At 43.2% G+C, this 115,343-nt stretch carries 96 protein-coding genes and 1 pseudogene (2 of these 97 cut by a window edge); 46 read left to right on the top strand and 51 right to left on the bottom strand.

Going from position 1 to position 115,343, the window contains the following annotated elements; translation table 11 throughout:
- Positions 1–140, bottom strand: the start of a protein-coding gene (locus ND16A_RS07930) for a cation:dicarboxylate symporter family transporter (RefSeq protein WP_235282119.1). It extends 1,999 nt beyond the left edge of the window; only the first 140 of its 2,139 coding nucleotides appear in the window; the start codon lies at positions 138–140; its stop codon lies off the left edge, out of view.
- 23 nt (positions 141–163) lie between these two features.
- Positions 164–1,318: an N-acetyl-alpha-D-glucosaminyl L-malate synthase BshA gene (gene bshA / locus ND16A_RS07935; protein WP_052073119.1), complete on the bottom strand. Its 1,155-nt coding sequence runs from the start codon at positions 1,316–1,318 to the stop codon at positions 164–166.
- A gap of 446 nt (positions 1,319–1,764) precedes the next feature.
- Between bshA and ND16A_RS07940 the strand changes: the two genes are divergently transcribed.
- Both ND16A_RS07940 and ND16A_RS07945 read left to right on the top strand, forming a co-directional pair.
- Positions 1,765–1,959 (top strand): hypothetical protein, encoded by a 195-nt coding sequence (locus ND16A_RS07940; RefSeq protein ID WP_033077877.1) that lies wholly within the window; start codon positions 1,765–1,767, stop codon positions 1,957–1,959.
- A 294-nt stretch (positions 1,960–2,253) separates the two neighbouring features.
- Entirely contained in the window at positions 2,254–2,658 is a 405-nt protein-coding gene (locus tag ND16A_RS07945; RefSeq protein ID WP_033077876.1) for a DUF3718 domain-containing protein, read from the top strand.
- Between the two features lie 116 nt (positions 2,659–2,774).
- Here the strand turns inward: ND16A_RS07945 and ND16A_RS21870 are convergent, their stop codons facing one another.
- Positions 2,775–2,909 carry a hypothetical protein gene (locus ND16A_RS21870; RefSeq protein ID WP_268746314.1) on the bottom strand — a complete coding sequence of 45 codons (135 nt, stop codon included), beginning with the start codon at positions 2,907–2,909 and terminating at the stop codon, positions 2,775–2,777.
- 84 nt (positions 2,910–2,993) lie between these two features.
- Here ND16A_RS21870 and ND16A_RS07950 point away from each other — a divergent pair, with 84 nt between their 5' ends.
- Positions 2,994–3,500, top strand: coding sequence for an RNA methyltransferase (locus ND16A_RS07950; protein WP_033077875.1), 507 nt, complete (start codon positions 2,994–2,996; stop codon positions 3,498–3,500).
- Between the two features lie 5 nt (positions 3,501–3,505).
- Here the strand turns inward: ND16A_RS07950 and ND16A_RS07955 are convergent, their stop codons facing one another.
- Positions 3,506–4,150, bottom strand: a complete 645-nt coding sequence (locus tag ND16A_RS07955; protein ID WP_033077874.1) for an MBL fold metallo-hydrolase — start codon at positions 4,148–4,150, stop codon at positions 3,506–3,508.
- Between the two features lie 235 nt (positions 4,151–4,385).
- Between ND16A_RS07955 and ND16A_RS07960 the strand changes: the two genes are divergently transcribed.
- The gene (locus tag ND16A_RS07960) at positions 4,386–5,723 is read left to right on the top strand and encodes a sodium-dependent transporter (protein WP_033077873.1); all 1,338 of its coding nucleotides are present in this window, start codon (positions 4,386–4,388) and stop codon (positions 5,721–5,723) included.
- Between the two features lie 99 nt (positions 5,724–5,822).
- On the opposite strand, the gene ND16A_RS07965 is transcribed toward ND16A_RS07960, so the two are convergent.
- From ND16A_RS07965 to ND16A_RS07975, 3 genes are all read right to left on the bottom strand, one after another.
- Positions 5,823–7,121 carry a DNA recombination protein RmuC gene (locus ND16A_RS07965; protein WP_033077872.1) on the bottom strand — a complete coding sequence of 433 codons (1,299 nt, stop codon included), beginning with the start codon at positions 7,119–7,121 and terminating at the stop codon, positions 5,823–5,825.
- A gap of 430 nt (positions 7,122–7,551) precedes the next feature.
- A complete protein-coding gene (locus ND16A_RS07970) occupies positions 7,552–9,582 on the bottom strand; it encodes a S9 family peptidase (RefSeq protein WP_152593875.1) in 2,031 nt (676 codons plus the stop codon).
- Positions 9,583–9,682: 100 nt separating this feature from the next.
- Positions 9,683–11,212 (bottom strand): fumarate hydratase, encoded by a 1,530-nt coding sequence (locus ND16A_RS07975; protein ID WP_033077871.1) that lies wholly within the window; start codon positions 11,210–11,212, stop codon positions 9,683–9,685.
- 305 nt (positions 11,213–11,517) lie between these two features.
- Here ND16A_RS07975 and pabB point away from each other — a divergent pair, with 305 nt between their 5' ends.
- From pabB to ND16A_RS07990, 3 genes are all read left to right on the top strand, one after another.
- Positions 11,518–12,948, top strand: coding sequence for an aminodeoxychorismate synthase component I (gene pabB, locus ND16A_RS07980; protein WP_052073132.1), 1,431 nt, complete (start codon positions 11,518–11,520; stop codon positions 12,946–12,948).
- A gap of 80 nt (positions 12,949–13,028) precedes the next feature.
- Positions 13,029–13,598 (top strand): CoA pyrophosphatase, encoded by a 570-nt coding sequence (locus ND16A_RS07985; protein WP_033077870.1) that lies wholly within the window; start codon positions 13,029–13,031, stop codon positions 13,596–13,598.
- A 96-nt stretch (positions 13,599–13,694) separates the two neighbouring features.
- Positions 13,695–15,071, top strand: a complete 1,377-nt coding sequence (locus tag ND16A_RS07990; protein ID WP_033077869.1) for an L-serine ammonia-lyase — start codon at positions 13,695–13,697, stop codon at positions 15,069–15,071.
- A gap of 259 nt (positions 15,072–15,330) precedes the next feature.
- Here the strand turns inward: ND16A_RS07990 and cysB are convergent, their stop codons facing one another.
- The 3 genes from cysB to ND16A_RS08005 all read right to left on the bottom strand — a co-directional run bounded on the left by cysB (position 15,331) and on the right by ND16A_RS08005 (position 27,391).
- On the bottom strand, positions 15,331–16,305 hold the full coding sequence (gene cysB, locus ND16A_RS07995) for an HTH-type transcriptional regulator CysB (RefSeq protein ID WP_033077868.1): 975 nt from the start codon (positions 16,303–16,305) through the stop codon (positions 15,331–15,333).
- Positions 16,306–16,607: 302 nt separating this feature from the next.
- Positions 16,608–19,304: a type I DNA topoisomerase gene (gene topA, locus ND16A_RS08000; protein ID WP_033077867.1), complete on the bottom strand. Its 2,697-nt coding sequence runs from the start codon at positions 19,302–19,304 to the stop codon at positions 16,608–16,610.
- Between the two features lie 359 nt (positions 19,305–19,663).
- On the bottom strand, positions 19,664–27,391 hold the full coding sequence (locus ND16A_RS08005) for an Ig-like domain-containing protein (RefSeq protein WP_033077866.1): 7,728 nt from the start codon (positions 27,389–27,391) through the stop codon (positions 19,664–19,666).
- 239 nt (positions 27,392–27,630) lie between these two features.
- Here ND16A_RS08005 and ND16A_RS08010 point away from each other — a divergent pair, with 239 nt between their 5' ends.
- The gene (locus ND16A_RS08010) at positions 27,631–28,965 is read left to right on the top strand and encodes a dicarboxylate/amino acid:cation symporter (RefSeq protein ID WP_033077865.1); all 1,335 of its coding nucleotides are present in this window, start codon (positions 27,631–27,633) and stop codon (positions 28,963–28,965) included.
- 93 nt (positions 28,966–29,058) lie between these two features.
- On the opposite strand, the gene ND16A_RS08015 is transcribed toward ND16A_RS08010, so the two are convergent.
- The 3 genes from ND16A_RS08015 to ND16A_RS08025 all read right to left on the bottom strand — a co-directional run bounded on the left by ND16A_RS08015 (position 29,059) and on the right by ND16A_RS08025 (position 33,240).
- Complete coding sequence (locus ND16A_RS08015; RefSeq protein WP_052073118.1) at positions 29,059–29,709, bottom strand: thiopurine S-methyltransferase; 651 nt, start codon at positions 29,707–29,709, stop codon at positions 29,059–29,061.
- A gap of 28 nt (positions 29,710–29,737) precedes the next feature.
- Complete coding sequence (gene sohB / locus ND16A_RS08020; RefSeq protein WP_033077864.1) at positions 29,738–30,769, bottom strand: protease SohB; 1,032 nt, start codon at positions 30,767–30,769, stop codon at positions 29,738–29,740.
- Between the two features lie 110 nt (positions 30,770–30,879).
- Positions 30,880–33,240 carry a VolA/Pla-1 family phospholipase gene (locus ND16A_RS08025; RefSeq protein ID WP_033077863.1) on the bottom strand — a complete coding sequence of 787 codons (2,361 nt, stop codon included), beginning with the start codon at positions 33,238–33,240 and terminating at the stop codon, positions 30,880–30,882.
- Positions 33,241–33,490: 250 nt separating this feature from the next.
- On the opposite strand from ND16A_RS08025, the gene ND16A_RS08030 reads away from it, so the two are divergent.
- Entirely contained in the window at positions 33,491–34,231 is a 741-nt protein-coding gene (locus ND16A_RS08030; protein ID WP_033077862.1) for a YciK family oxidoreductase, read from the top strand.
- 104 nt (positions 34,232–34,335) lie between these two features.
- Here the strand turns inward: ND16A_RS08030 and prmC are convergent, their stop codons facing one another.
- The 3 genes from prmC to hemA all read right to left on the bottom strand — a co-directional run bounded on the left by prmC (position 34,336) and on the right by hemA (position 37,702).
- On the bottom strand, positions 34,336–35,223 hold the full coding sequence (prmC, locus tag ND16A_RS08035; protein ID WP_327144569.1) for a peptide chain release factor N(5)-glutamine methyltransferase: 888 nt from the start codon (positions 35,221–35,223) through the stop codon (positions 34,336–34,338).
- 38 nt (positions 35,224–35,261) lie between these two features.
- The gene (gene prfA / locus ND16A_RS08040; RefSeq protein ID WP_033077861.1) at positions 35,262–36,350 is read right to left on the bottom strand and encodes a peptide chain release factor 1; all 1,089 of its coding nucleotides are present in this window, start codon (positions 36,348–36,350) and stop codon (positions 35,262–35,264) included.
- 80 nt (positions 36,351–36,430) lie between these two features.
- Positions 36,431–37,702 (bottom strand): glutamyl-tRNA reductase, encoded by a 1,272-nt coding sequence (gene hemA / locus ND16A_RS08045; RefSeq protein ID WP_033077860.1) that lies wholly within the window; start codon positions 37,700–37,702, stop codon positions 36,431–36,433.
- 161 nt (positions 37,703–37,863) lie between these two features.
- Here hemA and lolB point away from each other — a divergent pair, with 161 nt between their 5' ends.
- The 6 genes from lolB to ychF all read left to right on the top strand — a co-directional run bounded on the left by lolB (position 37,864) and on the right by ychF (position 43,128).
- Positions 37,864–38,502, top strand: coding sequence for a lipoprotein insertase outer membrane protein LolB (lolB, locus tag ND16A_RS0119340; RefSeq protein WP_081945589.1), 639 nt, complete (start codon positions 37,864–37,866; stop codon positions 38,500–38,502).
- Positions 38,502–39,353, top strand: coding sequence for a 4-(cytidine 5'-diphospho)-2-C-methyl-D-erythritol kinase (ispE, locus tag ND16A_RS08050; protein WP_033077859.1), 852 nt, complete (start codon positions 38,502–38,504; stop codon positions 39,351–39,353). Before lolB ends, ispE begins: the two co-directional genes overlap by 1 nt.
- A gap of 179 nt (positions 39,354–39,532) precedes the next feature.
- Positions 39,533–40,480, top strand: a complete 948-nt coding sequence (locus tag ND16A_RS08055; RefSeq protein ID WP_033077955.1) for a ribose-phosphate pyrophosphokinase — start codon at positions 39,533–39,535, stop codon at positions 40,478–40,480.
- Between the two features lie 285 nt (positions 40,481–40,765).
- Positions 40,766–41,398, top strand: a complete 633-nt coding sequence (locus ND16A_RS08060; protein ID WP_033077858.1) for a 50S ribosomal protein L25/general stress protein Ctc — start codon at positions 40,766–40,768, stop codon at positions 41,396–41,398.
- Positions 41,399–41,414: 16 nt separating this feature from the next.
- Positions 41,415–42,008, top strand: coding sequence for an aminoacyl-tRNA hydrolase (pth, locus tag ND16A_RS08065; protein ID WP_033077857.1), 594 nt, complete (start codon positions 41,415–41,417; stop codon positions 42,006–42,008).
- 28 nt (positions 42,009–42,036) lie between these two features.
- The gene (gene ychF / locus ND16A_RS08070) at positions 42,037–43,128 is read left to right on the top strand and encodes a redox-regulated ATPase YchF (RefSeq protein ID WP_033077856.1); all 1,092 of its coding nucleotides are present in this window, start codon (positions 42,037–42,039) and stop codon (positions 43,126–43,128) included.
- Positions 43,129–43,205: 77 nt separating this feature from the next.
- Here the strand turns inward: ychF and ND16A_RS08075 are convergent, their stop codons facing one another.
- The 3 genes from ND16A_RS08075 to ND16A_RS08085 form a co-directional block, all read right to left on the bottom strand.
- Positions 43,206–43,985 carry a DUF6174 domain-containing protein gene (locus tag ND16A_RS08075; protein ID WP_033077855.1) on the bottom strand — a complete coding sequence of 260 codons (780 nt, stop codon included), beginning with the start codon at positions 43,983–43,985 and terminating at the stop codon, positions 43,206–43,208.
- A 61-nt stretch (positions 43,986–44,046) separates the two neighbouring features.
- Entirely contained in the window at positions 44,047–44,475 is a 429-nt protein-coding gene (locus tag ND16A_RS08080; protein ID WP_033077854.1) for a DoxX family protein, read from the bottom strand.
- A gap of 96 nt (positions 44,476–44,571) precedes the next feature.
- Positions 44,572–46,212 (bottom strand): AMP-binding protein, encoded by a 1,641-nt coding sequence (locus ND16A_RS08085; protein ID WP_033077853.1) that lies wholly within the window; start codon positions 46,210–46,212, stop codon positions 44,572–44,574.
- Positions 46,213–46,371: 159 nt separating this feature from the next.
- On the opposite strand from ND16A_RS08085, the gene ND16A_RS08090 reads away from it, so the two are divergent.
- Complete coding sequence (locus ND16A_RS08090) at positions 46,372–47,463, top strand: MBL fold metallo-hydrolase (RefSeq protein WP_033077852.1); 1,092 nt, start codon at positions 46,372–46,374, stop codon at positions 47,461–47,463.
- Between the two features lie 58 nt (positions 47,464–47,521).
- Here the strand turns inward: ND16A_RS08090 and ND16A_RS0119335 are convergent, their stop codons facing one another.
- The 5 genes from ND16A_RS0119335 to ND16A_RS08110 form a co-directional block, all read right to left on the bottom strand.
- A complete protein-coding gene (locus ND16A_RS0119335; protein ID WP_052073116.1) occupies positions 47,522–47,926 on the bottom strand; it encodes a hypothetical protein in 405 nt (134 codons plus the stop codon).
- A 384-nt stretch (positions 47,927–48,310) separates the two neighbouring features.
- Positions 48,311–48,520 (bottom strand): cold-shock protein, encoded by a 210-nt coding sequence (locus ND16A_RS08095; RefSeq protein ID WP_033077851.1) that lies wholly within the window; start codon positions 48,518–48,520, stop codon positions 48,311–48,313.
- A gap of 261 nt (positions 48,521–48,781) precedes the next feature.
- Positions 48,782–51,631, bottom strand: coding sequence for a trypsin-like peptidase domain-containing protein (locus ND16A_RS08100; RefSeq protein WP_033077850.1), 2,850 nt, complete (start codon positions 51,629–51,631; stop codon positions 48,782–48,784).
- Between the two features lie 88 nt (positions 51,632–51,719).
- On the bottom strand, positions 51,720–52,541 hold the full coding sequence (gene truC, locus ND16A_RS08105) for a tRNA pseudouridine(65) synthase TruC (protein ID WP_200880837.1): 822 nt from the start codon (positions 52,539–52,541) through the stop codon (positions 51,720–51,722).
- On the bottom strand, positions 52,531–52,881 hold the full coding sequence (locus tag ND16A_RS08110) for a YqcC family protein (RefSeq protein ID WP_033077849.1): 351 nt from the start codon (positions 52,879–52,881) through the stop codon (positions 52,531–52,533). Before ND16A_RS08110 ends, truC begins: the two co-directional genes overlap by 11 nt.
- A gap of 95 nt (positions 52,882–52,976) precedes the next feature.
- On the opposite strand from ND16A_RS08110, the gene ND16A_RS08115 reads away from it, so the two are divergent.
- The 4 genes from ND16A_RS08115 to ND16A_RS08130 all read left to right on the top strand — a co-directional run bounded on the left by ND16A_RS08115 (position 52,977) and on the right by ND16A_RS08130 (position 57,069).
- On the top strand, positions 52,977–54,068 hold the full coding sequence (locus tag ND16A_RS08115) for a DUF3549 family protein (protein WP_052073115.1): 1,092 nt from the start codon (positions 52,977–52,979) through the stop codon (positions 54,066–54,068).
- Between the two features lie 13 nt (positions 54,069–54,081).
- Entirely contained in the window at positions 54,082–54,381 is a 300-nt protein-coding gene (locus tag ND16A_RS08120) for a DUF3301 domain-containing protein (protein ID WP_033077848.1), read from the top strand.
- A 163-nt stretch (positions 54,382–54,544) separates the two neighbouring features.
- Positions 54,545–56,032: a hypothetical protein gene (locus ND16A_RS08125; protein ID WP_033077847.1), complete on the top strand. Its 1,488-nt coding sequence runs from the start codon at positions 54,545–54,547 to the stop codon at positions 56,030–56,032.
- Positions 56,023–57,069, top strand: coding sequence for a succinylglutamate desuccinylase/aspartoacylase domain-containing protein (locus ND16A_RS08130; RefSeq protein ID WP_033077846.1), 1,047 nt, complete (start codon positions 56,023–56,025; stop codon positions 57,067–57,069). The genes ND16A_RS08125 and ND16A_RS08130 overlap by 10 nt, the downstream gene beginning before the upstream one ends.
- A gap of 76 nt (positions 57,070–57,145) precedes the next feature.
- On the opposite strand, the gene ND16A_RS08135 is transcribed toward ND16A_RS08130, so the two are convergent.
- From ND16A_RS08135 to ND16A_RS08155, 5 genes are all read right to left on the bottom strand, one after another.
- Positions 57,146–57,571 (bottom strand): potassium channel family protein, encoded by a 426-nt coding sequence (locus ND16A_RS08135; RefSeq protein ID WP_033077845.1) that lies wholly within the window; start codon positions 57,569–57,571, stop codon positions 57,146–57,148.
- A 126-nt stretch (positions 57,572–57,697) separates the two neighbouring features.
- Positions 57,698–59,182 (bottom strand): sensor histidine kinase, encoded by a 1,485-nt coding sequence (locus ND16A_RS08140; protein ID WP_033077844.1) that lies wholly within the window; start codon positions 59,180–59,182, stop codon positions 57,698–57,700.
- Complete coding sequence (locus ND16A_RS08145; RefSeq protein ID WP_033077843.1) at positions 59,179–59,910, bottom strand: response regulator transcription factor; 732 nt, start codon at positions 59,908–59,910, stop codon at positions 59,179–59,181. Before ND16A_RS08145 ends, ND16A_RS08140 begins: the two co-directional genes overlap by 4 nt.
- Positions 59,911–59,973: 63 nt before the next feature.
- Positions 59,974–60,708 (bottom strand): spondin domain-containing protein, encoded by a 735-nt coding sequence (locus ND16A_RS08150; RefSeq protein WP_235282117.1) that lies wholly within the window; start codon positions 60,706–60,708, stop codon positions 59,974–59,976.
- Between the two features lie 12 nt (positions 60,709–60,720).
- Complete coding sequence (locus ND16A_RS08155) at positions 60,721–61,455, bottom strand: spondin domain-containing protein (protein ID WP_443080348.1); 735 nt, start codon at positions 61,453–61,455, stop codon at positions 60,721–60,723.
- A gap of 241 nt (positions 61,456–61,696) precedes the next feature.
- Here ND16A_RS08155 and ND16A_RS08160 point away from each other — a divergent pair, with 241 nt between their 5' ends.
- Both ND16A_RS08160 and ND16A_RS08165 read left to right on the top strand, forming a co-directional pair.
- A complete protein-coding gene (locus ND16A_RS08160; RefSeq protein WP_033077842.1) occupies positions 61,697–62,701 on the top strand; it encodes a YhdH/YhfP family quinone oxidoreductase in 1,005 nt (334 codons plus the stop codon).
- Between the two features lie 128 nt (positions 62,702–62,829).
- Positions 62,830–63,489 (top strand): hypothetical protein, encoded by a 660-nt coding sequence (locus tag ND16A_RS08165; RefSeq protein WP_033077841.1) that lies wholly within the window; start codon positions 62,830–62,832, stop codon positions 63,487–63,489.
- On the opposite strand, the gene ND16A_RS08170 is transcribed toward ND16A_RS08165, so the two are convergent.
- The 3 genes from ND16A_RS08170 to ND16A_RS08180 all read right to left on the bottom strand — a co-directional run bounded on the left by ND16A_RS08170 (position 63,480) and on the right by ND16A_RS08180 (position 64,783).
- The gene (locus tag ND16A_RS08170; protein WP_327144559.1) at positions 63,480–63,713 is read right to left on the bottom strand and encodes a glutaredoxin family protein; all 234 of its coding nucleotides are present in this window, start codon (positions 63,711–63,713) and stop codon (positions 63,480–63,482) included. The two genes, ND16A_RS08165 and ND16A_RS08170, sit on opposite strands and share 10 nt — an antisense overlap.
- 7 nt (positions 63,714–63,720) lie before the next feature.
- On the bottom strand, positions 63,721–64,323 hold the full coding sequence (locus ND16A_RS08175) for a protein disulfide-isomerase (RefSeq protein WP_033077839.1): 603 nt from the start codon (positions 64,321–64,323) through the stop codon (positions 63,721–63,723).
- A 106-nt stretch (positions 64,324–64,429) separates the two neighbouring features.
- Positions 64,430–64,783: a hypothetical protein gene (locus tag ND16A_RS08180; protein ID WP_033077838.1), complete on the bottom strand. Its 354-nt coding sequence runs from the start codon at positions 64,781–64,783 to the stop codon at positions 64,430–64,432.
- 103 nt (positions 64,784–64,886) lie between these two features.
- Here ND16A_RS08180 and ND16A_RS08185 point away from each other — a divergent pair, with 103 nt between their 5' ends.
- The 3 genes from ND16A_RS08185 (at position 64,887) to ND16A_RS08195 (ending at position 68,943) form a co-directional block, all read left to right on the top strand.
- On the top strand, positions 64,887–65,780 hold the full coding sequence (locus tag ND16A_RS08185) for a LysR substrate-binding domain-containing protein (RefSeq protein ID WP_033077837.1): 894 nt from the start codon (positions 64,887–64,889) through the stop codon (positions 65,778–65,780).
- Positions 65,781–65,971: 191 nt separating this feature from the next.
- Positions 65,972–68,158, top strand: a complete 2,187-nt coding sequence (locus ND16A_RS08190) for an OsmC domain/YcaO domain-containing protein (RefSeq protein ID WP_033077836.1) — start codon at positions 65,972–65,974, stop codon at positions 68,156–68,158.
- Positions 68,159–68,655: 497 nt separating this feature from the next.
- A complete protein-coding gene (locus tag ND16A_RS08195; protein ID WP_033077835.1) occupies positions 68,656–68,943 on the top strand; it encodes a GIY-YIG nuclease family protein in 288 nt (95 codons plus the stop codon).
- 372 nt (positions 68,944–69,315) lie between these two features.
- Here the strand turns inward: ND16A_RS08195 and ND16A_RS08200 are convergent, their stop codons facing one another.
- From ND16A_RS08200 to ND16A_RS08215, 5 genes are all read right to left on the bottom strand, one after another.
- Positions 69,316–70,092, bottom strand: coding sequence for a hypothetical protein (locus tag ND16A_RS08200; protein WP_033077834.1), 777 nt, complete (start codon positions 70,090–70,092; stop codon positions 69,316–69,318).
- 756 nt (positions 70,093–70,848) lie between these two features.
- Positions 70,849–71,268 carry a VOC family protein gene (locus ND16A_RS08205; protein WP_033077832.1) on the bottom strand — a complete coding sequence of 140 codons (420 nt, stop codon included), beginning with the start codon at positions 71,266–71,268 and terminating at the stop codon, positions 70,849–70,851.
- A 264-nt stretch (positions 71,269–71,532) separates the two neighbouring features.
- Complete coding sequence (gene tehB, locus ND16A_RS08210) at positions 71,533–72,099, bottom strand: tellurite resistance methyltransferase TehB (protein ID WP_033077831.1); 567 nt, start codon at positions 72,097–72,099, stop codon at positions 71,533–71,535.
- A 367-nt stretch (positions 72,100–72,466) separates the two neighbouring features.
- Positions 72,467–72,694 carry a beta-class carbonic anhydrase gene (locus ND16A_RS21930; RefSeq protein ID WP_327144555.1) on the bottom strand — a complete coding sequence of 76 codons (228 nt, stop codon included), beginning with the start codon at positions 72,692–72,694 and terminating at the stop codon, positions 72,467–72,469.
- A 174-nt stretch (positions 72,695–72,868) separates the two neighbouring features.
- Positions 72,869–73,462: a protein-L-isoaspartate O-methyltransferase family protein gene (locus ND16A_RS08215; RefSeq protein ID WP_033077830.1), complete on the bottom strand. Its 594-nt coding sequence runs from the start codon at positions 73,460–73,462 to the stop codon at positions 72,869–72,871.
- 101 nt (positions 73,463–73,563) lie between these two features.
- Here ND16A_RS08215 and ND16A_RS08220 point away from each other — a divergent pair, with 101 nt between their 5' ends.
- Entirely contained in the window at positions 73,564–74,088 is a 525-nt protein-coding gene (locus ND16A_RS08220) for an aminoacyl-tRNA deacylase (RefSeq protein ID WP_033077829.1), read from the top strand.
- A 38-nt stretch (positions 74,089–74,126) separates the two neighbouring features.
- Here the strand turns inward: ND16A_RS08220 and ND16A_RS08225 are convergent, their stop codons facing one another.
- The 5 genes from ND16A_RS08225 to ND16A_RS08245 form a co-directional block, all read right to left on the bottom strand.
- Positions 74,127–75,203 carry a lipocalin-like domain-containing protein gene (locus tag ND16A_RS08225; protein WP_235282116.1) on the bottom strand — a complete coding sequence of 359 codons (1,077 nt, stop codon included), beginning with the start codon at positions 75,201–75,203 and terminating at the stop codon, positions 74,127–74,129.
- Entirely contained in the window at positions 75,200–77,620 is a 2,421-nt protein-coding gene (locus ND16A_RS08230; RefSeq protein ID WP_033077827.1) for an FtsX-like permease family protein, read from the bottom strand. Before ND16A_RS08230 ends, ND16A_RS08225 begins: the two co-directional genes overlap by 4 nt.
- 3 nt (positions 77,621–77,623) lie before the next feature.
- A complete protein-coding gene (locus ND16A_RS08235; RefSeq protein WP_033077826.1) occupies positions 77,624–78,301 on the bottom strand; it encodes an ABC transporter ATP-binding protein in 678 nt (225 codons plus the stop codon).
- Positions 78,302–78,442: 141 nt separating this feature from the next.
- Positions 78,443–80,977 carry a hypothetical protein gene (locus ND16A_RS08240; RefSeq protein WP_033077825.1) on the bottom strand — a complete coding sequence of 845 codons (2,535 nt, stop codon included), beginning with the start codon at positions 80,975–80,977 and terminating at the stop codon, positions 78,443–78,445.
- Positions 80,949–81,668 (bottom strand): protein-L-isoaspartate(D-aspartate) O-methyltransferase, encoded by a 720-nt coding sequence (locus ND16A_RS08245; protein ID WP_081945587.1) that lies wholly within the window; start codon positions 81,666–81,668, stop codon positions 80,949–80,951. The genes ND16A_RS08240 and ND16A_RS08245 overlap by 29 nt, the downstream gene beginning before the upstream one ends.
- A gap of 358 nt (positions 81,669–82,026) precedes the next feature.
- Between ND16A_RS08245 and ND16A_RS20275 the strand changes: the two genes are divergently transcribed.
- The 3 genes from ND16A_RS20275 (at position 82,027) to ND16A_RS08255 (ending at position 86,536) form a co-directional block, all read left to right on the top strand.
- A complete protein-coding gene (locus ND16A_RS20275) occupies positions 82,027–83,127 on the top strand; it encodes an efflux RND transporter periplasmic adaptor subunit (protein ID WP_052073114.1) in 1,101 nt (366 codons plus the stop codon).
- Positions 83,124–86,195, top strand: coding sequence for an efflux RND transporter permease subunit (locus tag ND16A_RS08250; RefSeq protein ID WP_033077824.1), 3,072 nt, complete (start codon positions 83,124–83,126; stop codon positions 86,193–86,195). Before ND16A_RS20275 ends, ND16A_RS08250 begins: the two co-directional genes overlap by 4 nt.
- 116 nt (positions 86,196–86,311) lie before the next feature.
- Positions 86,312–86,536, top strand: coding sequence for a hypothetical protein (locus ND16A_RS08255; protein ID WP_033077823.1), 225 nt, complete (start codon positions 86,312–86,314; stop codon positions 86,534–86,536).
- Here the strand turns inward: ND16A_RS08255 and ND16A_RS08260 are convergent.
- Together ND16A_RS08260 and ND16A_RS20270 are read right to left on the bottom strand one after the other, a co-directional pair.
- Positions 86,533–87,162, bottom strand: a complete 630-nt coding sequence (locus ND16A_RS08260) for a DsbA family protein (RefSeq protein WP_033077822.1) — start codon at positions 87,160–87,162, stop codon at positions 86,533–86,535. The two genes, ND16A_RS08255 and ND16A_RS08260, sit on opposite strands and share 4 nt — an antisense overlap.
- 8 nt (positions 87,163–87,170) lie before the next feature.
- A complete protein-coding gene (locus ND16A_RS20270) occupies positions 87,171–88,004 on the bottom strand; it encodes a LytTR family DNA-binding domain-containing protein (RefSeq protein ID WP_152593873.1) in 834 nt (277 codons plus the stop codon).
- A gap of 202 nt (positions 88,005–88,206) precedes the next feature.
- Between ND16A_RS20270 and ND16A_RS08265 the strand changes: the two genes are divergently transcribed.
- Positions 88,207–88,638 carry a DUF2141 domain-containing protein gene (locus ND16A_RS08265; protein ID WP_033077821.1) on the top strand — a complete coding sequence of 144 codons (432 nt, stop codon included), beginning with the start codon at positions 88,207–88,209 and terminating at the stop codon, positions 88,636–88,638.
- Positions 88,639–88,689: 51 nt separating this feature from the next.
- Complete coding sequence (locus ND16A_RS08270; RefSeq protein ID WP_033077820.1) at positions 88,690–90,222, top strand: carotenoid oxygenase family protein; 1,533 nt, start codon at positions 88,690–88,692, stop codon at positions 90,220–90,222.
- A 141-nt stretch (positions 90,223–90,363) separates the two neighbouring features.
- On the opposite strand, the gene ND16A_RS08275 is transcribed toward ND16A_RS08270, so the two are convergent.
- A complete protein-coding gene (locus tag ND16A_RS08275; protein ID WP_033077819.1) occupies positions 90,364–90,570 on the bottom strand; it encodes a cold-shock protein in 207 nt (68 codons plus the stop codon).
- A gap of 530 nt (positions 90,571–91,100) precedes the next feature.
- On the opposite strand from ND16A_RS08275, the gene ND16A_RS08280 reads away from it, so the two are divergent.
- From ND16A_RS08280 to ND16A_RS08290, 3 genes are all read left to right on the top strand, one after another.
- Positions 91,101–91,688 carry a TetR/AcrR family transcriptional regulator gene (locus tag ND16A_RS08280; protein ID WP_033077818.1) on the top strand — a complete coding sequence of 196 codons (588 nt, stop codon included), beginning with the start codon at positions 91,101–91,103 and terminating at the stop codon, positions 91,686–91,688.
- 368 nt (positions 91,689–92,056) lie between these two features.
- A complete protein-coding gene (locus tag ND16A_RS08285; RefSeq protein WP_033077817.1) occupies positions 92,057–93,259 on the top strand; it encodes an efflux RND transporter periplasmic adaptor subunit in 1,203 nt (400 codons plus the stop codon).
- Positions 93,259–96,591 carry an efflux RND transporter permease subunit gene (locus tag ND16A_RS08290; protein WP_033077816.1) on the top strand — a complete coding sequence of 1,111 codons (3,333 nt, stop codon included), beginning with the start codon at positions 93,259–93,261 and terminating at the stop codon, positions 96,589–96,591. The genes ND16A_RS08285 and ND16A_RS08290 overlap by 1 nt, the downstream gene beginning before the upstream one ends.
- 259 nt (positions 96,592–96,850) lie before the next feature.
- Here ND16A_RS08290 and ND16A_RS08295 read toward each other — a convergent pair whose 3' ends face one another.
- Complete coding sequence (locus ND16A_RS08295; RefSeq protein ID WP_033077815.1) at positions 96,851–97,606, bottom strand: isocitrate lyase/PEP mutase family protein; 756 nt, start codon at positions 97,604–97,606, stop codon at positions 96,851–96,853.
- A gap of 229 nt (positions 97,607–97,835) precedes the next feature.
- Here ND16A_RS08295 and ND16A_RS08300 point away from each other — a divergent pair, with 229 nt between their 5' ends.
- Both ND16A_RS08300 and ND16A_RS08305 read left to right on the top strand, forming a co-directional pair.
- Complete coding sequence (locus ND16A_RS08300; RefSeq protein ID WP_033077814.1) at positions 97,836–98,738, top strand: LysR substrate-binding domain-containing protein; 903 nt, start codon at positions 97,836–97,838, stop codon at positions 98,736–98,738.
- A 219-nt stretch (positions 98,739–98,957) separates the two neighbouring features.
- Positions 98,958–99,641, top strand: coding sequence for a rhomboid family intramembrane serine protease (locus ND16A_RS08305; RefSeq protein WP_033077813.1), 684 nt, complete (start codon positions 98,958–98,960; stop codon positions 99,639–99,641).
- A 131-nt stretch (positions 99,642–99,772) separates the two neighbouring features.
- On the opposite strand, the gene ND16A_RS21505 is transcribed toward ND16A_RS08305, so the two are convergent.
- The 3 genes and pseudogenes from ND16A_RS21505 to ND16A_RS20640 all read right to left on the bottom strand — a co-directional run bounded on the left by ND16A_RS21505 (position 99,773) and on the right by ND16A_RS20640 (position 100,206).
- On the bottom strand, positions 99,773–99,922 hold the full coding sequence (locus tag ND16A_RS21505) for a hypothetical protein (RefSeq protein ID WP_200880836.1): 150 nt from the start codon (positions 99,920–99,922) through the stop codon (positions 99,773–99,775).
- Between the two features lie 2 nt (positions 99,923–99,924).
- A pseudogene (locus ND16A_RS21500) lies at positions 99,925–100,086 on the bottom strand (permease); the annotation flags it as partial.
- A gap of 24 nt (positions 100,087–100,110) precedes the next feature.
- Positions 100,111–100,206, bottom strand: a complete 96-nt coding sequence (locus ND16A_RS20640) for a MerR family DNA-binding transcriptional regulator (protein ID WP_081945585.1) — start codon at positions 100,204–100,206, stop codon at positions 100,111–100,113.
- A gap of 491 nt (positions 100,207–100,697) precedes the next feature.
- Between ND16A_RS20640 and ND16A_RS08310 the strand changes: the two genes are divergently transcribed.
- The 6 genes from ND16A_RS08310 to ND16A_RS08335 all read left to right on the top strand — a co-directional run bounded on the left by ND16A_RS08310 (position 100,698) and on the right by ND16A_RS08335 (position 107,489).
- Positions 100,698–102,557, top strand: coding sequence for a hypothetical protein (locus ND16A_RS08310; RefSeq protein ID WP_033077812.1), 1,860 nt, complete (start codon positions 100,698–100,700; stop codon positions 102,555–102,557).
- A 161-nt stretch (positions 102,558–102,718) separates the two neighbouring features.
- Entirely contained in the window at positions 102,719–103,600 is an 882-nt protein-coding gene (locus tag ND16A_RS08315; RefSeq protein ID WP_033077811.1) for a c-type cytochrome domain-containing protein, read from the top strand.
- Positions 103,581–104,681 carry a hypothetical protein gene (locus ND16A_RS08320; RefSeq protein ID WP_152593872.1) on the top strand — a complete coding sequence of 367 codons (1,101 nt, stop codon included), beginning with the start codon at positions 103,581–103,583 and terminating at the stop codon, positions 104,679–104,681. Before ND16A_RS08315 ends, ND16A_RS08320 begins: the two co-directional genes overlap by 20 nt.
- A 54-nt stretch (positions 104,682–104,735) precedes the next feature.
- Positions 104,736–105,374, top strand: a complete 639-nt coding sequence (locus ND16A_RS08325) for an RNA polymerase sigma factor (protein ID WP_052073112.1) — start codon at positions 104,736–104,738, stop codon at positions 105,372–105,374.
- Positions 105,359–106,231, top strand: coding sequence for an anti-sigma factor (locus ND16A_RS08330; protein ID WP_033077809.1), 873 nt, complete (start codon positions 105,359–105,361; stop codon positions 106,229–106,231). Before ND16A_RS08325 ends, ND16A_RS08330 begins: the two co-directional genes overlap by 16 nt.
- Positions 106,218–107,489: a hypothetical protein gene (locus tag ND16A_RS08335; protein ID WP_033077808.1), complete on the top strand. Its 1,272-nt coding sequence runs from the start codon at positions 106,218–106,220 to the stop codon at positions 107,487–107,489. The genes ND16A_RS08330 and ND16A_RS08335 overlap by 14 nt, the downstream gene beginning before the upstream one ends.
- 14 nt (positions 107,490–107,503) lie before the next feature.
- On the opposite strand, the gene ND16A_RS08340 is transcribed toward ND16A_RS08335, so the two are convergent.
- Positions 107,504–108,184, bottom strand: a complete 681-nt coding sequence (locus ND16A_RS08340; protein WP_152593871.1) for a leucine-rich repeat domain-containing protein — start codon at positions 108,182–108,184, stop codon at positions 107,504–107,506.
- A gap of 463 nt (positions 108,185–108,647) precedes the next feature.
- Between ND16A_RS08340 and ND16A_RS08345 the strand changes: the two genes are divergently transcribed.
- The gene (locus ND16A_RS08345; RefSeq protein WP_033077805.1) at positions 108,648–110,882 is read left to right on the top strand and encodes a DUF5666 domain-containing protein; all 2,235 of its coding nucleotides are present in this window, start codon (positions 108,648–108,650) and stop codon (positions 110,880–110,882) included.
- 49 nt (positions 110,883–110,931) lie between these two features.
- Here the strand turns inward: ND16A_RS08345 and ND16A_RS08350 are convergent, their stop codons facing one another.
- Entirely contained in the window at positions 110,932–112,254 is a 1,323-nt protein-coding gene (locus ND16A_RS08350) for an IS4 family transposase (RefSeq protein ID WP_033077804.1), read from the bottom strand.
- 413 nt (positions 112,255–112,667) lie between these two features.
- Between ND16A_RS08350 and ND16A_RS08355 the strand changes: the two genes are divergently transcribed.
- The 3 genes from ND16A_RS08355 to ND16A_RS19970 form a co-directional block, all read left to right on the top strand.
- Positions 112,668–113,483, top strand: a complete 816-nt coding sequence (locus tag ND16A_RS08355) for a hypothetical protein (RefSeq protein WP_033077803.1) — start codon at positions 112,668–112,670, stop codon at positions 113,481–113,483.
- 111 nt (positions 113,484–113,594) lie between these two features.
- Positions 113,595–115,154, top strand: coding sequence for a cytochrome c3 family protein (locus tag ND16A_RS08360; protein ID WP_152593870.1), 1,560 nt, complete (start codon positions 113,595–113,597; stop codon positions 115,152–115,154).
- Positions 115,138–115,343 carry the 5' portion of a cytochrome c3 family protein gene (locus ND16A_RS19970; RefSeq protein WP_052073110.1) on the top strand. 3,562 nt of this gene lie beyond the right edge of the window, so the window shows 206 of its 3,768 coding nt (coding positions 1–206); the start codon lies at positions 115,138–115,140; the stop codon falls past the right edge of the window. The genes ND16A_RS08360 and ND16A_RS19970 overlap by 17 nt, the downstream gene beginning before the upstream one ends.

Here is a 115,343-nt window from a genome sequence, read left to right as displayed (position 1 = left end):
ATGTAAGGAATTATAGTCATTTGTAGCAGCTTGATAAAGGCGTCACCAATAAACGCCATCCAGGCGACATATTCACCAAAGAAAAGCCCAAAGATTATCCCTATGGCAAAAGATAACAACACGATTGTGGACATACTCATTTTAGTTTTATTTTCCGTTGTCGTCATTGTCCTACCTGAATTACATTGTTGCTGTGGAAAGTTTGCAGTGTATTTTCATAACACTTTAAATATTTTTGTACCTGTTGATGCCAGCCAAAGCATTGTTCGGCACGTATTCTGCCGGCTTTTGCCATGCTTTCACTAAGAACGTCATCACTGAAAATATTTTTAATATGATCACTCATGCCGATGAGATCATCCAGCGGCGCGATAAAGCCGGTTTTGCCATGTTGTACAACTTCTGGAATGCCATCAACATTACTGCTCACGGTTGGAACCCCTGAGGCCATAGCCTCAAGCAACACTAAGCTAAATGACTCGTGGCTACTGGGCTGGAACACGCAATCGGCATTGGCAATAATTTGTTCAACATTATTGATGTCCCCTAAAAAAATTACCTTATCCAGGATGTTCAGACGAGCAGCCAATGATTTGGTTAAATCCACTTCAGGACCAGTGCCGACCAGCACCAATTTTGCCTTTATCGACTTCACCACCTGAGAAAATACTTTAACCACTAACTCGGTATTTTTCACCGGTCGAAAATTAGAGATATGCATCAGTATTTTCTCATCATCATCGGCCCATTGTTTGCGGGTGCTATGATTGGCGTTGCTGGCTTTAAACAAGTCAAAATTGGTGAAGTTATAGATCACTTCAATGGATTTTTTAATGTCGAAATGTTTTTTAATATACTGTTGCTGGTATCTGGAGACGGTTGTTACTGTAGTACTTTTATTGATGCTGAATTGATTTAACGGATAAAGCGGTTTATCTCTGCCGACAACGGTAACATCGGTACCATGGATAGTGGTGATCATTGGAAATTTGTGCTTCGTTATTTCATTGGCCAAATGAACACATAATGAATGCGGAATAGAGTAATGAGCATGAACAATGTCTAAATTATAAGCATCCACCACTTCCACTATTTTAGCCGTTAAAGCAAAGGTATATAGCGGATCATCGAACAAAGGATAATCAATACCTTCTACCCGATGAAAAAAAGTATTGGGGCAATTTTCACTCAATTTGAACGGCCGAGTACGTGAAATAAAGTGTACCTGATGACCTAATTTAGCCATGCCAATGCCTAGCTGAGTAGCCAACAGCCCAGACCCACCTATTGTCGGATGACACACCACACCAATTCGCATGCATTGAGACTCATTTTTTATTCATAACAATAAGTTATAGCAGTTAATTAGGTGAATTGTAGTTCGTCGGGTTTATTTTTTAATCGATAATTACCATACAATCACAAAAGTAGAGTGAAATTAACCAAAAGATACCAGTGGCCCAAGAAAACTTTCTGTTTTTCGCCGGTAAGTGAATAATGATAAGTTGTGGAGTTACGGCGCTTGTTCATAACTTTTCTTCAAGTGATAAACAATGGTGTTCATTTAAGTTTATATTTATCCTAAGCACGACCACTTTCTAGCTTAACAAAACCTGATGGTAATATTACCGAACCACTCATGTTTATATAAACACCAATAAAAACAGTAAATTAACAATCAAATAAAACAGTTATCTTTTCAACATAAAAAAACTCGAAATCAGGGCTAATATTTATGTTGCTGAGTCAATTAAGGGATGTTTTATGAGTACTAAATCAATAGTGGTAGTTACCATCGTTTTAATCATCACGATTTTATTTTCACTAACCACAGCATTCGCCGCCCCCAAAGATACAAACCAGATATATACAACCTTAAGCGGGTTGCATTGTGCGACCGGAGTAACGCTGCAGAAACTAAACAGCAAGGAAATTGAAAAAATATTGGAGCTTAACTAATTTAGTTTTAATTGACAGCATTACAGATTAAACAAAAAACATCGGTTGTTAAATTCTACCGCTTGAATTCCAAAATCATTTTGTAAGTTATCAATAGTGCAATTTTTGTTGTACCTTTAATTGATTTCTGCATGTATATAAAACCTGAACAAACTATTTGGGTTTTATTTAACTCTACAAATAATCAATAAAAACAATAAGGTAATTGTTGATAAAATAATTATCTTTTCCAAATAACATTTGAGTAATTAATTACTAGCCTTATTGTTGAGTCGATAAAATCATGAGGTTGTTATGAAGCTTAATTACTCCATTATCACAACGTTGCTGTTTGCTGGAACATTTTCTTTTGCAACTTCCGCCAATGATGTTGCAACTAAATATATTTTTAAAGCGATGAACAATTCACTAAATACCCGCATATGTACCGCGGCGGCAAATAATGATATGCCGAAACTTAAGCAAGCGATCCGCAAAGATAAATTTGGTGCTCGGCATGTGACAAGTACACTGGTTTGTAATGACAAAGACGTTACTCATTTTGCCGCTCAATATAATGCTTACGAAACCGCTGAATACTTGAGTCGGAGAGCCCCTCACCGATTCAAAGTGAATTTAGATGATGTACAGATAATTGATTTAGCTTTTCAATCAAATGTTAAACAAAATATAAAAGTGATTTATATCTCTGCAAAATAATGAACGCTGATGTAACTGGCAATTCCCTCCCCTTGGGGGTTAGGTGTTAATGAGAGAAATTAATCGTGACGCTTTATCTCTAGGTAAAGCGCTTGTTAATGTGTAGTAGCAGTTATTTATTCACCCAAATTATCAACAGCGCTAATTGGCCAGTAATATTGGCCAACAGCGGTAGCGCCATGCACTGCAATTCCTACCTGGCTTTGATCTGAAATAACGATTTGACCCTCAGAGCAGTTAAAATTAATCATTCGTCATTTATGGCACTGAAATTGAGATACTATTCCGTTATAATTCAGCCCAATTGATCCAACTAAAATCGAACAGGTTTGATAATGACAAACAAAGCAACAATAGGGTTAACCAACCCGAAAAGCCCTTCTAACGTTGGCGCAATTATGCGAGCGAGTGGCTGCTATCAGGTAAATAGTGTTTTTTATACTGGCAGTCGTTATGGCTTTGCCTCCAAATTTCATACTGATACAAAAAATGTGTCGTTAAATATTCCGTTATCGCCTGCCGAAAGCTTATTGGATGTAGTGCCTGAAGGTGCAAGTATAGTTTGTGTCGACTTGGTTGAGGGGGCCATCCCATTGCCCGAATTTCAGCACCCTGAAAATGCTTTCTATATCTTCGGACCAGAAGATGGCACCATTGAACAAAGTGTTATCGATAACGCTGCTAACGTAGTTTATATTCCGACTATTGGCTGTATGAACCTTGCAGCAACGGTAAACGTTGTTTTATACGACAGGTTGGCAAAGGCAAAAGTTTCAATTGCATCTGATGATCTTATTCGCACCAGTCGCGATACCAATAACAAGGTAAAAGTAAGAAGTTAAGTGAGTTAGCGTACCCCATCAGCAACGAATGGATTGCTCGCCCGCTCTTCACCAAAAGTGCTCATTGGGCCATGGCCTGGAATAAATCGAACCTCATCGCCAAGCGGCCATAGGTTGGTTTTAATAGAATTGATTAACGTCGCTAAATCGCCTTTGGGAAAATCTGTGCGGCCTATCGAGCCTCTAAACAATACATCGCCTACTTGTGCCAGTTTACTTTCGCGATGAAAGAAAATGACATGCCCCGGGGTATGTCCCGGACAAAAATACACTTCTAACGTTTCATTACCTACGGTTACAGTATCGCCCTGCTCTAACCATCTATCGGTGTTAAACACCCGTGCACCTGGAAAGCCAAACTGTTGAATTTGTTGTTCAAAAATATCTATCCAAAATTGATCGGCTTTATGCGGCCCTTCAATGGTTAAGTTAAATTTATCGGCAATATCTTGCGTGCCACCGGCATGATCAACATGAGAATGAGTGAGTAACAATTTGGTCAGGGTTACGCCTGCTTGCTCAACTTCGGCTAATAACCGCTCGACATCCCCGCCGGGGTCGATGATGGCACCTTGCATACTGGTATCACACCAAATTAATGTGGCGTTTTGTTGAAATGGAGTCACCGGAATAATTTTGAACTGCAGCATAAAATAAATCGAAAAAGTTAATTCAGTTCCCTATCATAATCAGTGTTGATTTCGGTTTCCAGTGCAATTTCACTTTTCATCCTGCTATCGCATTTGTTTTTCAAACTTTAGTGAACTTCGCTACGCTCTGAACGCAGGGTTTTCTCGATGATTTACGATAAATGGCTTTCAAACACTTTTAAACCTAGGTAAGCTCAGTGCACTAAATAAGAATAACAATATTTTAAGATACTTTATGAACAGCACACGAGATTCCTTTCACTCTAGAATAGGCTTTGTTTTAGCCGCGGCAGGCTCTGCTATTGGCTTAGGCAATATTTGGGGCTTTCCCACACAAGCGGCAAACAACGGCGGTGGCGCTTTTGTTTTTGTCTATTTAATTGTCACCGTTTTATTGGCATTACCGGCACTCTTTGCCGAAATGTATATTGGCAATCAAGCACAGAAAAATCCGGTTGGTGCCCTGCAAGATGCCTGTGAGAATGTCTCGCGCAATTTGGGTAAATGGGCAGGATTATTTGGCTTGTTAGGCGCGGTGTTAATGTTAAGTTTTTATTCCATCGTTGCCGGTTGGATGCTCTCGCACGCTCTTTCACCGTTAATGGCTTTGCTTGGTTTTGCCGATCTTTCTAGCTGGTTAGCGGACTCCAGCTTTGCCAGAAACTTAGCCTTTACTCCAATATTTATTATTTTAAGTGCACTGATTATCAATAAAGGGGTGCACGCCGGGATCGAGCGTTGGTCAAGCCGGTTAATGCCTGTGTTGTTTGTCTTATTAATTGGCTTAATTATCTATATTTTGCAACAACCCGGCGCCAGTGCAGGCGTTGCCATGTACTTACAACCAGATTTTAGTCAGCTTAAGAACCCACAATTGATCATCTCGGCGATGGGCCAGGCGTTCTTCTCGTTATCTATTGGGGTTGGCGGCATGATGGTTTATGGCTCTTACATGAAAAAAAGTGCCGATATGGGCAAGCTAGTGCTATCTATTGGTGCACTGGACACCTTGATCGCTTTTTTAGCCGGGTTATTGATCATTCCAACCTTATTTGTTGCCCAGCACATGGGCCAAGAAGTATTTGTTGATGGCCAATTAATTGGCGGCCCGCAGTTGATTTTTTCGGTATTACCGACCTTATTTGCGTCTATGGGTGATATTGGCATTTATGTGTCCTTGGTGTTTTTCTCTTTGATGTCGATGGCGGCGTTAACATCAACCATTTCATCTACCGAAGTACCAGTGGCATATTTGGTTGAAGATAAAAACCTGCCAAGAACCAAGGCAACCGCAATAGTGTCACTTATCGTATTATCCGCCTGTATGAGCATAGTATTTAATTTTGATACTCTGTTTGGCTTAGTGATCACCTGGGTGAATTCATTCCAGTTACCGATTATGGGGCTGTTCTATTTTATTGTGGTTGGCTGGATCTGGAAACGTGGTAACCAGCTTAACGATGCAGCATTGCTGGCGAGAAAACCATCATTAAAATTATGGGGCAATTACTTGCGCTATGTTTGCCCGGTATTGCTTTCGGTGGTATTTATCAACGTTATCATGTCGTTATAACGGCGCATTTATTGAAACAATAAAAAGGGCTGGTAGTAAATTTAATTTACCACCAGCCCTTTTTTCGCTTAAATCATTTTAGTTCACTTCGAGTTTTAATTAACTTGATATCAGTTCATCTTCAGCCAAATCTACCTGTTCTATTTTTTCGAAACGCCCAGAAATTTTATTGGCCGAGGTATGAATTTGCTTCACATCACTTGCCGCCTGATCGATATGTTTCGCCAAATTATCGAAGCGAGTTCTGAAGCGGCTAAAATCGGCACCCAGTTGTGATAAGTGCTCTTGGATCACGTGGATTTGTTTGCGTGTGGCTTCGTCTTTTAATACCGAGCGAGCGGTGGTTAAAATCGCCATCAACGTCGTTGGCGAGGCTAGCCAGACGCGCTTTTTGTATGCCTCTTCAATCAGCTCAGGATAATGGGCATGTATTTCCGCAAAAATAGCTTCTGCAGGAATGAACATTACCGCGCCATCGGCGGTTTCGTTATCAATTAAATATTTGTCACTAATGTCATTAATGTGTTTTTTAATGTCTTGTTTAAATTGTCTCTCAGCCAGCTTTTTATCCGACACACCAATATCAATATGGGTCATTCGTTTATAGCTTTCTAATGGAAATTTAGAATCTATTACCACATTGCCGGTCGGTTTTGGCAGAAATAAAATGCAGTCGGCAATCTTACCGTTCGAGAGTGTATGCTGAATTGAGAAATGTTTTTCCGGTAATACATTACGGATCAACGCATTGAGTTGCACTTCACCAAACGCACCACGAGAACGCTTATCGGCCAATACTTCCTGTAAACTCACCACGTTGGTTGACAGTTCGGTTATTTTCTTTTGCGCATCATCAATTAATGCCAGCCGTTTTAAAATATCATTAAAGGTTTTGGTGGTTTTATCAAAACCATCAGTTAATCGTTTTTCAACCCCTGCAGAGATATCTTGTAGCCGTTTATCGGTACTCTCGGTTAACTCACCCATGCGTTTTGCCAGCACTTCAGCATTGTCTTTTAACGAATGGCTTAACTCATCCCGACTTTGTTTGGTCGACTTGTTTAAATGTTCAACCAGTTGATTAATGGCGGTTATTTGGTTTTGATTAAATTGCTCTTTATGCGAATTTAATTGCTCTAGTAACGACAACCGTAATTGGCCAATTGTTTGTTGCAAGTTTGACGAAAATTTCGCCTGAAATTCTAATTGTTTTTGCGCCATCCCTTGATTGAGTTGCAAGCGTTCTTGAATGGATACGCTAGTGTCACTTTGCGCCTGAATTTGCAGGTTTAATTGATTAATTTGAGTAAGGGCACTCCTTAACATCAAAATCACCGCAACAAGCAGCAGCAACGCAAACGCCGCAAGCAGAACAAACAAATTTAAATCAATAGCCATAATGAATTCTTATTATTGGTAATGGTTGCTTTTAACAATCAATACACTGGATACATTTACAGTTATTAAAACATTTCCCGGCTAGACATGTAAAGGCAAAAAAAACATCCCGACAAAAATCGAGATGTTTCATAGTTATTCCATTGAGTGAGTGTATCTTATTCCTAGAGTGAAAGGTACAGGATACGGGGTACAAGCAGTCTGCACCGATAACTAGATGGTTTAGATTATATAGATAAGCTGAGAGCGGCGGGAAGATCGCATTATCGATAGAATACGAAATTGTCCTTACCAACGCTAAGTCTGAGCAGATAGGCATTCACTTGACATAAAATATCCTGCTCGTAGCTAGAAGCTCGAAGCACATTCAACAAACATTACCCGCCCCTATAGTTTACACGGTCTGCTTGTACCTTGTACCTCGTACCTCTTACTTCACATACTTTCCCATCCACACAAAGACTTCACGGTACCATTCTTTTAAATTATCCGGCTTACGGATATGGTGATCTTCATCAGGGAACATCACCAAACGAGAATCAATGCCTTTGCGTTGTAGCGTAGTAAATGCGCCTAAACTTTGACCATAAGGCACGCGGTAATCAAGTTCACCCTGGATCACCAGCATTGGCATTTTCCAGTTATCGACAAAGCGTGAAGGATCAAATTTAGTGTACTCGGCTTCGTTTTCAAAGTATGGACCACCAAAGTCGTGCTCAGGGAACCATAATTCTTCGGTGACGTTATAAAAGCTTTTCATGTCAAACAGGCCCGCATGGTTAACCATACAGTTAAAACCGTCTGACCAGTTACCCATGATCCAGTTCATCATATAGCCACCGTAAGATGCACCCAATGCACAGGCATTATCACGGTCTAACCATGTTTGTTGCTGGGTAATAAACGCCATACCTTTTTGTAAATCTTCAAGTGGTTTACCACCCCAATCATGCGAGATTGAATCGGTAAATGCCTGGCCATAACCTGTTGAACCATGAAAATCTACCATCACTACTGCATATCCTTGCGCAGCCCATAGTTGTGCATTCCAACGGTAATGGAACATGTTGCCGAAACTGCCCTGTGGGCCACCGTGCACTAAAAATGCAATGGGATATTTCTCACCGGCTTTAAAGTTTGCTGGTTTTACCCAGTAACCATGCACGTCTTCGTTGTTCCAGCCCTTAAATTTAAATTGCTCGTAGGCCCCTAAGGTAATGTTTGCCATTTTCTCTTGGTTAACATCGGTTAATTGCTTAATGCCGTAGCCGTCTTTATTGATGGTAAAAATATCGCTTGGGCTAGCTAAATTATGACGGGTAAAATACAAAGCATCACCGGCAATAGACACATCACCCGCATATCCCTGATTATAGATTGGCGTTACGTCACCGAATTGTAAATCGATTTTGAAGATACTTTTTTGGCCAATATCCTGGGCAATGGCAATTACACTGCGGTTATCACTGTCAAATTGAAAACTGGCAATTGAGCGATCCCATAATGGCGCAACATCTTTTACTTTGTTGGTACGTAAATCTATTACTTGCAAACTAAATTTATCTGATTCATAAACCGCCGTTTTCATTGCTTTATACGCTAAATAACGACCGTCAGATGAATACACCGGCATTGCATCCCAGGCTTTATTATCTACGGTTAAGTTATTAACTTCGTTGTTCTCAAGGTTAACCTCAAAAATATCCCAGTTGGTAGTCCAGGCATGGTCATTGCCCGGAACTTTTGCAGAAAACGCTAACGCTTTACCGTCGGGTTTAAACGACACTTCGCCCATACCAGAAAAGTCGGTATTCCAATCAGCCATAACATCAACAGCTTCAGTGGTTACTTTACCCTTTTGTAGATCGGCGACAAATAAGTGTGAATTAAAATTGTCCAACCAGTGATCCCAATGGCGTACCATTAACTTATCATAAGCTCTGGTATTGTGTTTTTTTGCTTCCTCGAGGGCAACAGCTTCTTGAGTACAGTCGAAAGTTTTACACCCTGGCAATACGGTAAAGGCAACGGCTAGTTTTTGCTCATCTGCCGATAACTTATAGCCTTCAACGTCTAACGGAAAATCGGTTAACTGCACCGCTTCGCCGCCGTTAACGGATAAAAACCATAACTGGCTCGAACCCGCACGATTTGAAATGAAATATACACCACTACCATCTTTTGCCCAGGTAACAGAACTTTCACTCTTGCTATGGCTGGTTAATTGGCTAACCGCACCTGATTTAACGTTTTGTAGCCAAAGATGATTGTTGCCTTTTTCCTGACCTTTTTTAATGCCATAAACCAGTTGGCTGCCATCCGGTGAAATGGACACGTTATGTACCTGATTTAAGCTATTTAATTTGTCTACGGTTAACACTTCGTTTTGCTCAACCGCCAAAGCCACAGAGGCAAAAGGCAGTGCGGCAAGTGCCACAATTTTTAAGGATTTTCTGATCATAATATTCTCTTGTTGGTATAACTTTTGTTATATTTTTTATTATTATATGCAACAAACGCCCTACTAGCGGGCGTTTGTTGTTGTACCTGAGTTTTCTAAGTTATGCTTTTGCAGCGGCGTCGATAATTTCTATCTTTTTCTGCCAAATCGCCGGTCCTGTCACATGTGCAGACTCACCGGTACTGTCAACAGCAACCGTTACTGGCATGTCTTCTACTTCAAATTCGTAAATGGCTTCCATACCTAATTCTTCAAAGGCAACCACTCGAGATTTCTTGATCGCTTTTGATACTAAGTACGCTGCGCCGCCTACCGCCATTAAATACACTGATTTGTGATTTTTAATGCTTTCAACGGTTGCCGGGCCACGCTCTGCTTTACCTATGGTACCTAGCAGGTTTAATTCATCTAACATCATGTCAGTAAATTTATCCATACGAGTCGCCGTGGTTGGGCCTGCCGGACCTACGGCTTCATCACCTACGGCATCAACCGGGCCAACGTAATAAATAAACTTATTATTGAAATCTACGCCTTCCGGTAAGCCTTCACCTGACTCTAATAATTGCTGAATACGTTTATGCGCGGCATCGCGACCGGTTAAAATCTTGCCTGACAATAATACCGTTTCACCGGTTTTCCACTCGGCGATATCGGCTTTGGTTAAGCCATCGGCATTAACACGACGAACATTATCACCCACTTCCCAGGTCACTTCTGGCCATTCTTCCAGTTTTGGTGGCGTTAAATCGGCTGGGCCACTACCATCAAGGTGGAAGTGTACGTGACGAGTTGCCGCACAATTTGGGATCATTACTACAGGTTTTGACGCCGCGTGCGTTGGTACCGCATTAATTTTCACATCTACAACTGTGGTTAAACCGCCAAGACCTTGGGCGCCAATGCCGAGTTTATTCACCCGTTCAAAAATTTCTAAACGCAATTCTTCTTCCGCATTTTCTGGGCCACGTTCAATTAACTCTTGAATGTTTACCGGATCCATCAAGCTTTCTTTGGCAAGTACGCCAGCTTTTTCAGCCGTGCCGCCCACGCCTATGCCTAACATTCCAGGAGGACACCAGCCAGCCCCCATCGTTGGTAGTGTTTTCACTACCCAATCGGCAATGGAATCGCTTGGGTTTAACATTACCATTTTGGTTTTGTTTTCACTACCGCCGCCCTTCGCCGCGATCATCACTTCCACTTCACTACCGGCAACCAAGTCGATATGAACCACAGCAGGGGTATTGTCTTTGGTATTTTTACGCGCGCCGGTTGGGTCTGCCACAATCGATGCACGTAACGGGTTATCTGGGTTGCTGTAGGCTCGACGAGTACCTTCATCAACCATTTGTTGTACGGTTAAATTGGTGTTATCCCATTTAACATCCATCCCCACTTTCACAAAACAGGTAACAATACCGGTATCTTGACAGATCGGGCGTTTGCCTTGCGCTGACATGCGTGAATTAATTAAGATTTGCGCAATGGCATCTTTAGCTGCCTGGCTTTGCTCTTTATTGTAGGCTTTTTCAAGGGCTTGAATAAAATCGATGGGATGGTAAAAAGAAATGTATTGTAAAGCATCTTCAATGCTGTCAATAAAGTCTTGTTGCTTAATAACCGTCATAATTGTCTCGTCGTTAACGTGAAGTTTGCAAAAACGATACAGCTAATAGCAAGTTGATTAAATATCTGCTCATTTTTAATCAACTTGCTATAAAGTAACAAAACATAACCGCGAGTTAGATTTGTTAGCTAAATCGTGAAAATAGTGCGCTGTGTATAAGTGCAAGTATGATACAACTCTCGACTTGGGATAACAATATGACTATTGGCTATATTATCGATAAAAGTCATCAAAAAAGTTTGCTACAATACTGATAACTAAATGTAATGGTTTGCAAAAACCAAGAACTGATCGTAATAAGCCTAGTGAAAGTACCACAAAATACAACGAAACCTTATTTTACCTCGCCCCTAACTTGTGCAAATAAATACACTCCAGAGCAATTTTTTGAAATTTGGGCGCAAGATAATTGGGCGTTTTGGCTCGATTCGGGTAACTCTGAACACGTTAACTGTCGCTACGACATTTTCGTCTATGAGCCGGTAGTCACCTTAAAAACAGCGATAACTTCTACCAGAATTCATTACCGAGAGAGTGACGAAGTAGAAATATCAACGGCTGATCCTCTCTCGCTAATTAAGCAAGTGCAGGCCGAAGTCTTTCCGTTGTCAATTGTCGAAGATGCAAGCCTGCCATTTTGTGGTGGCGCAGTGGGTTATTTTAGTTATGACCTGGGACGCCGTTTTGAACAACTGCCAGCGAAGAGTAGCGTCGATATCACCCTACCGGAAATGGCAGTTGGTATCTATAAAACAGCCATCATTTACGATCGAAATAGCAAACTTTTTACCCTGGTGAGCCATGAGAACAATCTGCAACAGCTTAGCGATAGCATCGCTGAGAAACTGACAAACTATTACCATAACGACACGACCTCTTCAGCAACAAGTTTTGAGCTGACTACCGATTGGCGCTCGAATATGAGCAAACAGCAATATGAAGATAAATTCAACCAAGTTCAGCAGTATTTGTTATCGGGCGATTGCTATCAAATTAATTTGGCACAACGATTTTCTGCACTTTATCAAGGCGATGAATATAGCGCTTATAAAAAGTTGCGAGAAAACAATAAAGCGCCATTCTCTGCGTTTATGCGCATAGAAGATGGTGTTATTTTAAGTGTGTCTCCGGAGCGGTTTTTACAGCTGAAAAATCAGAAGGTACAATCGAAACCAATAAAAGGCACCCGGCCACGATCGAATATTCACGAATTTGACCAAGAGTATGCGGTGCAGTTACAAAACTCGGCAAAAGATCGAGCTGAAAACTTAATGATTGTCGATTTGCTGAGAAATGACATCTCGAAAGTTTGTCGGTCGGGCACCGTGAATGTACCTTCTCTTTTCGCCATTGAAAGCTTTCCGGCAGTGCACCATTTAGTCAGTACGGTTGAAGGTGTGTTAGCCCAGGGGTTTGATGGCACAGATTTATTGCGTGGCGCCTTCCCTGGTGGCTCTATCACGGGCGCACCAAAGATAAGAGCAATGGAGATCATTGAAGAACTCGAACCGCATCGCCGTAGCGTTTATTGCGGCTCTATTGGATATATTTCAGCTTGTGGCAACATGGACAGCAGTATTACCATCAGGACTCTTATTTGTGAAAATGAAAGAATTCACTGCTGGGCTGGCGGCGGTTTGGTCGCCGATTCACAAGTAGATAGTGAATATCAAGAAACCTTTGATAAAGTTAATAAAATATTACCTGTGCTGCAATCGTGCAATAAGTCTGAATAATCATGCCCTTGTTCGATAAAAACTGCTAGGATAAAAATAACTAGGGTACATTTTTATAGAGTTGCAGCTAGGAATTGGCAATGAATAAACAGCAGTTTTTGCAGCGCTTCGCCTTCCATCACCTGGATGAAATTACTCATACCTATCAGCACAATGGTGAGTTGAAACATGCCAGTGTACTTATCCCCCTAGTGCAAACGCATAATGGTATAGAGGTGGTGTTAACGCAGCGAGCCATCCATTTAAAACATCATGCCGGACAAATCAGTTTCCCCGGCGGCAAAGTCGAAGAAACCGATATTGATATCATTGAAACCGCATTACGAGAGGCTGAAGAAGAAATTGGCTTATCTCGAAGCGATGTCGATATTATTGGCCAGTTAAAGCAATACCACACCATTACTGGTTACTTGATCACCCCGATTGTCGGCTTTATTCCAGAAAATTATGCTTTCAAAGCGGATGATAATGAGGTTGCCGATATTTTTCATGTGCCTTTCAATCATTTTATCGATGAAAATAATCACCTAAGTTATGAACTTAAACGTAATGGTATTAAGCAGAATATCTATTTTATGCCATATTTAAATTATAATATTTGGGGTGCAACTGCAGCCATATTAAAAGACTTGGTTAGCCACCTAAAATAAACTTTTTATTTATTGTGATTATTTCGACTTTCAGGGTAAAATCCGAATATAATTTCAATATCGCGTTAACACGCCATTAAATATTCAGGTTTTATCATGATTAGTGTATTTGACATGTTCTCCATCGGCATCGGCCCTTCCAGCTCACACACCGTGGGACCAATGCGAGCGGCGAATCGTTTTATCGACTCGTTAAAACAAGACGAAATTTTTGCCCAGGTAAATCGGATCAAGGTTGAACTGTTTGGCTCTTTAGGGCAAACCGGCATTGGCCATGGTACCGGCAAAGCGGTAATTTTGGGTTTACATGGCGAAGCCCCTGAGTCGGTAGCCGTTGACAACATAGATAAAATTCTGGACGCCACCGTCGCCAGTGAGCAAATCATCTTAAACAATGAAAAAACCATCGCCTTTCCAAAAGATGATGCAATTATTTATCACCGTCGTAAAACTCTGCCAGCGCATGCCAATGCGATGACCATTTTTGCCTTCAACGGTAATAATATTGTGTTAGAAAAAACCTATTACTCTATTGGTGGTGGTTTTATTGTTGAAGACAGCGAATTTGAAAAAGAAAAAGACAAAGCGCTGTCCTTGCACGCCAATATCAAACGACCATACACTTTCACCTCGGCAGATGAATTACTGACAATCTGTAAAGAATCAGGTTTGAGCATTAGCTCGGTGATGATGGCCAACGAGAAATGTTTAAACGATGAAAGTTACATACGGACAGAGCTGGTAAAAATATGGCAAGCCATGTATGCCTGCGTTGAGCGTGGCATTAAAACCGAAGGGATATTGCCTGGCGGATTGAAAGTTACCCGCCGTGCACCAAGTTTGCATCGTTTGCTAACGGTTGAGAAAAACGCCGACCCATTGCAAGCCATGGACTGGGTGAATTTGTTTGCTTTGGCGGTTAATGAAGAAAACGCGGCCGGCTCGCAAGTGGTTACCGCACCAACCAATGGTGCCGCAGGCATCTTACCCGCCGTACTTTGTTACTACGACAAATTTGTAAAACCTGTGTCTGACGATGATTGCATTCGCTATTTATTAACTGCGGCGGCGATCGGTATTTTATACAAAACCAATGCCTCTATCTCAGGTGCAGAGGTTGGTTGTCAGGGCGAAGTTGGCGTTGCCTGTTCGATGGCGGCAGGTGCGTTAACCGAGATTTTAGGCGGCGACCCTAAACAAGTAGAAAACGCCGCTGAAATTGGTATGGAGCATAACTTAGGGTTAACCTGTGATCCGGTTGGCGGCCTGGTACAAGTTCCCTGTATCGAACGCAATGCGATGGGCTCAGTAAAAGCGATAAATGCCTCACGCCTGGCAATGCGTGGTACGGGTACGCAAAAGGTTTCTTTAGATAAAGTGATCAAAACCATGTGGGAAACGGGCAATGATATGAAAACGAAATACAAAGAAACATCACGTGGTGGTTTGGCGGTAAATATTATTGAATGTTAGAAGCGGGTACAAGAGACGGGGTACAGGGTACAAGGTACAAGGTACAAGGTACAAGGTACAAGCAGATTAGTTACTTGGTTCGATAAAGTCTATACCCTTTAAACTTAAAAAGCGCCTTTCGGCGCTTTTTATATTTTATGATTTAATATCATTGTTCTGAAATCTAAAACAAGCTGCGTGTACCTTGTTTTATAAAGCCAGAATTAGAGTGTAAACCACACTACTTGTACCTTGTACCCTGTACCTTCTTTTACCTTCTTTATTTAACCGGTAATTCGATATCGCCGATCAGCTTTTCAATTTCATCATTGTTCTTTAACAACATCGCTTTAGTGACGATGTCTCGATTTAAATGCGGCGCAAAGCGTTCAATAAAATCAAACATATAACCGCGCAAAAAAGTGCCTCTTCGAAAACCAATTTTTGTCGTACTTTGTTCAAACAGATGACTGGCATCCAGTACCACTAAATCTTTATCTTGCTCAGCATCAATCGCCATAGTGGCAACAACACCAATCCCTACGCCTAAACGGACATAGGTTTTGATCACATCAGCATCGGTGGCGGTAAAGACTATTTTGGGCTCTAAGTCGGCTTTTTGAAAGGCTTTATCCAATACCGAACGGCCAGTAAAGCCAAACACATAAGTGACTAACGGATGAGCCGCAACATCGTTAATGGTGATTTTGCCAATTTTCGCCAGAGGGTGATCTTTTCTCACTATGATGCTGCGGTTCCAGTGGTAACACGGCAACATGATCAAGTCGTTATATAAATGCAAAGATTCAGTAGCAATGGCAAAGTCGGCATCGCCTTTGGCTGCGGCATCACTGATTTGTGCCGGTGTGCCTTGATACATATGCAATGACACTCGGTCATACTTTTTCACAAAGCCTTTTATAATCTCTGGTAATGCGTAGCGTGCCTGGGTATGAGTGGTAGCAATTCTTAACTTACCTTCATCTGGCTGAGTATATTCGCGAGAAACCGATTTGATGCCTTCCACTTTTGATAAAATATCTGAGGAAATTCGGATGATCTCTTGTCCAGCTTGGGTGACATGAGTTAGATGTTTGCCGGAGCGACCAAAAATTTGTACGCCAAGTTCATCTTCCAACATACGAACTTGTTTACTAATGCCCGGTTGCGAGGTAAATAAACTGTCTGCGGTGGCAGATACATTCAAGTTATTATTGAGGACTTCGACGATATAACGTAGCTGTTGTAGTTTCATTTGATATAGATGATGAATTATTTATACTAAAAATATATATCAATATGATTAAAAAATCTATAGCTTTTTAACTTTTTGTTATAAGAAAATAGTTTTTATAACAAACTAAACTCAGGTTGGCGGGGTTTTAACCTCGCGTTATATACTCGGCGCCAACCAATTATTTAATAATATGCCCGGTTGGCGGGGTTTCAACCTCGCATTACGGTTGGCGGGGTTTTTAAGCTCGCATAAACAAAGCCGCATCAAATGCGGCTTGTTATGGTTGGCGGGGTTTTAACCTCGCGTTATATAAAAAGGGGTTATTCTTTCGCGTCAGCTTTTTTGGCTTTAGCTTTAGCTTTCGGCTTGGCTTTAGCTTTCGGTTTGGCTTTTTTCTTCGCCAGTTCTTCAACCCATTTGCCGTCAACGTATTTAGCAAGCCAACCGGTGGCTTTTTTATCGATTTCGGTCATCACGTATTGCTCTTTGGTTTTACGTGAATAACGAACAACAGCAAGGTTACCATCAGGATCTTTTGCTGGGGCATCGGCCAGGTAATAAAACTTGGGCGATATTCGGTCACGAAAACGCTGCAATTCTTCAACTTTTGGTGCTCGTGTTTCTCTTGATTTAGGGAAAGTACTCGCGGCCAGGAATATGCCGGCAGCACCATCTCTTAATTTAAAGAATGCTTCCGACTGTTCACACTTAAGCTCGGGTAAATCTACTGGATCTTCTTTCGGAGGAGCCGCTTCACCACTTGCCAATAGCTTGCGCGTGTTTTTACAATCTTCATTGGTACAGTCGAAGTATTTGCCAAAGCGACCGTTCTTAAGTTCCATATCTGACTGGCAGCGATCACACTCAAGTACCGGGCCATCGTAGCCTTTGATCTTGAATTCGCCCTTCTCCAGTTGATAACCGTCACAAACCGGATTGTTACCACACACATGAAGTTTGCGGGTTTCATCAATAAGGTAACTGTCCATCGCTGTGCCGCACTTGTCACAACGTTCCATCGCCATTAAGGCTTCCGTTTCCTGATCTTCCGATAACACGCTTACCGCTTCTTCACCAGGAGTTAGGTTCATGGTTTTAGTGCAACGTTCTTTTGGTGGCAGGCTATAGCCAGAACAACCTAAAAACACGCCAGTGGATGCGGTACGAATGCCCATTTTACGATTACAGGTTGGACAATCAATATCGGTGATAACCGGCAGATTACGTTGCATCCCGCCTTCGTCCATACTTTTATCGGCAAGCTGCAGTTCATCGGTAAATTCGGTGTAAAATTCGGTTAATATATCTTTCCAAAAAGCTTTATCATCGGCAATTTCATCGAGACGCATTTCCATGTTGGCGGTAAAATCGTAGTTCATTAACTTTTTAAAACTACCCGATAAACTGTCAGTAACAATTTCGCCCATTTTTTCTGCATAAAAGCGTTTTGTGTCAAGACGCACATAACCGCGGTCTTGAATGGTCGAGATAATTGACGCATAGGTAGAAGGACGGCCGATGCTGCGTTTTTCTAACTCTTTTACCAATGACGCTTCACCAAAGCGTGCCGTTGGCTTGGTAAAGTGCTGGCTTGGCTCAATATGTTTCAAGGTAACGGTTTCGCCCACCGCTAAATCTGGTAAGTGAGTATCTTTCTCGCTGCCACTTTTGCCAGCGCTGCGCGAATGAACTTTTGTCCAACCATCAAAGCGCATTACTCGACCTTTCGCCCTTAAGTCGAACTCACCCGCAGTTATCGTAAGGGTAGTTAAATCGTAACGCGCGGCGGTCATTTGACAGGCAACAAATTGACGCCAGATCAAATCATATAATTTACGGGCATCTTGCTCCATATCATCTAAAAATGCGGCTTCTTTGCTCACATTGGAAGGACGAATGGCTTCATGTGCTTCTTGTGCATTGGCCTTGGCACCATACACTTTTGCCTTTTCAGGTAAATAATTTGTGCCAAAATTACTGCTAACGTAGTCACGACATTGCTCAACCGCTTCTTTACTCAAATTGGTTGAGTCGGTACGCATATAAGTAATGTGGCCGGCTTCGTATAAACGTTGTGCCAAACCCATGGTGCGTTTCACACCAAAACCTAAACGAGTACTGGCAGCTTGCTGTAAGGTTGAGGTAATAAAAGGTGCCGACGGTGTGCTTTTTGATGGCTTATCTTCACGCTTGCTCACCTGATATGCCGAATTTTGCAGTGCCGAAACGGCTGCCATGGCATCGGTTTCATTGTCAGGTTTAAAGGCTTTGCCATTTTGGCGAGCAACATCTAATTTAAGCTCGTCTTTTCCTGAGGTTATGGTATCTGCTTCGATTTCCCAAAACTCTTCTGGTACAAACGCTTTGATTTCACGTTCGCGTTCAACCACAAGTTTTACCGCAACCGACTGCACTCGCCCTGCCGATAAACCACGAGCAACCTTTTTCCAAAGTAACGGGCTTACCATAAAGCCAACCACGCGGTCTAAAAAGCGTCGTGCCTGTTGGGCATTAACACCATGCATATTCAGCTCACTTGGCTGTTTAAAGGCATCCTGAATTGCGCTTTGGGTAATTTCATTAAATACCACTCGGCAAAAGCGGCTGTCATCGCCACCAATAATTTCTTTTAAGTGCCAGGCTATCGCTTCACCCTCGCGATCCAAATCGGTTGCGAGATAAACCATATCGGCCTTATCCGCAAGTTTCTTTAATTCATCGACGACTTTTTCTTTGCCTGGTAAAACAGCATAGGTTGCTGCCCAGTCTTTTTCCGGATTTATGCCCATGCGACTAAACAAAGCAACTTTCTCTCGTTTTGCTTTGTACTTCTCTTTTTGAGCCGGTGTCATTTTTTTCAATTCTGCGGCAGTTTTGGTGGCGGCTTTTTTACCGCCACTGTGCGGTAAATCACGCACATGACCAACACTAGACTTAACGATGTAGTCTTTACCGAGATATTTGTTAATTGTCTTCGCCTTTGCAGGGGACTCGACAATTACCAGAGATTTTGCCATAAAGCTTCACTTTCCTGTATTCAGCTATTGAGATGTCAATCTGAAATATAATTTTGTTGAGTTAGCCATTAACTCAATTTTTTATCTATTGCTATTAGGTATATATGTAAATTTTACCACTGACAAGCAATTATTTTACAACCCGAGTGTTCTTTATTTACTAAATCGGGTTGAATTCGTGTTTTTCTAGGGCACATCATAATAAAATTTAAATTAAAATATAAAGCAATATTTTCATATATTTTACCAATTTAGCGAAAACTGTTTAATATTCAAACAAAATACGAATTTTACCGCGGTTAATAATAAATAAGGCCTCAACAGAGGCCTTATGGATTGATTGATATTATTAAATATATTTAAGGTGTAAGTACAATTGCTACACTTATTCCGGTTGAATAAACTACTGAGTCTCCCGATGGCGTGGTAACTTTCACCGAAAGTGATCCGGTTTTGGCCTCAGTGCCACCTTCAATTTCAACCGAGAAATTACGTCCACCAGTCCTAAATTCATTTGGCCAGATAAATGAACTCTCACTCACGATAGAGCCAACGGAAGTGATAAACTCAATCGTGGTGCCAGCAGGCATCGGCTGATCTGCCGGGCCATTGATATATACGGTAGCAGCACCGACACCGACGCCTAAAATATCAATGACATTAGCACCAGTGTCTGTAGCGCCGCTATCGGTAGTTGATACTGGAGTAACTGTCGCATCAACCGCAGATCCCGCAAATACAATCACCAAATCGCCTCTTACGTGGATAGATTTTTGATCTGAACATGCAACGTTTGCCTCATTACACAAACTACCATTGTATTGGCCATCTGCGGGATCATAGCTCAAAGGAATGCCAAAATTAGGGTCGACAAAATCGAAGAACTCTTCACCCGAATCTCGACTTCCATTTTCATCATTATCCACAAAGGCTTCCGGAAGATCATAGTCTGTGCCATCGATAATACTTGGCGCTAAAAAGGCTGTCTCTTCAGAATCATCGTATAGACCATTACCATTTAAGTCAGGGAATGACTCCTCTCCCACCGCATGCGCTAAAATTGTCACGCGATTATCTGAAGGCTGTGGATTTTGCGAGCTAAATATGACGCTACACATACCATCGACCGTAATACAAGACGGCTCAATGGCTCCGCCTTCGGCAGTAAAGGAAACCGCGGTACCATCCGGTGCCAAGTTATTATAGCCATCCGCTAATCGGGCAGTAATAATTGATTGAGTACCAACAATTCGGAAGCCCTCAATGTTATAAATATCGGCGGTAAGGGTAAAGCTGTCTTGATCTGGTATACCCGTTGATACCACCATCAAACTCGACTGAGTCGAGATTAACGGTACAGATAGATTGACCGAAGCAGTCACTCTTACCGGAGTCGCTATGGTGCCAGAATTTACCACCACTTGCGCCAAGCCATCTAAGTTGGTTTGAGCTTGGTCTGGACTTAACGATAAGCCCCCCGCATCTGTATTTAACGAAAAATCAACCAGTTGATTTGCTGCTGGTAAACCATTTACGTCTAACACTTTAAAGATTACTGTTGAGTATTCAGGCATCTCAGCCGTACCAGCCCCTTTTAAAGACAAGTTCTCGTTCGATACACTGACAAATTCAATGCTACCGATATCTGCGGCATTGACTTCAATATCGACACTAGAAGTCAAACTTTCAGTACCGGCATTGGCGGTTACCGTAATGGTATCGGTACCGGTACAACCTTGCGCTAAATAAGAGCTAATGGCTGTGCCCTGGAACGTCGTTACTTGCTCATCCAAAACCGCTTTGCCATCTAGTGAACAGCTTGAACTAAAGTTCACTACAACGGGTTCGGTATAAGGCGCACCACCATTATTGGTGTCAATAATCGTTACCGTGATATTGGTTGAACCGCCCGCCGAGATTGGCGTTAACCCAACGGTGGTTGTGCCAATAGCTAAACCGGCCGCACCAACAATAATTAAATCTTCTCCGGTTTCACCGGTACGCAAGGTCGCAGTTATCGTACCGGCGCCGATATCATTGCCCGCATAAATATCGACAATGGCTTGATTAGTCACCGAATCCGTTATGGCTGTTGGGATTGGTATCTCACCAATTTCGGTAGTAAATGTGACTAAGACTTTCTCACCGGCAGCAAGACCATTTACCGTCGCAATAATTTGGCCTGGCGTGGTGGTATTAATGGTATCAATGACATTTGTGGTGTCTGGTTCTACCAATAACATCTCAATAAAAATACCAATAACTTCATCGCCTTCGGTGGCAAAGCTGTCACTGTCAGTGGCACCGTTGCTTAACGTTGCGGTTGCTATACCCGCACCTTTGACAGTACCTGCCGATAGGGTGACCGTTGCAACACCCGAAGCGTTAGTTAACGCCGTACCCGAAAGCGGGTCAAGCAAACCTAAGGTCGAGGCAAAATTCACCACTTCATTGGCAACCAAAGCACCAGTGTCATCGGTTACCGTTGCTTCTACAGTTGAACCACTTGCTGCACTGATCGATTTATTAGTAACCAATACAGATACACTATTACCTACGGCTTGAGAAGCATCACCTAGTGTTGAAAATGCAGTGCTGTCTAATTCGCCACTGGTGACGGTTGCCGTGACAATACCGGCCCCTTCAACACTACCCGCGGCTAATACAATGCTGGCGCTACCGGTGTTATCGGTTAATGCGGTCGCCGATACTGGGTTAAATACCCCCAGTGATGATGAGAAGTTGACGACTTCGCCTTCAACCCCTGCGCCATTATCCGTCACGGTCACTGTAATGGTGGCCGGTGCGGCTTCGGTGATTTGGCCAACAATAGGATCTAATGTCACCACTTTACCGGCTGCCGGACTGCTGTCTCCGGCGGTCGCAAAACCGCTGGTATCCGATTCGCCACTGCTTAAGGTCGCCGTTAAGATGCCAGCACCTTGTACGCTGCCCGCGGTCAACACGATAGTGGCAACACCTGAGCCATTGGTTAATGCAGTACCTGATACAGGGTCAAACGCCCCTAATGTGCTGGTAAAGGTTACCACTTCATTGGCCAAATCCATACCATTTTCAGTGACATTCACCATCACTGTATATGGAGCGATTCCAGTAACCGTAGCCGTAATATCTTGTACAGAAATGGTTTTGCCGAGATTAAGACTTTCATCGCCTTCGGTGGCAAAGCTGTCGCTGTCAGTCGCGCCATTGCTTAACGTTGCCGTGGCAATACCGGCACCTTTGACCGTACCTGCGGTTAATGTGATTGTCGCAACACCTGAGGCATTGGTTAACGCCGTACCCGATACCGGGTCAAGCAGACCTAAGGTCGAGGCAAAGTTCACCACTTCATCCGCAACTGGGTCACCATTTTCATCCAAAACCGTAGCGGTTATCGTGGTTGGGGTTAACGCATCGATAGACTTGTTGGTGACCGATACTGTTACAACATTACCTACCGCTAATGACGCATCACCTAACGTTGAAAATCCTGTGCTGTCTAATTCACCACTACTTATGGTCGCCGTGACAATACCGGCACCTTCTACACTGCCTGCCGTTAATACGATAGTGGCGCTACCGGTGTTATCGGTTAATGCGGTAGCAGACACTGGGTTAAATACCCCCAATGATGAGGAGAAGTTGACCACTTCGCCTTCAACGCCTACGCCATTATCCGTCACAGTCACCGTAATGGTGGCCGATGCAGCTTCGGTGATTTGCCCGACAATTGGATCTAACGTCACCACTTTGCCGTCAACAGCAGTGCTGTCCCCTGCGGTCGCAAAACCGCTGGTATCTAATTCACCACTGGCCAGTGCCGCCGTCAAAATGCCGGCTCCTTCGACACTGCCCGCGGTCAACACGATAGTGGCAACACCTGAGCCATTGGTTAACGCCGTAGCCGATATTGGGTCAAACGCACCCAACGTGCTGGTAAACGTTACCACTTCATTGGCAAGGTCGATGCCATTTTCGGTCACTTGTACCGTCACCGTATATGGCGCGGCTTCGGTTACGGTCGCTGCAATGTCTTGTACCGTTATGGTTTTGCCCAGGTTAAGGCTTTCATCGCCTTCGGTGGCAAAGCTGACTCTGGCCGTAGCATCGTTACTCAACGTTGCAGTGGCAATACCGGCACCTTTGACCGTACCTGCGGTCAAAGTGATGGTGGCAAAACCCGAACCATCGGTTAACGCCGTGCCCGATACCGGGTCAAGCAAACCTAAGGTCGAAGCAAAGTTCACCACTTCATTCGCAACTCCAACACCATTTTCATCCAATACCGTAGCAGTGATGATGGCAGGGGTTAATGCATTAACAGAAATACTGTTTATTGACACCGATACACTATTACCTACGGCCACTGGTGTATCACCTGATGTGGCGAACCCGGTAGTATCTAGTTCACCGCTAGCGATCGTAGCCGTGACAATACCCGCGCCTTCCACACTGCCCGCAGTAAGTTGGATCGTGGCATCACCCGACGCATTCGTTAACGCTGTCGCAGATACCGGATTGAACACACCAAGAGATGAGCTGAAGTTCACTACCTCGCCTTCAACGCCAACGCCGTTATCCGTAACATGCACGGTAATAGTTGCAGCCGCAGCATTGCTGATTTGCCCGATAATTGGATCTAACGTCACCACTTTGCCGGTGACCGGCGTGCTGTCGCCATCGGTGGCAAAACCGCTGGTATCCGATTCGCCACTGGTTAAGGTCGCCGTTAAGATGCCAGCACCTTGCACAGTGCCCGCGGTTAATTCAATGGTGGCTTCACCATTGATATCGGTTAACGCCGTAGCCGATATTGGGTTAAAGGCGCCCAACGTGCTGGTAAAGGTTACGACTTCATTCGCCAGGTTTGCGCCATTTTCGGTGACGTTCACCGTCACCGTATATGGCGCAGCTTCCGTCACGGTTGCCGCAATGTCTTGTACCGTTATGGTTTTGCCCAGGTTAAGACTTTCATCGCCTTCGGTGGCAAAACTGTCACTATCAGTCGCGCCATTGCTTAATGTTGCCGTGGCAATACCGGCACCTTTGACCGTACCTGCGGTTAATGTGATTGTCGCAACACCTGAGGCATTGGTTAACGCCGTACCCGATACCGGGTCAAGCAGACCTAAGGTCGAGGCAAAGTTCACCACTTCATCCGCAACTGGGTCACCATTTTCACCCAAAACCGTAGCGGTTATCGTGGTTGGGGTTAACGCATCGATAGACTTGTTGGTGACCGATACTGTTACAACATTACCTACCGCTAATGACGCATCACCTAACGTTGAAAATCCTGTGCTGTCTAATTCACCACTGGCGATCGTCGCCGTGACAATGCCGGCTCCTTCAACACTGCCCGCGGTTAAGACTATGGTGGCGCTACCGGTGTTATCGGTTAATGCAGTCGCCGATACTGGGTTAAATACCCCCAGTGATGATGAGAAGTTGACGACTTCGCCTTCAACGCCTAGGCCATTATCCGTCACGGTCACTGTAATTGTGGCCGGTGCGGCTTCGGTGATTTGGCCGACAATAGGATCTAATGTCACCACTTTTCCTGCTATCGGTGTACTGTCTCCATCGGTGGCAAAACCACTGGTATCCGACTCGCCACTGGTTAAGGTCGCCGTTAATACGCCGGCACCCTGTACACTGCCCGCGGTTAATTGAATGGTCGCAACACCTGAGGCATCGGTTAATGCAGTACCTGATACAGGGTCAAACGCCCCTAATGTGCTGGTAAAGGTTACGACTTCATTCGCCAGGTTTGCGCCATTTTCGGTCACGTTCACCGTCACCGTATATGGCGCAGCTTCCGTCACGGTTGCCGCAATGTCTTGTACCGTTATGGTTTTGCCCAGGTTAAGACTTTCATCGCCTTCGGTAGCAAAACTGTCACTATCGGTCGCGCCATTGCTTAATGTGGCCGTGGCAATACCGGCACCTTTGACCGTACCTGCGGTTAATGTGATTGTCGCAACACCTGAGGCATTGGTTAACGCCGTACCCGATACCGGGTCAAGTAAACCTAGGGTGGAAGCAAAATTCACTACTTCGTCGCTAACCGGTTGATTGCTTTCATCCAAAACGGTAGCGGTTATGGTGCTTGCGTTTAGCGCATCAATGGATTTATTGGTTATCGAGACAGTCACACTGTTACCTTCCGCCTCAGACGCATCGCCTAATGTCGAAAATCCTGTGCTGTCTAATTCACCACTGGCGATTGTCGCCGTGACAATACCGGCCCCTTCAACACTGCCCGCGGTTAAAATGATAGTAGCGCTACCGGTATTATCGGTTAATGCTGTCGCCGAAACTGGATTAAATACGCCTAATGATGAAGAGAAGTTGACCACTTCACCTTCAACACCTACGCCATTATCCGTCACGGTCACCGTAATAGTGGCCGGTGCGGTTTCGGTAATTTGCGCAGTGATTCTATCTAATGTTACTACCTTCCCGGCAACTGAACTGCCGTCCCCTGCGGTGGCAAAACCACTGGTATCACGTTCACCACTGGCTAACGTTGCCGTTAATATACCAGCACCTTCTACGTTACCCGCGGTTAATTGAATGCTGGCTTCACCGTTAGCATCGGTTAATGCGGTCCCTGATACCGGGCTAAATGCGCCTAATGTGCTGGTAAACGTTACCACTTCATTGGCAAGGTCCATACCACTTTCAGTCACTTTCACCATCACCGTATATGGCGCGGCTTCGGTTACGGTATCAGTAATGTCTTGTACCGTAATGGTTTTGCCCTGATTAAGACTTTCATCGCCTTCGGTAGCAAAGCTGTCGCTTGCGGTGGCACCATTGCTTAACGTTGCCGTGGCAATACCGGCACCTTTAACGGTACCAGCGGTTAATGTGATCGTTGCAACACCCGAGGCATTGGTTAACGCCGTACCCGATTGCGGGTCAAGTAAACCCAGTGTTGAAGCAAAGTTCACCACTTCATCGCTTACCAGTTGGCCGGTTTCATCCAAGACCGTTGCTTCAATGGTGGTCGCAGACAAAGCACTGATCAATTTGTTATTAACGACCACAGATACACTTTTGCCTACCGCTTCAGAAGCATCACCTGCGGTGGAAAAACCGATTGTGTCCAACTCGCCACTGGCAAGAGAGGCGGTTATAATAGCCGCACCTTCTACACTGCCGGCGGTTAAAATAATAACAGCTTGACCCGATGAATCTGTCAGAGCCGTACCCGATACCGGTGCGAACACACCTAATGAGGATGAGAAATTAACAACTTCACCAACGATAGGGCCATCGATATCACTTACTGTGGCAGTAATGGTTGCGGGTGCCGCCATACTGACGTCTATGGTTGAGATAGTTAAGATCACGCTTTTACCAGATTCACTACTCGCATCACCTGCAGTTTCGAACCCTACTTCGGCACTTGCTCCGTTATTTATCGTTGCTGTCGCAATGCCCGCACCGGCTTCACTGCCAGCGCTCAACGTGATGACGGCTTGACCAGAGCTATTGGTTAGCGCGGTACCAGAGGTTGGAGATAAAGAGCCAAGGGATGCGCCAAAATTAACCACTTCGCCTGCGACCGGGCTGCCCGCATCGGTTACCGTTGCGGTCAATACCGCTGGTGTTGTGTTAGCAACATTAGCAGAAGAAATACTGATGCTTACATCTTTACCGGAAATTTGAGAGGCATCACCAGCCGTTTCAAAGCCAACAGTGCCAAACTCACCAGTATCTATCGTTGCAGTAACAATACTGGCACCTTCAACGGCACCAGCGGTTAAAACTATCGTCGCGACACCGTCAGCATTGGTCAGTGCCGTTGCGGTTTCAACATCAAACACACCAAGTTCAGAGCTAAAAGTAACCACTTTACCGGCAACAGGAGAGCTATCCAATTCCACGGTAGCGGTAACCGTAGCAGGAGTTGCTGCACTTATTGAGGAGTTATCTATGCTGACTTCAACAGTCATTGCGGTTGGGTCGGTTGGGTCGACGGGGTCATCACCACTGCCGTTAAATGAATCACCACTGCCACAGCCCACTAAAAGAACAAGCATTAAAAGGGTAAAAACATGCTGAAATTGCTTCATGAAAAGCGCTCTCCCTGAGTTTATTTTTATTTTATCTATTTACATATTAACCGATAAATTACAAAAGAGTTACTTTTTGCTACAAAAAACTTAATTCTCTTATTCGACAATGGCTGCTAAGCTTTAATTACTGTATTTTCATCGACATAGCATTAACAAAAGTGGTGTATAGTGTTAGGCTTTACAGTTATTAAAAAATACTTTATTAACTCAATTACAATTCCAATAAGACAACAATTATGAATAAAGAAAGTGCGAACAGCTTAACTCGCCGAATCGTCATCGGGATGATTGCCGGTATCATCCTGGGTACCATATTTCAGGCGATGTTGCCCGAAGATGGGGATCTGTTGATCCCATTAGGCTTGTTTGATTTTGCCGTAAGAGGCTTTTTTGTCGATGGCCTGTTTGAAATCGGCGGCCAAATATTTATCACCAGTTTAAAAATGTTAGTGGTGCCGTTAGTCTTCATCTCTTTAATTTGCGGTACCTGCTCCTTAACCGACACCTCAAAATTAGGCCGCATTGGTGGCCGGGCCATTGGTTTATATCTAATGACTACCGCGATTGCCATTACTATTGCCATCGCCGCCGCACTGTTAATTAGTCCTGGTGACGGGGTCAATATGACCGCGGATGTGACATTTGCCACCAAAGAGGCGCCATCATTAACGCAAGTGATTATCGGCATGTTCCCAAGTAATCCGTTTGATGCATTCGCCAAAGGTAACATGCTGCAAATCATCGTATTTGCTTTATTATTTGGTATCGCCATCGCACTTGCTGGTGAAGCCGGCGAACGCATTGCCAAAACCTTTGAAGACTTTAATGAAGTGATCATGCGCCTGGTAGTTATCCTGATGAACCTGGCACCCTATGGTGTGTTCTGTTTAATGACCACATTATTTACTGAGCTATCGTTAGCTACTTTTGGTAATTTGATAGTGTACTTTATGGTCGTGTTAGCGGTGTTATTATTGCATGCATTTTTAACCTACCCGATCATCTTAAAACTGTTAACCGGTTTGAACCCGGTAACCTTCATTAAAAAAATGCGCACCACAGCATTGTTTGCCTTTAGTACCGCAAGCAGTAACGCCACCATTCCATCAACCTTAAACACCACCACGAAGAAGCTTGGCGTAAATAACTCGATAGCCTCTTTTACCGTACCGTTAGGGGCGACCATTAACATGGATGGCACCGCTATCATGCAAGGTGTTGCAACGGTGTTTATCGCGCAAGTCTTTAATGTGGATTTATCGGTGACCGATTTCTTGATGGTGATTGTTACCGCAACTCTTGCCTCTATCGGTACTGCCGGAGTACCTGGAGTTGGCCTTATCATGCTGGCCATGGTGTTAGCGCAAGTTGGTTTGCCTGTTGAAGGCATTGGCTTGATCATCGGTGTGGACAGACTGCTCGACATGGTTCGTACCGCCGTAAACGTTACCGGTGACTCTATGGTGACGGTAGTTGTGGGTAAGGCTGAAGGCCAGTTTGATCAGTCAGTATTTAACAGCAGTGATGACACCAATGGTGATCGTATTGATTTTCATCACCTCAAAGATTAAATACCAAATTAACAAGTGAATTTGGTATAAAAAAAAGGCCGAAATGCTTAGCATTTCGGCCTTTTATTATCTGTGTTCGGTGTTGCAATAAATTTACTCGCTAGAAATAATATATAGCGTTTCCTGGATCGAGCTTAAAGGTAATGTTAAGCGAGCAAATTTTTGCCCGGTTAAATCTCTTTCAGCTTGTTTAATCACTTTATAGCCTTTAAACAATTGCCGCACCTCATCTTCCTTTACTGAAAATGGTGGACCTTGCATTTCATCTTCTGGAAATTCCAGGGTTAACAAGAATATACGAGTTGCAGCTGTCATAAAGTTTTTCAGCTGCTGTACATATTCGTTGCGCATATCTTCAGGGAAGGCAATGATAGCTGCTCTATCATATATCCAATCAAACGGTTGAAATTGTTTGCCATCTAAGGCAAAAAAATCACCTTGATGAAGTTCAATATTGCCCTGCGCAAAAATGCTAAAGCCATTACTTTTTTTAACCTTGGCAACCAGCTTGTTGTCGGCAAAAAAATCGTGACAGGCGATGCCACTTAATTCATTGCCGATCACCTTAAAGCGCTCGGCAAAAAATAGCATATCGGCGGTTTTTCCGCATAAAGGCACAAAAATACGATTATCGCTGGCTTTAACCAAATTGGGAAAATGCTCAACCATTAATGGCTGTAACTCATCCTGATGAAAGCCTAAACGCGTATTTTTCCAGCAGTCGAGCCAAAATTGCTGTTTCACAACTAACCTGCCCTTTTATGAATAATACTTAGCTTGGAAAAATACGGTTATTTTGCCAAAGCTTATTTACCGTTTGTTCAATAGAAAGTGAAGCCGCCTTCGAAAACTTTTCCGCAAGTCCCTTTTTCAATGAATATTTCACCGAGATCACTTTTGCCGTTTTCGCCGCATTTTGTAAGTAATCGTCGCTGGTTTGAATGTCATCGACTAAGCCCAGCTCTTTCGCTTTAATACCAAACCAGTGTTCGCCAGTGGCAACTTTACTGATATCCAGGCTTGGACGATGCTCACTGACAAAGTCTTTAAACAAGCCATGGGTTTCTTCTAACTCTTCGACAAACTTTTCACGACCTTTTTCAGTGTTTTCACCGAACATGGTTAAGGTACGTTTATATTCACCTGCGGTTAATTGTTCAAATTCAATGTTGCTCTTTTTCAGCAGCTTATTGAAATTTGGTATTTGCGCGATAACACCAATTGAGCCAAGAATGGCAAATGGCGCTGAAATAATTTTATCGGCCACACAAGCCATCATATAACCGCCACTGGCGGCTACTTTATCAACCGAGATAGTTAGCGGGATATGTTGTTGACGGATACGGTCCAGCTGCGAAGATGCCAAACCATAGCCATGGACCATGCCACCGCCACTTTCAACCCGCACCAGCACTTCATCTTCCGTGGTTGCTACCGTTAGTACCGCGCTGATCTCTTCACGCAAGCTGTCCACTTCACGGGCATCGAGACTGCCTTTAAAATCAATCACAAACAATCTTGGCTTCGACTCTTTTGCACCTTCTTTTTCGGCTTTCGCTTCGCCTTTTTGCTTTTTCTTTAAATCTTTATCGTGTTGTTTTAATTCTTCTTTTGATAATAAGTGCTCAACCATATGTTGTTCAACATCGGCAAATTGCTCAGACAAGTCATTAATTTCCAACTCGCCTTTTTTATGTTTTTGTTTATGAGCGGCACCCGCAATGGCGGCGATGATGGCAATAACGGCGATAACAAAGGTAAACACCTTGGCAAAAAATAAGCCGTATTCGTAAAGAAATTCCAACTGAGTTCTCCTGAACTAGAATGAGTAATATTAGTTGTCGATATGATACTACACCAATAACAAAAAAGGAGGCTAAGCCTCCTTTTTTTGTGAGATAATTTTGTGAAAAATTATTTCAAAACAACGCTATCATCGGTAATCACAATCGCTTTGCCTTGCGTTACAAAGTACGCGGCAATTTGAGATTGAATTTCTTGTGTGGTTGCTGCACTGCTCCTTGGATCTATGATCGAACCGTGATCGCCATTCACAAATTTAACAATTCCTGATACGGTGCCATCGGCAACCATAGTGGTTTCTGATACTCTAGCAACACCTAATAAACCCGCAAACGGTGTTGAGCCAGCAAGTGGGGCAGTAGGAACCCTAAGCGGGATAACTTGATCAGACAATACATCCATACCGTTACCTACCATTTCAATCATGTGCAGCGGGGTACCATTATTGCTTAACAATTCAACATGGTTAAGCATATCGGCAGAATCAGTAATCGATTGCGCCGCGAACGTCCACTCTTGGAAACCCGCACTCATCTCACTTGGTACACCCACATTCTCTTCAAATGAATGCCATATTTCCGCCATCTCGTCAGGTGTTGGGTTCGGATTGATCGCATTCGCATACTGAGCAAACTCTGGCGATAAGCTTAGCGCTAAATTAAATTTAATCAGCGGTCCAAAGCTGGCCGATTCCATGCCAAAGTTAGGCACACCACCAGCAGCAGAAGCTAGAGATGCAGCTTTTACATTAAATAAACCATCAACTTGCGGGTTAAATTCGGTGTTAGTAACCGCGAGGAAATCTACCCCGGTTAACGCCCCTAATGAATGGCCAACGTAATATGTTTGTGTAGGATTGATATCGACACCGGCGTTTAAATCGCCATTTAAAAAGTTAAGGCCCAAACGTAACGCCATTGAATCGGTTGCACTTTGACGGAAGTTATCCCTGCCACTTAACAAGTTAGCGATATTAATGTAATAAAATGGATTATCCGCAGCTTCTACTTCTTTTACGCCATCGCCATCAGTATCGAATGCACGCGAGTTATGCAACGGGTGATCGATTGCCACAGTGGCAAAACCATTAATCGATAAAACCCCGGTTAACGCCAGCATATGCTCCTTACTGGTGGTAATACCGTGCTGTAACATAATAACTGGCCAGCCACCTAGTGGTTTAACTAACTCACCTTCAATACCAAATGCCGGGCGAACCATATTGGCGTAAGCTAAATTGGGTACCGTGATTTGCACATCAAGGTTTTGCATGGTCTGGACTTTAGGTATTGGATTAAACTTGGTCAGGTTGCGCTCCACGTCTAAGCCTAAATCGCGCAAACCAAAACTCATACAAGCACCATCAGACACACTTTGTGGCTCTGCCGGTAAATCCTCGGCAAATGCTAATATCACACCAGAGTCACACATTGCCTGCCAGTAGGTACTTTCCGTTAAATCGGCCGTGCCAGGGACATGTGAGTAATATGGAACAGTAATGGCACCCGCGTATATACTGGCACTACTGTATAAAGGCACAAGTTGTGGGTCGCTAGGATCAAGCAACTGTGCGGCAATTAACGCATCTGCTGCTGTGTAACCTGCGTTGACGTTAGTCACCATCGGGGTTGGGAATAACGCTGTTGCCGGGTTTAATGTTGCGGCTAATAATTGTTTAGTCACATTCAACGTATCGACAGTAGATTGTGTTGTCATCGCCATGGTATAGGTGATTTCTTCACGATTTAAACCAAAGCCTTCGGCAATGTTTTCATAGCTGTTGATGATGTTTTGTAATGTAAATTGGTCAGGATCGGCCAAAGGTTTAGTCGACACGTCTTGCTTGACTAATTCATAGGTAGACGAGCCTAAAATTGCATCGCCATTGGTATCTTTCAGGTTTTTGGTCAGTGCAATTATGTAAGTGGTTTTGGCTTTTAACGGCTTCATTGGAATGAAGGCCAAGTCACTTCCATCGGCTTGCACAACAAAGTCTTCGGCTAATACCAGCTGTTTAACACCTTTACAGGCAATGCCTGCAGGCACCGGGTTACATTCGGCATCATTCAAATCTGCGCCCATCACCACTTCGTACATTGACACTGCATCGCTGTTAAATACGCCGGCAGGATCGAGTGCTACGCCTTCGTCAAAATCAAAGCTTAATACGAAAGGTTGGTGGGTAGACCAGCCATCGAGGGCACTTAACGCTACTCTGGGATTGGAAAAGTCAGTCGTATCGGGAACCGCGCTATCGAAATTTAATGTGCCATCTGTATGACCACTAAATAACAAATCGTTAGGGGGTGATATTACCGGCACATCAGCGCCCGGATCAAAAGCAACACGAGAAACGGCCAGTGCGGGAGCCGAGGCTTCGTTTTCATTTTCAATGTCTTTGATGGTTTCATCATCACAAGCAGACAGGCCCAGAGCGCTCGCGATTGCAAGGCCGATGAATAGCTTTTTCATATTTTCTCCCCAGAAGAACGATATTTTCGCCTTGAATATTATTATCTTATTGGCGTTTTGTTATAAATTTATTAACTAGTATGACCAGTTAGATTGTATTGAATATAACTTACCGTAACTAAAATGACTTTGCTACATTTTTTTACCATTAGCCGCATAAAGTTAACAAATCATTTTTTCAGAATATGCTCGAATCAAATCAAGAGTAAGGGTAGAATACGCAGCAATAATCATTAATCGAAAGAAAACTATGTTCGAATATCAAGCACAACAACATTGCTTACAACACAAAACTATTTTAGTCACCGGCGCAGGAGCCGGTATCGGTAAGGCTGCAGCTATGCATTATGCTAAGTTTGGCGCAACCGTGATATTGTTAGGCAAAACCGTGGCCAAGCTCGAACAAGTGTATGATGACATAGTGAATGCGGGTTACCCTGAGCCAGCGATTATTCCTTTAGATATGAAAGGCGCAAGTGCGCAAAATTATAAAGATATGGTATCGACCATCACCGATCAGTTTACTCATATTGATGGCGCATTACTCAACGCCTCAATTTTAGGTGAGCTTACGCCGTTTACCCAAATTAGTGCGCAAATTTGGAACGATGTCATGCAAGTAAACCTCAATGCACAAATGCAACTTGCGCAGGCATTGATTCCGGCAATGTTGCATGCACCTGCCGCATCCTTGATTTTTACTACCTCTGGCGTTGGTAATAAAGGACGAGCATTCTGGGGGCCATACAGTGTTTCCAAGTTTGCCACCGAAGGCATGATGCAGATCATTGCCGATGAATATGATGGTTCGAGTTTACGGGTAAACGCGATTAACCCGGGTAGCACAAAAACCAGTATGCGAGCCAGCGCCTTCCCCGCTGAAGATAAAGGCTTAATTGCCGAGCCTGATGACATTATGCCCCTGTATTTATACTTGATGAGTGATGATAGTAAAGCCGTTAATGGTCAACGTTTAGACGCGCAGGCTTAATACCAATTTGATTAATTACCTGCTCATTTATAATGGTTTAATCAAATTGCTATAACAATCGCTTTTTCAAAGCGCTATTCTAGCTAGACAAGATCTAGGTAGTGCTATTTGATACCCATGGTAATGCGTGGGTTGCCGCCATAGTCATTATAAGTTTTGATATTAGTGAAACCATATTGCGCAAACAGCTGTTGTACTCCCTGATGCTGTTCAAAGCCATGCTCTAAGTATAACTGGCCATTAGTGGTTAAATAATCTCGTGATTTATCGATGATATGACGAATATCGGCAAAGCCTTGCTCATCTGCCACTAATGCAGATTTTGGTTCAAAGCGAACATCACCTTCGGCTAAATGCTTGTCATCACTAGCGATATACGGTGGATTTGAGACAATGAGATCAAACCTTTTACTGTTGCTAATATTGCTGAACCAATCACTTTGGTAAATATTTACCTGGGTAAGGTGCAGTTGTTCGGCATTCGATTTGGCTAATTGCACCGCTTGGGCACTAAAATCTACCGCGTCCACTTGCCAGGCTTGATGTTCCGATGCCAATGCCAGAGCGATGGCGCCCGTGCCGGTGCCAAGATCGAGCAAAGACAACTGTTCAACTTCATTATTCGATAACACCGCTTCAACCAGGGTTTCGGTATCAGGGCGAGGAATGAGAGTACATGGGGCAACAAAAAAGTCCAATGACCAAAATTCCTGTTTGCCAACAATAAATGCCACTGGTTCGCCCTGCTCTCGCCTTTTAACAAAGCTTAAAAACAGTGCTTGTTGCTCTGCACTCAGGTGTTTTTCTGGCCAGGTTAATAAATAGCTGGTGGGCTTAGCCAGCACTGCCGATAATAACGCCTGACTATCCGCCTTGGCATCATAAGCATCTTCAAATTGCAAAAAACAGCTTTTTGCAAAATCAAAAAGCTGTTTTATTGTGGCTAAACTTACAGAGTTAGCGGTGAACTCTGCGTGGTTATTACTGACCAATATTATTACTCACCAATGTTTTTTAAACCTATAGGCTATTAGTTTTGTTCCGCAAGGGATGCTAATAAATCGGCCTGATTTTCTTGCATGATAGGTTCTAGCACCAATTGTAAGTTACCTTCAATCACTTCGTTTAAGCGATATAAGGTTAAATTGATACGGTGATCCGTCATTCGACCTTGCGGGTAATTGTAGGTACGAATACGTTCAGAACGATCACCACTGGCCACCAGGTTTCTACGTGAAGACTCTTCTTCAGTGCGTCGTTTCTCGTCTTCGGCTTGTTGCAAACGCGCTTGTAATACCGACATCGCTTGCGCACGGTTTTTGTGCTGTGAACGTTGGTCCTGACACTCTACTACGACACCCGTTGGTATATGGGTAATACGAATGGCAGAGTCGGTTTTGTTAACGTGCTGGCCACCAGCACCTGAGGCGCGGAAGGTATCGACTTTTAAATCGGCTTTGTTAATTTCAATGGCATCGGCTTCTGGAATTTCCGGCATCACCACCACCGTACAGGCGGAAGTGTGTACTCGCCCTTGCGATTCGGTTTCAGGCACACGCTGTACACGGTGGCCGCCACTCTCAAACTTCATTTGGCCGTAAACACTGTCGCCATTTACTTTCACCACAATTTCTTTATAACCGCCTTGCTCAGACTCATTCATGTTGAGAATTTCAAGTCTCCAGCCTTGCTTTTCCGCATAGCGGCTGTACATACGGTATAAGTCACCGGCAAAGATTGCCGCTTCATCACCACCAGCACCGGCACGAATTTCAACAAAACAGTTGTTATCGTCGTTTGGATCTTTTGGTAATAATAAAATTTGTAAATCTTGGGTTAAGCTCTCAATATTCGCTTTCGCTGTTTTGAACTCTTCCTGAGCCATCTCACGCATGTCAGGATCTTCATCCTTCAACATTTCTTGCGCCATGGCAAAATCTTCTTCTGCAGTTTTATAGTCACCAAATACTTTCGTTACTTCTTCAAGTTGTGAAAATTCTTTTGATAACGCTCGAAATTTTTCTTGATCGCCAATCACATCAGGATCAGATAACAGCGCTTGGACTTCTTCAAAGCGTTCTACCAAGACTTCAAGCTTTTGATATACAGATTCATTCATTTATTTGTTTTCACCCAAGGGTTAGTTTGAAAAGAGTTATCTTCGATTTATTTAAGTATTATAATGGAAGTGTTCTAAATTTAGTTATCTTTTTTATCCAAATCAAAAACATCGTGAAGATAAATAATTTTGTCTAGCTCGCCACCTTGCGCTGCAGATTGCAGTGCTCGGGTTGGGGCGTGCATCAGGTTGTTGGTTAATTTTGTTGCCAGTTCCGCAATTACCGCTTCCGGATCTTTATCTTGGCTTAATTGTAATTTCGCTTTTACCAACAATTGATCTCGTTTGCTCAAGCATTGGTTACGGTATGCAATTACGGCATCTTGAGTATTTAAGCCTCTTAGCCAAGCCATAAAATCATTCGTTTGAGTTACCACTATTTTTTCAGCTTGTGCCGCAGCCTTACGGCGATTTTCCAAATTTTCGGCAATGATGTTTTGTAAATCATCTACCGTGTATAAAAATACATCTTCGAGTTCACCAACTTGTTCTTCAATATCTCGCGGCACGGCAATATCGACCATAAAAATTGGCCGGTGACGGCGTTGCTCTAAGGCGGTTTCTACCATGCCTTTACCAATAATAGGCAGTGTTGAACCGGTAGAACTGATGACGATGTCGGCATCAGGAATATGTTCTGGAATTTGCGCCAGGGTTATCACTTCGGCACCGATTTCTGTCGCCATTTTTTCAGCTCTGGCGACAGTACGATTGGCAACCGTGATTTTACCAACGTTATTATTGTATAGATGCTTAGCCACGAGCTCAATGGTTTCACCAGCACCAATTAATAACACTTTGCTTTTTTCCAGCTTGGCAAAAATGTGCTTGGCAAGATTCACCGCAGCAAAAGCAACAGATACTGCGCTGGCGCCAATTTCAGTGTCGGTACGTACCTGTTTGGCAACACCAAAAGTACGCTGGAATAAACGTTCCATGATGATTTGCATAGAGCCTGCGGCCTTCGCTTGACTATATGCCTGCTTCATTTGCCCTAAAATTTGCGGTTCACCAAGAATTAGCGAGTCTAAACCACACGCAACCCGCATCATGTGATTAACGGCTTGTTGATCATGGTGCCAGTATAACGAAGGTGAAATCATGCTGGCAGGTACATTATGGTAACTCTCTAACCAACCGGTAATTCGCTGTTGCACTTCCAGCAGCGGTTTATCTTGTACAAAGTACAATTCAGTGCGATTACAAGTGGATAAAATTGCCGCTTCTTTACAAGCTAGTTGTTCTACCATTTCTTGCAGTGCATGGGTAAGATTATCTGGAGTAAATGCCACTTTTTCACGCACAGAAACTGGCGCAGTCTTGTGATTAATACCAACAGCAAAAATAGACATAGTTTAAAATGGGTAACCCAATAGTAAAAATCAGCATTAGATAAATGAGTAAAATCTATTTATCATTGGCTAACATGAATAATGTAATTTTACGTAATTCAGGCCACGATTCATAGATCTGGCTCAATATAACCATAAAAAAAAAGGTTTTTGTCACCAATATGTCTAATAGTAGATTAAAATTTCCCCAACCAAGCAAAAATATATTTATAACGGCGATTATGTTGTTCTTAACTGCTTGTACAACACCTTTACCTCAGCAACCTGTTGTTGAACAATTATTGCAGGACAAAAATGAAAGAGCAGCACAACTTGCTCAGTTAACCAGCTGGACAATTAAAGGTAAAATAGCCTTTATTGAAGGCGATGATAAACAAAGCGCCAACCTATACTGGCAACAAGATAACAATACCTTGCAATTAAAGCTCACCTCTTTTCTTGGCGTCAATGTATTAACGCTAAGCTCCGCAAATGAGCAGCATGTACTAACAGCAAACGGTAAAACTTACACCGATGATAATTTAGAAGATTTGCTTAATCAGGTTTCAGCAATACGTTTGCCGGTAAAAGCACTCAGTTACTGGCTTAAAGGCTTAAAAGCCCAAACTGAAGATGTGGTACTATATAGCCAAACGACACAACTGCCAGAAACGTTAAATGCCTGGGTAAACCATACTTACTGGCACATTGACTATCAACAATATAACTTGGTAAACAACTATCGTTTAGCCAACAAAATTTCGATAAAGCATCGAGACCTGACCATAAAAATTGCCATTCATCATTGGGATATAGACTAGTGACTACAAGTTTTCAGCGCTTTTCTTCGGTTGCCAAAATCAACCGTTTTCTGCACATCACCGGCCAACGAGAAAGCGGCTACCATGAACTGCAAACTGTTTTTCAGTTTTTGGATTTTGGTGATTTTCTTGAATTTAAAAAAAACAGCACTGGTGAAATTAACTTATTAACCCCTATTCCCGGGGTAGATAATGACAATAATTTGATTGTAAAAGCGGCAAAATCATTGCAACAACACTCTAATTGCACCGTTGGGGTTGATATCAAACTGGACAAAAATCTGCCTATGGGCGGTGGCTTGGGTGGTGGTTCTTCAAATGCAGCAACCACGCTTCTGGCATTAAATAAAATTTGGCAACTAAACTATACAACAGACACGTTAGCGGCACTCGGGGTAAAGCTTGGTGCTGATGTACCGGTATTTGTCCGCGGCTTTACCGCTTTTGCCGAAGGTATCGGCGAGCACTTAACCCCGGTAGATATTGATGCTCCTTGGTTTTTAGTCACCATACCCGACTGTTCTATATCTACCGCCGCCATTTTTGCTGCCAAAGATTTACCGCGCAACACGGCAAAAATGACGATTGAAAATATCAATATTGCCGCCTGCCATAATGATTGTGAAAACTTGGTTATAAAACTTTACCCTGAGGTTGCCAAGATGATGGCTTGGTTGTTAGAATACGCGCCATCAAGATTAACCGGAACTGGTGCCTGTATATTTTCAAGCTTTGAAGATAAACAATCGGCGCTTACCGTGCAATCAAAGCTACCAGATGGTGTAAAATCATTTGTAGCAAAGGGCTTAGCTCAATCGCCTATTTTGGCGGAGTTAAAGCAAATTGCTTAATCGGTAATTTGTGCTCTACTTGGGTATAAGGTTTTCTTATATCTGCCACTAAAAACAATAATATTGTTTTTAGTTTTGCTAACATTTAGTTAGCCCACACAGCATCTGATTAGTACTAATAAAATAGTAAGGTCGTTTGTATTATGTTTAATGTCATCAAAGTTTCTGAGGAACTGACAGTGCCTGACATGAAGATTTTTGCGGGTAACGCCACCCCTGAACTGGCTAAGAAAATTGCAGATCGTTTATACATTAATTTAGGCGATGCAAAAGTAGGCAGTTTTAGCGATGGTGAAATCAGCGTTGAAATAACCGAAAACGTTCGTGGTGCGGATGTTTTTATTATCCAATCTACTTGTGCCCCAACCAACAATAACCTGATGGAACTCATTGTTATGGTTGATGCGCTACGCCGAGCCTCTGCGGGCCGTATTACTGCGGTAATACCCTACTTTGGCTATGCACGCCAAGACCGTCGTGTTCGTAGTGCCCGTGTACCAATTACCGCGAAAGTAGTTGCTGACTTCTTATCTAGCGTAGGTGTTGATAGAGTACTTACCGTTGATTTACACGCGGAACAAATTCAAGGTTTCTTTGATGTTCCGGTAGATAACGTATTTGGCTCTCCTATCTTGCTTGAAGATATGATGAGCAAAGATTTTGATAATCCAGTGGTTGTTTCTCCAGATATTGGTGGTGTTGTACGTGCGCGTGCTGTCGCTAAAATGTTGGACGAGTCTGACTTGGCTATCATCGATAAACGTCGTCCTAAAGCGAATGTTTCACAAGTAATGCACATTATTGGTGAAGTAAAAGACAGAGACTGTATTATCGTTGATGACATGATTGATACCGGCGGCACGCTTTGTAAAGCTGCCGAAGCTCTTAAAGAGCATGGTGCACGTCGCGTATTTGCCTACGCCACTCACCCGGTATTATCTGGCAACGCTGCTGAAAACATTAAAAATTCAGTTATTGATGAAATGATCGTCACCGATTCCATTCCATTAAGCCCAGAAATCAAAGCATTAAAAAATGTTCGTCAATTAAGCTTGTCTGGCATGTTATCTGAAGCTATTCGTCGCGTAAGCAACGAAGAGTCAATTTCAGCAATGTTTGATGCGTAATAGCAAGTGGATTAAATAAAGGAAAAGTACAAAACGCAACAATTTGCTTTAGATGTACCCCCTTTATAAAAAAAGTGCGCTTAATGGCGCACTTTTTGTTTGTTAAGCCTCTGAAAAATGTTATCATTCGCCGCCTTTTTTAAGTCAGTGCAACCTTGTTGTTACTAAACTTACTAAAAGCTGCCCTTATTATTGATAATAATGGGCATTAGCATTATTTTTTGGTCGCGAAAAATAATTAAATTTTAAACAATATCAATTTGATATTTAAAAAGAGTAATCATTATGGATTTATTAAAATTAGATGCTGAAGTTCGTACAGACATGGGGAAAGGTGCGAGCCGCCGCCTACGTCACGCGGACAAAGTTCCAGCAATCGTTTACGGTGCGGGTCAAGAACCAGTATCTATCACTTTAGCACACAACAAAGTTTGGCGTGCACAGCAAGAAGAAACTTTCTATTCTCAAGTTTTATCATTAAACGTAGGTAAAAAGAAAGTTGATGTTGTGATCAAAGATATGCAACGCCACCCGTTTAAAGATTTAGTTATGCACATTGACTTCTTACGTGTTGACGCGAAGACAGAACTACACACTGCAGTTCCAATTCACTTCATCAACGAAGAAGAAGTAACTAAAGCTGGTAACATCGTTGTTCACAACTTGAATGAAATCGAAGTTGCATGTTTACCGAAGGACATCCCTGAATTCATCGAAGTAGACGTTGCTAACCTTGAAGTTGGTCACCCATTACACTTATCTGATATCGCTCTTCCAAAAGGCGTTACCTCAGTTGAGCTTGCTAAAGGCGAAGATCACGATTCAGCTGTTGTATCAGCAAGCGTTCCAAAAGCGGCTAAAGTAGAAGATACTGATGAAGCTGTTGAAGGTGACGCAGAAGAAACTACTGAAGAATAATCGCTAAGGAATCTCCTTGACGACTAATATTCAGTTGGTTGTGGGCCTGGGTAATCCAGGCCCCGAATACGCCAAAACCCGTCATAATGCCGGAGTCTGGTTCGTTGAAGAACTGGCAAAACAATACAACATTACCCTCTCGCCTGATAAGAAGTACAATGGCTTATATGGTAAAGGCCTGATTGGCTCTAACCTGGTCCATTTACTGATCCCTACTACCTTTATGAATCGCTCAGGCAAAGCCGTTGCCCCATTAGCGAATTTTTTTCGTATCCCGGTAGAAAACATCTTGGTGGCTCACGATGAGTTAGACCTAGATCCTGGGGTTTGCAAAATTAAACTCGGCGGTGGTCATGGTGGCCATAATGGTTTACGAGATATCATCTCGTGCATGGCTAATAATAAAAATTTTTACCGACTCAGGATTGCTATCGGCCATCCAGGGCATCGCGACCGGGTAACCGGTTACGTGTTGGGCAAAGCCCCGGCAAGCGAACAAGTTCTATTAGAGCAAGCAATTGATGAAGCCGCCAGGTGCTTTTCCATCTGGGAAAGTGATGGCTTAAAAAAAGCGCAAAATAGACTACACACATTCAAAGCAACAAGCTAATTAGCAAACAAGATTATAGGAACATATCATGGGATTTAAATGCGGCATTGTTGGTTTACCTAACGTTGGTAAATCTACCCTTTTTAATGCATTGACCAAAGCCGGTATTGAAGCCGCAAACTTTCCGTTTTGTACTATTGAACCCAATACGGGTGTGGTTCCGGTACCGGACCCACGTATGGATAAATTAGCCGAGATAGTACAACCACAAAGAGTACTACCTACCACCATGGAGTTTGTTGATATTGCCGGCCTGGTTGCAGGTGCTTCAAAAGGTGAAGGACTGGGCAATAAATTCTTAGCGAACATTCGCGAAACCGACGCCATTGGTCATGTAGTGCGCTGTTTCGACAATGAAAATATCGTTCATGTTGCCGGTAGTATCAGTCCTGCTGATGATATCGACGTGATCAACACCGAATTAGCGCTTGCCGATATGGATACTGCCGAACGTGCAATTTTCCGCCAAGCCAAACGTGCCAAAGGTGGCGATAAAGACGCTAAATTTGAAGTATCAGTATTGGAAAAAATTCTTAAGCATGTTGAAGACGGCGAAATGATCCGCTCGTTAGATTTAAGCAAAGAAGAACTTGCCGCTGTTGCTTATTTTAACTTTTTAACATCAAAACCAACGATGTACATTGCCAACGTTAATGATGATGGCTTTGAAGATAACCCTTACTTAGATCAAGTACGAGCAATTGCTGAAAAAGAAGGCGCTGTAGTGGTAGCCGTTTGTGCAGAGATTGAAAGTGAATTATCGGAAATGGATGAAGACGAACGTCAAGAATTCATGGAAGATTTAGGTATCACTGAACCAGGATTAAACCGGGTAATTAATTCAGGATACGGCTTATTGCACTTACAAACTTACTTTACTGCTGGCGTAAAAGAAGTAAGAGCATGGACAGTAAAAGTGGATGCGACCGCACCACAAGCCGCTGGCGTGATCCACACCGATTTTGAAAAAGGATTTATTCGAGCTGAAATTGTTTCTTATGATGATTTTGTTGAATTTAACGGTGAGTCTGGTGCCAAAGAAGCCGGAAAATGGCGCTTAGAAGGCAAAGAATATAAAGTGAAAGATGGTGATGTGATCCACTTCCGCTTTAACGTTTAAATTTAAGTTTAAAACTTAAATACAGAATAAAACAAGCCGGATTTCATCCGGCTTGTTTTATTCTGTATTATCTTAGGTTAAGGCTGTGGGGTTAAATAAAACCGCCCGGTTGCATCGCTCAAACCACAAGCCATAGTTTTCGCCGAGATATCCACTTGCAAAGTTTCATAACCCGCCGCTGAAATTATTAACTGTCCTTGTAATGGGGCATCATACGAGCTGATAATTCTGCTGTTATACTGGCATTGTTCATCTTCGCTTTCAGGTATTTCTAGCTCTTCACTATCGTCTTCAGAGTGAATCACTGCAGAAGCAGCACAACTGATATTTTGCCAGCTATCCTGAGCTAACACGGTCACCCGATATGTCGGTTCAATAACTGGCTCACAAACATAACCATAATCCTGGGCAACAATAAAACGAGTGATCGAAATGCCAAATTCGTCATCAACGCTGTCTTTATAACGATCAACACTGATACTTATTGGGTAGCCTAGTTGCTCATGGTATTCGACTTCGATTTCATCAACAGTGCCTATTAGCATATCAATAAATTGAAATAGCTCAGGAATGGAACTTACCCATTCTTGTGACAGGTCATCGCCTTGCTCAAAGCGCAATTTATCATTGTTGTAGCGCTTTATCTCACTGCCGCTGACTTCAACACTAAACGAGGTATCCATGTTGCCGCAAAAACAACCGATAGCAATATCAAAGGCATAATCATCAATATATTGCTTTTCCCAAAGCGCTTTATTTTTATTAAGTTTTTGCTGCTCTTTATTACTATCTCCGCCACATGCGGTTAACAGTGATAGCAGGATAAGAGTCATCCCTAATGCAAAAAATCTTTTCATTTTTCTTCCCTTTTTAAGTGACAACAGCCTCACTGCGGTCATCACTTATGTTAATTTATCCTTACTTATTTGCGAGCATTTCATCGATAGAGTACTTGCCTGCGCCTTGGATCAAAGTCATAACTACGCCAGCTAACAACAGCAGTTGAAACTCATAACCGCCTTTGCCAAACATACCGGCATCTAAATGCACAAACCCGATTGCAACTAACATAAGCACTACCAAACTTAATGATGCTAGGCGAGTAAACAACCCAGCAATTAACATCATGCCACCAAACGTTTCTGCTGCACCTGCACAAAGTGCCAAGATATAGCTAGGCTCTATTCCCATACTGCCTAACCAGCCAGCAAACTTGTCCGGGTTGCCTTCCGCAAATAACTTTCCCCAACCATGGCCAATAAAAATGATGCCCATCACGACTCGAACTGCAAGCAAGCCCAAGGGGTTGTTATTACTGGTACATATTTTTTTCATTGTTTCATTCATATATTCACCTATTACTTTGTTTTTCTTATATATATTTTAAAGACATAATTAGATTAATTAAAAAGTCAGTTGAAGTAAACTTAATTAAAGCAGATATTAATTAGCTTGCAGCACTATCTTATTCTCGCCACCTTTAGGTAATTGACCTGCATAATATTGTTCAATATTGTCGCGTTTTAACTTTAAGGTTGGCGTTAACAGTTCGTTTTCTATGGTCCAGGGGTCGCGACAAACAAATAAGAAGTCTAACCGTTGATGACTCTCTAATTCACTATTTACCGCAACTAAGGTTTCAGCTAGTCCCTTTTGGATGTCACTATTAGAGCGATCGATGCCTTCTGCCAGTACCACTAAAGCAATAGGCTGTTTTAGACCTAAGCCCATCACACAAACTTGTTCAATATCGCTGTTTCTGCACAGCATACTTTCGATAGGTACCGGGATCACGTACTTGCCTTTTGAGGTTTTAAACTGCTCTTTGATACGACCAACTATTTTATAGGCGCCATCATCCGTAACCTCACCTTTATCGCCAGTGTGAAACCAGCCATCGGTAAATGAAGCTTTGCTAATTTCCGGATTTAAGTAATATTCTTTAAATACCGCATCACCGCGGATCATCACTTCATTTTGCTCTGACAGTTTCATTTCGACACAGTCGACTGGTACACCAATACTGCCAAGCCGTTGTTCATTAAAAGGAAAATTTCCACAAGACAAACCTGATGTTTCGGTCATGCCCCAACCTTCACCGATATTAATGCCAATTTTTTGGAACCATTTAAGGAGTGAAATTGAAATAGGCGCAGAGCCACTGGCAAATACTTTAGCGTTGGATAACCCCAGCTTTAACCGGATCTTTTTCGCCACTTGCTTACCTATAATTGGTAAACTCAATAACAGCTTCAACTTTTTATCCGGCATTTTGGCCAATATTTGCGACTGAAACTTAGCCCACAGGCGTGGTACCGATAAAAATATGGTAGGAGATGCGTGTTGTAAATCATCAATGAATGTTGACAGATTATCGACAAAAAACACCTGAAAGCCCGCATCAAAAGCAGCACCTTCAATGACACTTCTTTCGGTAATATGCGCTAGCGGTAAATACGAAAGAGCTCGGCTGTTGCTAGTTGCATTAATTACCGAGCATGTACACTTGGCCGCCGAAGCCAAATTTTTATAACTAATGATTACTCCTTTGGGGGAGCCCGTGGTGCCCGAGGTATAAACAATCGACATACAATCATCAATATGTGCCTGATGTAACTCAGTTAAAGGCTGATAAGCGGCTAACCACTCTTGCCAGGTTACCTGACAATTGATCGTTGGATAAGGAAACGCAATGGTGAGTGTTTCAGCAGGTATGGCGGCAATTGCCGCATCAAGCGAATCAAGTTTGCCAACAAACATCGCTCGCACTTCGCTGTGCTTTATCACATAGGTGATGGTTTTCGCGCCAGCGGTAGAATAGATAGGAACGCTTATCATCCCTGCCATCATTATGGCTAAGTCGACAATGAACCATTCGGCACAATTTTTAGAGAGTATGCCAATCCGATCGCCCGGTTCAAATCCTTGAGCTTTCAAGCCTTGCGCAATTGCTCTTGCTTGTTGTTCAACTTCATTAAACGAAAATGTATGCCACTTCCCGTCTATCGGCTGATGCAGGTAGGGCTTATCACGATGTTTATTGCTATTGTTGAGGAAGTTTTGTAACGAGGTTTGATAATTCATAGCAGCTACTGTTTATTATTTTTAATCAGTATAGATAAATAATATCAGCTTGACTAATTGCCGGTTCATTTTTAGTGGTTAAAACTATGATGAAACTTGCCAAAAAGTGATATATCGGTAACATATCGGCTGCGAATAAACTAATAAGAGATCAATTGGATGATACGGATTGCTTTAAGCTTGAGCTTAAGCTTGCTCATGGTGGCTGGATGCACAACAAGCAACACAGTCGAACGTATTGAACAGCCTGACTCGGTGGTCAAATATAAAGATGATTCAACGAAATCGGGCCGCTATTCAAATTTATACCCAGGAAAGAAAACGTATCCCGAAACATGCATCGATAACTGTTATCCCAAATCATCACTGCTGGCTTGTGAAGCCCCTGCAGAAAAATGCAAATTTACCGGGGTTCAGCCCCAGCTCCCCTTAACTACAGGGTTTTCTATTCGATGGCTCGGACATGCCAGTTTTTATATTGAGAGTCCTGACGGCAGTACCTTGTTACTTGATCCGGTTAGCGGTCAGTTTGACTGGCCAGTAAATTGGGCCTTTCGAATCAGTGAAGGCTTTAATCGTCAAGCTGCCGTTTGGCCATCTGAAGAAGAAATTGCCAATATCGATGCTGTTTTGTACTCTCATATCCACTACGATCACTTCAATAAGGATGATATTGAGAAAATTGGCCCGGATACCGAATACTACGTACCTATGGGCTTTGCTGAACATTTCCCCGCAGACGGTTATCGAATCAATGAAATGGCTTGGTTTTCAACAGCATCGATGGGAGAGTTAGCCATTCATTTTGTACCCGCACACCACTTTAGCAGCCGAGTTTGGGTGCCATACATTTATGAAGATGACGATGCTACTCTCTGGGGCGGCTGGGTTGTGGAATACAAAAACCAGCGCATATTCTTTGCTGGCGATACCGGATATTCTCAACATTTTAAAGATATCCAACAACGCTATGGTGATATGGATGTGTGCTTATTGCCCATTGCCTCATACTTTCATCAAGAGTACGGTGCATGGTATCGCTATGTTCATACTACGCCAGAGGACGCACTAACTGCCGCGAAAGAACTCAATTGTAAAGTGATGATCCCCTGGGGGTACGGAAACGCCAGTTGGAAAATGGGCGACCTCAGTTCTCACTCTGCCCTGTTACGATTATTGCATATGCATAAAGAAATGGCATCGACAATACCGTTACATATTCTTAATGAAGGCGAAGGCGTAGCATTATAGTTGGGCTTTTAATCAACTTGGTATAATGTTATCCCGTTCAGAAACAAGTGACTTTAGTTTATTTAACCGGTGATAAGCCCTTTGCTCGATTATCAATTGCGTCATCGAGTTCAAAGTTTTCGTCTCGCCACATTTTTGCTTCACTATAACTGAATTTATTTGAAGCCCACTGAAACGCACCTTCAACCGATAATCCTGACGCTTTCCAGCCGGCAGCGTCTTCGGGGGTAAATTTATTTAAAGCCCAGGGAATGATTTCATTAGCATTGTTGAATCCTTGCTCAAACCATAACTTTACTTGTTCCGGTTTCAGCCCAGCGTCCACATAGGTACCTACTTGCTCTACCGTTACGCCAATGTCTTTCCAGTTAGATATTTCAGATTCAGACATGCCCTCCCAACTGGGAGCACTTGCGCAAGAACTGAGTAAAACCATAAAAAATAAAATGAGAAATTTACGCATTTAATTATCCTTATTCCATTTTCATATTGACTACCCTAGTTTAGGTTAAAGTTCCAATATTCACCAGAAGTCGGGCGCCTTGGGTATTTAAAAGCTTCAAATTCTACTTGCTACACTGTATTAGTGTCAGTCAATGTACGACGACCATTTACGATATTTTAGACAAAAAAAAGCTGATGTATCAAACATCAGCTCTTTCATCAGTAGCAAAAGCTTATAGAGGTTTTACGTTCTCAGCTTGTGGGCCTTTTTGACCTTGAACTACTTCAAATTCTACTTGCTACACTGTATTAGTGTCAGTCAATGTACGACGACCATTTACGATATTTTAGACAAAAAAAAGCTGATGTATCAAACATCAGCTCTTTCATCAGTAGCAAAAGCTTATAGAGGTTTTACGTTCTCAGCTTGTGGGCCTTTTTGACCTTGAACTACTTCAAATTCTACTTGCTGACCGTCAGTCAATGTACGACGACCAGAACCTTCGATAGCACGAAAATGAACGAATACGTCAGGACCGTCAGTTTGCTCGATAAACCCGAAACCTTTTTCGTCATTAAACCATTTTACTGAACCAAATTTTGTATCAGACATAATACTCTTTCCTAAATTTATAAATTAATTGTGTTACAACCCCGACATGGAGATCTAGCTTTTTATGTATTACTTAATATGTCGATATGTTGGAACAGGTTGAACTTATAAATCGAGATAAATCGTATTGCATTTTCAAGCTTGCGGAGGTGAGTATACCTATTTACCTTGTCTTGGCAAGCGATATATAAATAAATAGTCAATAAACCTTTGATTTTAATATTTAACCGCTGCCGGTGCTTTTAGCTGTAATTATTAGTATTAAATTTTCGTGTATTCAGGGGCTAATAAATGATCCACTTTTTGCCAATGTCCATTTTGATATTTCATTTCATAAAATGGCCAATAGTTATTATCGATTTTCAGCGTGATCACATTAGAGTTGTTATTAAAGTCCAAGGTTTTAATTAAAACGGAAGTTTGATGAGGTTTACCTTTCACCGCTTTGACAAAATCCTCAGTTGTTTCAATAGCCTGGCCATCAATTTCGACAATACGCTGCATCGCATAAATGCCATAACGGGTTGCCGGAGAACCATAACTATAACTTGCCACATAAACCCCATCAGTACTAACGTTGCCTTGTAACTGTGCGGCCCGATGAGGTGCATGTAAGTACAACCCTGACCAATAAAATACTTGGGTGATATCATGCCCATATAGAGGTGTTGTGGTTAGCATTACCGTATTAACCTCACCTTCACTAAAGTAAGTTACCGACACTTCTGGCAATTGGGATAATTTTTCAACCTGTCGAAACGAAGAGACCGGGATATTATTTATCGCCAGGAGAATATCTCCTCGTTTAAATACTTCAGCACTCGATGAGCTGGCGGCAACATTATAAATAGCAAGTAGCTTATCGGTTTTGGGGTTTTGCTGTTTTAACTTAATTAACCACTCATTGGTTAAGCCCATTTGTAATGCATTTACTGGCGCTATTTGGGTTAAATTTATATCCAAAGAATAAATCGGCTTGTGGTTACTCACCAGTGACATTATTTCATCAACATATTCGATCGCCATGCCAGCGCTGACACTGGTAATGTCTTTGCCTCTTTCACCACTTTGTTCGAAGGTTGACCAAAGGGCGGTGACTTCGTTATCTGCATTCACTAAAATTCCATCAATAACCGTATTAGGGTTTACTAAATAAGTGACTTCGATATTTTTTTCAATATATTGAGGAACGTTAAACTGACGAAGCCATAATTCTTCCTGAGTATCTACAATGGTGTCTCGGTATTCAATAACACCATCATAATTGAGTCCCATTTGCAGCACAGAATCACCAGCAACCATTGCCCGTTTAGCTAACGTGATTTGCGCAACTTCAATACCCGTCAATAACGAAGGGGAATATGACACTAACGCCAGATTATGCAGCGGGTGAATATACTCAACCTTAGCATAGACTTCCAGACGATTATCAAAGACTAGTTTAACGTCTCCCAACATACTAAATACGACATTCCGGGGAACAACAACCCAACCTTTTTTCACATCAACAATGACACCGGTACCGAAGCGACTGTTGTTACCGCTTCGGCCCTGGATAGAATAGGGGCTGGTAAAACGAACGTTGACTAAAGCATTTTTTAATTGATTATCTATGATGGCAGCTGGCATGTTACTGCCATTATCCTGAGTCTGCTCGACCTTTGCCGGAGCTGTCGCTTTAATGCATGGCCAATAACCTAATTCAATACTTTTCTGACAGTAACTATGTTCAAACCAGGTGCGATTAATTTCAACTAATGCATAATTTGTGGTATTTGCCGTGGCAGCATCAAAGTAACGCAGATTGACTTTTTTGCCATTTTTAATTTGACTTAATTGCTTATGTAAATCTTCAACGTTATTAATGTTAACGCCATTAAATTCAGTGATCACACTTCTATGAGGCACTCCCGCTTGTCTAAACGAACCAGCAGAATTGGCAACAAAAACGCCTTTGATCGGCTTATTAAAATGGCGGGCTTGTTGATACGATAAATTATGAAAAGTGCCGCCATCAAATTTTAGGAAGGCCAAAGGTGTGATGTCATTTAAATCACCAACCTTTATTGACTGTGATAACTCTACGCCACGCCGCAATATCAATACGTCTATGTATTGGTTTAAGTGTTCATTTAAACTGCTTTCAAGAGTTGAAAATTCCGCGATTGTTTGCTGGTTAATCGCTAATAAAATATCGCCCACGGCCAAAAGGTTTGCTGCATTGCTTTGTGGAATAATTGACCGTACCACCAACAGCCCTTTTAACTCAGGATACTGTGTACGATATTGTCGGGCTAACTCATCACTTAACCCTAACCTTTCTAGTTCAGCATAAGGTGTAGATTTAAATGTGGTTTGTAGCGTGCCGCGGGCAATAGGCTCGTTTTTTTGTAATTTTTTTAACGCTAATTTTATTTTACCTAACGGTAAATAGAACGCATTGGCAGATTTGGATAGACTTCCTGCATTTAAGGCAACCACCTCACCACGATTGTTTATCACCGGAGAGCCCGATGAGCCGCCACTTGAAGCCGTAGCGGCTTGAATATAAAAAATATTGAAATCGTTGTAACTGCCTTTGCCATAATGCGGAGCATCTCGGTCGAGTCTCGAAATGGTACCGTCTAGAATCGATATTTTTTGCCCCGCGTCATTACCAATAATGCGAATTTCCTGACCAACAGTTGGACGGCTATCACTGAGCTTAAACTCATGGGGATTGAGATGTTTTATCTGCTCAGGTTGATAACGATAAAAACCAAAATCATGAACGGGATCGATATACAGCGGGATTAAGTCAATTTCTTCATTATTAATTAAGATGGCTTTAGCCGTTACCGGGCCAGGAGTTACCACATGACGATTGGTTAAAATAATGCCTCGTTTGGCATCGACAATAAAGCCGGTGGCAACACTACTGCTGTTCCATTTACCATCAAAGCTTACCGGAACATCCATTTGAATGCTGACAACACCACTAGAAACTAATTTTACCGTTTCATTCCAGTTTTTTTCCGCCGTTAACGACGCACAATTACTTAAACAAGCAAAAGAAATAAATATCAGTAACCATACTCGAAACTGCGCTTTATTTGTATCTTGTATGAACATCCGTTTCCACCTTAATTTTAAGTTATAATTTTACTATATCACTTACATTATACCAATTTGATTTTTTAATAAAAAACACTTAATAAATTCAGCATTGAAGTTGCGCGACATCCCAATCCAAGGTGGCGAATAACTGTTGCCAATGGTCATCGAAATCTGCGGTTATGCACATAGGTTGATTGGTGACCGGGTGGGTAAATTCTAGTTTTTGTGCATGTAACATCAAACGCTTAAAACCAAAATGTTCGGCAAAAAACGGGTTTTGCTTATTATCACCATAATTGATATCGCCAATAATGGGGTGACGTAAATGAGCCAGATGTCGACGTATTTGATGGCGCCTGCCAGTATGCGGTTGTAAGCAGATGAGCGAGTAACGGACGCTGGGAAACTTTCCTAAAGCAATAGGCAAAGATGCGGTAAACACACTGTTATAGTCGGTAACGGCAGCTTGCGCGGGCTTATCTTTAGCCACAAATTTGTCCCCCAATTTATCCAGTTTCTCTTTGAGTGGATAATCCACCTGGCCTGCCCCCAATAAATGGCCACGAGTTAACGCATAATAGGTTTTTTGAATGGTTTTATCGGTAAATGCCTGTCCCATGTTTCTGGCAACGTCTGCAGATAAACCAAACAGCAATACCCCCGATGTGGGCCTGTCCAGGCGGTGCAATGGATAAACATATTGCCCCACCATATCGCGAACTAATTGCAAGGCAAAGTATTTTTCATGCCTGTCCATGAAAGAGCGATGGACAAATAAACCACTCGGCTTATTCACAGCCACTAAATGTTCATCTTGATAAAGAATGGTTAATTGTGGTGGTAGTTCTTCTGCTTCGAGGTCCATAGTTTCAGCGGCAGACACACTTTCCACGTTAGTTGTATTTAGCTTTGGTTTATCTGACATAAAGATGTTGCTCTCTCTTGCCACTTAACAACTCATCGATATCGGCAATCACATTAATTAGCTCTGCAGCCGTGTTACCTTTTTCTTTAAAGGCTTCTTCCGCCATCGGACACAGCGATATTTGTGTCGGCAATGCGAGATTTTTCTTTAGCATTTCTTGCATTTTTTCAATAAAGATAAATTGCAGCCATTGCGCAAACGATAAAGTATCGATACAAAAAGGCTGTCTGCTAGCAAGCGCAGATGTTGATGGTTGTTCAATTTGCCATAAATTGCTTGCCCGCAAAGCCGTGGTTAAGGCATTGAGTAAAAGCGGCAGCTGTTGGTGTTTTGTCGACATATGCAATTATAAAAATCAGTAAGTGAGCACTATTATTGGCATTATAATTATTTAAAATCGTTTTGGGTATTACTTTGACATAGCTTGGGTATATAATGCCGACATTATTCATCGATTACCTGCAAATAATGGCAACCAAGCAAAACATATCTACCATTTCTGAACTTTTACAATTATCTGACTCTTCCTATCGTATTTACGACATGGGTAGAAAAGTGACTAAGCTTGCCAGGCAAGACTTTGAAAAAGTAGAAAAAGCCATGCAACCTTACCCTTTTCCGATTCAAGGGCATGCTTGTTTTGCCATAGTATTTTGGCAAAAAAATCCAGCGACGCCTTACATTTGGTTTGTCAAATTCCCTCTTGATGAACGGGGGTTATTAAATCAGGGCGCGCGCAACCATTATTTAGCGATAATTTTAGAAGCACTTGGCAGCGATTTAAGCCAAGATCCTAGCGAAAAACAAGAAGAACTGTTAAAAGCAAACCCGTATAACTTTAAGCCTACACAATACAAGTTAGCAGCACTCAATGCGGTGGTAAAACGCGACTTAAAACAAAACGCTTCTGAGCATTACGAACATTGTCAGTTATATTTTAGCGGCAAACTTGGTTGGGATAGCTGGCAAGGCATAGGGGTACAAGGTTTATGTGATTTTGCCGCCAGACTTGATGCAGTAGAAAATCAACAGGCGTTAATTCATGCCCTAGCTCATGTTCCAAGTCAGGTTTTCAACCCGTTATGTTCGGCCTTAGAAAATCAGCCATTAGCCATTTCAGTAGTCTCGGCATTTATCGAGCAGGCAAACGTCGAGTTGAGTAAAAGCAACATCGATGCCGAGAGACTAGCCAGTATTCTTAGAGCCGTATCTGCCAATGCACAAAACCCAGTGGTGAAAGCGTTAATCGTTGCGATCATCAACAATGAAAAGATAACCGAGTTAAATCTTATTTTAACCATTTCAGGCAGAGCCTGGCTGGCCATTGACGAACTGGATACGTTAACTTTATTTTTAGAGAAACTGGTTGGCCTGGTGGCACAAGATGTTTTCATGGCGGTTTTTCAAGACTTGATCGCCCTGCCCGCTATCAGGCCAACGTTGTTGCAATGCATTCGCAGCCCACAGCGTAGCGAGCAATTATCTGCAGCAATTGGTCAGATTTTTGCGCAAGTAAAAGGACAATAGTTAGGGTACCAACATGGCTGAAATTTACTTTTTATTATTTACTTTTTTGATCGTTTGGTATTTTATTTCCCTGAGAAAAATTGCCGAACGTGCGCGCGCATTAACTACGCAACATTGTGAACAACACGGCTTGCAATTTATCGCGATTGCCCGCTGCAAAACTGGCTTTGGTTCTTCCAAGCGGCAAGGGATCTTTATTAAAAGTGTATTCGAATTTGAGTTTAGTGGCGATGGCGAAAGCAGCTATAAAGGTTACTTAACCATGCATGGTAATAAAGCGGTAAACTTTGATTTACCCGCTTATAAAGTATAATGTCTAGTGGCTTAACAATGAGCAAAAGTTTAATTCACCTGCAGTAAAAGCCCGTCCATTGTCAAACAGCAGGAGATAGTTACTTCCTAGTTGACCTCGATCAAAACATTCTAACCATTTCAGGCGCATGCTTACCCTAATCACGATGCTAGGGTAGGCTTATATGGGTAAAAATATAACAAAATTGGAATATTGCGCAGAAGATTTCCAGCAATTTCAACAGTGCTTATATCAACAACTCGAGCATTTAAAAGAGGTGTTAGTACAACCCAACTTTGGTAAGCAAACACTGAAATTTGGCGCGGAACTGGAGATGTACCTAGTCGACGAGCAAGGTCAGGTAAGTTTAAGCAACCAAATGTTACTCAAACAACTTGATGACCCACAATTTCAACCCGAACTGAATCAATATAACCTAGAGCTGAATTTATCTGCGGTAGCACAAGAGGGCCGGCCTTTTAGTCAATTGCGTCAAGAAATTCAACAAAAGACTGACCATTTACAAGCCCTTGCCAAACCTCACGGCATCTCAATTGTGCCTATTGGTATTTTACCTACGCTTCGAGCCGAGCACCTTAACAGTGAATATATGACGGATCTGGGGCGCTATCACTGTTTATCACAACAGCTCTATCAGCAACGCGGTGACGATTTTAAAATCAACATTAACGGCGAAGAGCCGGTAAACATCACCGTTGGTGACATATGTGCAGAAGGGGCAAATACGTCTTTTCAAGTTCACATGATGACGCCGTTTGATAAATTTAAACAAGTTTTTAATGCCGCACAATTAACTCTGCCTTTAGTCACCGCCATTGGCGCTAATTCGCCGATATTTTTGGGCAATCGTTTATGGGACGAAACCCGCATTGCATTATTCAAACAGTCTATCGATATTCGCAATCGCGACGATATTCAATGGCAGCAACCGGCACGAGTGAATTTTGGCTTTGGCTGGCTGCGTTCCAGTGTTTGGGAAATATTTGCCGAAGCCGTTTCGCTTTATTCGCCAATTTTGCCGGTAACCGTAAGCCAAGAATCATACCGCAAGCAGGACAGTCAACTGCCCGAGCTCAGTGAATTGTCTTTACACATGGGCACGTTATGGCCATGGCATCGACCCGTTTACGATCATCATGGTAATGGCCATATGCGCATTGAATTTAGAGCAATTCCTGCCGGGCCAACCAGCATAGATATGGTTGCAAATGCAGCCTTTGCGATTGGTTTGGCCAATGGCATGAGCGACACCGTTGACGAAGTGATTAGCGTATTACCTTTTAAACATGCCGAATATAATTTTTATCGTGCAGCTCAGTCGGGGTTAAACGCCAAAATATTGTGGCCTTTGCACAACAAATATCAGCCGGAGGAAGTGCCAATCAGCACGGTAATTAAAACCTTAATTCCGGTTGCTAAATCCGGTCTGGCAGCGTTAGCTGTTGCAGCCGATGAAATTGATTTATACATCGGCATTATTGAACAACGCCTGGCGCAAAATATCACCGGCGCAATTTGGCAGCAACAAGCTCAAAAATTCTATGAGCAACAATTTGATAAAGATACCGCCTGCAAGAAATTAGTCATGCAATACATTAAAAACAGCCAAAGCTGTGAACCTGTGGCAAACTGGGAGCGATTATGTCCATAGATTTTTCCGAAATAAATTACTTACAAGATCCCGATATCATGTCGTTAAAAGCGGACTATGATCAGTTTTTACTGTCGATTAGTGGTCCAACAATTATCGACATCTCTGGCAAAGAGCAAAGCAGAACCCGGGTGATCACCACCCTGATTCACGGCAACGAACCCTCGGGATTAATCGCCGTACATCGTTGGTTAACGGCATTAAAAGCCGGAGACAGGCCGGCCACCAATTTGAGATTCATTATTTGTTCACCAGAGGCTGCAAGCCATGCGCCAATGTTTCAGCATCGCTACCTTGACGACGGTATGGATTTAAACCGATGTTTTGGTGCTGAACTCGAGTATGGTTACTTTAAAAGAGCAGCACTCATTGCAACCGCCATTAGAGAAGTAAAACCCGAAGTCGTAGTCGATTTACACAATACCTCCGGCTTTAGTCCGGCGTTTTCGGTAAGCGTTGAAAAGAATGAGATGGCACTATCGCTAACCGCGCTTTTTTGCCAAACCTTGATTTTATCAGATATTCGCTTAGGTGCATTGATGGAGCAAGACTTTGGCTGCCAAACCATTACCATCGAATGTGGCAGCAGTTGTGATATTCAATCGCATGAAGTGGCGTACAGTGGCATCAAACACTTAGCCACAATAACAGATTTGGAAAATTGTCATTTTGACAAAGAAATTGATATTTACCTTAAACCGCTACGCTTACAAGTAAAGCCAGGCATACCAATTTCGTACCATGGCATTGATGAAGGCAGAAATGGCTTAACCTTGATTAACAACATTGAGCAACATAACTTTGGCATTATCCGCGCTAACCAAATACTGGGTTGGTTAGACAGCTACGGCTTGGAAAACCTGCAAGTATTGGATGTAAACGGTGAAAATGTGGTGGATCAATATTTTGCGTTACGTTCGAACCAGCTGGTTTCTAAAATTGATTTGAATATTTTTATGGCAACCAAACAATTGGCGATTGCCAAGTCTGATTGCATTTTGTATTTGGTTGCCAATCAAAATCATATCACCCAATAAAAACTCGCCTGGATAAGAGATAATGGTTTGAACGCTGATGGTAGGGTAAATCCTCAGTGTTCTTATACCAAAGGGATTAATTCTTGTTCCAGTACCTTTGCATTTCTAAAAATAAAAAGGATGCGGTCCAGGTGATCAGCACCAGGCCGGTAAGCGATTCAATTCCGGTAACAAAGCGAATGGCGCCATGTGGGGCAATGTCACCAAAGCCTAATGTGGTATAACTGGTAAAAGAGTAATAGGCACAATCGAGTAAACTGCCGTCAAAATTACCTTCAAGGACACCAAATTTATCGGTTTTTAATAAAAAATAATAGGTGGTGGCAAATATCCAAATTTCGATACAATGGGCAATCAATGCGCCAAACACACCAATGACAATTTGGTATTTATTTTTATAATGCAGGTACGGCAGTTTTTTCGAGAGAGCAAGCAAGACCTCATAATGCAAAAGCACCGATAGCGCGACAATAGCAATATTAATTAAGGTTAAAGTAAGCATGATACTGCCTTATTATTTTTAGTTAATCATGCCCGACTTTTATAACATTGACAACAAACACCGTCGCATTACAGCAATTCAAATTTATAGTCGCTACAGTAAACTCCCATTCAGTGATAATTTACTTTAACCGGTATTTGCTTTGCGCAGATTAAAACTAAATTGGCTGCCTTTACCAAACTGGCTTTCGGCTTTAATATCAATGTTCAATAAATGCAGTAATTGTTTGGTTATGGCTAACCCTAGGCCATTGTGCTTTTGCCCATTCTCAACAGAATTACTGGCACGGTACCTGGCATCGAAAATATAGGACAACTCTTCTTTTTTAATGCCACTGCCATTATCTATAACGTTTAGCTGACACTGTGCCTGATCAATATCTTTTATCAATAAAGTAACTTTTCCACCATCATCAGTATGCCTTAAGGCGTTCTCGATAAGGTTACTTATGACTCGATCAAGTTTACCAATGTCACAATACACTTGTACATTGCACTGTGGTGGAGCTATCTTCAGGGTGATGTTGCGCTCATTCGCCTGCAAGCTGAATTTGGCCACGATGTCATAGAGTAACTCACCCAAATTAAACACTTCCTGGTTAACCGAGACCTGTCCGCCCTCAATATGCGCCAATTCAAAAATTTGATCGATCAATTGATTCAACTGCTGAGAATTTCGTAGCACTGTTTGCATAAATTGTTGTCTTTTCTGCTCAGTTAGACTTATCGAATTTAATGCTAAGGTTTCAATATAGCCTTGCATTGAGGCTAAGGGCGTGCGCAAATCGTGAGAAATATGTGACAGTAACTCTCGTCGCTGCTGATCGGTTTTTGTTAGCTTTGCCAATTGATAATTTATCTGTTTAACCAATTGCGCAAACATACAACCTAATTGGTGCATTTCATTGCTGCTGTTACCATGCCAGCGAGTTAAGTTAATGGTACTGCTATCAAAGTTTGAGTCAATAAAGGCTTGCATGTCTTGATTTAGCTGACGCACAGGGTTAGTAAAAAAACGAAACAAGCCAAGCATCAAGATCAGCAAAAACCCTAAGGCTGCCGCACTTAACACCAGGTACATTTTCAATTGATGACTTAACTGATTCGAATTAAACACTTCATCGTATTGCTCGCCAGCAACGATGACATAGAGATACCCGGTTAATTCAGCGCCATTAAATATTGGCGCCGCAGAAAATATTTTTTTACGGCTAAGGTGGCGCGGATCATCGCCAAAAACCGGCAGTGGTGCGTGTTCTTTTATTAACGAAAATATCGGCGCTAAATCCACTTTATCGCGTTTTACCAAAGATTTATCTGCCGAATAAGTCAGAATGCTGCCACTTGGGTCGAGAAAATAAAATTCGAATGCGGGGCCCAGCACCATTAAGGTATGAAACAGATTTTCAAGCGCGCCATGCTCGTAAACCCCTTGTTGTAACAGCGGATTATCACGGGCCAAAGACGCCGCAAGCGACAGGTGTAACCGTTGTTGCGACTGGTACCTAAGTTGCTCTGCTACTTGCTCAGACCAAAAATAAAATACGCTGGCAATGGCAATAAACACTAAGCTTATTGACAGCGATAATCGCTGATAAAGCGAAAGTTTCATCCGCACACGCCTTGCCGGTTGAATTTATAGCCAACTCCCCACACGGTTTGTACAATTAAAGGCTTAGTGACGTCTTGTTCAAGTTTATTGCGTAACCGGTTAATGTGAGAGTTAACGGTATGTTCATAGCCACTATGGTGATAACCCCATACCGAGCCTAATAATTGTGCCCGCGAAAATACCTGTTCAGGATGCGATGCTAAAAACAATAATAAATCAAATTCGGTTGCGGTTAACTCGAGTGGATTTCCCGAAAGACGGGCTTGATGACTAATTTGATCAATTTCTAAGTGCCCTATTGACAACATTTGTTCTACATCGGTGCCATTATGCCCTTGCTGTTGATGTAATTGATGCAATAAGTGAACTCTTCTTAACTGACCACGTACTCTCGCTTGCAGTTCACGTACGCTAAAAGGTTTGGTCATATAATCGTCGGCACCAAGTTCTAAACCCAAAACTCGGTCGGTTTCTGAAGTTCGTGAGGTTAAAATCATAATCGCTTGTTCCGGTTTTTCACTGCGCAGCTGCCGACAAATATCTAACCCCGATATTCCGGGTAACATGACATCGAGAATCACTAAGGCGTAATCTTTACTGAGCGCTTTCAGTAACCCCTCGTTGCCACAAAGACAAATCTCTACCGACAAAGATAACTCGTGCAGTTGCACGGCAATTAAATCGGCAATGTCTTGTTCATCTTCGACCACTAAAATTGTGTCTGACATTTCTCCACCTAAGGTCAAAAGTGACCTTAGGTGGATAAATACCCAGAAAGGTACTCCCTAAGGTCACTCCATACGAGTAACGGTGACGCGTAAAGTAGGGTTGTCAAATCGATGCGCATTGGTTAAAGCCGACTGAGCTAAGCCATCATCCTGACTTACCACACCAGGATGCATTGCAACAAAGTCGACATCGTCTCGCTCGGCATTAAAGCCTTCCCCACCACCGGCAGGTCCCGGGATTGTCGTGACTAATTCAGAGTTTTTCTCGGTTCCTGAATCATAAGAACTTGTTAGCATAGAAATACTTTCGCCGACAGCCAAATTTGTTAACGACATAGCATTGACGCCGGTAAAGGCATCGTTGGTATTCACCAGCATAGTCGCCAGTGACAAATGACTGGGTACGACTTCAACACTGGTCACCATTATCGATTGCGTTAACCCTGGCATTAACACCCCCTCGCCGACGCCGCTGGCTAAAACCATATCCAGGCTGAGCACATCGCTACCGTCGCCACTTTCGGCGAGTAATTCCAGAGCAGCAGAAGCGGGCTCGCCAATGCTCCACAATTGACCGCCATTATGCAGCACAACGGTAACCGGCGACATTGGCTGCGCATGGGTGATATTGCTTACCGAAATTTGATAGGAAATAACAACCGGATCGATCGGTGGCTCAATGGTTATGTCATCATCGTCATCATCGTCATGAAAGCAGCCGGTTAGCGCCAATAAACTGACAGTGGCAACAGTGAAAACGGTTTTTGACAAGTTAATTTTGTGCATTAATGAAATCATGATTATCCACTCCTATTTCACGACAACCGTGACTTCCGCCACCGGGTTTAACCAGCGATGTATGGTGTTATTTAAATCACTTTTACCGGCCATGTCATCATCATCACCTAAATTACCGCGATGGATGTGCACATAGGTATTCGCTTCCATTGTGGTGACTCCGGTTGCCCCAGTTCCCGCATCCATACCCGGTGCCGCCGGAATCCCCGGAGCTCCCGGTGGCCCTCCAACCATACCAACAACAATTTCATCATTCGCTTCGGTACCAGCATCATAGGCATTTAAGGTAAATTGGTAAGTGCCGGCAGTGGTTGGCAGCATCCAACTGTCGAGTCCAACAAAGCCATCATTGGTGGGTAACAACATGGCGGCAATAGATAAGTAGTTGTTGCCATCGCTGGTAGTTAGCATGGTTGTGGTCGACATCCCTGGCTCTAATAAGCCCGCAGCTGGGTTTTCAACCATATCCGCAGATGCCGTTGCCAGCATTGCGGCGACGCCAGAAATGTCGCCACCTTCAGCCAACGCCTGCAATTCACTGCTCGCCATTTCACCACTTCTGAAAATGCTGGTATCTGCCGTATGAGCAGCGACTATGATTGGGGTGTAATATATGCCTTGGGTGACATTACTCACGGTTATTTCCAATTCCGCGGCATTCGCCCAAGCACCGGCGCAAAGCAGAGGTAACATAGTCACTATTGGTAGTAATTTATTCGGTATTGCCGTTAATTTAATATTCATCATCATTATTCCTTATTCACTGCTGTCTGAAACTGCATTCAGTATGAAGAGGAAATGTCGCAACCAGATCACGCAAAAATCACAAAAGTATCACAAAACATATTTGCAAACGTGATGATTGGTAATGAAATTTTTTCTGGAATTACCGTTCGAGACAACACTCTGCCCCGATAGACTAAAGTTTATTGGCTCAGTAATAACCAGTTTGCTAGGTTATTAATATAACTTTTCAACAGGAATGAAGATGGCCAACGAAAACACCTATAATGCACTCTATGTAGAAGAAGTTGCTGACAAGCAATTTAGCCAAAACATCCGCGAGCGCAGCATTAACGACTTACCCGATAATGATCTGTTAATCGACGTACATTATTCATCTCTTAATTTTAAAGATGCGTTATCTGCCAGTGGCAATAAAGGGGTAACCAAAAACTACCCGCATACGCCAGGCATTGATGCTGCCGGAGTGGTAATAGCCGATAAATCCGGCACCTTTAATGTTGGTGATGAAGTAGTCGTCTTCGGTTATGATTTAGGAATGAACACATCTGGAGGGTTGGGGCAACGAATTTCAATACCGGCTAACTGGGCAGTTAAATGCCCTGCGACATTGTCTTTAAAAGAATCGATGATCTACGGTACCGGTGGGTTGACCGCCGCGCTTTGTGTCGAAAAAATAGAACGAATGGGCGCAACCCCTGCTGATGGGCCCGTAGCCGTTACCGGAGCGACGGGTGGTGTAGGCAGCTTTAGCATCGCGTTATTAAAGCGCCTGGGATATTCAGTGACCGCTTTTTCAGGAAAGCCGGAGCAAAGCGAACATTTAACCGACATCGGGGCAAGCGCAGTATTGCACCGCGATGTGATTAATGAAGTCAATGAACGTCCGATGGGCCGAGGTCTTTGGGCCCATGGTATCGACACCTTGGGCGGTGATTACCTGGCAAACTTGTTAAAACAGATAAAACCTGGCGGTGGCGTTTCGGCTTGTGGACTCGCCGCATCACCATTTTTTAACTTAAATGTGTTCCCGTTCATTACCCGCGGCGTATCTTTGCTAGGCGTTGACTCGGTAAACATTCCATTAACTGCAAAACAGCACATTTGGCAACGTGTCGCCACCGATATGAAACTAGACAATCTGGCTGAATTAGCGGAAGAAATACGCCTTGAGCAAGTGCCCGAGTACTTACAACGCTTTATTGATGGCAACGTGGTGGGTCGCTACGTAGTTAATTTAAAAAAATAAAAAAATATTAAATTTTATTTAATTAAGCCTTACCTATCTAAGGCTTATAAATCCTCTACAAACCATTGTATTACTTTGCTTTTTAAGATAGATTCATAGCAACTTCTTTAAGTCACAAGGATTGTACTATGTTGAAAAGATTGCTGAAAACAATTGCCATTGCGCAACCATCACTGCCCTGTCTGAAAACCCCTGTTTTATTGCTGTTATTAACTGCCAGTTATTCAAGCTCGGCGCAAAAACCCAATTGGCACTTTTTCGAGGCTCAATATTTAGATGCAACAATTGATGAACGGTTAGACGCTGATGGTTATGCTGTTACTGGCGCATATGCATTGTTTAGCGATGTGTTTATCATCGCCCAATATGAAGCGTTAGAGGTAGAATACAAGTTAGATGACAGTTTTTCTAATGCTGACATCAACCGGTACTTTATTGGTTTAGGTTATAATTATGAGTTTAATGAATTCACTGAGTTTTACGCAATTCTTGCGCTGAAAAACATTGACTATCAAAGCCGTGGCAACAAAGCAGATAATGATGGTTACGCGGCAACGCTTGGTCTGCGCTCATTCGTCGCTGAAAAAATAGAGTTAAATATTTATTACACCTATCTCGACATTGATTATGACAAAAGTCTTGATTACTGGGGGGCTATTGCTGAAGATTCCAATGAAACCGGCATCACTGGCCTATACCACATTTCCAAGAACGTGAGTTTAGGGCTAGGGTTCAAGGAAAGTGAGGGTTACGAGCAAACATCCGTATCCATCAAGTATCATTTTTGATGATAAAGCTGTTGAAACCCTTTGATGGTAAAACCATTGAGAAATTGGTCGCCTATTTTCAATACTGGCACACCGCGATAACCCGTTAAATTGAATTCTTTTCGTCCCGCCGGGGTACTGGTATTACACAAGCGGTATTTAATACCTTGCTGAGCAAGGTATTTTTTTGCCGTTTCGCAATGGGGGCAGCGATTCATGGTGTATAACACAACACGTTTCATCATCAATTACCTAAGCGTTAAGCTCTTGCGCCACCGCCTCGACTATCGCATCGGGCTTGGTTAAATATAAATTATGATTAAGCAATACCAAACGATCACCAACAGCAAGCATTAACGCGGGAAAAGCGGTAGTCGCAATAATGTCTTGCATCTCGCCAATTTCGCCTAAAGCGAATTCGGCATCTTTGGTTAACTCACTTTTGAACACTTTGCCCGGAGGGGACAATTTAAATTGCTCAGCAATGTCACTAAAATCCGCCTTATCGGTAAATGGGGTATTATCGATGAAGTGTTGTTGCTGCAATACTGTCAGCACCTTTAACGCAAGCTCTGGGTGTTTATGACTTACCCAAGCCATCAGGTTTGCTGCCAAAGTCGCATTTTGTGGCACATTCGAACAATCAAGGTAGTCTTCACCAAATTCGACCGCGGATTGATTCGCAACCGCATCCACTTGCTTCTTACCGGCACTGTCACTGCCGTCATAATGAGCGAAATGCCATAAATGCATTGGCATCTCTGGATAAGCTGAATGAATGCTATTGACTAGTGCGGTCGTGGCATAACTCCAGGGACAATGGGAGTCATAAATAAAAAATAATTGTGAATTCATCTGGCAATCTTATTTAAATTTTAAAGTTTGGTAGATTTTAAATAGTTTTAGCTAAATAAGCTATTTTTGATTTTAAAAAATTGAATGAGTCCCTGAGTTATAAAAGTTATAAACCACGAGTCGTTTTAAAAATACGCGATGTTGTCGCTTCAAACGTACTCAGCAGCAATTGCTTTGCGTCTTCTTTTGCCAAACAACTCGTTAACGGCTGTTTACTAAATGCAATTTTACTCACCCGTACCATTGCATATTCTACAGTTTCCTGGTTCCACAGGAACTCAACTCGGCAATTAATCTCACCCCCATCTTCACGATAGAAAATCTTAACACCGCCAGTGTTAGAGAGTAGAGCCATATTCATTCTGTCATTTTCGACAAATCGATTATCCTGGTCCGCTTGTAAACTTCCAAAAGACAGAGAAAACACTAAGAATACGCTGACTATATATAATACTTTCATAACAACCTCATTTAAAATAAGTAAATCAGGTGATTAAATTAACCCTTGCTTTATTTGATTACAAACGATATAAACTTAACATCAATTAAGATTTTCTTATACCATGAAAAATTTACCGCCATTAAAATCACTGCCTGTGTTTCTTACCGCAGCAAAAAGTAACAGCTTCAAAGCTGCAGCCACGCAGTTATTTGTAACCCAAGCCGCGGTAAGTCAACAAATCCGCCTATTGGAAGATCATTTAGGTTGCCAATTATTTGAACGGCAAAGTAAACAGACTCGCTTAAATAACAAAGGCAGGCTGTTACTGCCTTTTATTGAACAAGCCTTTAATCAAATTAGCCAGGGAGTTAAAGCCGTTGCCTTTGAACCTAACCGCAATGATTTGCGTATTAGCGCAACTCATTCGGTAACCTCATTGTTACTTATCCCGATGTTCACCGACTTTCAGCAACAAAACCCAGATTTAAATATTCAATTTGCGCCTAATAATAAACTTGAAACCTTTGAAGAATTGGACATAGATATTGCCATAAGGCATGGATTAGGGGTTTACCCCGGACTTGAAAGCCGAAAGCTGATTGAAGATACCATCGTTTTGGTTGCCTCACCGTTAATCATAAACAGTGATAAAAGAGATAGTGAAGCCATCTTCAAGTTACCTTTACTCGAAGATACCAGTGCGGACGTGCAGCAGGCCATTACTGACTGTTGCTTAACATTTAACGTCAACCGTGAACAACTAAAATCAAAACTAAAAACCAACGACTCGGTCCCAATCATTCAAAATGCGCTGGCTGGTCAAGGGCTGGCATTCATCAGCAAAGTCCTGGTGGCTCAACATTTAACCGATGGTAATTTAATTAATGTGCTGGATTATGAATATCAAACACCGCTTTCATTATATCTGGTGGCCCCTGCTCAGCACTTTACCTGGGGTAAAATAAAAAGCTTCGAAACCTGGGTTACCAGTATTATCAACGAAGATAACGGTTAACTGCCACACTGCCATTTCATCCTAAACCACTTATTTCGCCAATTTATGTAATTAACCCAAGACTATTGCCGAAAAACAACCGATAATTAGCGCAATTATGATTAATCCGCCAATTGGAAGCGTTTAAAACCTCAACGACCAAAAAGTTTTAAACGTTTTCGATTGCAGCGCACGACTCCGGAAACTATGCAATGGAAATCAAAGTCAATTTTCTCGACAACCTCAGAATTGAAGCTAAGTTTGATGATTTTACTGTCATCGCTGATCAACCTATTCGCTACAAAGGTGATGGCTCAGCACCAAGCCCTTTCGATTACTTCTTGGCTTCATCCGCCCTTTGTGCCGCCTATTTTGTGCGAGTGTATTGTTTGTCCCGTGACATTCCTACGGAAAACATCAGGCTGTCGCAAAACAATATTGTTGATCCTGAAAACCGTTATAACCAAATTTTCCAAATTCAGGCAGAGCTGCCAGAAAGCATTTCGGATAAAGACAGACAAGGTATCTTAAGATCGATTGACCGCTGTACCGTGAAAAAAGTCGTGCAAACTGGCCCTGAGTTTAAAATTGAGACGGTAGAAAACCTCGACGAAGACGCGCAAGCCATGCTTATGGGTCAAGCAGAAGACGATGCCAGCCATTACATCCTGGGTAAAGACTTGCCACTTGAACAAACCATCGCCAACATGACCGGAATTTTGGCCGACCTTGGCATGAAAATCGAGATTTCTTCCTGGCGCAATATAGTGCCAAATGTGTGGTCACTGCATATTCGCGATGCGGCGTCACCTATGTGTTTTACCAACGGGAAAGGCGCAACCAAAGAAAGTGCACTTTGCTCGGCGCTGGGCGAATTTATTGAGCGCCTTAACTGTAATTTCTTTTATAACGATCAGTATTTGGGCGCAGATATTGCCAACAGTGACTTTGTTCATTATCCCAATGAAAAATGGTTCAAGCCAGGCGCTAATGATGAGTTGCCAGCTGGGATTTTGGATGAATATTGCTTAGACATCTACAACCCAGGCAGTGAACTTCGTGGTTCACACCTAATTGATACCAACTCAGGGCTAGTTGAGCGTGGTATATGCTCTATTCCCTATGTGCGTCACTCCGATGGTGAAACCGTGTACTTCCCATCGAATTTGATTGAAAATTTATTCTTAAGTAACGGCATGAGTGCCGGCAATAATCTGTATGAAGCGCAGGTGCAATGCCTGTCAGAAATCTTCGAACGTGCAGTAAAAAGACAAATCATCGAAGAAGAAATTGTCTTGCCTGACGTGCCGCAACACGTGCTTGAGAAGTACCCAAGTATCTTAGCAGGCATTAACGCCCTGGAAGAGCAAGGTTTCCCGGTGGTGGTTAAAGATGCCTCATTAGGCGGCCAATTCCCGGTGATGTGTGTGACGTTAATGAACCCAAGAACCGGTGGTGTATTTGCATCATTCGGTGCTCACCCAAGTTTTGAAGTGGCGCTGGAGCGCAGTCTGACTGAACTATTGCAAGGGCGCAGCTTTGAAGGATTAAATGATGTACCGCCACCAACCTTTAACAGCCTTGCGGTAACAGAGCCGGAAAATTTCGTTGAGCACTTTATCGATTCAACCGGTGTTATCTCTTGGCGCTTCTTTAGTAGCGATCATGATTATGAATTCAGCGAATGGGATTTCTCCGGCAGTAACGAAGAAGAAAATGAGTGTTTATTGGCCATTTTAGCGGAGCTGGGCAAAGAAGTTTACATTGCCGTATTTGATCAACATGGCGCCACGGCTTGCCGTATGCTGGTGCCAGACTATTCAGAAGTGTACCCAGTGGAAGACCTTATTTGGGACAATACCAACAAGGCGCTGGATTACCGCGAAGATATCTTGAATATTCATGCTTTGAGTGATGATGCCCTGGCAAGTTTGCTCGAGCGCTTAGAGGAAAGTCAGCTAGATAACTACATCGACATCAGAACCCTGATTGGCATTGAATTTGATGAAAATACCGTGTGGGGACAGCTGACCATTATTGAGCTGAAAACTCTTATTTACCTAGCCCTGGGCGAGCTTGACGAGGCCATTGAACTGGTAGCAGAGTTCTTGCAATACAATGACAACACCGTAGAGCGCGGCTTGTTCTATCAAGCGGTTCATGCCGTACTCGAGATCACCTTAAATGAAGAGCTAGAACTAGAACACTTTATCAATAACCTAAACAGAATGTTCGGTAAAGAAACCATGATGAATGTGGTCGGCTCGGTGACAGGCTCGGTGAAATTCTTTGGCCTAACCCCAACCAGCATGAAATTAGAAGGCTTAGACAAGCACCTAAGACTGATCGAAAGCTACAAAAAGCTTCATCAGGCCCGGGCGGCGAAAGCGGCGAATTGATGCCAATGCTATTAAGTTAGTTGTGCAAAAAAGAGCTATCTTTGATAAGACCGCTGCGGGATCAGTGTAGGCAAAGGAATGCCAGCGAGAGCCGCTCACATAACCCGTTAATAAGCACCTTCATCCCGCTATGCTTTTGAATGGGATCTCCTCCAGTTTCGAAGCGACTTGAATGCGTGCATAGTGCCACAATGAGAAGTAGAAAAAATCGCCGTCATCCCCCACGAGCGGAGCGAGGTGAGGGACCTCCTGACGTACGCTGTGACTCTATAAATTAGTTTTTTAGCTTAATTCGAAATCTTCAATTGGTCCGGAAAGTGCCATTGAGAGACGTTTAACCTTCAAGTGTCAGGGCATACTCCGAAACAATTAACCACGTCATTGCGGCGCAGGCCGCAACCCCCTTTCGGATATAGCGTGCCTATAAACAATCGCTTCCACAAACTAATTTCAACTAAGCTACACTTAAATTTCATTCATTGAAAAGGAATTCAATCATGAAGCACCCCGCAATTTATATCATTTCAAATACGCATAATACGGTATTATACATTGGCGTAACCAGCAATTTAGTTCAACGAATTTACCAACATAAAGAAAAGCTTATTGGTGGTTTTAGTGCTAAATACAACTTAACAAAACTTGTTTATTTTGAATTATTCAACGACATGGAAAACGCGATTGTAAGAGAAAAGCGATTAAAGCAGTGGCATCGAAGATGGAAAAATAGATTAATTGGAGGGGTAAATCCAAACTGGCGAGATTTATACCTTGATATTATTTGAGTTTATTTTCGCTAGCCACAGCATGCGTCAGGAGGTTAGGCCTGCGCCGCAATGACGGTGTGTTTTTTCTAGATTAAGTGGTGTATTGTACGGCTCTTATTCGCTCATTATGTCCTTAGCCATTATTGATTTTGGCTGAAATGGCTTTGATGTTTCTCATTAAGATAGCCATCGCAACAACGCCTAATCCTAGCAAGATGTATTTCTTATTCCCATCTAAATAATTAGCAATTAAAAACATGTAAATGGAAATGAATGTAAATAGAATTGCTACTCCTAGCCTACCTGCTAACTCAATAATTTTGATTTTATTGATAACTAGCTCCTTATTTTCTATACGTCGCTCTATACGACCTTAAAATTTTCAATTGGTTAAGTACCAATAAAATCCAATTTAGCATAAATAATATGAAAACCATCTTCCTCAAAGCTTTTTGTATTCAGGACTTTGCCTTTTTCAGGAAATTTCACAGACTCTAAACTAGTCAACATGCTTACATAGATGTCTGTCCAAGAATTAAACTCCCTTTCAACTCCCAGAATCTCGCAAGTTAATTGTTTACAAGTCAAGTTAAGCAAATCAAAACCATTACTATTCTCATGCTGCATAATGACATTTCTGATATCCTGCTCCATGATAAATGCCCAATTGATATCCGTATCTGCATCTTGTTTTGCCATAGGACTATTCAAAAAATCATTGTTTTTTTCAATCATGTCTTTTAAAAATGGTGATGTTTGCTCAGAAGCATATTCATCAATTAACGTGTTTATCCGTTTTTTATGTGTGTTAGACCAATCTTTTAACTCCTGTGATAAACTGCCTTCATGATAAGTTGGTTCAATTTCTCTTGCTTTTTGTTTAGACACAACTTCATTACTAGACTGATGTTCATCGTCAAAGTCCTCATTTAAAGTTTTTAGTTTGGAGAGCTCAGAGGTTTCGTTTGTGGAAGAAGTATTATCTTGCTTAGTATTTATAGTTGAATTACTAAGTTCTGCATCTAGGGAAGACAAAGGTGCGGAGTCTGATCTGGAGGTTTTTTGGTAACTTGAGTTTAAGCTATCTCCATTTACTATAGGGTAAAGATTATAACCAACAAATAAACTTACTACCGATACTATCAAAATCACTTTTAAATTTGTCATAAAACGTCCTTGTTAACTATCATGCGCAAGATAGTATATTTCTAACTAATTACTTTAATCACCAGCGGCCGCTGAACGCTCACAACGGCCTGTGAGTCTTTGATTACATTACGTTAAATTACACATGGACTCAAGTGTCCTGTAAGGTCAAGGGGCTACTTGATTTAACCTAAAACCTTTTAATGCTATAGATTACTGACAGATTACTCTGGCTTCAGGTACAAACTCTACATTGGTGCTTTCGCTAACTTCAGAAGTAGCGATATCAAAGCATAAGTAAACAGTTTGGTTTGAAGCTTGGTAGTCTGCAAAATAAAAAGAAACAGGGATTATCCTTTCTTCACTAGTTCGTGTTTGAATTAGTTAAAGAAAGTAATGAAGGCTTCAACGACCGCTTCTCATTTCAGCCAGTGGTGAACTTACTTACCACCACAAGTAACAACCCAACAACCAATGCGTGCAACCTGTATGCTGACCACGATATTGAGTCGCTACTAACTGATTTTATATATTCGTTTTCGTTCGAACTATGAAACATATCAACGGGAAGGAAATCTATAACAGACAATACGATACCGTACGCCATTAGTACCAAGGCTAAAATTAATAATATTTTGCTCAACTTTATCTTTCCTTGATTGTCTCTTGTTTCGCTCTTTTCAGACCTTAACAATATCAGGCTCTTACGTCAAAGTCGTGGCAGAAGTTGACGGTTCTGATAATCCCTTATCGCTTCCTAATTAAGAATTGTTTTTCTCAATCGACTTTGAACAGTGCTTTCGGATTGACCATGGTTTTTATTTCAAGAACATTCCCGTTAGGGTCTTCAATAAAAAAGGTTTCCTGTTCATATTCACTGTCTACAAAACGACGATAAGGCTTGTCTAAATAGGCAATACCTGCCGTTTCAATACGTTCTTTTATGGCCTGAAATTCCCTCTCAGGTAAATGTATACCAAAGTGAGGAACGACAACGCCACCCATGTCCACATCATGTCGTACATTTGACAAACGTTCTTCACTTTGGTGTAGCGTTAATTCGTTGCCCCAAAAATCAATATCAAGCCAACGCCGCTCTTCGCTATTGCCAGTCTTACAGCCAAGCACATCGCAATAAAACTTTTTAGCTAGATTTAAATCGCCCGCTGGAATTGCAAGGTGTAAACAGTTGGACATAAATTCCCCCTGGTATTTGTTATCCATTAAACTTGTGAATTATATAGCTACTATATTTTATAGAACACCAATCCATAGAACTCTATATACTCACCCAAGATTAATAAAAAAAAGATCCAATACTTTTGTTGCGGTGAGCAAAGGCTGGGCTGAATGTTGCAACGAACATCTTAAGCTCGCAGGTAAAAAGAAACACGTTGTGGGGCGAAACGTGGTATCGATTTACCTACTGAGTAGACTTTAACAATGGATGTTTTATTTGTTTTAGCCAGGTTTCCGCGCCAATATGGTCGCAAACTGCAATTTCGCACCATTGTGCATAGTACCTACATCTTCATTGTACTTAATCAGCTCCCAGCCCGCATAAGCCTCACGCAACTGCCCCGCTTTTAGGGTATAAGGGAAGGGAACTGGGCATGGGTGTTCTTCAGTGCTCATGGCGCAAACAATCAGGTTATAACCGCCGGCAAGAGTACGCTTATGCATATCGGCAATAATAGCATCAACAAGAGTTGGGTCGAGAAACATTAAGGTTACGGTACAGGTAATAAAGTCATAGTCCTCACCAAGGCTAGCATTGTTAATGTCGTACACCTGAGCCTTAATATTATTCATCTTCTCTTCAATACTAATACTTTGCAGCATATCAATGGCACCGGGATTAGTATCTATGGCGGTAACGTTAAATCCGAGTTGGCCGAGGTACACAGCATTACGCCCATTAGAACACCCCATATCTAACGTATCGCACGGCTCAATAATTTTGCACGCCTCTACGACTTCACTATGCGCAGGATTTAAGCCGTAACGGCTATTTAGATCAACTATCATGGTAACAACTTAGTTTTGAAATGAGGGCTATTATCTTACTACTGAACTTGCCCTATTGAATATGAATAGGTGCATTTTATAGATTTTATTTGATCCTAATCAACAACACTGCCTATTGGAATTAAGCTAATCGAGATGCGTTATTTGTTATCAACTTCTGGATTCGTATCTTGAACAAACCGTTTTTATATTATAAGCATATCAACGCCCGAATAAGAGGCTTCTTCTTTTATATGACGGTGCTTATTAACTGGATAGGTGAGTGACTATAAATGGCAGTTTTACCATGGTGGCAATATAAGATTTAAGCTTCACTACGTTTCTAGTTTGCCTTGCCAACATGCTTTGCCAGCTTCGGTTGCCGCAATCACTTCTTCAAGCCTGCCAATAATTCGCCCATGATGTCATTGTTAAACGTTTCCATGCCACAATCGGTGTGATGTATAACGAACCATTCTTTGGTACCCAGTAACTTATAAGAAATGACCAACGAACGGATAGCATCGTCACTTGCTCTGCCACCGGCGTTTCTAATTACGTGCGCATCGCCCTCGGCCAGCCCCGCATATTTAGCAGGGTCTAAACGCGCATCCATGCAAGTTAAAATGGCACCCCCCTGGCCGGAGGCATAGCTAAGCTGCCTTTATCGGCAAAGTTTGCTGCATAGTCATCATTGGCTGCGGTTACTTGTTCTACAATTTTGCTCATCTTCGCTCTCCTCAACTTACTGCATTGTGCTAATGACTCTCGCCATCAATACCAATGTAAGTTAACAATCTACCAAAGGCACAAAAACATAACCGACATGCTGCTGACAATAGCCGATATCACCAGTAATACTCTTTTTCAGCTCATAAATAGTATGGTCAACGGGGATCACCATGATTCCATCGGGCGCCAGTTGCGCCAGTAATGGTTTCGGTATTTGGTTAGCTGCCGCCGCGCTGACCAATATTCGATCATAGGGCGCATAAGCTGCCAGACCCAAATGTTGCTCAGCCAGAAAAAATTGCACGTTAGCACAGCCATAACTGAGACAATTCGATTCACCAAAGGATTTCAGCTCGGGGATTTTTTCGACGCCATAGACTCGACCAGCTGAGCCGACCAGAAAAGACAGCAATGCCGTGCTCCAGCCTGACCCGGAGCCAACATCCAATACTTTATCGCCTGGTTGCGGGGCAAGCCACAGCAGCATATTCTTAACGGTATAGGGTTGGCTGATAGTTTGGCCAAAACCAATAGGAAACGGCCGGTCAGCTTCGGCCATATGGCGCAGCGATTCAGGCATAAAATGGCTTCGCGCTACCTGAACAAACGCCTGGTTAACGCGTTCAATGAGATCCACATTATCCGTATTCATGTCATTCACCAAAACCCTGCTTATCCAAGTATAGCAAACAGCAAGCCAGCAATGTTTGCTATACTTGCTATAACGCAATCCAATTAATAAAGGAGCGCAAAATGGCCATTGCAATGACTTTTCAAGACTATCTAAACAAGCACGAAATAGACTACGAATTGGTGCAACATCGCCGCACCAGTTCTTCTCTAGACTCTTCCCACTCAGCGCATTTACCAACGGCTGAGGTTGCCAAAGCGATCATTTTACAAAGTAATGACGGTGACTACCTTATGGCCACGTTATCCGCGGGCCATCGACTATCGATTAGTCAGGTAAACGCCCTAACCGGGAAGAAGTATCAATTACTGAATGAGGTTCGCCTGGGGGATTTATTTAGCGATTGTGAACAAGGTGCAATCCCAGCGATGGGCTTGGCCTACAAAATTCAAATGATGGTAGATGATACCTTGCTAAATGCCGAACATGTTTATATTGAAGCCGGTGATCATCGCAACTTGGTGAAAATAAATCATCAGCAATATGCTCAGCTGATGTCGGCGATACCGCATGGTAATATTTGTGGACAGGCTATTGGTACGCCCAAGTTAGCAGAACACCTGAGTAGCGAATGGCGGTTATCTTAAACACCAACAGCTGTCCTTATGATTGTGGTTAAAAGCGGTTATTGATAACCGGTCATTTCAACAAAACCTTCCCCTTGATGGCTGCCGGTAAAGGTAGCCATGCCTTCAAAATACTCGATACCAAACCGATTAATTTGCTTGCGATTCACTACTTTTATCTCGATATCAACCCGTTCATGGTCGATAATCAGCCTGAAACCGTTCGGGTAAGCACCGCCTTGGTCAGTGATGCTGTTGAGTAATATCTGCTCACTGACAAGAGCCTGGCTACTGCCGTTACGATACATCAGGTTACCGTAAACATAATCGTTAATATTGGAGCGAATACGATAAACCATTAGCGCCGTATTTTGATCGAGGCGCAATGAAAACCAGTCCCAGCCTCGTTGATCGGCTGCCAGCATTTGGCTGCCCCATTCACGATCGAACCAGGCTTTACCGCTGACTCCCTGCCATTTGCCTTGCCAGAAAACTCGTCCAGCAACGTCGATAAACGGTTGCGAGTAATAATGGGAGGCAATATTAAGGCTTGCATGTTTACGGCTAAAGCCCTGCTCTCCTTGCAGAAAAAATTGCGGTTTAAGGCTAGCAGGCAAAGGTTTTGAATGTTCACGAGCTAATGAAAGCTCAGCCTGCCATGGCTCGGAGGCATTAAACGGCTCGCCAAACTGCAACCTGGCCGGCAGTAAGTCAGTTGCTGACTGCCAGAGCCAGTCATCAATTTGCGCACTAAAAGGCTTAGTGGTGAAAGTGACATTGCCAAACTCTTGCCGACCATGACGAAAGGCACTCAAATGCCGTTCTTTATCGGCCAGGGTTGCATGGGCAAAATACCAGTGCCGCGGACTTACCGAAGTACGAAACAAGGTCCATTGTGCCGCCATGGGTTGACCGCTTTCGGTTTTCAGGTTTGCCGTCAAATACCACCATTCGTGCCGGTAATTTTTGTGTGGGCTGTGATCTTCTGGAAACTTGATCGGCTTGCCAGCTGTCGCTTGCTGATAACGGTCCGCTGTTGCCGCCAGATGTGCAAGCGGATTGTTATCGGGCTTTGGCTGTTGCTCACAACCGGCCAGGTAGAATAACGACAATGATAATAACAACGGTAGTTTCACCAATGCCCCCTGCCGTTGAGTTTATAAAGAGGGATAACAAGTGCGACGAACAAACAACTCAATCCAATCAAGCTGCCACTGACAAACGGGCTTGCAGTCAATACTAATGGCATTGACCAGCCAAATGAAACAGGAAAAACTTTCGCCACTAACACTTCCGCCAGTACCATAGCAACGGGCCAACTCAATACGATGCAGCCAGCAACGAGCAGTAACCACTGAGCCAGCATATGAATAAACAGTTCAATTTTGCTGTAACCCAGGCTGCTTAAGATGAATAAATCGGCTTTACGCGCCAACTCGAGACTTTTTGCCGACAAAAACAAGCCAAAGCAAGCAATCACTAGTAACACTGCCGCTATTCCCTGACTCAAGATAAACGTTTGGGCAAAAATATCGAGCGCCATTTTCTTGATTTCAGCCGGTTCAATTAATTGACTCTGCTCTAACGCCAATTCACTCAACAACTGTTGTTTTATTTCAGTATTATATTGACTGAAATAAACGCCATAGCCGCGGGCGGTTAAGCCTGATAATTGCTGTTGAGCTAACTGCAATGGTAAGCTTATTTCATACCTTGGGTTACCGTAATCGTAATAGATGCCACGGACTTGGCAGCTCATTTGAGACGATGCCTGGCTGAGATTAATTTCATTGCCTAGGGTTAAATTATGCTTAAGCGCCAATTGTTCATTGATCAAACAGCCCGCGCCCTGAGTCATGGCCGTATATCGGTCTGCTTGATTGAGTATTTTCTGTTCAGTTTTCAGCACCAGTGTCGCCAGTTGTCTTGGCGACTGATAGGTAGTGACGGCGACTCTGTCCTGGCCAACATTGACCACCGCGTGTCGATACAGCAAATATTCGATAACCTGAGGATGACGTTGCAGCCATTGCTCTAGCCGCGGCTGTTGCTGCTGTTCAAAGCGAATGTATAAATCTTCATCGAGTTGTTGTTCGAGATAGTTAACAAAAGCAGTTTCGAAGCTATTGACCATTAATGCGGCAGCAATACTGGTGGACAAAGCCAGATAAAAAGCTGCCAACGGGATAAAACGGCGACCAATTTGGTTAGCCGCGTCTTGCATGATCAAACGAAGACGAAAATATCTGCGGCTGTTGCTCAATAAAAACAGTTTTATCAACACATGCATAGTCAGTGGCAAGATGCCAACCGTGGCGATTAAAAACAGCCCGTACTTAACCATGACCTGGTGCCAGTCGGTTTCAGGCCACAGCAGAAACAAAAGTAGCAACAAGCCAGTAACAATGCCAATAAGGGTTGTCGGTAGCCGGCTATTTACCGGTTTCGCGGTAAAAAAGAGATGTGGATTGTTGATCCGTTTCACTTGTTTAAACAACGACAGCAGCACCGCACACGCTGAGATCAGCAAAGACCAGAGACCATATCGCCAATGCCAGTCAAAATGACCACTGACACTAAGCTGGTATAGTTGATTAAGAGTTAAGCCAAGTAATGGCAATAATACCGAAACCAAAGCGACGGCGATAAACGTGCCAATAACGCTGGCCGCAACGATTAAACTCACCGCTTCCAGTAACAAGGCTAACCGTATGGTGGTGAAAGAAACACCAAACAAACGCAGTTGACTAACCAGTTCGCTGCGTTTTTGCCATGCCTGATTGGCGGCCTGAAACGCAATAAACACGCTAACGATAAAGCCGAGTACTGCCAAGGCACTGAGATTAAGATGCAAGGCATCGGCAAACCCTTGCCGCTGTTGCAACGAATCGATTTTTTGCAGTGTTAAATGTTCTGGCAAACTCTGTTCAAGCCGCAATACCCCCTCTGCCGATATTTCAGCGACCAGCAGGTAACTAAAGTCTTTTAGCTCGGGAAACAGTTGCCAGGCAAGAGCAATGTCGAGTAATGCCGTCATCCCCCAATCGGCTTTGGTAATTTGTCGCAATGGCAGTAAGCGGCCATCGCTTAGCATTATTTGCAAACCACTAATTCCCAGGTTTTTGCCATAGGGCTGCGGTAACAACACATTTATGCTATCAAAACTCTGCGGTTTGCTGATGCTCAACGCCAATAAATCCATGGCTTTAAAGGTGAGCCATTTGCCGTTTGTCAGCTTTTTGCGAAAAGAGAGTACCGGGTTAATGTTGCTAAATCCTTGTTTTCTTAGTTGGGCAAAGTCTTGCTTGCTCACTGTTTGGCCCTGTTTTGCCCTTATGTGATAAGTTATGGCAGCTCCTAGGCGAGTATCGGCCTGTTGATATTGTTGCTTGCTGGCATGATTTAACATCAAAATCGCCAATAAGGTACTGGTGGCAATGGCAAGGCTGACGATGAAGCCAATATTTAACAATGGATTTTGCCAGTATTCAGCAAGCTGGGTTTTTACCACCAGATAGAGTTCTGAGTTAGCAATGGCGGCTTTGATATTCATTAATTAATCCGACTCATCAGTGAGTAGGGTTAACTTTCCCTCACTTAAGCGATAAATTTTATCCATCCGCCTGGCCACGCGTTTACTGTGGGTTACCAGTAACAAACCGACTTGCTGAAAATTGGCCAGACGGAGTAACTGAGTAACCACCTTAATACTGTTGTTATCATCAAGATCGCCCGTGGGCTCATCGGCAAGCAATAACTTTGGCCGGGCCGCCAGTGCCCTAGCAATCGCAACCCGTTGCATTTCACCGCCAGATAATGTCGCGGGTAGTCGGTCAAAAAGCGGTTTTATGCCTAGCTCTGTTGCCAGCCTAAGACATAAATTGGCGTCAAAACGATTGGCCAAACGGGCACTGAACTCGATGTTGTCGCGCACGGTTAAACTGGAAAGTAAATTAAATTGTTGAAAAATAATACCTAGGTGCTGTTTGCGCAACTTGCTTAGCTGAGCCTCGGAGGCACCATTAAACGAGAAGCCAGCGACCTGGATTTTCCCTTGTTGCATAGGTTCTAGTCCTGCAATCAAGTTAAGCAAAGTGGTTTTGCCACAGCCACTATCCCCCATTAAAGCGATGCACTCACCTTGAGCAAGTTCAAGCGCCAGTTCACTAAGCAGCCGACGCATGCCGTTGCCATCCCTAACCCGATAATTAAGCCCCGCAATAGTTAACAACAAGTAGATCCCTTTTGCAAAATGGTAAAGTCATCACAGCTAAACAATTAAAATATGAGTATAGTCGATTGATTAAAGGAAATTATCTCCCTGTTAGGGGGAATTACCCCCCTGCAAGTCAAGACGTGTGACTCAATGACGATATCAGCTCCTGGTGGATGCCAAATTAACCCATCCCGCCAGTAAATAGCAGCACAGGGCCGAAGCCAGCAGTACCTGTAGACCAAATTCCATGGCAATGATTGGTGCAACCAATACCCCAGTAACCGATGCAAATCCGTTAATCGCCCAACACCAGGCGAGCAACATTGGCTGTTGCTCTGGCAGTCGGCGCAGACCGTAGGGGAGCAGCAATCCCAATGGCATAGTCAGCACCGCGATAACAATAAACACCAGGGAAATACGGGCCAGATGCGACCAGGCTAACGTTGCTTGAAACAGCTCTAAAAACCCGATAAAAGCGGAAAACAATACCGCGCTGTAGAGCCAAATAAGCAACATCAATCGTGACGGTGAAATCGTTTTAGCGCCAAATAAGATGCTGCCCGCGCCGCTACCTATCAACACCGCGCTCAGCACAGTCGCCAGTGCACTAGTGAGCGAATCCAGTAGTAAAATTGTTTGTTGCAATAAGGCGATTTCAATCGCCATAAAACCGAAACCAAGGCAAGAAAAATAGACCAGGGGCCGAAATTTTCTGTATTCTGACGGCTGCGGTTGCCGATTCATGTACAGTGGCAGCATGATAAAAATTAATGCTAGCGGAGCTATTAGCGCTAATGAGGCCAGGCTGAGAATGTAACCCCAGCCCACCAGCAATGGCCAGCGTTGTGGCAAGTCTGCGATTAATTGGCCAAGGCTTTGCCAACGAAAACTGTGAAACAAATATGGCTTATGGTCTGTGCTCGGCGCGATATCAAATGCATATTGGTTAGTTAAATCGGCACTCTTTACTTCACTAGCTGGGTCAGTAAGTGCGGCGATCAGATCAAAATACAAGACACCTGATTTGATATGATAGCGATTGGCCTGTTCTCGGGTTAACCCGGGAAACGCGGCCAGATCGAAACGCCATTGTTGGCTCCAAAGATAAAGTTTCTCTGCTTGTTGCTTGTTGATCGGCTGTTTACTGACTAGCAATAACAAGGTGCGCCAATCACGGATCACCAGCAAGTGTTGTCGGGGAGCAAGTTGTTGTTGCCTGAGCATAGTGACCACCGTATTGATCACCCGTAAGTTATCTCTGGGCAGCGGCGCCATGATATTGCTGATGGCCAGGACGCCATTTGGCTCTAACTGCGCAAAGGCAGAGCTTAACCCTTGCAAGGTCATCAGGTAATTCGTGCTAAATGCAGCACTGCCGACAGGATCACTGCCAATCGATGCCATGATCAGATCGAAATACTGTGTTGTTGTTTCCACAAAACGCCGGGGATGCAGATTGGCAATTTTCACTTGCTCAGGGATTATCTTGCTCACTTGCTCTGTAGAGTTATCCTCAGCCATAGCATTTACTGCCGTGAGTAACGGCAATAAATGCTTATGTTGATCAATTAGAGTAATGGAATTGGCCTGCTGCCAATAGGCGGTCCAGCTGTTCCAGCTAGGATCGGCCCCTAATAATAAGACGTCAGGCTGCCGTTTGAGTAATTGATAGGGAGCAGCGTAAATCGATTGTGCAAATACCGCTTTACTTGTCCCTTTATCGGCGCTTAACAATATGGGTGTGGCTTGCGCACCATCGAGAAATAATTGCCATTGTGGCAGTGCCGCAGACTCAGAATTCAAACTTAACCCGGGGGATGCATGTTGGCCAGAGCTTGATACCATGGATAGTCGGCTCTGTGCCGAATCCCGCTGCCATAACAATTTTGCATCGAGTTGATTTTGACGAATGCTCAATTCTTTAAAAGCATTAACCTGGGTTGCGGGCAACAACTGTTGCCCGGAGAATAGCAAAATAGAGATACTGGCAATGATTAAGGTTATTATCGCTATTTTCGCCGCTAAGCGACTCAACAGTAACAATAGCGCCACCATCGCCAGCAACGGGCTAAGTAACATGCCAAACGCAAATTGGTCAAATTCGAGCATGAATAACGCTAATGCCGCCCCTAACGCCGCGCCAATAAGATCGGCACCATATAGCCTTGATATCACTCTAGGCCAACGCATAAAGTTGACAATAATATAAAGACCGGCCAGGAAAAATGGTGGCAACCAGCACAAGGCATACAGCAATAAATAGAAAAATTGCTGGCCAAACCAGGGCAAGGCCAACATATTCAATGGGATCATGCTTGCTAACAGTTGGCTTATGGGAAAACTCAGCACCAATGCCAGAGAACACAGCAGGAGAAAGCCCCGATAATGACTGATAATTGACTTGCTCAATAACATTGCCACACTGCCGGCAACACCAAAGCCGAGCAAGGCAATAGCAATCACAACGGTGGTCAGATGGTGCCAATGTTCAATGGCAATATGGCGGGTCAGTAAAACTTCAAAATTAAGTACGGCAGCGCTCACCAGAGCCAATGCAAACAAGGTGATTAATCCAGCATGTCGGCGTTCAGAATGGTTAGCGGCTAATATCACGATACGAGCTTTGCAGAGCAGTAACATTGCTTTGGGTGCACTACCTTCATCGCTAGTTGCCAGTGCCGGTGAGCGGCACAAAACGTACCGGTAAAATTGAGCGAGTGCTGCTGTTGCCTAACTCGTCTTTGCTGATCAATAGCAATTCCTGATTTCCCCATACCGGCCCTATCGGGATCACCATACGTCCTCCGGGTTTTAATTGTTTCAGCAGCGGTACTGGAATATGTGCGGCCGCGGCGGTAACCAGAATCCGATCAAACTGCAAATTTTGTGGCCAGCCATAATAACCATTGCCGTGCTGATGATTAATTTTGGTTAGTGCCAACTGGTTAAATAACTTGGCGCTTCGATTTGCCAAAGGACTGATGATTTCCATGGTATAGACGTTGGGGGTTAGCTCAAATAAAATAGCCGCCTGATAGCCCGAGCCAGTACCAATTTCCAGAACCTTCATGCCAAAACTAATGTCTGCCAGTTGCGTCATCAAAGCAACGATGTAGGGTTGCGAAATAGTTTGGCCAAAGCCAATGCTTAACGGTGAATCCTGATAGGCTTTAGTGCGCTGATGTGGCGGGACAAAACGATGTCGTGGGACGTTAGCCATGGCATTGAGTATGCGCTGCTCATTGACGTTGATCCCGGCAACCTTATAGTCTTTGATGGTCGCAACCATTTGCTGCCGTTGCAGGACAAATCCATCCGCTTGTGGATATTTATGAGTTGCCACGGCACTGGGCATCACCCCCCACATTAAGGTTGTGATTAGCATCAGCCGCCAGTGGAACATGTTCATAGACCCAGGCTCTCAAAATCATTACTACCTGTTAATTGTAGTCAAATATTCGCTGTTGATGACAGTGATTCCAATAAATTATCGGACTTGGTATCAACAAATTCAAGCAATCACTCCTATACTAACATTATCGCCAAACCCGCAAAAAAGGGACAGATATGGTTCTAACTTCAGCAATATGTTTCTCATCCATCGAATACGCTATACCGGTTCGCGTAATGATGTGATCAATTGAGAATTCCCGAAGGGGAACTCATGTGTTGTTTATATGAGTTGCTCAATGAGCAGATCATTATACGGATTGGTATTAATTAAAAGGAGTCTGGGTGCTCTCATGTATAGTCTTGCGCACAAACATTTGCTGGTTGCTTTGTTTCATCTTGCTCTGTTTCATCTTGCTCTAGTATGGCTGTGGCCTACGCCGTTAGCTGCCCAGCAAGCCCCGGCTGCTACTCCGGTTAATGTGACCATTGCGGCGTTAAAAGAACTTGCCCCGACGATCAAGGTATCTGGCACCGTGATCAGCCCAAGTGATGCACAAATCTCCGCCCGCACCATCGGTGTACTGACAGCTTTGGCCGAGGTTGGTGATAACGTCAGTGAAGGGCAAAATATTGCCACGATAGATAATCAAATTCTGTTATTAACTGCGCAACAGCAAATCGCCCAGATTAGTAGTATCAAACATCGTTTGTCTTACCTCAGTAAAGAAGTAAAGCGTCTGCAATCTCTTGCATCGAACAACCTGACCTCAAAAACAGAAATGGAAAACACCAGTACAGAACATGCTGAAAAGCAATCGGAGCTGGAAGCCGCCAAGACACGACTTGCACAAATTAAAGTAGAAATTAGCTATTTACAGCTCAAGGCACCTTTTGCCGGCATTATTACCAGCCGTTTATCGCATGTGGGTGAACGGGTTGAACCAGGCACTAACATTGTTCGTTTAGTTGCAACCTCAACCCTTGAAATTACCGCGGCGGTACCGGTTAGCGCCTATGCGTACATTAAAAAAGAGATGAAACTTGCGGTAACGTCAACTCTGGGCAGCATTATTGTACCGGTGAGAAGTTTAGTGGCGGTGGCCGACCAAAGATCTCGATTGATGGAACTTAGATTAAATTTACAAAATACCCGGTGGCCGGTTGGTCTCAATGTAAAAGTATCAATCCCCAACGGCGAGCGTCAAAAAGTATTGGCCGTTGCCCGAGACGCACTCATTATCAGGCGCGATGGTGTCAGTGTGTTTCGCATTAACGCCGATAATAGTGCAGAACGACTCAGCGTAAACCTGGGACGAGGCTCAGGCGCATACATCGAAATTATTGGCGATATTAGGCCCGGAGATAAAATTGTGATCCGCGGTGGCGAACGCTTGCGGCCAGGGCAAATGGTGACCATAAAAACCAATAACTCTGATTTGGTTATCCAATGAAACTGACTCAGGCAGCATTACATAACCCAACTGCGGTGATTGTTGGTGTCTTACTGACGTTCCTTTTTGGCGCGTTAAGTCTTTACCGACTGCCAATTCAATTAACGCCAAACATAACTCAGCCGACCATCAGTATTTCCACATCCTGGCGAGCAGCAGCACCAAACGAGATGGAAGCAGAAATCATCGAACCACAAGAAGATGTGCTGAAAGGCCTGCAAGGCATCAACAAAATGATCTCCAATGCCAGTCAGGGGTTTGGCTCTATCACTCTGGAATTTCAAACTGGCACCAACATGGAACGGGCACTGGTAGACGTGATGAACGCGCTAAATCAGGTGCCAAGTTATCCAAGCGATGCCGATGAACCTGTACTTGCGGTCGGCGGCAATAGCATTTTTACCGCCATTGCCTGGATTGGCTTACACCCCTTACCGGGCAACAAGAATAATATCGCCAGTTATCAAGACTATGTGGAAGATGTGATCCAGGCCAAACTGGAACGAGTTCCAGGGGTCGCCCAAACCAATGCCTTTGGTGGTTTGCCGACTGAAATTCGAGTTACCTTCGACCCCTATAAAGCCGCAGCATTAAACTTAGACCTGCCGGAAATAGCCAGTACCGTTGGCGGCAATATTGACGTATCAGGCGGGTTTAATGATGTTGGTCGACGAAGATACACCATACGATTTGCCGGGGGTTACGATACGTCTTCTTTTGATGAGCTGATCCTCGACTGGCGTAATGGCAACCCGGTGCGTTTACAAGACGTGGCACAGACCAATTTGGCCTTGGCGGATCAAACCGGCCAATTAAGTCTGGACGGCGAAATGGCAATCGCAATCAACGTGCAAGCAGAAAGTAATGTCAACGTCATTGCGGTAGATGAAGGCATTAAACAGGCAATCAAAGAGTTGAATTCCGGTCCATTGAAAAAAGCTCAATTGGAACTGATCCAAATGTACGATCAAACAATCTACATTAAACGTTCTATGGGGATGGTGCGCAACAACCTGTTATTAGGGTTCGTGTTGGCGGTGTCGGTATTGTGGTGGTTCCTGCGCAAATTTACTGCGACCCTGGCCGTAGCTATGGCCATTCCAATATCCATTACTGTCACCTTTATTGCGTTAGACATCAGCGGCCGTAGTCTGAATATTATTTCGATGGCGGGTTTAGCGTTTGCCGTCGGCATGGTATTGGATGCCGCGATTGTGGTACTGGAGAACATTATTCGTTTTCGGGAAAATGGTGTCAACCCGCAAGGCTCGGCGCAACAAGGTACAGAGCAGGTATGGGGAGCACTGCTGGCATCAACCATTACCACTGTCGCTATCTTTGTACCAATCATCTTCTTAGAAGATGTATCCGGACAACTGTTTGCCGACCTGGCAATCGCCATCGCCGTTGCGGTATCAGCCTCTTTGTTGATCGCAATTACGGTGTTGCCAACTTCTGCTATCCGTTTAACTGAGCAAATTCATAGTCATGACCCGCATGATCATTGGTGGAATGCGATTACCAAAGCAATAATGAAATTAACCAGAAGCGCTAAGTATCGAACGTTTTGGGTGGTTGGTTTAATTTGCAGTTCTCTGCTTGGTTCCTGGTTGTTATTCCCACAAGCAGACTACCTGCCCAAAGGTAATCAAAACTCTTTTAATGCCTTTATCTTGATACCGCCAGGACTTAGCGCGGCTGCCGGTAGAGAGGAACTGGTGAATATCATCAACGCGCGGATAAAGCCGCACCTTGATGGTGAACAACAACCGAAATTGGATCACACCTGGATGGGTATATTTGGCAGTTTCGGTTTTATGGGCGGACGCGCGCAAGACGCCGAAAACATTAAACAAATTGTAAACATTTTGAATCAACAAGTGTTAAGCGGCTTCCCCGACACCATAGCGTTTGCTCAGCAAACACAATTATTTAGGGGCCTTGGCGGCGGTCGGATCATTGATATCGATATTCAAAGTAACAACGAAGATGAATTATTGCGTGCTGCACAAGTTGGTTTTTCGGCCCTGGCAAAAGCATTACCCGGCGCACAAACCCGACCAATACCAGGGTTATCGCTGGCGGAGCCAGAATTACGGCTAATTCCTAATGAACGCCGTATTGCCGAGGCGGGTTGGAGCCGCAAAGATATGTCTGCCATAAGCCGGGCATTGGGTACAGGTTTGTTTGTTGGCGACTACTTTGATGGGCAAAAACGATTAAACATTTTTGTTCGTAGTGAAGATTGGCATAACCCGGAAGAGTTGGCGGCTATCCCCTTATATACGCCAAATGCAGGGGTACAATTAGTCGGGGAACTGGCAAGCCTAGAGCGCACTGCTGGCCCGTCAACGATTCGCCGGGTTGATCGTCAGCGCACCATTACTTTGCAAGTAACGCCACCGGATAATTGGTCGTTAGAGCAATCGATTAATACCATAAAAACGGATGTTGCTCCGCAAATTTTGGCCAACCTTGATCAAAATAGCCATGTTGCTTACCGCGGTACTGCCGAGGCACTCACCCTGGCCATTAGCAATATGAGCCGCAGCTTTTTATTGGCGTTAGTTATCTTGTACTTATTGATGTCTGCGTTATTTAAAAATTTTACCGACAGCTTATTGGTGGTGTTAACCATTCCTCTTGCCACCGTTGGCGGTATCATTAGCTTGCAGTTAACCAATCTGGTCACTGGATTTCAGCCTTTAGACTTGCTTACCATGATAGGGTTTATCATCTTGTTAGGGCTTGTGGTCAATAACTCTATCTTACTGGTCCATCAAACCCGGCAAGCAGAACGTGATGGTTTGTCCCGGCCGCAAGCGGTAAAACAGGCGGTTAGACTGCGTCTGCGGCCGATATTAATGAGCACTTTAACCAGCATTTTCGGCATGCTGCCATTATTGTTAATCCCCGGTGCAGGCACTGAATTATATCGAGGCATTGCCGCGGTTATTATTGGCGGCATGAGTATCAGTACATTATTCACCTTAATATTTCTCCCCAGCTTACTGCAAATGGGCTCAAAAACGGCAAAGATAACCTCAGAAAAATACCAGGTTGATTAAATATTTGCTGATTTTTAATGGTTAATCAAACTGGGATATTGCGAGCAAACCTGCCTGTATATATTTTTAGTTGAACACTATACTTATAAAACATACCGTAAATTTGAGGAGCTTTCATGGACGTTCAGCTATTGGTCACGCAAACCGATTTTTGTATCCCAAATCTAGAGTGCGAGCTGAAAAATGTTGGGGTTAATTACCATATTGATTATGTAGAGATGCATCCTGAACTGGTCAATGAATACAACATTAAACACTCACCCAATATTTTTGTCGACGGTAAATTAGTGTTTCGGCACCAACCAACCATGCATGAATTGCAAGATTTTTTTGGTAACTAATCAGCTCTATGCTTTGCAATGAGTTGCCTTATCGCTTGATAACTCGCTTGCCAGTGTTCATAGTCAACTGGCACTGGGAAATGTTGCCCGTTAATGGCAAGGACTAAGGAAGGAAAGCCGTTAATCGGCAGCGCTCTTGCCGTGCGAATTTCTTGTTCTAACCGGTTTTTAAATTCAATACTATGCAAGTCCTGTTTAAATTTCGCTTTATCAATACCAAGAGAGTTAGCAATACTGCTCAGGGCCGCTGTTTCTGATGGATTTTGCGCTTGCAGGTAATAGGCTTGTTGGATGGCGAAGTACATTTGTTGCTCAAGCCCATGGTCCCGAGCAATTAATGCTGCCCGACAGGCTGGATAGGTAGAACGTCTTGGCTGGCACTTCTTCCAAAAATCAAAGTTAAACTCACTGCCTAAATAATTAGAAATTTTCTGCCAGGTTTGCTGTAAAAATAATTGCATTTCTTCCGGCATTGGTGCATCTGAATCTGGCGCTAAGCCGCCCAGGCGATATTCAGTATCAACAATGCCTTTGAGTTCATTCTGTAACGTTTGCCACGTCGGACGATAACCCCAGCACCAACTGCACATCGGGTCATAGACGTAAATTAATTTAACATTGTTCATCTTCAAGATTAATGAATATCAGCAGCTTTTACTGCCTCAGCATAAGTTTTGGAAACCGGGACTTGCAATTCATTGGCTAATTCTAAATAAGTTTTGCGCCCATCTTTATGAACTTTTGCTATCGCCTCGATAGCCACCCACCAGGAACGATGTGTTTGTAGACCCTGATAGCCACTTAATAATGCTAACGCATCCTTAAACCGCATCAATATTAAATGGTGGCCTTTATCGGTATAGACTTTCAAATAGTGATCAGACATTTCCAAACAGAGCAATTTTCCCCGTTTTTCCACGGGCAGCTCCGCCATAAATTTTTGCAGTTGCAGTTCATCTTGACTGCTACTTTCTTGCAGCTGTTGATCTATCAGCTGTGCTGATTTGCTCAGTTTAGCATTTTGCCGGTTGATATAATCTTTAACGATGCCGATAAAGGTTAAAATGCCACCGATAATAATAGCCTTTGGCAAGACTTGCCAAAATTGTTGCGGATAATTTATCGTAATATCAAAAAACAACCACACCGAGAAAGGCACGAAAAAACTCATTAAAACACTGGCGACAATCATTGTTATAATCAATCTGCCCCAATGATTTGGCACTAATTTAACTAAGTAGCGCTCACTTAATTGATTACAAGGCATATAAATAAAATAGCCACAGGTACAGGTGACTACCCAATAAAAGATCGCCAAAAATAACGGTACTTCATTCATCCCAAACGGTGCCAGAAAGCCTAGCAAGATGCCAACCACCAACACGGTAAGCAAGTCATGAACGAATTCCTCTTTCGTGATCAAGGCTCTTATCGGTTGATTTTTATGGTTTATTTCACGATTCGTCAACGGTACATGGTCCAAAATTGAGCATTTTACGAATTGTTTAAAGACATTCGCGAAACTCAGCTGTTTATTTTAATTTTTCCATTCTATCGTCTTTTCAACACGACGCAATTGCTAATCACTTTTTAGTTAAACAATAGCCAAACAATAACTACGAGTTTAGTAATCGCGAACGTTACGTTAACCAATTATTTAAGGATTTATTATGAACAGCACAACATTACTTTTCGCCACGATTACGTCTTTACTACTAACGACGACAACATATGCAGGTGAAGTTGAATTTAACATTGACGGCGTCAATGACGATTCCAGCAAACTCTATGTGCAAATATTTAAGGGTGAAGAAAATTACCAAAACGGCAACGCCGAATCGGCTACTATCACCAAAGCCAAAAACGGTAAAGCCAGCATAAGCTTTAAAAACTTAGATAAAGGTGACTATGCCTTGCGCTTTTTCCACGACCAAAACAACAACGGTAAATTGGAAACCAATCTGTTTGGCATGCCGGTAGAGGGCTATGGTTTTTCCAATAACGCCAAACCCAATTTTGGTCCGGTAAGTTATCAGCAAATAAAATTCTCTGTTAGCGATGATGTCAGCAAGGTTGTCAATGAAAGTACGGTGATTTATTAATTTTAAGTCTATTTGAACAGCAAAATGTAGAAATCTAGCAGGAGAAATAATATGCAGCGCAGAGAGTTATTAAAAGGCATGGGGGCATTGGGCCTTGGTTCGATGTTGATCAATTCCCCCTTTCAAGCGATGGCAACGCCAACGCAAAATCTTGTGGTGAATTACAAAGACTTATTTAATCGGGCGCTAGCAGAAAATCCCGATTTAATTGGCTTTGCCAATGTCGAACAAAACTTTGCGCCACAAGCGTTAACTATTGAAGGCAGCATACCAAGTGATCTAAATGGTACATTTTATCGCAATGGCCCGGGCAAACACGAGCGCGCCGAGCAACGCTATCAGCACTTATTCGAAGGTGATGGTATGTTACAAAGCTTTCATATTGAAAATGCTAAAATACACCATCAGGGTAAGTTCATTAATACCCCTAAATTTCAACAAGAACAACAAGCACAGCGTTTTTTATACTCGGCTCCGGATACCAAACTAAACGCGCCGTTACCCGTATCTAGCGCTGATATGATAAATACCGCCAATACCAACGTGATTCCGGTTGGTGATGATCTTTGGGCTTTATGGGAAGGTGGCTCTGCTACCAGGGTAAATAGTCAAACCTTAGACTATCAACAACAAATCGTATTAGGTGAGCAAAGTAAATATGGTACTAGCCTGAAAGGCCTGCCGTTTTCGGCTCACCCGAAAATTGCAGCCAATGGCGATATTTGGAATTTTGGCTTAAACCCAAGCGGCCATATTGTGCTCTATCATTTATCCGCCAATGGACAAGTGAAAAATGTCAAAATTGTCGATGCAAAATATCGAGGCGGCATGCTGCACGATTTTTTAATCACCGACAAACACCTGCTGTTGATTTTGCCATCATTAACCACAAGCCGCTCAACCAGCAACAACCAGCAAGGATTCTTCTCTCGCATTGGCTTTGATAAAACCCTGCCAATGCGAGTGCTGGTGGTGAGTAAGAGTGATTTAACCATGACTAAGCAGTATGAGCTGCCCGCTGGCTTTGCCTTTCATTATGGTAATGCCTGGGAAGAGCGTGATGGCACCATACATTTTGACGCCAGCTTATACCCCAGTATCGATGTATTGCATAATTTATCTAACGTGATGCAAGGCAAGATGTCTGCCGCCAATGTCGATGCCCAAATGGCAATGTTTACGTTAAAGCCCAATGGCAGCGCCAGTCACAGCCTGCTTGCGATCAACAGTGAATTTCCACGGATATGTGACTATCTGGTTGGCAGCAGAAATCAGTATGTCTATCACCTGTCATCCAGCAATAACAGTCTTTGGAGTGACAGTGTTTGCAGTTTGAATGTAGATAGTGGCAAACAGGATAAGTACGATTTTGGCAAAGACTTTTTGGTGGAAGAACACATCAGCGTTTGCCCGAAAAACAAAGAAGGCACGGGTTACTTAATTGGCACCGCATTGCATGTACCAAGCAAGCGCACTTGTCTGAACATTTTTAAGGTTGAAAATATAGCCGATGGACCAATTGCCAGAGCTTGGTTAAGCCATCATTTACCATTAGGCTTTCATGGTAATTTTAACGCGGCGTAACTTAATCAAAGAGTTATTTGAACAATGTTCCCTCATGGACTTGCTGAAACACAGGCATAAAAAAAGGTAAGACAGTGTCTTACCTTTTTCTTAACTCTTAATTCTTAATTGTTTTTTGGTTGCTAGAACCAGAACAATTAATTATAAAGGTTTGATGTTCTCTGCTTGAGGACCTTTTTGACCTTGAGTTACAGTGAACTCAACTTTTTGGCCTTCAGCTAAAGTTTTGAAACCGTCACCAACGATAGCGCGGAAGTGAGCGAAAACGTCAGGACCATTTTCTTGCTCGATAAAACCAAAACCTTTAGCTTCGTTGAACCATTTAACTGTACCAGTAGTGTTAGACATAATAATATCCTATTTAATAAAAAGTAATTTAAAGCCTTTCTTATGAAAGACCAAGTAGTTGGAAGCAAACTATCACTTATCAAACAGGACGAAGTGCTTAATAGCAACGACGAAATGGTGTACATAAATATAGGTAGAACTTTCAAGCTGGGAGGATTATAACGATTCCAAATTATTAATCAATAACTTTTATGTTATAAATTAGTTAAATTTTGTTCTGTAGCTGCTATTAACACTTAATATCCCCCTGATATTGCAAATATTATCATTACAAATACGTCATATTAACAATCATCTCTCGCTGCATCAGCACCTAGTTAACTTTATACTGATGTAGATTGGTATTATAAGAGTCTGCCCGAAACACTTTACTTACCTTTTATAGTGTTACTTAGCGCCACATTGGTAAATGTTGCCGGCGAAGAGTAGAACTTGGGATAAATATAAATCAGTTGAAAAATTGACATTTGAGACGACTGGTCCAATAATGGGCGATTAAGTAACATTTTGACATTATCCGAGATAGTAAAATGGTTAAACAAGATACCCGAGAGATGATTTTGGCTGCCGGCCATGCCCTCATCATTGAAAAGAGTTATAACGGATGTGGCCTTAAAGAAATATTAGCTAGCGCTGGCGTGCCCAAAGGTTCTTTTTATCATTATTTCAAGTCAAAAGAAGATTTTGGCATGGCATTAATAGAACGTGCAACGGATGAAAACACCGAGTTCATGCGCGAGATATTTCGTGACAGAAAGTCCACCCCACTCACTCGAGTCAAAAACTTTTTTGCTCGTATTCAACGATTCCATGAAGAAGAAGGCATTAATTGCCAATGTTTGATACCTAAGCTGGCTTTAGAGCAATCAAAGCTGAGCGAGTCAATGCGTGGCGCGTTAAAGTACTCACAAGATTCTATGAACGCACAATTCGCCCAGGTTATCAATGAAGCGCAAGCAGAAAAAGAACTTGCCAGTCATATCGATGCGAAGAAAATGGCGAGTTTTTTATTTAATGCCAGCAATGGCGCCGCCATTCAAATGCAGGTGGACAATAGTACCCAGGCCTATGATGATTTTGTTGAGATCATATTTAACTTTTTATTGGTTGAACAATAAACTGGCTGGCCATCTCCAGACTGCAAATTTTAAGGCTAATATTTTTAGCAAATCAATGTCTTTGATTTTAATGCAGCAATACCGATTTGATTAAAAATGAGCCGATATTTAATCAACTTGGAAGATAACATTATGTGCAGCTTCCAGCTCTCTATATCTCCCCCTTCAAATCAGATTAAATCAACTCCAAATCAACAGGCGCTTTACAACGACTTAGCAACCACTTAATAACCCCTCTTTATAACTAAATTAACAATTTCTTACAAAAATTGCATAACGGATAGCTTGCATCTATCGCAAAAAAGATCGAAAATACCGCCACTAGACGACTGGTCTAATATTTTAAAGTATATTATCAGGGGAACGCCTTGCGTCAACATTCATTTTTAAACTCAATCAAAGCATCTGCATTGGCTATTATTGGTATTGCCAGTGTTACTATTGTATTTTTCTCAACGGCGGTGTCAGCCAATCAAGTGGTACGATTTTCAACGGTGACAGAACAAGAGTTACAAGCTCATAAACGTGTAACCGGTACGTTAAAAGCACATAGCCAAACCCGCATAGCCTCAGCCGAAGCCGGTATTGTGACGAAAGTATTTGTCAACGAAGGTGACACAGTGACCGTTGGCCAACCGTTACTGCAAATCGACAACCGAAAAATGCTGGCTGAAAAATCTCGCCTGGTGGCAGAATACGCATTAGCCGAGGCCAAACATGCATTAGCGCAAGCAGAATTTGACTTAGCAGAAGCCGACTTTACCGCTTATAAACAGTCGGCGAGCAAAAATGCCATCTCTGAGCAGAGATTACGCCAAAGTAAAGCCGCGGCTTTAGCTGGAAAGGCAAATGAATTAGCCGCTCAAGAAGCGATAAAAGCGTTACAGGCGCAATTGCGATTTATTGAAGTGCGGTTAGCCGATATGACGATCAAAGCACCGTTCAACGGTCAAATAACGCAAAGACAGGCTGAACCTGGCCAATGGCTAGGTGCTGGCGATAATGCTTTAACTTTAACCTCACAAGGCAAACTTGAAGCCTGGTTAGATGTTCCTGAACGATTTGCTCAGCACATTCGCACAGCGCCAAAGAACGTAGGCTTAAATGTCGGTGGCAAAATGCTTAATGGTTCCAACATTAGCATATTGCGCAATGTCGATAGCCGCGCCCGTACCTTCAAGGTGGTAAGCCAGGTTGAATCTTCCCAATTAATGCCGGGTATGTCAGTAAGTGCCTGGTTGCCTGAGGGTGATAAGTCACAATATTTGACCGTACCCAAAGACGCGATAGTACAACGTGGCAGTAATAACCTGGTATATAAAGTGACGAGTTCTGGTGATAAACAAATGGCCGCGCCAGTACCGGTATCGGTGTTATTTCATCAAGGTAACATTGCAGCAGTAATCAGTCCGCAATTAGCCGTCGACGATAAAGTGATCACCGAAGGCAACGAACGACTCATGCCGGGACCGGTTGTTGCTGTTGTTGATAGTGTTGATAGTGTTGAAGTTGATACAAATGCTGGTATTGCCGATGCATCTATTAGTTCCACAGAAAGTGGAGCCTTGTAATGAAAATGGTAGAAACGGCAGTAAATCAGCCGATTAGTGTCATTGTCGGCGTAATTTTATCGGTCCTCGCCGGCATCTTGGCGTTTAACCAAGTACCGGTACAAATGACGCCTACGGTCGACTCCGTAGTGGTAAGTGTACGTACATTTTGGGAAAACGCCTCGCCAGAGGAAATTGAATCGGATGTGGTTGCCGAACAAGAAAAAGTACTCTCCGATGTAAACGGTTTAATTTCGATGACCAGTATCAGTCAAACGTCGGCGGCACAAATTCGTTTAGAGTTTGCCACCGGTACCGATATTGCCAAAGCGCAAGCGCAAGTGGTACAAAAACTCAATGAAGTACCGGCCTACCCGAATGGTGTCAGTGAACCAACCGTTGAAGGCGTTGACCCGATGTCGGTTGATTACATCGCCTGGGTGGGTTTAGCGGCAACCGATCCCAACTTTGATAACACTTCCCTTTATGACTTTATGGAAAGACGTTTACGTCCACGTTTGGAAAACATAGAAGGGATCTCAAAGGTGGGCATTATGGGGGCACGAGAACGCGAGCTTCAGATTCGTTTTGATTCAACCCGTTTAGCCAATTACGGCATTAGTTACTCGCAACTAGTAGATGCCATTCAACTGACCAATAGCAATTACTCTGGTGGAAAATTACCGGACGGTAAAAATGATATTCGGGTACGGGCGATGGGCCGCTTTAGCGACGCTGAAACGGTGGCAAATACCGTGCTGCGCCGAGATGCAAACGGTCCGGTTTATCTGAAAGATGTGGCGACAGTGGTGGAAACCTACAAAGAAATGACCGACTGGGTGCGTGCCCGTGGGGTGAAAATGCCATTTTTCAACTTTCAGTTAGCCAATGGCGCCAATATGTTAGAAACCATGGCAGCGCTTAAGGTTGAATTTGCTAAATTAAATTCACCGGGCGGTTTGCTGGAACAGCACGCGAAAAAACTTGGTCTTGCCGGTACCTTTGAACTGGTGCAGACCTGGGATTCATCAACATATGTGGAAAATGCCATTGATTTAGTGCAAAGCAACATCTTGATTGGTGGTCTGTTAGCGGTATTCACCTTGTTATTATTTTTACGCTCATTACGTACCATCGGCGTAATTGCCATTGCTATTCCCATCTCTATGGTCGGCTCTATCGTGGTATTGGTGGCATTAGGACGCTCCATTAACATCGTGTCTTTGGCCGGTATGGCCTTTGCGGTTGGCATGGTGGTGGATAACGCCATTGTGGTCATTGAAAATATCTTCCGCCATTTAGAAATGGGTAAAAAACCATTAAAAGCCAGTGTCGAAGGCACTCAAGAAGTGGCAGGAGCGGTATTTGCCTCAACGCTGACGACTTTGGTGGTGTTTATTCCAATTTTAACCATCAGCGATAGCGCCGGCCAGTTATTCAGAGATATTTCATTAGCCATTATGGCGGCGGTGTTTATCAGCTTTATTGTTTCGGTGTTAGTCATACCGGTTGCTGGCGCGCACTTATTACGCGCACGCGCCGACAGCAAACAGGTCAATATTAATAACCCCTTATTGAACCGAATTTCAGCAACCGCGAGTAAACTGCCGAAGCAAATCAGTAGTTTGGTATATAAGATATCAGGCAGTACCAAGCAGCGACTGATGGTCATTGCCAGCTTTGCCATAGTGACATTAGTTGGCATTGCAATTTTGATCCCGCCGATGGATTACTTGCCCAAAGGTAATCGCAACTTTGCCTTTGGTTTTATGGTGCCGCCGCCGGGTTATAACTTAAACCAAGTATCAGAAATTGGCGATCGTATCGAACAAAAACTGCGTCCGGCCTGGGAAATCTCCGGTGACCGATTTAGCGCCGAAAGCAAATTACGTAATGGCCCGTTATCTACCGAAGATAATCGTCCCGATGTTCACTTAATGGACGGTTCAGTCATTAAAGCGCCAGCGATCGATCATTATTTTTTAGTGGCGATGGGCGGTCAAATACTACACGGCATGATCCCTCTGGACGCGTCAAAAACTGTCGACGCGGTGGATTTACTCAATCAAACCTTAATGGGGGTGAATGCGCCAGATGTGATCGGCTTTGCGTTTCAGTTCCCACTGTTTAATACCGGTGGTACCACCGGCTCAGCCATACAAATTGATCTGGTAGGTGATGATTTGCCGCAAATTACCCAAGGGGCAATGGCCTTATTGTTTAAATTAATCGGCGACTATGGTCCCTATGCCACCTTACCAGAACCGGCGAACTTTTTGTTACCAACACCAGAACTTGCCATTAAACCAATCGATGAAAGGCTGGCAGAGTTAGATATGACCCGTCGTGATTTAGGCTTGGCGGTACAAGCTAATGGCGACGGCATCATTTTAATGAATGGTTTTGAAATTGGTGGTGAGCTAAAAGACATTAAAATTGTCAGTAATGCCCAACAAACTGACTTCCCGATTGATGCGCTGTTACAAACCCCGATAGCGACTCCTGAAGGTCAAGTGGTTGATTTACAATCGCTGGCCGTACTAGAGCGCGGCCAAAGTGTCGATCAGATCAAACACGTGTCTCGCCAACGTGCGGTGACGTTACAGTTTACTCCGCCTGCTGGTATGCCGTTAGAGCAAGCAATTGCCGCCATCAATAGTATGGTTGAAGAGCTGCGCAGCAGCGGCGCTATTTCTCCCCTGGTAGAAGTGAATCTTGCCGGTAGCGCCGGAAAGCTAAATGATATTAAAACCGCCCTACTCGGTGATGGCTCGCTCAGTGGCATGTTGGCTTCAAGCTTCTTTTTAGCGATGTTAGTGGTGTATTTGGTGATGGTGGTATTATTTCAAAACTGGAAGTACCCACTGGTGATCATGATAACTGTGCCATTAGCAACACTGGGCGGATTCATCGGTTTATCCACCGTACATTGGGCCAGTGTCATGGACAGGTACACGCCAATTCAAAACTTAGATGTACTCACCATTTTAGGCTTTGTGATATTGGCCGGCGTTGTGGTCAATAATGCCATATTAATCGTCCATCAAACGTTGAATATTTTAAAAAACAGCACATTAACGCCACGCCAGGCAATTCGCGATTCCGTGGAAAGCCGGGTGCGCCCGATTATGATGTCAACGTTAACGTCAGTGGGCGGTATGCTGCCGCTGGTATTAATGCCGGGAGCTGGTAGTGAACTTTACCGAGGATTGGGTGCAGTAGTGCTGGGTGGCCTGGTGGTCTCGACCATATTCACCCTGATTTTAGTGCCTGTCATACTGAGTTTTATGATATCTGAGCCTGAAGAGCAGCAATCAGAGGCTGAGCAACAACCGTTACAGACTGCTGCTTAGTCGATAAATTTCAGATTGAAAAAAGTAGTTATTTGATATTGCGGCCAAATTATTCTCAAATCAAACGGCACCTATTAAGGTGTCGTTTGTATTGGTTTCGATAATGTTATTTCAACAGTGAATGCCCTGCCTACACAATTAATGCCAATCCGTATAATGATCTGGTCATTGAGTCACTCATATATACAACAGATGAGTTCCCCTTCGGGAATGTATATAAAGCTTGATCGACTATTTTAAGTATCCAATTATTCCTAGGCTAAAACACCGGATTGAACGATTGCGACTCGACAATAGCGCTTAAGGTATTTTCAAAACTGCCGGACAAGTTATCAAAGATAAAATTGCCCATGCTAATGCGTTTGACGTTTAATTTTTCCAGCGTGTTAAAGTCGGGTAAATCTGGCATACACATCACATTCACCGGCAGTTTTGTATGATTAACCACATTCAGGATATCGCTTTCATTGGTGATGCACGGCACAAAAATACCATCAATATCCGCTGACTCATAAAGTTTAATGCGCTCTTTAGTTTCGGCCAAGGCGTTAGCATGTCCTAATAAAAACGGATCGGTCCTGACATTGATAAATATATTCACCTCGTTTTCGACTAGCTGCTGTTTGATCTCCGCTAAATCTTTGGCAAAATCGGTGGCATTGTGTAACACCCGCTCATTGCTGACAATACTATCTTCAATGTTAATCCCCACCACCCCTAAATCGGCGAGTGTCTTTATATGGGTGGCAATTTCTGCCGGCTTTCGACTAAAGCCAGCTTCTATGTCGACGGTTAGAGGAAGTGATGTTGAAGCGAGAATTCTTTCTACTATATACACTAACTCGGCAAAGCTCATTTGTTCACCGTCTTCATAACCTAGCATGGTTGCGATTGCCGCACTCGAGGTACCAATGGCGTTAAAATTCAGTTTTTCTGCGCTCTTGGCACTGACAGCATCCCAAACATTGCAAATGACTAAAGGCGTATTTTGTTGGTGTAAATTTTTGAAATTCATGTTTTAACCTTGATTCTAATTTGATTATCCCGGGCGGATAACAAGTCGATTGTTATCTCTTTGTTCGCCACTAGTTCGTCACTATGTTGTGCCAATATTGCGTTGATTCTACTGGCAAAGCCAACAATAGTTATTGAACAGTAATATAAGCTGGGCTTATATTACTGTGGCTAATTGAGTTATAATTCGGCCATCAACATTTTCTGGGCGCCAGCGATGGTCACTACCTATGGACAAGAAATTAAGACAGTTAAACAATTTGCGCACTTTTGACCGTGCTGCTTGCCACCAAAGTTACAGTAAAGCGGCAGCAGAGCTTTGCCTGTCTCAGGCGGCAGTGAGTCAGCAAATGCGGCAATTAGAAACGGCCTTAGGCAGCAAACTATTCTCCCGCCAGGGCCGACAAATGCTGTTAACTGAAAATGGGCTTAAGTTGCACCAAGCAACCCAACAAGCGTTTAACACCTTAACCAGTGCGTTCAACAATATTCAGCGTGAGGGCATTGCCGGCAATTTAACCATTACCTCAACGCCATCATTCTCATCGATGTGGTTAATGCCAAAACTGCATAAATTTTCACAACAATATCCACAAATCAAAATTCGTGTGCTCTCTTCAAACCGTTTTGAAAACCTGAAACAAAATCATATCGACCTCGCCGTTCGCTTTGGCAGTGATACTAATATAGCAACCCATGACGATTTACAATGCGAATATTTTGGTGAAGATGATGTTTATCCGGTTTGCTCAGTTAAGCTCGCACAAGAAATGGACTTCAACACGCCACAAGATATCTTAAAGACTTGGCTGGTAAGTCTGGAGAAGCCGGGTCCGTTTGGCTGGGACGCCTGGTTCAAACATGCGGGAGTGAAAAACTATCAAGACCATCAACAATGGACCGAAGTATTTAGTACCGACATCGCCTTGAGTGCCGTGTTGAGCGGCCATGGTTTTACCCTGGCGGCCGAATTTTTATATGCACAATACCTTGAGGCTGGAACACTGGTGATTCCAATTCAGGTCAAACACCCGTTAACGGTAAAACGCTTTTTAGTGTTTGATACCAATTCAGCGAAGAGAGCTAGGTTAGACATTTTTATCGCCTGGTTAAAAGCAGAAATGAATCACTAAAAATATTACTAATACCAATTTGATTAAGTATGTGTTCTACTTTTTCATGAGGGAAAACGGATAAATACAATGCATAAAATTTAGTAAGTAGTTATTCTACTTATCAATTTTATAAAGCCGTAGTTATTCGTTTTAACCATTAAAAATGAGCAGATATTTAATCAACTTGGTATAAACTTAGGCCCTTGAAAAGATTTAACTTATCCCAAGATCTATTAGATGACTGAGCAAACCCCTTCGCTGCAAAACAGTATCGCTATCAGCACCATTTTCGTTTTAGTACTCTGGTGGCTAAAGCTGTGTGAGATGATGTTTGGTCTGAACTTCCAGCAACTGGGGGTCTACCCTCTTACTGCGTCCGGGATTATCGGCATTGTTACCGGGCCACTGATACACGGCTCTTGGCAACATGTCATTAGTAATACCCTGCCAATATTGCTATTGGGCAGCTTTCTTCTTTATGGCTACCCCAAATCGCGCTGGTGGACGCTGGCCATTATCTGGATTGTCTCTGGCCTGGGTGTTTGGTTGTTTGGCCGAGAAAGTTACCATCTCGGTGCAAGTGGTTTAGCCCATGGCATGTTCTTCTACCTGTTTATCAGCGGTATATTGCGCCGCGACAAACGCTCTAGCGCACTGATGATGGTAGCCTTTTATATGTATGGCGGCATGTTGCTTTCGATATTGCCGCGTGAACAATGGATTTCCTTTGAATACCATTTATTTGGTGCGCTCAGTGGTGCATTTTGTGCACTAGTCTTTCGTCATTGGGATCCCAAACCTAAACGCAAAGTATACTCTTGGGAGGGGCAAGAAGATGAAGACGCTGAGCTCAACCATGACCAGGGGAATGAAGAAAAGTCCATGGTAGCTGAGCAATGGAAGTCCCGATACGACGATTAATATCAGACCAAAGCCAATAGAGGCAGTACTGCCGTGCTCAAGCCAGTGCCGAACAAGGCTATCACCGTTGCTATCAATTAATGACTTTTCATACCAACTTGATTGAGTATGTGGTCTACTTTTTCATGTAATCAACTTGCTATCACAGGCGCTGGCCCCCTTAACGACTTTAACTTTTGCCCAAATTGCCAAACGATTAAAGCGGCAAGCACTATGGCTAATTCATTTTTTACCACCATCAAGGTAGCAATATTCGTTGCCGGCCCAGTAAGCATAAACACTAAAGCGGCCCCATAAGAGCAAAAGTAACCCCGATAGAATCAACACCGGTTTCAGGTGTGGCTACCATAAAACTTGCAGTACTGGCTTTACTCGCCCCGGCGCGGCGAATGCCCATGGCAGTAGGGATAACAGAACAAGAGCATAAAGGCATTGGTGTGCCGATTCGGTAAATAACAGCATAAAGTTGTTAATCAATTCCATAATGCTCAAGCCCCTGCTTTTCATAGAACCGTAAAGTATGGGCCGAAAGCCCTGATTTCTTTGCTAATTCACCAATTTTCATCACTAAATCCTTCACACCGTCATTTATGGTCTGCAAGTATAGACCTTAGAGTAAAGTCTAAGGTCAATCGTTATTTTTAGCGAGAGTAAAATAACCAGAGTATTTTTTGTCCATACTTGCAAAATTCAGAGTTTCAACTATAAATAATGCCAACGTATATAAGGGTTAACCGATATTTCAAGGTCAAGGATGCTGGCTTGTCGTCGTCCTGCAGTTTTCAGTTTTTCATATCGTAGTAGTTAATCTTTCCAATAACGGATTTGAATTGGGAGGGAGTCACTATGTCACAAACCAATGGCCCGTCCGCTAATTTTCAAATTTAACTTTCAAACTTAACTAACATCACAGTTGGCAAAAACACAGGAGCAATAAATTCATGCTTCGCTGCAACTATTTAACTCCAGCGAGCGTATTACTTAATGAACGTAATTGTTATCGAAACAGTAGTGGTTATCGAAACATTTATTAAATCCACCTGAGAGGATGTAAAAATGAATACAATAAAATTTTGGCTGCTTATCGCCATCAGTATTTTCTGGCTTAGTGCCTGTGGACATGATGATGATGATGATGATGACACCTATGTAGAGCCCCCCCCGCCAATGGCCAGTTTCCCCACCCAGGTAGAAAAACCGACCAGCATGGTGGTCAATGATAATGGTTCATTAGTATTAGCGGCATCCGGGCTGTCTTTGTATACCTTCGATAATGACACTATGGATACCTCCACTTGTGAAGGTACTGTGGATGACTTGGAATCCTGTGCCGGGAAATGGCCGCCGTTGCTTGCCGGAAGTGGTGCCCAGGCCAATGACGTTTTCACCATAATTACCCGTACCGGTGGCGACAATCAATGGGCTATGTATGGTCAACCGTTATATCACTATTATGAGGATGTCAGTCAGGGTGATATTTTGGGTGATGGCTTAGGTGGTATTTGGCATTTAGCCCGCCGTATGCCGGTAGCAGTAACGACTATCAATCAACTACCCACCTATGTTGGTTTCGAAACCATATTAACCGTAAGCGATAGCGATGGGGTTCTCACCTCTATGCGCGCCGATAAGCACGACTTTACCCTTTATACCTTCGACCCCGATCCATTAGATGGTTCAGTTTGTAGCGGTGACTGTATCAATTTTTGGCCACCACTGTTAGCCGATGCTGGCGCAACAGCGATGCCGCCACTCAGCATTGTTGATGTTGGAAATGGCAATATGCAATGGAGCTTTAAAGGCAAACCATTGTATTTCTTTCTCAATGACATTAACGCCGGTGACGTTAATGGCGATGAAGTTAACGATGTTTGGCATACCGCTACGTTAGAGCCTGCCATACAAAGAACTACCGACAATGGCCGCTCACTGTCAGCCACAGGCTTGGTCAATGTACTGATGTCGGTCGGTGGCGAAGCCACGGCGATGGATAAAGACGGTTTCTCCCTCTACACCTTTGATCCCGACGGCGATGAGATGTCAAACTGTCTGGATGAGAATGATTGTCTGGCTAACTGGCCGGCGTTTGTTCCTGATGAAGGCGAAATGGATATCGGCGATTTTACCCGCTTTACCCGGGCCAATGGCACCGACCAATGGGCCTATAAGGGCATGCCATTGTATTTTTTCATAGGTGATATGAATCGTGGTGAAATTAATGGCGATGGTCTTGGTGGGGTCTGGCATTTAATTTTTCCAGAGATTAGTCCCGACATTGATACCATTCAACAACGTGTGTTCACGCCAAAATGCTCTGGCTGTCATGGCGGCGCCACTCCTGCGGCAGGAATGGATTTATCAAGTGTTGAACAATCATTAGCAAGTTTAGTCAACGTTGATGCCAACAACATGCTATTTAAACGGGTGTTACCGAGCGATGCCATGCAATCCTATTTGTACTTAAAAGTTACCGGCGACCCTCAGGCAGGTGAAAGAATGCCGTTTATGCAAGACCCGCTGCCCAATGAGGAAATTCAGGCGATAAAAGAATGGATTGAGATGATGGCGCCAGTAGAACCGCCTCCGCCAGTAAATCCTAATGCCAACATTACTTGGATTCAAGACAATGTGTTCACGCCAATATGCTCTGGTTGTCATAATAACGGCCCCACTCCTCAGGGAATGATGAATTTATCAAGTGTTGCAGAATCATTAGCAAATTTAGTCGATGTTGACGCAGTTGGCAACGCGCAATTTAAACGGGTATTACCTATGGATTCAGCACAATCCTACTTGTACTTGAAAGTTACCGGCGACTCGCAGGCTGGTGCTCAAATGCCGTTTGGAGGGCCCCCGCTGTCCGCCGAGCAAATGCAGGCGATAAAAGAATGGATTGATATGGGAGCGATGCCTTAGAGTCGGTAGTTGGACCATTGCCCGACTTAAGCCGGGTCGATAAACGATCATCTTAACCATGATGACGGATGGGAACCTGCTCCCATCCGTGTTTATCCTCTTTAAACAAATATGCCTAATAACATCTAACCTAATAACATCTAACAATAAGGTAATTACTGATGAAATCTTACATTATTAGTTTGCTGCTCATTTTTCTTTCTGCCTGCGGTGCCGGCGATGGCGACGGACTTAACGATCAAGGTCGGCCAATAGAAGAAATTCCGACAGACCCGCCGGTAGATCCAGGCACCGGGATTACTGCCGACTTAAGTTCGATTCAACAACATGTGTTCAGCCCAGTATGCTCTACCTGTCATGGTGGTGCCAATCCTGCCGCAGGATTAAATTTATCAAGTACTGAACAATCTCTCGCAAATTTAATCAATGTTGACTCAGCCAACCCGCTGTTTAAACGGGTGTTACCCGGTGATGCAGAGCAATCCTACTTGTATTTAAAAGTTACCGGCAACAATCTGGCTGGTGCCAGAATGCCGTTAGGACAACCGCCGCTGGCCGAGGAGGAAATCCAGGCAATAAAAGAATGGATTGAGCTAGGAGCGCAAGCGCCAGAGTCGCTGTTAACCCCCACCGTGATCACCCGGGTTATGTCAAAGAGCACCGGTTTGCCGCAACTTAAATCAGGCTCAACAGCAGAGCCAGGCCGTCTTGAGCTTTCATTTTGGTTTAACCGGGCAATGAATTTTTCCACGTTAACCACTGAACAGGTTGCCATCACTTTAACCACTGCTGAGCAGCAAAAATTACTCAATAGTGATGAATTTACCCTGAGCCAAGCGGCAGATAATATTTTAGTCGTTACCCTTGATGTTGCCAATGCTTTGGCACTACCGGCACCAGTGCAGCAAGCTAAGGTGCAACTCAGTATCGAGTTAAATAACAACAACATATCCTCAATTCACTCAGCCCATGGTCAATTGCTCGATGGTGACTATAATGGAATTAACGGCGGAGCATTTAACTATGAACAGACATCTTATTAAGCGAACAATCGTTACCCTATTATGTACCATGGCCATTGGTCTCAGCTTTAACAGCTCGGCCGAGCCATACCTGGCCTACAAAACCAATTTAAAATGCATGGCTTGCCATGTAAATCCCAATGGTGGTGGTTTACGTAATGAATTTGGCAGAAACTACGGGCAGTCACTATTACCGGCGAAGACTATTGATTATGACAGTAAAGCCATAGCTCAACTTAGCCAGTTGTTCACCTTAGGTGCTGATGCGCGTTTCAATGCCATTGGCCAAAACGATGATGATGATAACACTGAAAAAACGTTCGAATTAAGCAATGCACAACTTTATCTGAATATCGCTATCCCTAACTCAGGTTTATCATTTTATCTGGACCAGCAAGTTGCGCCAGGCACGGCAATCAATCGCGAAGCTTATGCTATGTATCAATTTGACCAGAGATATTATATCAAAGCCGGAACGTTTTTTGTCCCCTATGGCATGCGTATTGAAGATGATAGCGCCTTTATTCGCCAGGCAACCGGGATGAATTTTGATAATTCAGATAATGGCGTTGAATTCTCAATTGATTACACCAACACCACTGTCAATTTTTATATCAGCAACGGCACCAGCCAGGCGAGCAATGATGATGATGCCTTTTTATATGGAATGCGGGTTGAGCATCTGTTCAGCAAGTTTCGGGCTGGCGCATCGTTTGCCTTAAATGATGGCGATCAACAAACCACCATGGTTAATTTATATAGCGGGCTGCAGTGGCGTGATTTTACTTTTCTGGCCGAGGCCGATTTAATTAATCTGGAACAGGCAAACACTGTTAATGGTGAGGATATTGAACAACTCGCATCCTTGTTAGAAGTAAACTATCAATGGCGGCAAGGCGTTAATATTAAACTAACCGCTGAATATTTCGACCCTGACCGGGACGTAAGTGAAAACCAGCAAACCCGTTATTCTGTGGTGGCTGAGTACACACCGATTTCACATTTGCAGTTACGTTTTGGTCTGAGAAAAAAGGAGGACATTCCACAATTGCCGGAGCAAAATTATGATCTTGTATTTATCCAAAGTCACTTTTATTTTTAACCGCAGTTGTTATAGTTATAACAGCATGCATAAAAACTATCGTTGGTGAAAGAAATGCCTTTGCACTTAGACAAAGAATCGTCAGATAAGTCGTGGTCTGAAACAACAGACCAGGCAACTGAGTGCAAAAAGGCCTTACCTGAATCTCTGGGAAGTGAATTAACCCACTTGTTGGTACAGTGTAAAACTGATGACCAACACGCTTTTCAGCAACTTTACCTGCTCAGTGCGCACCGTTTAAACGGCATTGCTTTTCGCATCATCGGCAATATCGACAGTGCCAATGAAGTCTTGCAAGAAGCGTTTATTCAAATATGGCAAAACCGCCATCGATATCACGCCGATAAAAGTCAGGCTTTCACCTGGTTAGTCAGTATTGTCCGTTATCGGGCTTATGACCGTTTGCGCTATGACAAATGCCGGTGCCAAGATCAGACCATCGAATTTAATGAATTTGAACTTAACAAGGAAAATACTGCGACCATAAATGCGCAGTTAACGCCCTATGAGAATGACTCCCTTGATTATTGTTTGAATCAATTAGAATCCAATCAACGACAATCCATTTTAATGGCCTATTTATATGGTTATAGTCGCAATGAAATTTCGACTTATTTCAACACCCCGATAAACACCATAAAATCTTGGATCCGCCGAGGCTTGGGGAGGTTGCTATCATGCTTAAACAATTAAACCGATATAACCGCACAGAGGTGATTGAACATTTAGCTAGCCAATACCTGCTAGGTTTACTGCCGCCCCGAGTGCATCGGCGGGTCGAACATTTGCTATGCGATAACCAGGCCCTCGCGCAACGCATTGAGTTTTGGCAAAACCGCTTGATCACTTTAGACATACATACTCCGTTGCTGCCTGCCGCTAAAGATAATTGGCAGAAGATCAGCCAGCAGTTGGCTCTTGAGGATGCCAAGATTGCAGACAAACCAGAAGCTAGCGCGCAGGTTATACCGACTAAGCAACAAGCTCAAAAAAACCGCTTAAACAATGAGACGGAATCTCTTGGGGTTTGGCAGAAAGTAACCAAGGTTAGCAATCAACTTTTTTCCATGCTGATTGCTCGCCGCTCGAATTTTTCCCCCGTATTGTCGGTATTGTTCATCCTGTTACTCTCTTATGTAGGCTATCAATCCTTCGTCGGCAGTCAAAATAAAGACCCGCTCTCATATGTGGCGGTACTCACTGATCACAGCCAACAAGCTCATTTGGTTGCCAGCACCTATGGCGAATCAAGAACGCTCATTGTCAATATGATTGGCGGTCCTGAGATAACTACAGAACAATCATTTGAACTATGGGTGCTATCAAAAACAGATGGTGAAGCTCGCAGTTTAGGGATTATCCCAGACCAGCAAGCACTGATTGAACAGCAGCTCTCTGTCGCCCAATGGCGATTGATTAAAGATTCTCATTCTCTGATGGTTACCATTGAAGAATTTGGCGGCTCTGCCATTGGCGAACCAAGTGAACAAATTGTTTCCCGCGGTTTATGTGTACGTTTAACCGAATGGGACAACAATGCCAAAGCATAAAATAATTCTCTCCTTATTGCTGTTATCAGGTTTTAGCTTAACCACTGTTGCCACAGAATTTGTGGAAATCGCCGGTGAACATGATTTTGCTATGCGCACCCGATATCAATCGGTAGGCGATGACCTGCTAGGTGATGCCCAAGCATTCACCAGCCGGTTTACCTTAACCTCACGGTTTGAACTGGACGAAGCGGCACAATGGCAATTATTACTAAAGCCCAATTATGTTTATGCCTTCAATGAAGAAGATTATAACTCGGTTACTGTAACTCGGTTTACTTCACCAATTCCCGATCCGGACGGCTTCAACCTCACTCAGGGCTTTGTTCACTATGACAGCAATAATTATTGGAGCGCCAGTCTCGGCCGGCAAAGTATCAGTTTTGATAACGAACGTATGGTAGGTGCGGTTGAATTTTGGCAAACACCGCAAAGTTTCGATGCGCTGAAGTTGCAATATAACAATCAGCAAAATATTAACATTCAATACCTGTATAGCAATAAAGTCCATCGCATTTTTGGTCAGGACTCGAATCATAAGTTGCCAAAAGACGATGTTCGCTTCGGTCTGCTCGAACAGCGGCCAGCAAGCGAACTGGGTGAACATAAGTTAGACAGCCATTTACTGAATATAGAATACAAAACTGAAAATGATTTAACTATCATTGGTTATCATTATTATATAGATAACCGGGAGCAACCGTTATTTTCCACCGCAACCACAGGCGTTCGAATAAGAGATGAATTCAAACCCGGTAAAATAAAATACCGTTATGTACTCGAGTATGCCCATCAAAATGATAGCGCCAACAACCTGACAAATTATCACGCCTGGTACAGCCTGTTTGAATTCGGGCTGCAATACAAGAGTCATCGTCTCGATATTAGCCAGGAGATCCTCTCTCAAGATGACTACAACAGCTTTCAAACCCCATTAGCGACAAATCATAAATTTCAAGGCTGGGCCGATGTTTTTGCCGGCTATGGTATGCAAACGGGGCTAAGGGATAAGTACATCACTTATCGAGGCCGGGCAAACAAACTGAATTGGCGTATTGTTTATCACCATTTTGATAATTACAGCAACAGTGACAATATTGGTGCTGAAATTGATCTTGAGTTGGGTTATCGATTCAGCCGTAAGTGGGAATTAAAACTGGTATATGCCGATTACCGCAGCAATGATGGCATACCCTACTTCTCTCGGGCGAATTATGATTTAAATAGTTGGTTTGCCTCAATCGCCTTCAACATATAAGCTCGCTAGTGCGGTTATTTCCAATCATCGGCATTGCCATCATGAATGATGGTTATGCCCTCTAAGGCATCGTAGCGATCGTATACTTCATCAGGCATAGGGTTTTGCCGCAGCTCGATGAAATTAAGCTTGGCTAACCCGCGTAGCGATAAATCTTCAAGTTTATTATCAAAAAAATAGGCTTTCTCTAATGACACAAGTTCAGAAATATCAACCTGATGCAGTTTATTATTGGTGATCCGTAGTTTTTTTAACTGGCTTAATCCCGAGAAATCAATCGTGGTTAATTGATTTTTAAACAAATAGAGGGTGTGCAGGTTCGCTAAATTAGAGAGCTGGATTTTTTTAAGTTTATTATTGGAAATATTGACGTTTTTTAACTGTTTAAACGGACGAAGGTCGACAGCTCGCAAGTCATTATTAAACAGCGACAGTTCTTCCAGGTTGGCAAAAATGGCTAAGCCGGTTAACTGCTTTATCCCCTTACCGTGGCATTTTATTATTTTTACATCATTGATACCTTGCCAGTTATTTTTAGTGGCAAGTTCATTGATGCACAATACCAGGGCTTTGTCTTTAGCTGTTACCTCACTCATAAATTCTGCTGCCACAACCTGTTGCGACAAATAAGCGGCGATGATAGACAGCATTAACGATAAAAACTGGCGAATAAATTTCTCCTTCAAGGTGGTCATTATCAGTTCACACGGTAGAGTTACTCTAAAAGTACGGTAGATTTATTCTAAAAGTATAGTAGAAAACTGATACTTATTTATCAACTGTGGGTTTTCTCAGATGCGCACTTTACCTACGCCAAATGTCTGCCATTACCGCGAATGAATGCGATTAAGAGTAGCCTAGTCTCGGAGTTACGGTCAGCGGTAACGGCAAATTTACTGAATTTATGCTTTTTTCTCAAAGGTTTAACTTCGGTTTGACTATTACTGTGTTCGAGGTGAGTTTTTAACAGGTTTTGCCTCAGGCAAAATTTAAACTTTTCGGTTGCTGCACCATCGCCAGGAGTAACCTCAATCACAGGTGAATATTTTGCAAAATTTTCCTCGCCGACGAAGGAAATTGTACAAAAATCGCACTATACTTCTAGCTGTTAGATATTTGGAGCTTCTGCCACCGATAATTTTCCTATGGAGATGTAACATGATTATAAAAATTCCCAGAATAATTTACCCCTTGTTTATGCTGCTATTTACGGTACTAATTGTATCCTGTAACGATTCCTCCTCGAGTTCGCCGGAGCCACCACCTGAAGAACCGCCGACAACAACAGATATCACCACCGTGGGTGAGATCAGCGGTTTTGGCAGTGTTATTGTTAACGGGGTTGAATATGAAACTGAGGCGAGTTCAATTTCTGACGATGACGATAACAGCCTCTCCGAAAACGACTTGTCGGTGGGGATGATAGTAACCTTGTCGGGCAGTGTGAATATTGATGCCCCCAACACAGGTACCGCCAGTAGCATAGAATATAGCGCCGAGTTAAAAGGGTTTATCGATGAAATAAACCTGATGGACAGCTACATTGCCGTGCACGGCCAAATCATTCTTTTTAATGAACTAACTTTTTTTGAAAACACTAGCCCGGAAACTTTAGAAATGGGCGATTTCGTTGAAGTTAACGGTTTTTTCAATGACACCGAGCAATTAGTGGCAACGCGGATTGAGCTCGACGATGAAGATAATGAAATCAGTATTAAAGGCTTTGTCAATAATTTAGACACCGTGGCACAAACGTTCAGCTTATCGAATTTACTCATCAACTATGCCGAGGCAGAGTTTGATGACTTCACCGCTGCGGACTTAGCCGATGGCCAGCAGGTGAAAGTAAAAGGCCTGTTAACCAATTTAACCGATGACACCCTGCAGGTTGATAAGGTAAAACTTATTACCCATAACGACGAACCAGACTCTCACGCTGAAATTAAAGGGCTAATTACGGATTTTGTCTCAGCCACTGAGTTTATGGTTAACGGCATTAACGTGACCACCAATAGTCAAACCGAAATTGAAAACGGCGATTCAACCCAGTTGGGCAATAATGTCAATGTCGAAGTAGAAGGTCAATTTAATGACGACAATGTGCTTGTTGCCAGTGAAGTTGAAATTGAAGACGACTTGGAAGTTGAAGTCGATGGCGTCATCGAGGCGATAGATGCGACCAATAACACCATTGTCGTATTGGGGGTGACCTTTAGCGTTACCGATCTAACTCGGATGGACGACAAATCGGATGCCGATGAACGCTTCTTTAATTTTAGCCAACTCAGCGTTGGCGATTTTGTTGAGGTGAAAGGATTTAGCAATGCCGATGGTGACAACATTGCCACCAGAATTGTTCGTGAGGATGAAGATGATGACAACGGTGAAGACGATTTAGACCGCATCACCGGTTTGGTCAGTGATATCGACAGCGAGCTGTTCACCTTTTCGGTTGCGGGTATACCGGTGGCTACCACGGCAACCACCGAATTTGAAATCGCCGATGACGTTGACGCTAGCCGCGACGAATTTTTTGCCCAGCTCGTCGATGGCATGGTTATCAAGGTTAAAGGCAACTTTGACAACGAGGACAACGAGGTATTTGTGGCGGTTGAGGTCGAGTTAGAAGACGAAGGACTGGAGCAACATAACCGGCCAGAACTTACCGGTCCGGTAACTAGCATAGACATCGAGTCCCTTAGCTTTGTTATCTTTGGTAAAACCATCAACACTAATGCGATGACAGAATTCAGGCCGCTTGACGGCGACGATTTGAGTCAAGCCAGCTTCTTCGAAGTGTTACAAATAGGCGATATGCTGGAAGTTAAAGGCCAAATGCAGCTCGATGACTTCATTGCCCGCCGGGCAGAATTTGAAGATGATCTTCGCCAGGAAATTGAAGGCATCGCCGAAAACATTGGCGATGACAGCTTCACCGTGGTTGGTATCAACATCGATATCAGTTCCGCGTCTGAGTTTGAGCTTGAGAATGGGCTAGCGGTGTCTAAAGCCGAGTTTTTGGCGGCACTGGCGATGAGCACCGGCCGGGTCGAAGTGCGCGGTGAATTTGTCGAGGGCGCAGAGGGTGTAGAGGGTGTGTTCGTTGCGACTAAAGTAGAGCTTGAAATTCAAGATGACGATGATAATGACGACCAGCTTGAGCTAACCGGTTTGGTAAGTGCGATAAACTCCGAGCTGTTTACGTTCACCCTAACCGACACCGAGGTTGCGACGACAGAGACAACACGCTTTGAAACCGCCGAAGATGTTAGTGTTAGCCGCGAGGATTTTTTTGCGCAACTCAGCGATGGCATGGAGCTTGAGGTAAAGGGTAATTTTGAAGGCGAGGTATTTATTGCGGACGAAGTCGAAATTGAAACTATGACTCCTTAAGCACCGCCTGTTAAGTAAGTAAAAACGCGGCCTTAGGTCGTAATGCCGTTCACTTAAGGTGAGCGGCATTTCTTTTTTTGACGGGATATCTATTTTTTGAACACTTTAACACCCGAGGATAACTTCGCTCCCTTTTGGTTGGCAATACAAACTGTTGAGCTGTCTTAGTAATGTCCATAATAAATTTGGGAACTCTTCCTGGAGTGCAAAACGGCAATAGCGTTAATTGGTAAATTATGTGCATAGATGCGCCATGAAAGCTGATTTGATTGGGTGCTATACCTCCCAAGTGCTTGGCCATCAGAACCATCTGAAAACGCAATAGATTATAAGCGAGCAATATTCCCCATAGCTCTTGTTTAATAAGCTCAGGCTGATTGCTTCTTAAGGTAAATCTATTATCGAGTAACGATTGTTTCATTTCCCGAAAGCCAACTTCAATTTCCCAACGATGTGAATATAAATCAACAATATCCGCATTAGGGAAGCGCATAGAATCAACCATAGAAGTTAAGATTTGAACCTGTTTACCTTTCACTGTTTTGGTAATTAATCTAGCTTCTACAGTCTCAGGTAAATCAGGAAATTTTTTTCTCGCTTGTGCACAAGACGTCAACTGTATTAACTTATCTTGACGACCTAGGCTACGTACTACCTCATACTGAGTATTTTTCTTTAACGGCATCAGCCAATGGCGCACTTCACCAGTTGATTGCCATTTATGCAATAACCCTAACGAATAAAACCCTCGGTCAAACAACGTAAGACTATGGTCTGGTGTGTTTTCAATTAAAGATTCGGCCAAGTTCATTTCATTCTCTTTGACACTGTCAAATTTGCTGTTTATCAACATGTGGCTCGTTAACTCCATTTGACAGACCATACGAACTTGAGGATAGCTTGCCTTACCATGGCTATTAGATGTCCTAGCAAAATGATCACTGTTTGCTTTAGAGTCTGGTGCTCTCCAAACTACACCGTCAACGCCTAGAAGATTAAGTCCATGCCATGCTGAGTGTTCCGCTTGTTCATTCCAATGTTTTTGAGTTCTGTTGAAAATCGTTGCCATTACGTCGCTGCCAAGCTTCTTTCTTGCTCTTGTTAAGGCACTAGGAGCCACATAAGGAGTACCATTGGGAAGAATGATATCGAGTTGATTCACCAATTGGCGCATTGAAAACTTCCGAAATAAAGCCATGCCAATCACGGCCCACACCATATGTTCCATAGGTAGTTTTCGTTTTCTTATCGTGGCAATTCCATGGTGCCTTAACCCTTCTTCAATTAGATCTTGGGACAATACATCCGTTAAATTTTGAAATTCGGTGACATTGTTAAGAGACACGTTCGAAAGAGCTTGGGCAATTTGCATAAAAAATCCGTATTCAAAATTTGAATACGGATTTTTACATACCTGCAGGATCGTTCAACCGATCATTTTTGCGTTAAGTGATCGGCATTAGCCTTAGGTCGCGTTTTTATGTTAATGAAAAAAATCGATTAAACAACTCATTATTGAATGAAAAAACAAAAGATCATAGCACAGTTCAACGGCATTCAAGCAGGAAGTCAGAGAGATATTTGAACTCACACCTCTAGCTTAGCCAGTAATATTTCGCCTATAAATCAAGCAATTAAACTGCCGATTCAAAGGTCTTCCGGGGTAAATTGAGGGGCCAATAAAAGCTACCTTGTTCTCCCGTTTTTCAAGGGTTTGAGCTGTTCAATTCGGAGTCGTTACTCTGCTTATTGAACTTAGATAAGAATTGTCTGCTAGAATAAAGGATGGATAAAATTTCAAAATCTACAACGTTTACCACGGTTACCATCTTGGCAGTTTTGCTGCTTGGCTGGCGCCTCAGAGACGAATACTGGTACACCGCCGAAGATGGGTGGGGATATGCCTTCGGCATAATTGGTGGCAGTATGATGATACTGTTATTGCTCTATCCGGTGCGTAAATACTGGAAACCAATGAAGAACGCTTTTAAAGTTCGTCATTGGTTTCGAATGCACATGCTTTTTGGTCTATGGGGTCCAGTGTTTATCATGCTCCATAGCAACTTTAGTCTGGGCTCACTCAATAGCAGCATTGCCCTTGTTTGTATGCTGTTAGTGGCTGGCAGTGGCCTGGTAGGACGCTATGTCTACCAAAAACTCCATCGCGGCCTCTATGGTGCACAAATTGAATTTTCCGAACTGAATGCAGATTATCAGTTGAGTAAGGATCACTTTACCGAAACCGCCTTATTTAGCACCGAAGTTCAAGATGAACTAAGCCAGATTGAAAGCCAGTTGACTCACAAAAATGTGCGGCTGACCGCCAGTTTGGCCGTTGCTAAAAGAATAAAAAAAATTCAAAAGCACTCTAAGGTTCAGGCAAAGGAGCTGAAAGCACAAGCCGCCGGCAACAAGGAGCAACTGGCACTATTAATCTTAGGGATTAAACATTGGGATAAGGGACTGTTCAAGTTGCGAAAAATGGCAAACTACGCTTTATACACTCGGCTCTTTGCCCTGTGGCATGTGTTTCATTATCCATTTTTTCTATTGATGATAATTACCGGGATTATTCACGTATTTGTGGTGCACATCTATTAACTGATTATTGAATGACTCTGATCAGTTAGACAATTATTTAACCAATAGCTTGGTTAAATAACTCATGAGCGATATCTATTATAGGATCAAAAAACAAGGGGGCTTGTTTGTATGACTACCATAACATGGACAACAGCCAGAATGATGTCCCTGCTGTTACTTGTTATCGCGACCCACGCCGTTGCTGAAACCTCTGAGGTCAGTATAGAGCAGCTATTACTGATGCCAGGCGAGCTAACCCAAGGCCATCAGGAAATTGAAAATGAATGTAATGAATGTCATGAGAGTGACAATCCATCTGCCCAGTGTTTGGACTGCCACGAAGAAATAAACGAAGACCTGATAAACGCCCGTAGATACCACAGTACTATTGAGAAAGCAAAAATTGAACAGTGCCGCAGTTGCCACACCGATCATAAGGGCAGAACATTTGATATCACCTCATTAGACAGAGATCACTTTGATCACAGCAGAACCGAGTTTACCCTCAAAGATAGCCACCTCGGCCTCAACTGTGATCTTTGCCATAAACCAGAAGATAAAAATTTTCGGCTGGAATCGACCAGCTGTAACTCCTGTCACGACGATCCGCATCAGGGGGAGCTTGGTGAAGAGTGTGCCGACTGCCACAACGAAAAAGTCTGGAAAGTAAATAAATTTGACCATGAAGAAACCGAATTTCCATTAAAAGGCAAACATCAGGACCTTGTTTGTCAGGCATGCCATGTTGACGATGTGGCTGACCCCATTGGTGGCATGTGTGTCAATTGCCATCTGGCAAAAGACGTACATTTTGAGGTCTTTGGCCAAAAATGTGAATCTTGTCATAACGAAGAAGAATGGCAGAACAACAGTTACGATCATTTCAAGGATGCCAATTATCGCCTCAATGGCAAACATCAAAAGCTTGCATGTGTTGCCTGCCATGCAAAAGAGCTTAATCCTTCTAACAAGTGCAATGGTTGCCATAGCGACAACGATGTTCATCATGGCAGTAACGGTGAACAGTGTCAGCAATGCCATAACGAGAAGAGCTGGGACAAGATTAATTTCGACCATGATAAAGAAACAGATTTTAACTTGTTGGGCGCGCACCAGGAAGTCGAATGTGACGGCTGTCATTTGCCCGGTCAAACCAGAGCAGATGAAGAACGGGTCAGGCAGTGTGTGGATTGCCATTTACCGGTCGATCCACATCAGGGAAACTTGGGCAAAGAATGCCAAAACTGTCACCAATCAAAAAAATGGAACGAACAAGTCAGCTTTAGCCACGATTTTGGTGATTTTCCGCTTACCGGTGCTCACCAGTTATTGGTATGTCAGGCCTGTCATTTCTCTGCCGATTATGCCATCGAATCTTTCCGTTGTATTGACTGTCATGCAGGGGATGATAATCACCAACAAACCTTGGGCGAAGAATGTCAGACTTGTCATAATTCTTCCAGCTGGACTTCGTGGCAGTTTGATCACCAGCAAACCAATTTTGCTCTAGATGGCGCACACACAGATTTAATGTGTGATTTGTGCCACACCAGTCAACTGCCTGCCCCCCTTACCCCCCCGAAAAGATGCGTTGCCTGTCATCGTCAGGATGACGTTCATCAAGGCGGTTTTGGCGACGATTGTCAACGATGTCACAATACGAGGCGTTTCGATGAGTTCCAATATTAGTTATATCAAGTTCGTTTCATGCCTGATGTTACTGGCATGCCTTTGCTGGATTCAAGCTGCACCGGCCGCTGAATTTGATCATCAAGCCACAGCATTTCCTCTCGATGGCCAGCACATTGCCGTAGACTGCCAAGATTGCCATATTAACAATCAGTTTAAAGGAATTCCTACCGAGTGTCAGCTCTGTCA

The organism is Thalassotalea sp. ND16A (genome assembly GCF_000764205.1).
Lineage (GTDB): Bacteria > Pseudomonadota > Gammaproteobacteria > Enterobacterales > Alteromonadaceae > Thalassotalea_A.
This window is presented reverse-complemented; position numbering and strand designations above follow the sequence as displayed.

What these genes read in the sequence shown, in the direction of transcription:
- ND16A_RS07975 (WP_033077871.1), bottom strand. Translation starts at nt 11,212, where the DNA reads ATGACGGTTATTAAGCAACAAGACTTTATTGACAGCATTGAAGATGCT.
- ND16A_RS08255 (WP_033077823.1), top strand. Translation starts at nt 86,312, where the DNA reads ATGGACGTTCAGCTATTGGTCACGCAAACCGATTTTTGTATCCCAAAT.
- ND16A_RS08025 (WP_033077863.1), bottom strand. Translation starts at nt 33,240, where the DNA reads ATGAAAAAGCTATTCATCGGCCTTGCAATCGCGAGCGCTCTGGGCCTG.
- ND16A_RS07955 (WP_033077874.1), bottom strand. Translation starts at nt 4,150, where the DNA reads ATGCTGCAGTTCAAAATTATTCCGGTGACTCCATTTCAACAAAACGCC.
- ND16A_RS08340 (WP_152593871.1), bottom strand. Translation starts at nt 108,184, where the DNA reads ATGACCACCTTGAAGGAGAAATTTATTCGCCAGTTTTTATCGTTAATG.
- ND16A_RS07990 (WP_033077869.1), top strand. Translation starts at nt 13,695, where the DNA reads ATGATTAGTGTATTTGACATGTTCTCCATCGGCATCGGCCCTTCCAGC.
- hemA (WP_033077860.1), bottom strand. Translation starts at nt 37,702, where the DNA reads ATGTCTATTTTTGCTGTTGGTATTAATCACAAGACTGCGCCAGTTTCT.
- ND16A_RS08275 (WP_033077819.1), bottom strand. Translation starts at nt 90,570, where the DNA reads ATGTCTAACACTACTGGTACAGTTAAATGGTTCAACGAAGCTAAAGGT.
- ND16A_RS08130 (WP_033077846.1), top strand. Translation starts at nt 56,023, where the DNA reads ATGTCCATAGATTTTTCCGAAATAAATTACTTACAAGATCCCGATATC.
- ND16A_RS08140 (WP_033077844.1), bottom strand. Translation starts at nt 59,182, where the DNA reads ATGAAACTTTCGCTTTATCAGCGATTATCGCTGTCAATAAGCTTAGTG.
- ND16A_RS08220 (WP_033077829.1), top strand. Translation starts at nt 73,564, where the DNA reads ATGGCCATTGCAATGACTTTTCAAGACTATCTAAACAAGCACGAAATA.
- ND16A_RS08150 (WP_235282117.1), bottom strand. Translation starts at nt 60,708, where the DNA reads ATGATTTCATTAATGCACAAAATTAACTTGTCAAAAACCGTTTTCACT.
- ND16A_RS08185 (WP_033077837.1), top strand. Translation starts at nt 64,887, where the DNA reads ATGAAAAATTTACCGCCATTAAAATCACTGCCTGTGTTTCTTACCGCA.
- ND16A_RS08175 (WP_033077839.1), bottom strand. Translation starts at nt 64,323, where the DNA reads ATGAATTCACAATTATTTTTTATTTATGACTCCCATTGTCCCTGGAGT.
- ND16A_RS08135 (WP_033077845.1), bottom strand. Translation starts at nt 57,571, where the DNA reads ATGCTTACTTTAACCTTAATTAATATTGCTATTGTCGCGCTATCGGTG.
- ND16A_RS08265 (WP_033077821.1), top strand. Translation starts at nt 88,207, where the DNA reads ATGAACAGCACAACATTACTTTTCGCCACGATTACGTCTTTACTACTA.
- ND16A_RS20640 (WP_081945585.1), bottom strand. Translation starts at nt 100,206, where the DNA reads ATGAAAATTGGTGAATTAGCAAAGAAATCAGGGCTTTCGGCCCATACT.
- ND16A_RS08075 (WP_033077855.1), bottom strand. Translation starts at nt 43,985, where the DNA reads ATGAAAAGATTTTTTGCATTAGGGATGACTCTTATCCTGCTATCACTG.
- ND16A_RS20275 (WP_052073114.1), top strand. Translation starts at nt 82,027, where the DNA reads ATGTATAGTCTTGCGCACAAACATTTGCTGGTTGCTTTGTTTCATCTT.
- ND16A_RS08250 (WP_033077824.1), top strand. Translation starts at nt 83,124, where the DNA reads ATGAAACTGACTCAGGCAGCATTACATAACCCAACTGCGGTGATTGTT.
- ND16A_RS08260 (WP_033077822.1), bottom strand. Translation starts at nt 87,162, where the DNA reads ATGAACAATGTTAAATTAATTTACGTCTATGACCCGATGTGCAGTTGG.
- ND16A_RS08060 (WP_033077858.1), top strand. Translation starts at nt 40,766, where the DNA reads ATGGATTTATTAAAATTAGATGCTGAAGTTCGTACAGACATGGGGAAA.
- ND16A_RS08315 (WP_033077811.1), top strand. Translation starts at nt 102,719, where the DNA reads ATGAAATCTTACATTATTAGTTTGCTGCTCATTTTTCTTTCTGCCTGC.
- ND16A_RS08350 (WP_033077804.1), bottom strand. Translation starts at nt 112,254, where the DNA reads ATGCAAATTGCCCAAGCTCTTTCGAACGTGTCTCTTAACAATGTCACC.
- ND16A_RS08160 (WP_033077842.1), top strand. Translation starts at nt 61,697, where the DNA reads ATGGCCAACGAAAACACCTATAATGCACTCTATGTAGAAGAAGTTGCT.
- ND16A_RS07945 (WP_033077876.1), top strand. Translation starts at nt 2,254, where the DNA reads ATGAAGCTTAATTACTCCATTATCACAACGTTGCTGTTTGCTGGAACA.
- ND16A_RS08155 (WP_443080348.1), bottom strand. Translation starts at nt 61,455, where the DNA reads ATGATGAATATTAAATTAACGGCAATACCGAATAAATTACTACCAATA.
- ychF (WP_033077856.1), top strand. Translation starts at nt 42,037, where the DNA reads ATGGGATTTAAATGCGGCATTGTTGGTTTACCTAACGTTGGTAAATCT.
- ND16A_RS08125 (WP_033077847.1), top strand. Translation starts at nt 54,545, where the DNA reads ATGGGTAAAAATATAACAAAATTGGAATATTGCGCAGAAGATTTCCAG.
- ND16A_RS08195 (WP_033077835.1), top strand. Translation starts at nt 68,656, where the DNA reads ATGAAGCACCCCGCAATTTATATCATTTCAAATACGCATAATACGGTA.
- topA (WP_033077867.1), bottom strand. Translation starts at nt 19,304, where the DNA reads ATGGCAAAATCTCTGGTAATTGTCGAGTCCCCTGCAAAGGCGAAGACA.
- ND16A_RS08310 (WP_033077812.1), top strand. Translation starts at nt 100,698, where the DNA reads ATGAATACAATAAAATTTTGGCTGCTTATCGCCATCAGTATTTTCTGG.
- ND16A_RS08005 (WP_033077866.1), bottom strand. Translation starts at nt 27,391, where the DNA reads ATGAAGCAATTTCAGCATGTTTTTACCCTTTTAATGCTTGTTCTTTTA.
- ND16A_RS21930 (WP_327144555.1), bottom strand. Translation starts at nt 72,694, where the DNA reads ATGGATGCGCGTTTAGACCCTGCTAAATATGCGGGGCTGGCCGAGGGC.
- ND16A_RS08180 (WP_033077838.1), bottom strand. Translation starts at nt 64,783, where the DNA reads ATGAAAGTATTATATATAGTCAGCGTATTCTTAGTGTTTTCTCTGTCT.
- ND16A_RS08110 (WP_033077849.1), bottom strand. Translation starts at nt 52,881, where the DNA reads ATGTCGACAAAACACCAACAGCTGCCGCTTTTACTCAATGCCTTAACC.
- ND16A_RS08080 (WP_033077854.1), bottom strand. Translation starts at nt 44,475, where the DNA reads ATGAATGAAACAATGAAAAAAATATGTACCAGTAATAACAACCCCTTG.
- ND16A_RS08270 (WP_033077820.1), top strand. Translation starts at nt 88,690, where the DNA reads ATGCAGCGCAGAGAGTTATTAAAAGGCATGGGGGCATTGGGCCTTGGT.
- ND16A_RS08205 (WP_033077832.1), bottom strand. Translation starts at nt 71,268, where the DNA reads ATGTCCAACTGTTTACACCTTGCAATTCCAGCGGGCGATTTAAATCTA.
- lolB (WP_081945589.1), top strand. Translation starts at nt 37,864, where the DNA reads ATGTCTAATAGTAGATTAAAATTTCCCCAACCAAGCAAAAATATATTT.
- ND16A_RS07985 (WP_033077870.1), top strand. Translation starts at nt 13,029, where the DNA reads ATGAATAAACAGCAGTTTTTGCAGCGCTTCGCCTTCCATCACCTGGAT.
- ND16A_RS08320 (WP_152593872.1), top strand. Translation starts at nt 103,581, where the DNA reads ATGAACAGACATCTTATTAAGCGAACAATCGTTACCCTATTATGTACC.
- ND16A_RS08335 (WP_033077808.1), top strand. Translation starts at nt 106,218, where the DNA reads ATGCCAAAGCATAAAATAATTCTCTCCTTATTGCTGTTATCAGGTTTT.
- ND16A_RS08245 (WP_081945587.1), bottom strand. Translation starts at nt 81,668, where the DNA reads ATGCTAATCACAACCTTAATGTGGGGGGTGATGCCCAGTGCCGTGGCA.
- ND16A_RS07965 (WP_033077872.1), bottom strand. Translation starts at nt 7,121, where the DNA reads ATGGCTATTGATTTAAATTTGTTTGTTCTGCTTGCGGCGTTTGCGTTG.
- ND16A_RS08145 (WP_033077843.1), bottom strand. Translation starts at nt 59,910, where the DNA reads ATGTCAGACACAATTTTAGTGGTCGAAGATGAACAAGACATTGCCGAT.
- ND16A_RS07970 (WP_152593875.1), bottom strand. Translation starts at nt 9,582, where the DNA reads ATGATCAGAAAATCCTTAAAAATTGTGGCACTTGCCGCACTGCCTTTT.
- tehB (WP_033077831.1), bottom strand. Translation starts at nt 72,099, where the DNA reads ATGATAGTTGATCTAAATAGCCGTTACGGCTTAAATCCTGCGCATAGT.
- ND16A_RS07960 (WP_033077873.1), top strand. Translation starts at nt 4,386, where the DNA reads ATGAACAGCACACGAGATTCCTTTCACTCTAGAATAGGCTTTGTTTTA.
- ND16A_RS08030 (WP_033077862.1), top strand. Translation starts at nt 33,491, where the DNA reads ATGTTCGAATATCAAGCACAACAACATTGCTTACAACACAAAACTATT.
- ND16A_RS08010 (WP_033077865.1), top strand. Translation starts at nt 27,631, where the DNA reads ATGAATAAAGAAAGTGCGAACAGCTTAACTCGCCGAATCGTCATCGGG.
- ND16A_RS08100 (WP_033077850.1), bottom strand. Translation starts at nt 51,631, where the DNA reads ATGTTCATACAAGATACAAATAAAGCGCAGTTTCGAGTATGGTTACTG.
- ND16A_RS08330 (WP_033077809.1), top strand. Translation starts at nt 105,359, where the DNA reads ATGCTTAAACAATTAAACCGATATAACCGCACAGAGGTGATTGAACAT.
- ND16A_RS08165 (WP_033077841.1), top strand. Translation starts at nt 62,830, where the DNA reads ATGTTGAAAAGATTGCTGAAAACAATTGCCATTGCGCAACCATCACTG.
- ND16A_RS08305 (WP_033077813.1), top strand. Translation starts at nt 98,958, where the DNA reads ATGACTGAGCAAACCCCTTCGCTGCAAAACAGTATCGCTATCAGCACC.
- ND16A_RS08170 (WP_327144559.1), bottom strand. Translation starts at nt 63,713, where the DNA reads ATGATGAAACGTGTTGTGTTATACACCATGAATCGCTGCCCCCATTGC.
- truC (WP_200880837.1), bottom strand. Translation starts at nt 52,541, where the DNA reads ATGTCAGATAAACCAAAGCTAAATACAACTAACGTGGAAAGTGTGTCT.
- ND16A_RS0119335 (WP_052073116.1), bottom strand. Translation starts at nt 47,926, where the DNA reads ATGCGTAAATTTCTCATTTTATTTTTTATGGTTTTACTCAGTTCTTGC.
- prfA (WP_033077861.1), bottom strand. Translation starts at nt 36,350, where the DNA reads ATGAATGAATCTGTATATCAAAAGCTTGAAGTCTTGGTAGAACGCTTT.
- ND16A_RS21870 (WP_268746314.1), bottom strand. Translation starts at nt 2,909, where the DNA reads ATGATTAATTTTAACTGCTCTGAGGGTCAAATCGTTATTTCAGATCAA.
- ND16A_RS08095 (WP_033077851.1), bottom strand. Translation starts at nt 48,520, where the DNA reads ATGTCTGATACAAAATTTGGTTCAGTAAAATGGTTTAATGACGAAAAA.
- ND16A_RS08190 (WP_033077836.1), top strand. Translation starts at nt 65,972, where the DNA reads ATGGAAATCAAAGTCAATTTTCTCGACAACCTCAGAATTGAAGCTAAG.
- ND16A_RS08115 (WP_052073115.1), top strand. Translation starts at nt 52,977, where the DNA reads ATGCCGACATTATTCATCGATTACCTGCAAATAATGGCAACCAAGCAA.
- ND16A_RS07950 (WP_033077875.1), top strand. Translation starts at nt 2,994, where the DNA reads ATGACAAACAAAGCAACAATAGGGTTAACCAACCCGAAAAGCCCTTCT.
- ND16A_RS08360 (WP_152593870.1), top strand. Translation starts at nt 113,595, where the DNA reads ATGACTACCATAACATGGACAACAGCCAGAATGATGTCCCTGCTGTTA.
- ND16A_RS08085 (WP_033077853.1), bottom strand. Translation starts at nt 46,212, where the DNA reads ATGAATTATCAAACCTCGTTACAAAACTTCCTCAACAATAGCAATAAA.
- ND16A_RS08280 (WP_033077818.1), top strand. Translation starts at nt 91,101, where the DNA reads ATGGTTAAACAAGATACCCGAGAGATGATTTTGGCTGCCGGCCATGCC.
- cysB (WP_033077868.1), bottom strand. Translation starts at nt 16,305, where the DNA reads ATGAAACTACAACAGCTACGTTATATCGTCGAAGTCCTCAATAATAAC.
- ND16A_RS08345 (WP_033077805.1), top strand. Translation starts at nt 108,648, where the DNA reads ATGATTATAAAAATTCCCAGAATAATTTACCCCTTGTTTATGCTGCTA.
- ND16A_RS08300 (WP_033077814.1), top strand. Translation starts at nt 97,836, where the DNA reads ATGGACAAGAAATTAAGACAGTTAAACAATTTGCGCACTTTTGACCGT.
- ND16A_RS08295 (WP_033077815.1), bottom strand. Translation starts at nt 97,606, where the DNA reads ATGAATTTCAAAAATTTACACCAACAAAATACGCCTTTAGTCATTTGC.
- ND16A_RS08090 (WP_033077852.1), top strand. Translation starts at nt 46,372, where the DNA reads ATGATACGGATTGCTTTAAGCTTGAGCTTAAGCTTGCTCATGGTGGCT.
- ND16A_RS08215 (WP_033077830.1), bottom strand. Translation starts at nt 73,462, where the DNA reads ATGAATACGGATAATGTGGATCTCATTGAACGCGTTAACCAGGCGTTT.
- bshA (WP_052073119.1), bottom strand. Translation starts at nt 1,318, where the DNA reads ATGCGAATTGGTGTGGTGTGTCATCCGACAATAGGTGGGTCTGGGCTG.
- ND16A_RS08230 (WP_033077827.1), bottom strand. Translation starts at nt 77,620, where the DNA reads ATGAATATCAAAGCCGCCATTGCTAACTCAGAACTCTATCTGGTGGTA.
- ND16A_RS08200 (WP_033077834.1), bottom strand. Translation starts at nt 70,092, where the DNA reads ATGACAAATTTAAAAGTGATTTTGATAGTATCGGTAGTAAGTTTATTT.
- ND16A_RS08325 (WP_052073112.1), top strand. Translation starts at nt 104,736, where the DNA reads ATGCCTTTGCACTTAGACAAAGAATCGTCAGATAAGTCGTGGTCTGAA.
- ND16A_RS08355 (WP_033077803.1), top strand. Translation starts at nt 112,668, where the DNA reads ATGGATAAAATTTCAAAATCTACAACGTTTACCACGGTTACCATCTTG.
- ND16A_RS07940 (WP_033077877.1), top strand. Translation starts at nt 1,765, where the DNA reads ATGAGTACTAAATCAATAGTGGTAGTTACCATCGTTTTAATCATCACG.
- ND16A_RS08290 (WP_033077816.1), top strand. Translation starts at nt 93,259, where the DNA reads ATGAAAATGGTAGAAACGGCAGTAAATCAGCCGATTAGTGTCATTGTC.
- ND16A_RS08120 (WP_033077848.1), top strand. Translation starts at nt 54,082, where the DNA reads ATGGCTGAAATTTACTTTTTATTATTTACTTTTTTGATCGTTTGGTAT.